General features: G+C 38.9%; 84 protein-coding genes. 49 read left to right on the top strand and 35 right to left on the bottom strand.

What is annotated here, in order from left to right:
* Positions 1–524 precede the first annotated feature (524 nt).
* The 3 genes from MWU78_RS17800 to MWU78_RS17790 form a co-directional block, all read right to left on the bottom strand.
* A complete protein-coding gene (locus tag MWU78_RS17800) occupies positions 525–2,078 on the bottom strand; it encodes an aldehyde dehydrogenase family protein (protein ID WP_247000239.1) in 1,554 nt (517 codons plus the stop codon).
* A gap of 174 nt (positions 2,079–2,252) precedes the next feature.
* Positions 2,253–2,798: a 3-hydroxyanthranilate 3,4-dioxygenase gene (locus MWU78_RS17795; protein ID WP_247000236.1), complete on the bottom strand. Its 546-nt coding sequence runs from the start codon at positions 2,796–2,798 to the stop codon at positions 2,253–2,255.
* A gap of 128 nt (positions 2,799–2,926) precedes the next feature.
* Positions 2,927–3,403, bottom strand: a complete 477-nt coding sequence (locus MWU78_RS17790) for a CAP domain-containing protein (protein ID WP_247000235.1) — start codon at positions 3,401–3,403, stop codon at positions 2,927–2,929.
* Between the two features lie 346 nt (positions 3,404–3,749).
* Here MWU78_RS17790 and MWU78_RS17785 point away from each other — a divergent pair, with 346 nt between their 5' ends.
* Positions 3,750–9,260: an MG2 domain-containing protein gene (locus MWU78_RS17785; RefSeq protein ID WP_247000233.1), complete on the top strand. Its 5,511-nt coding sequence runs from the start codon at positions 3,750–3,752 to the stop codon at positions 9,258–9,260.
* A gap of 82 nt (positions 9,261–9,342) precedes the next feature.
* Positions 9,343–9,873: a DUF5004 domain-containing protein gene (locus MWU78_RS17780; RefSeq protein ID WP_247000231.1), complete on the top strand. Its 531-nt coding sequence runs from the start codon at positions 9,343–9,345 to the stop codon at positions 9,871–9,873.
* Positions 9,874–9,944: 71 nt separating this feature from the next.
* On the opposite strand, the gene MWU78_RS17775 is transcribed toward MWU78_RS17780, so the two are convergent.
* Positions 9,945–10,493 (bottom strand): CvpA family protein, encoded by a 549-nt coding sequence (locus MWU78_RS17775; RefSeq protein WP_247000229.1) that lies wholly within the window; start codon positions 10,491–10,493, stop codon positions 9,945–9,947.
* A 108-nt stretch (positions 10,494–10,601) separates the two neighbouring features.
* On the opposite strand from MWU78_RS17775, the gene MWU78_RS17770 reads away from it, so the two are divergent.
* The 3 genes from MWU78_RS17770 to MWU78_RS17760 all read left to right on the top strand — a co-directional run bounded on the left by MWU78_RS17770 (position 10,602) and on the right by MWU78_RS17760 (position 15,408).
* The gene (locus MWU78_RS17770) at positions 10,602–10,958 is read left to right on the top strand and encodes a hypothetical protein (protein ID WP_247000227.1); all 357 of its coding nucleotides are present in this window, start codon (positions 10,602–10,604) and stop codon (positions 10,956–10,958) included.
* 294 nt (positions 10,959–11,252) lie between these two features.
* On the top strand, positions 11,253–13,643 hold the full coding sequence (gene pbpC, locus MWU78_RS17765) for a penicillin-binding protein 1C (RefSeq protein ID WP_247000225.1): 2,391 nt from the start codon (positions 11,253–11,255) through the stop codon (positions 13,641–13,643).
* A gap of 97 nt (positions 13,644–13,740) precedes the next feature.
* Positions 13,741–15,408, top strand: a complete 1,668-nt coding sequence (locus MWU78_RS17760; RefSeq protein WP_247000223.1) for a glycerol-3-phosphate dehydrogenase/oxidase — start codon at positions 13,741–13,743, stop codon at positions 15,406–15,408.
* Positions 15,409–15,459: 51 nt separating this feature from the next.
* On the opposite strand, the gene MWU78_RS17755 is transcribed toward MWU78_RS17760, so the two are convergent.
* Positions 15,460–16,461, bottom strand: a complete 1,002-nt coding sequence (locus tag MWU78_RS17755) for an NAD(P)H-dependent glycerol-3-phosphate dehydrogenase (protein ID WP_247000221.1) — start codon at positions 16,459–16,461, stop codon at positions 15,460–15,462.
* Between the two features lie 466 nt (positions 16,462–16,927).
* Here MWU78_RS17755 and MWU78_RS17750 point away from each other — a divergent pair, with 466 nt between their 5' ends.
* From MWU78_RS17750 to MWU78_RS17740, 3 genes are all read left to right on the top strand, one after another.
* On the top strand, positions 16,928–17,854 hold the full coding sequence (locus MWU78_RS17750; protein WP_247000219.1) for a nicotinic acid mononucleotide adenyltransferase: 927 nt from the start codon (positions 16,928–16,930) through the stop codon (positions 17,852–17,854).
* A 223-nt stretch (positions 17,855–18,077) separates the two neighbouring features.
* The gene (locus tag MWU78_RS17745) at positions 18,078–19,049 is read left to right on the top strand and encodes a phytanoyl-CoA dioxygenase family protein (RefSeq protein WP_247000217.1); all 972 of its coding nucleotides are present in this window, start codon (positions 18,078–18,080) and stop codon (positions 19,047–19,049) included.
* Between the two features lie 82 nt (positions 19,050–19,131).
* Positions 19,132–20,667 (top strand): SulP family inorganic anion transporter, encoded by a 1,536-nt coding sequence (locus MWU78_RS17740; RefSeq protein ID WP_247000214.1) that lies wholly within the window; start codon positions 19,132–19,134, stop codon positions 20,665–20,667.
* Between the two features lie 377 nt (positions 20,668–21,044).
* Here the strand turns inward: MWU78_RS17740 and MWU78_RS17735 are convergent, their stop codons facing one another.
* Both MWU78_RS17735 and MWU78_RS17730 read right to left on the bottom strand, forming a co-directional pair.
* Positions 21,045–21,524, bottom strand: coding sequence for a cytochrome c (locus tag MWU78_RS17735; protein ID WP_247000212.1), 480 nt, complete (start codon positions 21,522–21,524; stop codon positions 21,045–21,047).
* A 45-nt stretch (positions 21,525–21,569) separates the two neighbouring features.
* The gene (locus tag MWU78_RS17730) at positions 21,570–22,529 is read right to left on the bottom strand and encodes an alpha/beta fold hydrolase (protein ID WP_247000210.1); all 960 of its coding nucleotides are present in this window, start codon (positions 22,527–22,529) and stop codon (positions 21,570–21,572) included.
* A 270-nt stretch (positions 22,530–22,799) separates the two neighbouring features.
* On the opposite strand from MWU78_RS17730, the gene MWU78_RS17725 reads away from it, so the two are divergent.
* The 3 genes from MWU78_RS17725 to MWU78_RS17715 all read left to right on the top strand — a co-directional run bounded on the left by MWU78_RS17725 (position 22,800) and on the right by MWU78_RS17715 (position 26,990).
* Entirely contained in the window at positions 22,800–24,182 is a 1,383-nt protein-coding gene (locus MWU78_RS17725) for a DUF1080 domain-containing protein (RefSeq protein ID WP_247000208.1), read from the top strand.
* 27 nt (positions 24,183–24,209) lie between these two features.
* A complete protein-coding gene (locus MWU78_RS17720; RefSeq protein ID WP_247000207.1) occupies positions 24,210–25,568 on the top strand; it encodes a Gfo/Idh/MocA family oxidoreductase in 1,359 nt (452 codons plus the stop codon).
* 372 nt (positions 25,569–25,940) lie between these two features.
* Complete coding sequence (locus tag MWU78_RS17715; protein WP_247000205.1) at positions 25,941–26,990, top strand: LacI family DNA-binding transcriptional regulator; 1,050 nt, start codon at positions 25,941–25,943, stop codon at positions 26,988–26,990.
* A gap of 114 nt (positions 26,991–27,104) precedes the next feature.
* Here the strand turns inward: MWU78_RS17715 and MWU78_RS17710 are convergent, their stop codons facing one another.
* From MWU78_RS17710 to MWU78_RS17700, 3 genes are all read right to left on the bottom strand, one after another.
* On the bottom strand, positions 27,105–28,763 hold the full coding sequence (locus tag MWU78_RS17710) for a RagB/SusD family nutrient uptake outer membrane protein (RefSeq protein ID WP_247000203.1): 1,659 nt from the start codon (positions 28,761–28,763) through the stop codon (positions 27,105–27,107).
* Between the two features lie 49 nt (positions 28,764–28,812).
* Positions 28,813–31,896, bottom strand: coding sequence for a TonB-dependent receptor (locus tag MWU78_RS17705; protein WP_247000201.1), 3,084 nt, complete (start codon positions 31,894–31,896; stop codon positions 28,813–28,815).
* A gap of 449 nt (positions 31,897–32,345) precedes the next feature.
* Positions 32,346–33,320, bottom strand: a complete 975-nt coding sequence (locus MWU78_RS17700) for a nitronate monooxygenase (RefSeq protein WP_247000199.1) — start codon at positions 33,318–33,320, stop codon at positions 32,346–32,348.
* 139 nt (positions 33,321–33,459) lie between these two features.
* Here MWU78_RS17700 and MWU78_RS17695 point away from each other — a divergent pair, with 139 nt between their 5' ends.
* Entirely contained in the window at positions 33,460–33,936 is a 477-nt protein-coding gene (locus tag MWU78_RS17695) for an acyl-CoA thioesterase (RefSeq protein ID WP_247000197.1), read from the top strand.
* Here MWU78_RS17695 and MWU78_RS17690 read toward each other — a convergent pair.
* Together MWU78_RS17690 and MWU78_RS17685 are read right to left on the bottom strand one after the other, a co-directional pair.
* Positions 33,920–34,813: a DMT family transporter gene (locus MWU78_RS17690; protein ID WP_247000195.1), complete on the bottom strand. Its 894-nt coding sequence runs from the start codon at positions 34,811–34,813 to the stop codon at positions 33,920–33,922. The genes MWU78_RS17695 and MWU78_RS17690 overlap by 17 nt on opposite strands.
* Positions 34,810–35,163, bottom strand: a complete 354-nt coding sequence (locus tag MWU78_RS17685; protein ID WP_247000193.1) for an ArsC/Spx/MgsR family protein — start codon at positions 35,161–35,163, stop codon at positions 34,810–34,812. The genes MWU78_RS17690 and MWU78_RS17685 overlap by 4 nt, the downstream gene beginning before the upstream one ends.
* Before the next feature lie 114 nt (positions 35,164–35,277).
* Here MWU78_RS17685 and MWU78_RS17680 point away from each other — a divergent pair, with 114 nt between their 5' ends.
* Positions 35,278–35,742, top strand: a complete 465-nt coding sequence (locus tag MWU78_RS17680; RefSeq protein WP_247000190.1) for a DinB family protein — start codon at positions 35,278–35,280, stop codon at positions 35,740–35,742.
* A 3-nt stretch (positions 35,743–35,745) separates the two neighbouring features.
* On the opposite strand, the gene MWU78_RS17675 is transcribed toward MWU78_RS17680, so the two are convergent.
* Entirely contained in the window at positions 35,746–36,489 is a 744-nt protein-coding gene (locus MWU78_RS17675) for a DUF3298 and DUF4163 domain-containing protein (protein ID WP_247000189.1), read from the bottom strand.
* An 88-nt stretch (positions 36,490–36,577) separates the two neighbouring features.
* Between MWU78_RS17675 and MWU78_RS17670 the strand changes: the two genes are divergently transcribed.
* The 4 genes from MWU78_RS17670 to MWU78_RS17655 all read left to right on the top strand — a co-directional run bounded on the left by MWU78_RS17670 (position 36,578) and on the right by MWU78_RS17655 (position 42,448).
* Positions 36,578–37,732 carry a cystathionine gamma-synthase gene (locus MWU78_RS17670; protein ID WP_247000187.1) on the top strand — a complete coding sequence of 385 codons (1,155 nt, stop codon included), beginning with the start codon at positions 36,578–36,580 and terminating at the stop codon, positions 37,730–37,732.
* A 105-nt stretch (positions 37,733–37,837) separates the two neighbouring features.
* Positions 37,838–39,181 (top strand): NADP-specific glutamate dehydrogenase, encoded by a 1,344-nt coding sequence (gene gdhA / locus MWU78_RS17665; protein WP_247000184.1) that lies wholly within the window; start codon positions 37,838–37,840, stop codon positions 39,179–39,181.
* Positions 39,182–39,318: 137 nt separating this feature from the next.
* Positions 39,319–40,038 (top strand): DNA repair protein RecO, encoded by a 720-nt coding sequence (gene recO / locus MWU78_RS17660; RefSeq protein ID WP_247000182.1) that lies wholly within the window; start codon positions 39,319–39,321, stop codon positions 40,036–40,038.
* Between the two features lies 1 nt (position 40,039).
* Positions 40,040–42,448: a TonB-dependent receptor gene (locus tag MWU78_RS17655; RefSeq protein WP_247000180.1), complete on the top strand. Its 2,409-nt coding sequence runs from the start codon at positions 40,040–40,042 to the stop codon at positions 42,446–42,448.
* Between the two features lie 56 nt (positions 42,449–42,504).
* Here the strand turns inward: MWU78_RS17655 and MWU78_RS17650 are convergent, their stop codons facing one another.
* Positions 42,505–42,858: a hypothetical protein gene (locus tag MWU78_RS17650; RefSeq protein ID WP_247000178.1), complete on the bottom strand. Its 354-nt coding sequence runs from the start codon at positions 42,856–42,858 to the stop codon at positions 42,505–42,507.
* Positions 42,859–43,085: 227 nt separating this feature from the next.
* Here MWU78_RS17650 and MWU78_RS17645 point away from each other — a divergent pair, with 227 nt between their 5' ends.
* The 5 genes from MWU78_RS17645 to MWU78_RS17625 all read left to right on the top strand — a co-directional run bounded on the left by MWU78_RS17645 (position 43,086) and on the right by MWU78_RS17625 (position 49,289).
* Positions 43,086–44,033, top strand: a complete 948-nt coding sequence (locus tag MWU78_RS17645; protein ID WP_247000176.1) for a DUF4382 domain-containing protein — start codon at positions 43,086–43,088, stop codon at positions 44,031–44,033.
* Between the two features lie 126 nt (positions 44,034–44,159).
* Positions 44,160–47,561, top strand: a complete 3,402-nt coding sequence (gene ileS, locus MWU78_RS17640) for an isoleucine--tRNA ligase (RefSeq protein WP_247000174.1) — start codon at positions 44,160–44,162, stop codon at positions 47,559–47,561.
* A 4-nt stretch (positions 47,562–47,565) separates the two neighbouring features.
* Positions 47,566–47,949 (top strand): TraR/DksA C4-type zinc finger protein, encoded by a 384-nt coding sequence (locus MWU78_RS17635; protein ID WP_247000172.1) that lies wholly within the window; start codon positions 47,566–47,568, stop codon positions 47,947–47,949.
* 34 nt (positions 47,950–47,983) lie between these two features.
* Positions 47,984–48,604 carry a hypothetical protein gene (locus MWU78_RS17630; RefSeq protein WP_247000170.1) on the top strand — a complete coding sequence of 207 codons (621 nt, stop codon included), beginning with the start codon at positions 47,984–47,986 and terminating at the stop codon, positions 48,602–48,604.
* A gap of 34 nt (positions 48,605–48,638) precedes the next feature.
* Complete coding sequence (locus MWU78_RS17625) at positions 48,639–49,289, top strand: lipoprotein signal peptidase (protein ID WP_247000168.1); 651 nt, start codon at positions 48,639–48,641, stop codon at positions 49,287–49,289.
* Here the strand turns inward: MWU78_RS17625 and MWU78_RS17620 are convergent.
* Positions 49,261–49,821 carry a 5-formyltetrahydrofolate cyclo-ligase gene (locus tag MWU78_RS17620; protein WP_247000165.1) on the bottom strand — a complete coding sequence of 187 codons (561 nt, stop codon included), beginning with the start codon at positions 49,819–49,821 and terminating at the stop codon, positions 49,261–49,263. The two genes, MWU78_RS17625 and MWU78_RS17620, sit on opposite strands and share 29 nt — an antisense overlap.
* A gap of 578 nt (positions 49,822–50,399) precedes the next feature.
* Between MWU78_RS17620 and uvrC the strand changes: the two genes are divergently transcribed.
* From uvrC to MWU78_RS17570, 10 genes are all read left to right on the top strand, one after another.
* Positions 50,400–52,187: an excinuclease ABC subunit UvrC gene (uvrC, locus tag MWU78_RS17615; protein WP_247000163.1), complete on the top strand. Its 1,788-nt coding sequence runs from the start codon at positions 50,400–50,402 to the stop codon at positions 52,185–52,187.
* Between the two features lie 17 nt (positions 52,188–52,204).
* Entirely contained in the window at positions 52,205–54,472 is a 2,268-nt protein-coding gene (locus MWU78_RS17610; protein ID WP_247000162.1) for a patatin-like phospholipase family protein, read from the top strand.
* A gap of 265 nt (positions 54,473–54,737) precedes the next feature.
* Positions 54,738–55,880, top strand: coding sequence for a 4-hydroxyphenylpyruvate dioxygenase (gene hppD / locus MWU78_RS17605; protein ID WP_247000160.1), 1,143 nt, complete (start codon positions 54,738–54,740; stop codon positions 55,878–55,880).
* A 426-nt stretch (positions 55,881–56,306) separates the two neighbouring features.
* Positions 56,307–57,134, top strand: a complete 828-nt coding sequence (locus tag MWU78_RS17600; RefSeq protein WP_247000158.1) for a DUF3108 domain-containing protein — start codon at positions 56,307–56,309, stop codon at positions 57,132–57,134.
* Position 57,135: 1 nt separating this feature from the next.
* On the top strand, positions 57,136–58,095 hold the full coding sequence (locus MWU78_RS17595) for a tryptophan 2,3-dioxygenase family protein (protein ID WP_247000156.1): 960 nt from the start codon (positions 57,136–57,138) through the stop codon (positions 58,093–58,095).
* A 7-nt stretch (positions 58,096–58,102) separates the two neighbouring features.
* Positions 58,103–59,368, top strand: coding sequence for a peptidoglycan DD-metalloendopeptidase family protein (locus MWU78_RS17590; RefSeq protein WP_247000154.1), 1,266 nt, complete (start codon positions 58,103–58,105; stop codon positions 59,366–59,368).
* A gap of 4 nt (positions 59,369–59,372) precedes the next feature.
* On the top strand, positions 59,373–61,010 hold the full coding sequence (gene pgi, locus MWU78_RS17585; RefSeq protein WP_247000153.1) for a glucose-6-phosphate isomerase: 1,638 nt from the start codon (positions 59,373–59,375) through the stop codon (positions 61,008–61,010).
* A gap of 172 nt (positions 61,011–61,182) precedes the next feature.
* Complete coding sequence (locus tag MWU78_RS17580) at positions 61,183–63,753, top strand: TonB-dependent receptor (protein ID WP_247000151.1); 2,571 nt, start codon at positions 61,183–61,185, stop codon at positions 63,751–63,753.
* Between the two features lie 91 nt (positions 63,754–63,844).
* The gene (locus MWU78_RS17575) at positions 63,845–64,303 is read left to right on the top strand and encodes a hypothetical protein (RefSeq protein ID WP_247000149.1); all 459 of its coding nucleotides are present in this window, start codon (positions 63,845–63,847) and stop codon (positions 64,301–64,303) included.
* 103 nt (positions 64,304–64,406) lie between these two features.
* Entirely contained in the window at positions 64,407–65,000 is a 594-nt protein-coding gene (locus tag MWU78_RS17570) for a DUF1080 domain-containing protein (protein WP_247000147.1), read from the top strand.
* Between the two features lies 1 nt (position 65,001).
* On the opposite strand, the gene MWU78_RS17565 is transcribed toward MWU78_RS17570, so the two are convergent.
* Positions 65,002–66,048 (bottom strand): endonuclease/exonuclease/phosphatase family protein, encoded by a 1,047-nt coding sequence (locus tag MWU78_RS17565; RefSeq protein ID WP_247000145.1) that lies wholly within the window; start codon positions 66,046–66,048, stop codon positions 65,002–65,004.
* 122 nt (positions 66,049–66,170) lie between these two features.
* On the opposite strand from MWU78_RS17565, the gene MWU78_RS17560 reads away from it, so the two are divergent.
* Positions 66,171–68,912 carry a TonB-dependent receptor gene (locus tag MWU78_RS17560; RefSeq protein ID WP_247000144.1) on the top strand — a complete coding sequence of 914 codons (2,742 nt, stop codon included), beginning with the start codon at positions 66,171–66,173 and terminating at the stop codon, positions 68,910–68,912.
* A gap of 97 nt (positions 68,913–69,009) precedes the next feature.
* Complete coding sequence (locus MWU78_RS17555) at positions 69,010–70,380, top strand: DUF5689 domain-containing protein (protein WP_247000142.1); 1,371 nt, start codon at positions 69,010–69,012, stop codon at positions 70,378–70,380.
* A gap of 2 nt (positions 70,381–70,382) precedes the next feature.
* Here the strand turns inward: MWU78_RS17555 and MWU78_RS17550 are convergent, their stop codons facing one another.
* Together MWU78_RS17550 and MWU78_RS17545 are read right to left on the bottom strand one after the other, a co-directional pair.
* Positions 70,383–70,790 carry a response regulator gene (locus MWU78_RS17550; protein ID WP_247000138.1) on the bottom strand — a complete coding sequence of 136 codons (408 nt, stop codon included), beginning with the start codon at positions 70,788–70,790 and terminating at the stop codon, positions 70,383–70,385.
* A 32-nt stretch (positions 70,791–70,822) separates the two neighbouring features.
* Positions 70,823–73,018, bottom strand: coding sequence for a PAS domain-containing sensor histidine kinase (locus tag MWU78_RS17545; RefSeq protein ID WP_247000136.1), 2,196 nt, complete (start codon positions 73,016–73,018; stop codon positions 70,823–70,825).
* 574 nt (positions 73,019–73,592) lie between these two features.
* Between MWU78_RS17545 and MWU78_RS17540 the strand changes: the two genes are divergently transcribed.
* Together MWU78_RS17540 and MWU78_RS17535 are read left to right on the top strand one after the other, a co-directional pair.
* On the top strand, positions 73,593–74,063 hold the full coding sequence (locus tag MWU78_RS17540; RefSeq protein WP_247000126.1) for an ankyrin repeat domain-containing protein: 471 nt from the start codon (positions 73,593–73,595) through the stop codon (positions 74,061–74,063).
* A gap of 114 nt (positions 74,064–74,177) precedes the next feature.
* Entirely contained in the window at positions 74,178–74,954 is a 777-nt protein-coding gene (locus MWU78_RS17535; RefSeq protein ID WP_247000253.1) for an amidohydrolase, read from the top strand.
* Here the strand turns inward: MWU78_RS17535 and MWU78_RS17530 are convergent.
* Positions 74,938–76,575 carry an Ig-like domain-containing protein gene (locus MWU78_RS17530; protein WP_348647103.1) on the bottom strand — a complete coding sequence of 546 codons (1,638 nt, stop codon included), beginning with the start codon at positions 76,573–76,575 and terminating at the stop codon, positions 74,938–74,940. The two genes, MWU78_RS17535 and MWU78_RS17530, sit on opposite strands and share 17 nt — an antisense overlap.
* A gap of 29 nt (positions 76,576–76,604) precedes the next feature.
* Positions 76,605–77,258, bottom strand: coding sequence for a ComF family protein (locus MWU78_RS17525; protein WP_247000124.1), 654 nt, complete (start codon positions 77,256–77,258; stop codon positions 76,605–76,607).
* Between the two features lie 91 nt (positions 77,259–77,349).
* Here MWU78_RS17525 and MWU78_RS17520 point away from each other — a divergent pair, with 91 nt between their 5' ends.
* Both MWU78_RS17520 and MWU78_RS17515 read left to right on the top strand, forming a co-directional pair.
* Entirely contained in the window at positions 77,350–78,246 is an 897-nt protein-coding gene (locus MWU78_RS17520; protein ID WP_247000122.1) for a hypothetical protein, read from the top strand.
* Between the two features lie 37 nt (positions 78,247–78,283).
* Complete coding sequence (locus MWU78_RS17515; RefSeq protein WP_247000121.1) at positions 78,284–79,828, top strand: glycine--tRNA ligase; 1,545 nt, start codon at positions 78,284–78,286, stop codon at positions 79,826–79,828.
* A gap of 81 nt (positions 79,829–79,909) precedes the next feature.
* Here the strand turns inward: MWU78_RS17515 and MWU78_RS17510 are convergent, their stop codons facing one another.
* Entirely contained in the window at positions 79,910–81,991 is a 2,082-nt protein-coding gene (locus MWU78_RS17510; RefSeq protein WP_247000114.1) for a TonB-dependent receptor, read from the bottom strand.
* 259 nt (positions 81,992–82,250) lie between these two features.
* Here MWU78_RS17510 and MWU78_RS17505 point away from each other — a divergent pair, with 259 nt between their 5' ends.
* Entirely contained in the window at positions 82,251–83,012 is a 762-nt protein-coding gene (locus MWU78_RS17505; RefSeq protein ID WP_247000112.1) for an exodeoxyribonuclease III, read from the top strand.
* A gap of 52 nt (positions 83,013–83,064) precedes the next feature.
* Positions 83,065–84,105 carry an NADP(H)-dependent aldo-keto reductase gene (locus MWU78_RS17500; RefSeq protein WP_247000110.1) on the top strand — a complete coding sequence of 347 codons (1,041 nt, stop codon included), beginning with the start codon at positions 83,065–83,067 and terminating at the stop codon, positions 84,103–84,105.
* A gap of 129 nt (positions 84,106–84,234) precedes the next feature.
* On the opposite strand, the gene radA is transcribed toward MWU78_RS17500, so the two are convergent.
* From radA to panC, 5 genes are all read right to left on the bottom strand, one after another.
* Positions 84,235–85,596, bottom strand: coding sequence for a DNA repair protein RadA (gene radA / locus MWU78_RS17495; RefSeq protein WP_247000108.1), 1,362 nt, complete (start codon positions 85,594–85,596; stop codon positions 84,235–84,237).
* A 200-nt stretch (positions 85,597–85,796) separates the two neighbouring features.
* Positions 85,797–86,939 (bottom strand): alpha/beta hydrolase-fold protein, encoded by a 1,143-nt coding sequence (locus MWU78_RS17490; RefSeq protein WP_247000106.1) that lies wholly within the window; start codon positions 86,937–86,939, stop codon positions 85,797–85,799.
* A gap of 25 nt (positions 86,940–86,964) precedes the next feature.
* The gene (locus tag MWU78_RS17485; protein WP_247000105.1) at positions 86,965–87,930 is read right to left on the bottom strand and encodes a lysylphosphatidylglycerol synthase transmembrane domain-containing protein; all 966 of its coding nucleotides are present in this window, start codon (positions 87,928–87,930) and stop codon (positions 86,965–86,967) included.
* Positions 87,931–87,932: 2 nt separating this feature from the next.
* A complete protein-coding gene (gene panD / locus MWU78_RS17480; protein WP_093977447.1) occupies positions 87,933–88,283 on the bottom strand; it encodes an aspartate 1-decarboxylase in 351 nt (116 codons plus the stop codon).
* Between the two features lie 75 nt (positions 88,284–88,358).
* A complete protein-coding gene (gene panC, locus MWU78_RS17475; RefSeq protein WP_247000104.1) occupies positions 88,359–89,201 on the bottom strand; it encodes a pantoate--beta-alanine ligase in 843 nt (280 codons plus the stop codon).
* 103 nt (positions 89,202–89,304) lie between these two features.
* Between panC and MWU78_RS17470 the strand changes: the two genes are divergently transcribed.
* The 8 genes from MWU78_RS17470 (at position 89,305) to MWU78_RS17435 (ending at position 101,127) form a co-directional block, all read left to right on the top strand.
* On the top strand, positions 89,305–90,114 hold the full coding sequence (locus MWU78_RS17470) for a glycogen/starch synthase (RefSeq protein WP_247000103.1): 810 nt from the start codon (positions 89,305–89,307) through the stop codon (positions 90,112–90,114).
* A gap of 5 nt (positions 90,115–90,119) precedes the next feature.
* Positions 90,120–91,958, top strand: coding sequence for a DUF4270 domain-containing protein (locus MWU78_RS17465; RefSeq protein ID WP_247000102.1), 1,839 nt, complete (start codon positions 90,120–90,122; stop codon positions 91,956–91,958).
* Between the two features lie 129 nt (positions 91,959–92,087).
* On the top strand, positions 92,088–93,935 hold the full coding sequence (gene glmS, locus MWU78_RS17460; protein WP_247000101.1) for a glutamine--fructose-6-phosphate transaminase (isomerizing): 1,848 nt from the start codon (positions 92,088–92,090) through the stop codon (positions 93,933–93,935).
* Between the two features lie 249 nt (positions 93,936–94,184).
* Positions 94,185–96,944, top strand: coding sequence for a TonB-dependent receptor (locus MWU78_RS17455; protein WP_247000100.1), 2,760 nt, complete (start codon positions 94,185–94,187; stop codon positions 96,942–96,944).
* A gap of 24 nt (positions 96,945–96,968) precedes the next feature.
* Positions 96,969–98,696 (top strand): G-D-S-L family lipolytic protein, encoded by a 1,728-nt coding sequence (locus tag MWU78_RS17450; protein WP_247000099.1) that lies wholly within the window; start codon positions 96,969–96,971, stop codon positions 98,694–98,696.
* Positions 98,697–99,036: 340 nt separating this feature from the next.
* Positions 99,037–100,545 carry a F0F1 ATP synthase subunit beta gene (atpD, locus tag MWU78_RS17445; protein ID WP_247000098.1) on the top strand — a complete coding sequence of 503 codons (1,509 nt, stop codon included), beginning with the start codon at positions 99,037–99,039 and terminating at the stop codon, positions 100,543–100,545.
* Between the two features lie 71 nt (positions 100,546–100,616).
* Positions 100,617–100,895, top strand: coding sequence for a F0F1 ATP synthase subunit epsilon (locus MWU78_RS17440; protein WP_247000096.1), 279 nt, complete (start codon positions 100,617–100,619; stop codon positions 100,893–100,895).
* A 46-nt stretch (positions 100,896–100,941) separates the two neighbouring features.
* Positions 100,942–101,127, top strand: coding sequence for a hypothetical protein (locus tag MWU78_RS17435; RefSeq protein ID WP_247000094.1), 186 nt, complete (start codon positions 100,942–100,944; stop codon positions 101,125–101,127).
* 163 nt (positions 101,128–101,290) lie between these two features.
* On the opposite strand, the gene MWU78_RS17430 is transcribed toward MWU78_RS17435, so the two are convergent.
* From MWU78_RS17430 to MWU78_RS17400, 7 genes are all read right to left on the bottom strand, one after another.
* Positions 101,291–102,301: an amidohydrolase family protein gene (locus MWU78_RS17430; RefSeq protein WP_247000092.1), complete on the bottom strand. Its 1,011-nt coding sequence runs from the start codon at positions 102,299–102,301 to the stop codon at positions 101,291–101,293.
* Positions 102,302–102,444: 143 nt separating this feature from the next.
* Positions 102,445–103,551, bottom strand: a complete 1,107-nt coding sequence (locus MWU78_RS17425; protein ID WP_247000090.1) for a Gfo/Idh/MocA family oxidoreductase — start codon at positions 103,549–103,551, stop codon at positions 102,445–102,447.
* An 81-nt stretch (positions 103,552–103,632) separates the two neighbouring features.
* Positions 103,633–103,929, bottom strand: coding sequence for a putative quinol monooxygenase (locus tag MWU78_RS17420; RefSeq protein ID WP_247000088.1), 297 nt, complete (start codon positions 103,927–103,929; stop codon positions 103,633–103,635).
* A 158-nt stretch (positions 103,930–104,087) separates the two neighbouring features.
* A complete protein-coding gene (locus MWU78_RS17415; RefSeq protein ID WP_247000086.1) occupies positions 104,088–105,536 on the bottom strand; it encodes a sulfatase in 1,449 nt (482 codons plus the stop codon).
* Positions 105,537–105,679: 143 nt separating this feature from the next.
* A complete protein-coding gene (locus MWU78_RS17410) occupies positions 105,680–106,804 on the bottom strand; it encodes a serine hydrolase domain-containing protein (RefSeq protein ID WP_247000084.1) in 1,125 nt (374 codons plus the stop codon).
* A 53-nt stretch (positions 106,805–106,857) separates the two neighbouring features.
* Positions 106,858–107,361, bottom strand: coding sequence for a hypothetical protein (locus MWU78_RS17405; RefSeq protein WP_247000082.1), 504 nt, complete (start codon positions 107,359–107,361; stop codon positions 106,858–106,860).
* Between the two features lie 85 nt (positions 107,362–107,446).
* Positions 107,447–107,818, bottom strand: coding sequence for a VOC family protein (locus MWU78_RS17400; RefSeq protein ID WP_247000080.1), 372 nt, complete (start codon positions 107,816–107,818; stop codon positions 107,447–107,449).
* Positions 107,819–108,219: 401 nt separating this feature from the next.
* Here MWU78_RS17400 and MWU78_RS17395 point away from each other — a divergent pair, with 401 nt between their 5' ends.
* The gene (locus tag MWU78_RS17395; RefSeq protein WP_247000078.1) at positions 108,220–110,124 is read left to right on the top strand and encodes an AraC family transcriptional regulator; all 1,905 of its coding nucleotides are present in this window, start codon (positions 108,220–108,222) and stop codon (positions 110,122–110,124) included.
* Positions 110,125–110,410: 286 nt separating this feature from the next.
* On the opposite strand, the gene MWU78_RS17390 is transcribed toward MWU78_RS17395, so the two are convergent.
* Both MWU78_RS17390 and MWU78_RS17385 read right to left on the bottom strand, forming a co-directional pair.
* Positions 110,411–111,952, bottom strand: coding sequence for a RagB/SusD family nutrient uptake outer membrane protein (locus tag MWU78_RS17390; RefSeq protein WP_247000076.1), 1,542 nt, complete (start codon positions 111,950–111,952; stop codon positions 110,411–110,413).
* A 25-nt stretch (positions 111,953–111,977) separates the two neighbouring features.
* Positions 111,978–115,124: a TonB-dependent receptor gene (locus MWU78_RS17385; RefSeq protein WP_247000074.1), complete on the bottom strand. Its 3,147-nt coding sequence runs from the start codon at positions 115,122–115,124 to the stop codon at positions 111,978–111,980.
* Between the last annotated feature and the right edge of the window lie 219 nt (positions 115,125–115,343).

The raw sequence follows: 115,343 nt of genomic DNA, 5'->3' as shown, positions 1-115,343 counted from the left end.
GCATTTCCCCTTTGTTTAACTTTTTTAAAAGATCTATAGGTTTATTTGGAGGAGGGTATTTTCGTAAATCTTTTTTTCTACCCATAAATTAAGAGTTTTGGGGGTGTAATTTTACCCAATAATTTATGCAATTCCTTGAAAACTTACCAATTATACAAATTTTAGTACCATCTATATAGTTTTACTTTTATACGTGATATGGAATGTAGACTTTAGCGGAAATATTATAATTACAAAGACCTTATTTCTCCCGACTAAGTTCCGGCATTGAAATAGGTCTTTACCACAATAATTATTTGAGTTAGTTTGGTTAAACCCGCAGCTATTTCTAATGGACCTATTCGGGGGGAGGGGAAATTTTCAAGTGGCTACGGGTTTATAATGTCCTAAACGTTCAAATTGAAATTACTTGTCCTGGAGCACTTCAAAACAAATCTTCAGGATAATATTGGTTGGTTAGTTTAAAACCCGCTATGTACTGGTTTATCTCCAGTACATAGCGGGTTTTTCATTTGCCTTTGCTTCTAAAGGTCAAACTTTATACCTTGGGCCAAAGGCAATTCGGTAGTGTAATTGATGGTGTTGGTCTGTCTTCTCATATAGATTTTCCAGGCATCCGAGCCGGATTCACGTCCTCCACCAGTTTCTTTTTCTCCGCCAAAAGCTCCTCCTATTTCAGCACCGGAAGTTCCGATGTTAACATTGGCTATGCCACAATCACTACCTTGGGTGGATAAAAAATACTCTGCCTCCCTTAGGTTATTGGTCATAATTGCAGAAGATAGGCCTTGAACTACTCCATTTTGAATGGCGATGGCATTTTCTACATCTCCGGAATATTTTAGAAGATATAAGACGGGGGCGAAAGTTTCGTGTTGTACAATTCCATAATTATTGTTGGCTTCAGCAATGGCTGGTTTTACATAACAGCCACTTTCATATCCTGGCCCTTGCAGCACACCTCCTTCAACAATAAGCATACCTCCTTCTTCCACAACTTTATGAAGCGCTTGCTGGTACATCTTTACGGCATCCGTATCGATCAACGGGCCCACATGGTTATTTTGGTCTAGTGGATTTCCTGTGCGCAATTGCTTATAAGCGGTAACCAGGGCGTCTTTTACCTTGTTGTAAATGGATTCGTGGATAATTAATCTACGCGTTGAGGTACAGCGTTGCCCTGCGGTACCTACCGCCCCAAAAACAGCTCCGATAACGGTCATTTTAATATCCGCGTCCGGGGTTACTATAATTGCGTTGTTGCCTCCAAGCTCCAAAAGTGATTTTCCTAATCGTGCGGCCACTGCCTGAGCTACAATTTTTCCCATGCGTATAGAGCCCGTTGCAGATACCAATGGAACTCTTTTGTCATGGGTCATGAATTCGCCTACCCTATAGTCACCATTAATCAAACAGGAAATGCCTTCCGGAAGATTATTTTCCTTGAAAACCGCAGCAGCGATATTTTGACAAGCTACTCCGCATAGCGGTGTTTTTTCACTGGGCTTCCAAACACAGACATCTCCGGAAATCCATGCCAGTGCAGTGTTCCATGCCCATACGGCAACCGGGAAATTAAAAGCTGAAATTATACCTACAACTCCTAGAGGATGATATTGTTCGTACATTCTATGACCCGGCCTTTCTGAGTGCATGGTAAGACCGTGCAATTGCCTGGACAGGCCTACGGCAAAATCACAGATATCTATCATTTCCTGAACTTCTCCTAAACCTTCTTGGTAAGATTTCCCCATTTCATAGGAAACCAACTTTCCCAAGGGTTCCTTCAGTTCACGTAGTTTATCTCCAAACTGGCGGACTATTTCCCCCCTTAGAGGCGCTGGTTTCGTTCTCCATGTTTTAAATGCGCTGGTAGCGGCATCCATTACTTTTTCATAATCCGCCTTGGAGGTTGTCCTTACTTTGCCAATTAAAGCTCCATCTACAGGAGAATAGGATGCTAATTCATCTCCAGAAGAAAAATTATGGGAACCGGTTGATGTTCCGTTATTTAAGGCTTTTATACCTAATTTTTCCAAGGCTTCTTGGATTTCAAAATCCCGTGCAATGTTTGACATTTATAACTTTTTTATCGATTATTGTTATATTTTTTCAAATTTACAAATAATTGTGTTGACTGGGGTGCTATGGAGCACAAATGTTGTTCAAAAAGTATTTAATGTTTTTGTGGTTCTAAATGGTTTTGAACTTAGTTTTAAAACTTAAGGGGAATTACCAAGTTAGTAAGGCAGCTATTTGTCTTCCTTTGCAATAAACCTTTCGTCAACCGGCATTTTTGTACCACAATTATTACAGGTACGCAGGTCCTCGGAAGCGTAGAATGTCTTAAAGTGACCCAAAAAGTCTTTTTCAATATCATTTAATGTGAAGTAAACCTCATGCAGTTTGTTGTTGCAGTTATCACAAAACCACAGCAAGCCATCTTTCGCATCCATATCGGCCCTTTTACGTTCAATGACCAGGCCTATGGAACCTTCGTGCCTAACTGGGGAATGAGGTATTCTGTCCGGATGTAGGTACATATCCCCAGGACCCAATTGCATGGTCTTTTTTTGACCGTTTTCTTGAATATGTACCTCAATATTTCCTTCCAATTGATAAAAAAGCTCTTCTGTTTCGTTGTAATGATAGTCTTTTCGGGCATTGGGGCCGGCAACAACCATTACAATATAGTCTCCTGATTCCGTATAGAGGTTTTTATTTCCCACCGGAGGTTTTAAAGTTGCTCTATTTTCAGAAATCCATTTATTTAGATTGAAAGGTTGTTTTATGGACATAGCGCTATCTTATTAAAATTAGATTTATAAAGCCCTGTTTATTTTTGAAAGGGCATAACATTGCGCTATCGCAAATTATCACAAGGATTAATATCAAAAATAAGAAAAGTAAACTGCTTTAAGGAAGACTATCGGTAGAAGAGTTGGGTAAAATATAGTTTACCATCGGAGTTTCTCTTAACACTAACCGCTGTGTGGGTGAATTCTCCTTCCATAGTTTTTCTATGATCGGAACTGGCCAGCCATTTTTGAAAAGCTTCGACGGCTGAAACATAGTCTTTCGCCACATTTTCTGAAACAAAAGAGGCATTTACGGCTTGGGAGATATCCGAGGCCCGTGCGCTAAAATTATCATGATTAATAGAGCCTTTGGCTATCATATAGTCCGTATGCTTATTAGCATATTCATGGGCTATAGCGCTATAATCCAAATCTTCATATCCCAGGGAAACACGATGATCGTTGACTATACCAAGTAATTCCTGCTCTACTTCGACCGCGTTTTCTGCTTCGGTACTATTTGCCGACTCTATAGGCTCTGTACTACAAGAGACTACTACAAATGCGAACAATAGCATTATAAAATAATGCAATTTCATTTTCATACAATGTTCTATTTGTAAGTAGGAAGAAAAGGAAGAATGGGGAATTCTTGTATTCTCGTAATTGGCTTCTCGTGACCAACGTTGTAATATTAAAAAAAAATATTGAGTGGAGAGTCTAATTAATTAATTTATTCGACGAAATACATAACAAATTAAAATCTTGTAGTACAAGGATTACTTACTGTAGACAATTATCGATGTGTTTCAAAAAAAAGTTAGCCGTATTGGCGAATTTATCTGCAATTAAAAGGAGGAATTTAATTGTCTTTTGACAAGCTTAATTTGTTTAACAGTATATCTCAAAAGGAAAACCTTCTATCTTTACGGTACTAAATTGGTTCCTTTTATGAAATTAATTGTCCGTACGCTATTATTTCTTTTCATCCTAGGTTGTAACCCTAATAAGGACACTGGGAAAACTCCAATAGATAACATAAATCTTTATCAAGATTACATAACAGAAGTATCCCATGGAATTATTTCTGTAAAAGCAGATGTTCGGGTGGTATTGAATCGGCCTATTGATTCATGGGAAAGTGGAAAGGAACTAAGTAGCCATTTGTTACAGGTAATTCCCAGGTTAAAAGGTAAGGTAGTTGCTTTGGACAGTAGAACTATTGCTTTTATACCTGAATCGGGTTTCCAACAAAACAGCACCTACGGGTTTACTTTGGATTTGGGGGCTATTGCAAACGACGTCCCCAAGGATTTGCGCCATTTCAATTTCCAAGTAAAAACATTGAAACAACAGTTTAATGTATATACACAGGCGATACAGTCCTACTCCAAAGATTACCAATATATAGAGGGGCAATTAAAAAGTTCCGATCAATTAAGTTTAAAAAATGCCAAACAGTTGCTGGAGGTAAAACAAAAGGGGAAAAGTGTTTCCGTAAAATTCGATTCATCCACAGCTGAAGGTACCCAATTTCATTTTAAAATTGATAGTATTCAACGATTTACGGAGGATACGGATTTGGAGGTTGTTTGGGATGGTAAGGTTTTGAATATTGATAGTTCAGGAAAGAATTCAATAAAGATCCCGGGGAAGAGCAATTTTAGTATACTGGAAGTGAACGTGGAAACCGGGGAAAATCAAATAATAAACATAAATTTTTCAGATCCCCTAAAAAAAGGACAGAACTTTAAGGGTCTGGTGGTACTTGAAGGAGATAACAACCCTAAATTCAATGTTGTTGGAAATACCTTAAAAGTTTATCCTTCCAAGGAGGTGACCGGTACAGTTCAGCTCGAGGTTTTTGATGGTATAGAAAGCATTGATGGCTACAAATTAAGAACAAAGCTTGTAGAGAGGGTAGCCTTCGAACAAATAAAACCAGATGTCCGACTATTATCCAACGGTACAATTTTACCATCCTCCAATAACCTAAAAATTAATTTTGAATCGGTAAATCTGAAGTCGGTCAACGTAACCGTTCTTAAAATATATGAAAGTAATGTTTTGCAGTTTTTACAAGGAAATAATCTTGACGGGAACTATAACTTAAAAACAATAGCTAGGCCCATTGCCACAAAGAAATTGGACTTGGAAAGCAATCTTAGTGGTAATAGTGGAAAATGGTCGGCTCATGCCCTGGATTTAAAATCGCTCATTACTCCTGAATTAGGAGCCATGTACAGGGTAGAATTTAGCTTTAAACCATCGTATAGCTTGTTTAGATGTGAAGACACCAATTTTGAACAGGAAACAACATCGGACGAAGATTTTGATCAAGAAACAGAAAACAGCTCATGGGACGGAGTGGAATCCTATTACGAAGATTACTATTTTAACTATGACTGGAACCAACGTGATAATCCCTGCCATACTACCTATTATTATGATAAAACAGTAGGGGCCAATGTTTTGGCTTCGGACTTGGGAGTAACCATAAAACAAGGGGTTAACAAAAGCTATTTTGTAGCGGTCAATGATATAGTAAGTACCGATCCCATAGCGGGAGCCAAGGTAATTTTCTACAATTACCAGCAACAGCCTATCGGGCAGGTAATAACGGAGGTGGATGGCACCTCTATCTTTGACTCGGATAATTTGGCATACTTTGCCGTAGCCGAGAGCAATGGTCAAAAAACCTACGTTAAACTAAATGACGGCAATGCCTTGTCCGTAAGTAAGTTTAACGTTGACGGTGTTGCCCTGCAAAAGGGAATCAAAGGTTTTATTTTCGGTGAAAGAGGAGTGTGGCGTCCCGGGGATAAGCTTTTTGTTTCTTTTCTATTGAACGATAACGCCAATAAACTTCCCGCAGGGCATCCAGTAAAGTTGGAATTGATAGATCCCTATAACAAGGTGGTGCATCGCGAAGTAAAGAACAATTCTCTAGACAATTTTTACAATTTTGTTTTAAGGACCGATGAAAATGCGCCTACCGGGAATTGGCTGGCCAAAATTTCAGTAGGCGGGGCAACCTTTACCAAAACCGTTAAAATTGAAACGATTAAACCTAATCGACTAAAGATTAAAACAGAGTTTGAAGATGAGGTGCTATCCGGGAGTAAGCCTATCAAAGGTTCGCTGCAGGTAGCTTGGCTCCACGGAGCGCCAGCAAAAAACTTAAAAGCGGATATTACGGCGAAGTTTAATGTACAGACAACAACCTTTAAAAATTTTCCGGGGTATGTCTTTGATGACCCCACCAGAACCTTTGCCACCGAAGATCAGGTGGTTTTCAATAGTACTATAAATGCCGAAGGTAAGGCGTCCTTTTCACTTAGTCCACAAATAAACAGTCAGGCTCCAGGAATGCTTAGAGCGGCATTTATGACCAAGGTGTATGAAAATGGAGGTGATTTCAGTACAGATGTCTTCACAAAACAATTTTCGCCATTCAATACTTATGTGGGCCTAAATGTGCCCAAAGGCGACAAGTTAAGGGGTATGTTGCTTACAGATCAACCACATAAATTTGAAGTTGTAACAGTGGATGAAATGGGCTTTGCCAAAGCGGCCAATAATCTAAAGGTTACTATTTATAAGGTAAACTGGAGATGGTGGTGGGAGACTTCTGCGGACAATTTATCCAATTTTAGCAGCAGTGAGTATCAGGAAAAGGTATTGGAGCAAAATATTAGCACAAATACAAGTGGTAAGGCATCATTTAATTTTGAACTAAAATATCCTGACTGGGGCCGATATTTGGTTAGGGTAGATGATCCTATGGGCGGACATGCAACTGGTAAAACAATTTATGTGGATTGGCCGGGATGGGCAGGGAAATCAATGAAAAATGACCCTTCTGCCGCTACAATGTTAATGTTCTCCACGGACAAGGAGGTTTATAAGGTTGGAGAAACGGCCACCGTTACCTTTCCAAGTTCCCAAGGAGGTAGGGCGTTGGTCACCATTGAAAATGGCAGTGAGGTACTCCATTCACTATGGGTGGAATCGGAAAAAGGGGAAACCAAATTTGAAATACCCATAACCGAATTGTATACCCCAAATGTTTATATAAATATTAGTTTGTTGCAGCCTCATGCCTCAACTTTAAACGATTCCCCTATTCGTATGTACGGGGTGGTTCCCATATCGGTGGAAGATCCTTCGACCAAATTACAGCCAGAAATTTCCATGCCGGATGTTATAAGGCCTGAAGAAAACATAACAGTCAAGGTAAATGAGAAACAAGGTAGGGCCATGACCTATAGTATTGCCATAGTGGATGAAGGATTACTAGATCTAACTCGCTTTAAAACTCCTAATCCCTGGGATGCTTTTTATGCACGTGAGGCTTTGGGGGTAAAGAGTTGGGATGTCTACGATGACGTAATAGGAGCCTATGGCGGAAGAATAAATCAGGTCTTCTCTATAGGTGGGGACGGGGAATTGGCCGGAGCCAAAAATAAAAAGGCAAATCGTTTTGAACCTATGGTGGTTTATCTAGGACCATTTACCCTAAAAGAAGGGGAAACAAAATCACATAAAATAGACATACCCAAATATATTGGATCTGTACGCACTATGGTCATAGCAGGAAATTCTGGAAAAGCTGCTTACGGTGTCGCAGAAAGAACAACGCCTGTGCGCAAACCACTGATGGTATTGGCGTCCTTGCCAAGGAAAATTACTCCAGGGGAGACCGTAACTTTGCCCGTTACTGTGTTTGCCATGGAAAACAAGGTAAAAGAAGTGACTTTGAAAATTAAACAAGACCCCTCTTTTAGCATAGAAGGCAATGCTATACAAAACGTTTTCTTTTCCCAACCAGATGAAAAAATGGCTTATTTTCAATTGAAGGTGGCCGACTATAACGGTGTTGGTAAGGTAGTAGTTGAAGCTTCGGGGAATGGTGAAAAAGCCTCTTTTGAAATACCTATAGATGTGGTAAACCCCAATCCTTTAACCACAGTGACAGAGGATGTTGTTTTGGAGGCCAATACTAACAGGACCCTAGATCTTAATACTTTTGGCATTCCGGGCAGTAACCGGGCAGAGGTTGAATTATCTACCCTTCCACCGATGAATTTTAATGGAAGGATGCAATATTTGGTCCAATATCCGCATGGATGTTTGGAGCAGACCACTTCCAGTGCCTTTCCTCAATTATTTATGCCAGATATCTTTGATATTAATTCATCAAAGAAAAAAGAGATTCAGCAAAACGTGGAAAGTGCCATAAAAAGAATTGGCAGTTATCAAATGCCAAGTGGAGGTTTTTCCTATTGGCCAGGACAAAATTATGCAGATGATTGGAGTTCGTCCTATGTAGGTCACTTTTTATTGGAAGCTGAGAAAAAGGGATACGTTCTGCCCTTGGGGTTTAAGTCTACCTGGATAAATTATCAGCAAAATATAGCACGGCAATGGCGGGCAGGGTCTTCCATATCCGGTTTGGCTCAGGCATATCGTTTATATACCCTAGCCCTTTCCGGAAATGCAGATATTGCTTCAATGAATAGACTAAGGGAAACTCCAAATTTGTCCAATGAGGGAAAATTCCGCTTGGCGGCAACTTATGCACTTGTTGGTCAAGAGAGTGTTGCCCAACAGATCATTAGGTCCTCAGATATTGATTTTGTGGCCAATAAAAATGATTATTATACCTATGGGTCTCCTGAACGGAACAGGGCCATGGCTTTGGAAACTTATGTGCTTTTAAAGGATAAGGTGAAAGCTCAGGAAATGGCCAGGACCTTGGCGCAGCGTTTAAGTAATGATCAATGGATGAGTACCCAGAGTACTTCTTATTGTCTTTTGGCTCTGGCAAAATTTGCCGATATGATTGGAGGTAAGGGGATTAAGGCCAGTATAACGGTAAATGGAGGGCATAGTGATATAGATACACAAAAAACTTTGGCCAATATGGGATTGGGAATAATTACGGGGACCAATTCCATCAGTATAAAAAATACTGGAACCAATTTGTTATACGTGAGCATCAATAATAGTGGTATACTACCTGTAGGTGAGGAGAAGGAGATGCAACGAAATCTAACTGCCAATGTGGTCTTCAAAGGACGGAATGGCACTATATTGAATCCTGCCTCCATAATGCAGGGTACGGATTTTGTTGCTGAGGTATCACTAACAAATACCAAGGCCGAAATGATCAAAAATGTGGCATTGTCCGAGATATTCCCCAGTGGCTGGGAAATAGTAAATACACGCTTTACAGATTTTGGGGATTTTGCCGAAAATGAGGTGACCTATACGGATTTGCGGGATGATAGGGCGAATTTTTATTTTGATATGAAAAAGAACGAAACAAAAATATTTAGGGTATTGCTGAATGCATCCTATTTGGGCAGATATTATTTACCAGGGATTCAGGCTGAAGCCATGTACAACAATGATTACGCCGTACGCACTAAGGGCCAATGGGTAGAGGTTGTACAGTAGTTGTGTTCATGGGCGCTAAAAATAAATATCCATTCTGCGCAACCATTTTATCTTTTCTGCATTCTTATAAAAAAAAGAAAAGATGAAAAAAGGATTTTATTTTATGCTCATTGGAACCATTGCATTGAGTGCTTTATTTGTGGGTTGTAGTACGGATAATTCAATTGAATGTCCTGCCGATTTTGAGGGAGCACTCACAGAGGAAGAAAACAGCTTAATAGGAACTTGGCAGCTAACCGCAATACTTGCGGACAAAGAAGTGGATATAACCCAAGATGACGAAGAAAACCCAAAAAAGGATATTTTTGTTCAATATTCTGCCTGCGAAAAGGATTCCGACTATACCTTCGGACCAGGTCGGGCCTATGAATTTTCACAAGGTGAAAATGCAACCAGTTGCATTAATAAGGTTAAAATTGGAGGGACATGGAAGCTTTTCAGTGGTACACTGGGTTTAATTGGCAATTGTTCAGCCCAGAATTTGAACATTGTTTTCAATACAGATAAATCGGCTTTTTCCGTTACTTCCAATTATAATATTACAGATGTAAAAGGACTAACCATACAAACGGATGTCACATTCACCTATACCAAAGTGGGGGCAACCCAATAATTGGCTTTAAGGTTGAGAACTATAACATCCTATGTTCACCACATTTTTTTTGGTATCATAGGATGTTATATTTATCCGCCAACCTTAATATAGGTGTTTTGTTCATTGTTCTTGGGGGGTTCTACTTCCAATGCTTTGTTTTCCTTAAGTACCTTGCTAAAAACAAAGGCCCCTATTTCCTTTACAGGGCTATAAAGTTTGGACTCGTCAATGGATTCTTGCTTAACAAACCCCAATTGGTTATTGGTCCTGTCGAAAAATATCAATAAGGCACCCAGAATGACCGCTACTTTGAGAGCACCGAATATTCCTCCCGCTATTTTGTTTAGTAGTCCCAGCATGGCAAAATCAGCAATCTTAGTCAATAATTTCCCTGCCATATTTACTACCAGAACAATAATAATAAAGGTGATCAGAAACGAAGCAGTATTCATATATCGTTCGTTCCACTCCATATTTTCGGAAAGATATTCCCCTACAATATAGGAAAAGTGAATGGCGCCATATAAACCGGCCACAAGGGCCACTAGTGATGCCAACTCAACAAATAGACCATTTCTAATGCCTTTGTATAGACCGTAAAGTAGTAATAGTCCTAAAATAATATCCAATACACCCATTCTTAAAAGTCTTTTGACAAATATAAAACTTTGATTTGTACCTTTGGATAATTCTACACAGCTTGGATAACTTAGTCCAACATTAGAACTAAATTGGAACAAATTACTATGTCGAGAGATACACAATTAAAGGATAGATGGGAGATTTTGGTTAAGAAACTATCGGCGCAATTTGCAGATAGCGATCCCATGGAGTTGGATGCAATTATATATTTGGTGGGTGTTCAGGAATTGGGTCAGATTCATAAAACCTATAAGAAAGATGAAAAATTAAATCTAATGCATATTGCTATATGTAGGTTGTTGGAACCCTATGGGTATTATGAGTTCGATTTTTTTGATGAAGAAGGCTGGCCGCATTATACCATTAAGGAAGAATTGCCCCCATTAAAGGCAGGTGAACAATCCGTATTAATGAAAGAAGCCTTGGTAAGTTACTTTTTGGAAAAGGATTACATTTCATAAATATGGTACTTTAAAAAGCCTATTATGCCGCAATTTATAGTTCTACCAACATAGAAGGTGATAACAGGTATGATTAAATTCCCGATCAATGGAGTAAAAGGCTAAATGGCAGCCGGTGTTTCTAGGCTTTAAATGTGCCAGAGTGCAACTAGGGACCAGTGTAAGTTTTTTGGATAAATTGGGCTTTATTCCACAGATTGGAAAAGACAAGCGGATCATTTCTTCGTCCAAAAAAAAGAATAAAAGAGCGGTACAAATGGTATAAAGTCCGCATTTGTTTGGTAGAAAGAAAATATGAATTTGGGAACGGATAGGAATCCAGTTAAAGGAGCAACAACTTTTATAAAGTTGGAGGGGCTAATAAGAAAGCATCCCAAAAAGTTACTGATTCTTGTAATATTGTTGGTTACCTATTATTTCTGTTTGCCCAAACAACTATTCAACACCCCACATGCCACAGTTGTAGAGAGTAGATCTGGGAAGCTTTTGGGCGCACTTATTGCCGAGGATGGGCAATGGAGGTTTCCTGTTGTGGATAGCGTACCCCACAAATTTGAGACTTGTATTCTAAATTTTGAGGATGCCCATTTTTATCTTCATCCTGGTTTTAATCCTGTTTCCATAAGTAAGGCGTTTATAGCAAATATTCTTGCAGGGAAAACGGTTAGAGGCGGGAGTACGCTTACCCAACAAGTAATACGATTGTCCCGTAAGCACAAACAACGGTCTTATTGGGAAAAAGTCAAGGAATTGGTCTTGGCCACTAGACTGGAATTTCGTTATTCCAAAAAAGACATTTTAAAACTATATGCCAGTCATGCTCCTTTTGGTGGAAATGTGGTAGGACTGGAGGTGGCGGCTTGGCGTTATTTTGGTATGCAGCCGAGTCAGTTATCCTGGGCGGAAGCTGCTACTTTGGCGGTATTGCCCAATGCTCCAAGTTTGATTTATCCGGGAAAAAATCAAGTCAAATTACGAAATAAAAGAAATAGACTACTTCAAAAATTATTGGAAAACCATCAAATAGATAGCACCACCTACCAATTGTCGCTACTTGAGGAATTGCCTAAGAAGCCATTTCCATTACCCGATATAGCTCCTCATTTAGTACAGTATTTGGCAAAAAAAGGCAAGGGGAAAAGAATTTTGACCCATTTGGATGAAAAGCTACAGCTCAATATCAACGCCATAATTAATAGGCATTATAATACCTTGAAACAGAATCAGGTTTATAATGCAGCCGTTCTTGTAATGGACGTAAAATCGCGGAAAGTACTTTCCTATGTTGGAAACACACCAACTGATAAGGACCATGAAAAGGACGTAGATATGGTTCAGGCCAACCGCAGTACAGGGAGTGTTTTAAAGCCTTTATTGTACACCGCCATGATGGATGCGGGAGAATTGTTGCCCAATATGCTGGTAGCGGATGTTCCTACTCAAATAGCGGGTTATACCCCTGAGAATTTCAACGAGAGTTATAGTGGCGCCATAGAGGCAGATAAGGCATTGGCAAAGTCGCTCAATATTCCGGCAGTGCGTTTGTTGCAATCTTATGGTCTGGAAAAATTTAGGGATCAATTAGATCTATTCAACTTAAGGGGGCTTGACAGGTCTGCGGATCATTACGGACTTACATTAATACTTGGAGGGGCCGAAACCAATCTATGGGATTTATGTAAGACATATGCCTCCTTGGCATCAACAGTAAATCATTTTAATGAAACCTCCAGTGAGTATTTTGCTATGGAATTTTCCGAACCTATTATAACAGTGGATTCTGTGGTGGATTTTGGTAGTAAATCCACCGTGAAAACAATTTTTGATGCGGCAAGTATCTTCCTGACCCTGGAGGCCATGAAAAAAGTTAACCGACCTGAGGGAAGCGAATCTTGGGAGTTTTTTGATTCCTCCAAACAGATAGCATGGAAGACGGGCACCAGTTTTGGAAACAAGGATGCCTGGGCTATTGGAGTCACCCAAGACCATGTGGTAGGGGTATGGACTGGCAATGCGGACGGGGAAGGAAGACCAAACGTCACAGGACTCACTACCGCAGCCCCAATTTTATTCGATGTTTTTGATGTATTGCCCCGATCTTCCTGGTTTCAAAAACCTGAGGATGAGTTTATAGATATCAAAGTATGTTCGGAAAGCGGTTATTTGGCTACCCAAATATGCCCTGTTACTGTGGTTTCTATCCCAAACAAACAAAATTATGTAAAGGCCTGTACTTATCATCAATTGGTACATTTAAATCCACAAAAACAGTTCAGGGTTAATTCGTCCTGTGCCAATTTGTCCGAAACACTGAGCGAGTCCTGGTTTATTCTACCTCCATTAATGGAATTCTACTATAAAAAGGGTCATCCAACCTATAAATCCCCGCCAGCCTTTTTAGATAATTGTGAGGAAACCAACACGGAGGTTATGGAATTTATTTATCCAAGGAACGGAAGTAGAATAACGCTGCCCAAAAATTTTGAAGGGAAAAAGAACGAATTAATAGTGAAGTTGGCCCATTCAAAACCGGAAACTCCGGTTTTTTGGTATCTGGATGAAAAATTTATAGGGGAAACCATAAACTTTCATGAAAAAGGATTGATACCCGAACCAGGAAATCACAGGATTACTGTGGTAGATGCCTTGGGCAATGAAGTTGTTGTAACGATAACGTTGGAGTAATAATTGTCCTTTGATTTCGGACTATAATCAGTTACCTTTAAGGACATTGGTTGAAGTAAGACAAATTCACCAAATAACAAACTGATACCGCATTAAGATGACAAAAAACATTCGATTTTCTAATTTGGACAGAAAAAAAACCGTTGCCAAACTAACGGAAGAGGTATTTGATTTAGTTGTAATCGGCGGTGGAATTACGGGTGGTGGGATTGCCTTGGATGCTGCATCAAGAGGTTTTAAGGTGGCCTTGGTTGAAAAAAATGATTTTGCATCAGGAACCAGTAGCAAGTCAACAAAATTAATACACGGAGGCTTGCGATACCTTAAACAATTTGATTTCTGGTTGGTTAAGGAAGTTGGGTCTGAAAGGGCTATTGTACATAAACTGGCTCCGCATCTGGTGTTGCCAGAGAAAATGTTGTTGCCATTGATAGAAAATGGGTCTTATGGCAAATGGCTTACCTCCATTGGTCTAAAGGTATATGATATTTTGGCTCAGGTGACAGGTGATGACAAACGTAAAATGTTGGAGAAAAAAGAAGCCTTGAAATTGGAGCCTTTGTTGCCTAAAAAGATATTGAAAGGAGCGGGTTATTATGCGGAATACAGGACAGATGATGCCCGACTTACCATGGAGACCATTAAGACGAGTTTGCACCACGGTGCCATGGCTCTAAACTATGCCGAGGTAAAGGATTTTATTTATGAGGAGGGTATAGTTGCAGGAGTTAAGGTGAAAGATACCGTAATGGATACCGAATTTTCAATAAAGTCGAAATATGTAATTAGTGCCGCCGGACCATGGGTGGATGACCTTAGGGGAATTAATAATTCTAAAAAGGGAAAGCGCCTGCATCTTACCAAAGGGGTGCATTTGGTTTTTCCATATGAAAAATTGCCCATTAAGCAGTCTGTGTATTTTGATATTCCCGATGGACGAATGATGTTTGCGATTCCAAGGGGCAAGATTACTTATATAGGAACTACGGACACAAATTTCAACGAGAATAAGGACGAGGTAAAAACAAATGTGGCAGATGCCATTTATTTAATTTCTGCCGTGAATAATATGTTTCCGAAGATTAATTTGGAAATGGAAGATATCATATCTTCATGGGCAGGATTACGCCCGCTAATACATGAAGAAGGTAAATCCGCCTCTGAATTATCACGAAAGGATGAGATTTTTACTTCAGATTCTGGGCTTATCAGTATTGCTGGGGGCAAGCTTACGGGTTACCGTAAAATGGCGGAGAGAGTGGTGAACAGGGTCGGAAAAAAATTGGAGGAAGAGTATGGGGTTGTAGTAAAACCTTCAGATACCGAGCATATTCCGTTATGTGGCAATGAATTTAAAAAGTATAAATACGTTAAGAAATATATTGCCGAAATACATGAAAGATTAACCCCTGAGGGATTTTCACAATATGACGCTTGGTATTTGGTGACCAATTATGGGAAACAAACCGAAACTATATTGCAGCACTATGCCAAACAAAAAGATGATAATCATGAGTTGGGCATGGCCAAAGCTGAATTAAAGTTTGGCATTGAAAATGAAATGGTGCAAACTCCTATGGATTTCTTTATACGAAGGACAGGGCGGTTATACTTTGATATTGAAAGTATTAGAAAATTGATGGAACCCATATTGGCCGAATTCAAAATCATTTTTAAACTGGATGATGAGGTAATAGACTCTTATAGGACAACTTTGGAGGAAGCATTGGAGGAACACTCCAATTTTTCACTGGACAGAATTTAGGGAGTGCCAATACAGGAATATTTCCTAGCCTATAGAAGTAACATTTAAATATTAATCCAGCTTTTCCGTCAGTTCCTTAAATACTTTTTTTGGACTTTTATTTTCATAAAGGACCTCGTAAACAGCATTTAATATAGGAGTTTTCGATTTTTTCTTGTGTTTTGAAACTATTAGGTGTGCACTTTTGGTAGCATAATATCCTTCGGCCACCATTTTCATTTCCATCATAGCACTTTTTACGGTGTAGCCTTTGCCAATCATATTACCGAACATACGGTTACGGCTAAAAACGGAGTAGCCCGTTACCAAAAGATCTCCTAGATAGGCCGAGTCGTTTATGTTGCGCTTCATTTTATGCACCCGTTTTATAAATCGTTTCATTTCCCGTATGGAGTTACTCATAAGTACACTTTGGAAATTATCGCCATAACCCAATCCGTGAGCGATACCGGCAGCAATGGCATAAATATTCTTAAGCATAGCCGCATATTCAGTTCCTATAATATCGTCGGATATTTTAGTTTTTATGTAGTCACTGCTCAAGTGTTTGGCAACCAATTTGGCTTTTTCGGTATCTGCGCAGGCTATGGTTAAATAGGACAAACGCTCTAAAGCTACCTCTTCGGCATGGCAAGGGCCTGTAATAACCCCAATGTTTTCGAAAGGAATATTATAATTGACATGAAAATGTTCTCCAACAATTAAGCTGGATTCCGGCACAATACCTTTAATGGCCGAAAAAATAATTTTGTCCTTAATGTCAACCGTAAGTTGCTTCAATTCGTTTTCCAAAAAAGCAGAAGGAATGGCAAATATAAGTACATCGGCATCGGCAACAGCCTCGTTAATATTGTCCGTAAGGTTTAGTTGCTCCGTATGAAACTCTACCGAACTTAGGTAATTGGGATTATGTCTTTGTGTTCTAATGTGTTCAATGGCATCCGTATTTCGCATATACCAATTTACTACATCGGCATTTTCAGTCAACATCTTTACAATGGCAGTTGCCCAGCTACCCCCGCCCAACATTGCAAATTTCATATTGTTTTTCATCTATTTAGAATTTTATATCAACCTGAAAATGAACTTAATAAAAACTTTTTGCATACATCAACCACTGCGCTATCGCATAAAAAATTCACTCATTTTGGTTAGTAAGCAAAAAATTAATTTTGAATATGCTCATTTCATTCTTTAAATTTTTTTCTTCTCTACCTATAGCCCATTTATTTAGGCTTCGGATAATTAAAAAAGTATCAATGGCCTATAAATTAACCAGTGCCAATTTGGAAGTGCGCATTGTTTATTGAAATCCATGGCAATGTAGGACTGTTTTTTGGAGATTCAAAACAAGAATCCAATACCCTAGGTAATATGTTTTAAACCATATTCAGCATGTAGATTTTTGACTCCAAGAGTATAGTTTTATTTAAGAAATGCAATGTGCTGATAATCAATATATAATATTGTTGGCATAAAGATTGATTTTAATGGAAATTGTAACATCAATCTTTAAAATATGAGAACCGTAAAGTTATTGCTCACAACCTTTATGCTTGGTATTCTAACAAACAGTTGTTATACCGAAGTTATTATCGAGGATGAATATATAGAGGATCCTATTGTAAATATTAATGGGGTATTGCAATCCTATGATCTTTGGTATATAGATATTAATGAGACCACGGGCAATGGGGAAGTTCCTTTTTTACAGCGTGCGTTTACCATCTCTTTTACTGGTAAAACTATCTATGCCAATAACAATTTAGTGGGAATTGGCAAAACAGGGAATGGATTTGGAATGCAGGTTGGCCATTTCAATACAGTCAACGAAAGTTTGCAAATAAACCATGATGTTGATGGTTATTGGAATTTGGAAGTATTTGTAGTTGATAATAATACTATTGAATTATATGATGCCAATAGCCGAACATCTTATTTTTTGGAGGGTTACCAAAGGAATAACTTTGATTACGACATGATATTTTATGACAATTTACAATACTTGCTTCAAGAATATGATGTCTGGGAAAAGATAGCTACGAGTGAAGAGGGAGCATTAAATGATTTTGATTCGGAAAATTATCTACAGTTCTATAATGACGGAAACAAATCTATCTTCAATTCCTCCGTAGACCCCAGCGGGATGCATTTCAACGACATTTTGTGGGATTATCGAGGTGAGTATTCCTTATTTGATGTTTATAACGATGAAACGCTCAAAACTTTAACACTGGATTATGAATTCATGGGCAATGATTACTTTGAATTGTACGTTATTAATGATAGTACAATAGAGCTCTATCATTCCTCTAGTGGAACGGTTTATAAGTTTAGAGGAAAGGGATTTATTACTTATTTGAAATCTGGGAAATCCCAAGTGGATAAGAAAAGGACGAAAACCGAGTTGGGGACCATGAAAGTGGCCAGAAAAAGAAAAATATAATTATTGCCGTAAGGTTTTACGGTACCGATATAAAGAAGTTTTTGGTTGGTTATTTAGTTAAAGACCGCCTTGGAGTAATTACCTAGGGCGGTTTTTTATTTGCCATAATTCTACAGCATTGGGCAAGAGTGTTCGTCCAACATTTGGTGGTCCATCAAAAGTCATATTTTCAATTAAATTGCTTAAATTATGGTATTGTTCGTGACGATAAAAAATCAAGGAGATGCGGTCCAAGTATACCAAGGCAAACAACAAGAACCCACATGCGGAGATTCCGGGGAATCCTTCCACTTCTACTACCAGTAAAATTATTTTGAACGACCGAAGTAATGGAAAACCTTTACGGATCCTGAGCGAGGAGGATTGGAAATTTTGGTTGCACAATGGGTATATTGTTATCAAAAATGCTATCACAAAGGACCAAGCAAAAGAAACCGCGGAATTTATATGGGAATTTGAAGAGAAAGACCCTAAGAATCCCAACAGTTGGTATACGCCTCCGAGGGCAGAAATGCAAATGAAGGAATTAACGGGTACGGGAATGGTTGAGGTGTACAATCATCAGAATCTATGGAACAATAGGCAACAAGAAAAAATTTACGATGCTTTTGTGGATATTTGGGGTACGGAAAAACTTTGGGTAACTATCGATAGGGCTAATCTAAACTTTCCAATTCGGCCAGGATTTGAGCAAAAAGGGTTTATACATTGGGACTACGACCCAGAAACCAGTCCTCAGAATGTACAGGGAGTATTAGCTCTCGCGGACCAGACCGATGAAAATATGGGGGGCTTTCAATGTATCCCCTGGTTATACCGGAATTATGATTCTTGGAAACTTGACCATCCGAAGGATAGGGACCGTTTTAAGCCAGATGTCAGCGACCTGCAGGATAGGATCGTAAAGGTGAAGATGGAGGCGGGCGATCTTTTAATTTTTAATAGCTTGCAACCCCACGGCATAAGGCCCAATAATTCAAAAGACAAGGTCCGTATTGCCCAATATATCTCTATGATGCCGGCTGAAGAGGACAATGTGTCCCTAAGAACCTGGCGCATCAATTCTTGGAAAAATAGATTGGCACCAGAAGGGTATGCTTTTCCCGGTGACCCAAGAAATTGGGAACAGACCAAATATAAAACGGCCGAATTAAGTGATTTGGGCAAGAAATTATTAGGTCTTCATTCTTGGTAATTTGTTGTAAATCTCACATTTAGGCGTATCGTGGCCTTTAAAACAAGAAAATCCACTACTTTTGCGCCCTTAAAACAAAGACGTGAAGAAGTATTTAAATCTATTCGATTTTAAACAAAAAGTAAATTATAAGAATGAAGTTTTAGCTGGGCTCACGGTAGCTATGACGATGATACCAGAGTCTCTCTCATTTGCCATTTTAGCAGGATTATCTCCTTTAACGGGACTTTATGCCGCATTCTTAATGGGTATTGTTACAGCTATTTTTGGAGGAAGACCAGGGATGGTATCAGGCGGGGCAGGTGCTACAGTAGTTGTTTTAATCGCGTTGGCTTCTTCTCATGGCGTAGAATATCTTTTTGCGGCAGTCGCCTTAGCCGGAGTTTTGCAATTATTAGTTGGTTTATTCAAGTTAGGGAAGTTTGTTCGTTTAATTCCGCAACCTGTGATGTTTGGATTCTTAAATGGACTTGCGGTTATTATTTTTATGGCACAGGTGGCTCAATTTAAAACATCGGAAAACGGCATAGATAATTGGATGGAAGGTTCGGCTTTATACATAATGGCAGGCTTGACCCTCTTAACCATTGCAATTGTAGCTTTATTACCGAAAATCACTAAGGCAGTTCCACCTTCCTTGGTGGCCATATTGATTGTATTTGGTGTTGTTTTTTTCTTTGACATAGACACCAAAAAAGTATTGGATATTGCTTCTGTAAGTGGCTCCTTTCCTTCATTCCATATCCCTGAAATTCCTTTTAATATGGAGACCTTAATATTAATTTTTCCATACGCACTGGTCATGGCTGGTGTTGGGCTTATTGAGTCTCTTTTAACACTTAATATGGTAGACGAAATTACCGGTACTAGAGGACAATCAAATAGAGAAGCTGCCGCACAAGGGATAGCCAATATTACCAATGGATTCTTTGGTGGTATGGGAGGATGTGCTATGGTAGCCCAAACTTTGGTAAATGTTGGATCTGGAGCAAGAGCACGACTTTCCGCTATTATAGGTGCAATGACAATTTTACTGATTATTTTAGTAGGTGGACCTGTAATTGAACAAATTCCGATGGCTGCTTTGGTGGGAGTGATGATGGTTGTTGCCATAGGTACGTTTGAGTGGATTAGCTTTAAGGTAATCAATAAGATGCCTAAACACGACATTTTTGTTTTGATATTGGTTGCAGTGGTAACTGTTGTGTTACACAATCTAGCTTTAGCTGTTTTGATTGGCGTGATTATTTCTTCTTTGGTATTCGCCTGGGAAAGCGCTAAACGTATTAGGGCAAGAAAACATATAGACGAAAATGGGGTAAAACATTATGAAATATACGGCCCACTTTTCTTTGGTTCCACCGCTACATTTCTCGAAAAATTTGATGTAACCAACGACCCGGATGAAGTTGTAATAGATTTCAAGGAGAGCAAGGTGGTAGATATGTCCGCCATAGATGCGCTGAATAAAATCACTGCTCGATATCACAAAGAGGGTAAAAAATTACACCTGAGATATTTGAGCCCCGACTGCCTAAAGCTACTTACAAATGCTGAAAGTGTTATTGAGGTAAATATTATAGAAGACCCAACTTATAGGGTCATGCTAAATAAATAACGATTACCGTAATTGCAAAAAATTTGTAAAGTTACTCAGTAGCTGCTACTATATATAACTTTTGTCAGACTGAGCCCGCCCTAAATGGAATTTTTTGGAAGCAAAATTCTTATTCCATTAACCACTTTGATTAAAGGACGATATATTGTCGCTTTTTGTCAACTGTCGTTTTTACTGGGAATTTTGATTTACAAATGGACGCCAAGAAGTAGCTGTATATTTAAATGTTTTAAAGGATTTTGGCTATAGGCTTGTTGTAGATAAGGTGTGACTTATCCAAAATCTATTCGTTGATCGGAAATAATACAAAAATAGAAAAGCGTTTGTATCAACCCTAAGGTTGCTGCAAACGCTTTTTTGTATTTGGTAATGGTATACTATAAAGTTCTTAAATACTCGGCTACCGCACGGGCATCATCTTCAGAAAGATTCTGATTTAGCATTACCGCATTGTTATACTCTTTTAACAAGGCTTTTGCTATAGGGTCTTCCTTAAGCATTCCATCGGGATTCAATATCATATTCATTACCCACTCTGGGCTTCTTCTCTCAAAAACACCTTTTAGAGCCGGGCCAATTAAACGCTGCTCCGCCATATGGCATGCCACACAGATGGTACTAAATGTTTTTTGTCCTTTTGCAGCCAATTCAGTATCTATGGCATCTGCAAATTTCACGGACTTAATGGGGCCAACACCTTTATTATTCATGTCTACGGGTACTCCCTCATTTACGGGCTCCGCTTTAACTTCCTTTTTGGTACGGTTCATTTCAAAACCTTCCTTCTTTTCTTCTTTTTTTTCGCCACAGCTAACAATCATAGCAACTAAGGCCAAAGGGATAAATAATTTTCTCATCGTTTTTTTAAATTATTGCACTAAGATAACAAATAGATTATTTTATTAAAGTTCTTCGATGAATTTTAATGCTCTTTTTTCGGTATAAGTGATATTCCTTTGGTCATAAAACCCTACATGCCCACCGTACAATGGCTGTTCAAATTGTACAGATTTATTTTGCTCAGCTTCCTTGGAAGGGTAACATTGTTCACCTAAAAAGGAATCATTTTTGGCGTTGATAATTAGAGTAGGGGTCTTTATGGCATGGATATATTGAAGCGAGCTCGACTTTTGGTAATAATCAATAGCATTTTTAAACCCATGTGCCCTGCTGGTATATAGGTCATCAAAATCCTTTAAGGTGTTTATTTTCCCAATATCCGCATTGCTTAACATCTTTGGGAACAGTAATTGTTTTGCCCTCAGTTTTGTGATAAGACGCTTTTTAAACCGTTGTGCATACATTATGTTTTTTGGTTTTAAAAGTTCTATCAAGGAACTATGTAAATTAACAGGCGCAGAGACTGCGATCGCCCCTTTTATCTCTTTGGGAAGCGATCTGCCTTCACCCAAGTACTTTAAGGTCATATTGCCACCCAAGCTAAATCCCTTTATATAAATGCGGGAATATTTATTTAGATTTAGAATATGGTTTATTACCGCTTCCAAATCTTCCGTTGCCCCGGAATGATAGGATCGGAAAAGTCGATTGGTTTCACCACTGCATCCTCTATAGTTAACAGCGCAGGCATCAATACCGTTAGCATTTAACTGCTTGGCGCTGCCGGTAATATAAGGGCGTTGAGCATTGCCTTCCAAACCGTGTAAAAGTATGACCACTTCAGAAGATGGTGTGTCCGTGTAGCTCCAATCCAAGTCCATAAAATCCCCGTCGGCAAGCTCTATCCTTTCCCGCTCTTGGGTAAGGCCAACTACCTTGCGTATCATTCCTGAATAAATAGTGGAGAAATGGCCACTTTTAAATAGGAAAGGTGGGTTGTAATGGGAGCGAATTATAGGCATTGTGATTGTTCTATAAATGAATTGTTTATTTATTAAAAGGGAACTACAATGTAAAGTAATCCGCCAAGTTTTAAAAATGATAATGGTTGGTCTTTATACAGAAGGTATTATGTAGTGCTAAATTATAGAATTTGTCATTAATTATTATTAAATTCTATTCAATTCATGATTAATGTAAGTAATTTATACGAATTAGTCAATTTATCAGTTGGAGTTTCAGCATATTTTCATACTTTCGTTAACGTTAACGAAAATTAATTATCTAAAATTATGGCTAATAGAAAATCAACCAACCTGTGCTTGGTATTACTACTTCATTTTACATTCTTCTTTACCTCCGCCCAGGATGGTTGGGAAACGTTATTCAATGGAAAGGATTTTTCCAATTTTGAACAATTGAACGGGAATGCAAAATATAAGATTGAAAAAGGGGAAATGATCGGTACTTCCAGATTGAATACCCCCAATAGTTTTATGGCCACAAAAAAGGCTTATGGCGATTTTATTTTGGAGTTTGATGTATTTGTAGAGAATGGACTTAATTCCGGAGTACAATTTAGAAGCTTGAGCCTTCCTGAGTACATGGACGGAAGGGTGCATGGATACCAGTGTGAAATTGAAACCAGTGATAGGAAATGGGCTGGTGGGGTCTATGATGAAGCCAGAAGAGGTTGGCTTTATCCGCTTTCCAGAAACATCAAAGGGCAAAATGCTTTTAAGCCTGGCGAATGGAACCATTACAGAATAGAGGCTATTGGGCAAAATATTCGGACTTGGATCAATGGAATCCAATGCGCCAACTTGGTGGATGATGTTACGGCAAAAGGATTTATTGCCTTTCAGGTACATTCCATCCATGACGAAAGTTTGGAAGGGAAAATAGTAAAATGGAAGAATATTAGAATCAAAACCACAGATTTGGAAAAGGAGCGTAAGCAGGTGGCTGTATATGCCCCTGAAATAAGCTATTTGCAAAATCAGCTTACCTCTGATGAAGTTAGAAAAGGCTGGCGATTATTATGGGACGGCAAAACATCGGAAGGATGGCGAGGTGCCAAACTGAATGCGTTTCCAGAGAAAGGATGGAATATGGAAGACGGCACACTAAGTGTTCTGTCATCTGATGGAGCCGAATCAAGGAATGGTGGGGACATTGTAACTACATCGGCTTTTAGCAATTTTGAGTTAAGTATTGATTTTAAGTTGACCAAAGGGGCAAATAGTGGCATTAAATATTTTGTTGATCCAGGTCTTAATATGGGCGAAGGTTCTGCCATAGGTCTGGAGTTTCAGGTGTTGGATGACAAGGAACATCCGGATGCAAAAATGGGGAAAAATGGCAATAGGACCGTTGGGTCTTTATACGATCTTATTCGGGCGGAGAACTTTGAAAATTCCAGGGGCAAGAACTTTAATGGTGTGGATAAGTGGAACAATGCCCGCATTGTTGTAAAAAATGGTCATGTGGAGCATTGGCTAAATAATGTAAAGGTTGTTGAATATGATAGGTTTAGCCAGGCTTTTAAAGCATTGGTGGAAAAAAGTAAGTACGAGAAATGGGAAAATTTTGGCACAATTCCGGCCGGTAGAATTCTATTGCAAGATCATGGTGACCATGTTTCCTTTAGAAGTATAAAAGTAAGGGAGTTTTAAATTAGGTTTAATTTTAAAATATAGATCATGAGTGAAGGACGTAGAAATTTTATAAAGAAAACGGCATTGGCCACTGGGGGAATAGCCTTGGGGGTTAATTCCATGAGTGCCAAAAGCTATAGTAAGATTATTGGTGCCAACGATCGGGTAAGGGTAGGAATTGCAGGGTTTTCCAACAGGGCCAAAGGTGCCTTGATACCAGCTTTTATGGGCCATCATAAAAAACAGAACTTTGAAATTGTGGGGGTTTCGGATATTTGGAACCGTAGAAGGGACGAAGGAGCCGCTTATCTTAAGGAGAAAACAGGGGATAAAGTTAGGGTTTGGAGAAACCATGATGAAATGTATGACGAGAATAAAATAGATGCCGTTATAATTTCCACCCCAGATTTTCAACATGCCCTGCATACAGTTCAAGCGGCCAATGCCAAAAAGGATATCTATGTGGAAAAACCGTTTGCTGAAACCATGGATGATGCAAGGGTAGGTAAAAAGGCGGTTCAGGACTCGGGAATCGTTTTTCAAATCGGCTCCCAAAGGCGTAGTGGAAAGAATTACCACGCGGCCAACGATTATATTAAATCGGGCAAATTTGGTGATATAGTAATGGTTGAAATGAGTTGGAACGTAAACCAACCCGATAGATGGCGTTTGCCTCAATTGACCAGTGAAATTAAGGAGTCGGATACCGATTGGAAACGTTATTTAATGAACAGGCCTTATGAAGCCTGGGATCCAAGAAAGTATTTGGAATATAGGTTATTTTGGCCTTTTTCCTCTGGAATTCCAGGACAATGGATGTCCCATCAGATTGATACGGTACACTGGTTTACAGGCTTGAACCATCCAAGAAGTGTTGCCGCCAATGGTGGAATTTATCTTTGGAAAGATGGAAGAAAAAATTACGATACCATGACAGCAGTATTTGATTACGGCCCATTGGATGATATGTCGAAAGGTTTCCAAGTGGTATATTCCTCTAGGTTTACCAATTCCGCCGGAGGTACAAAGGAAATTTATTATTCCAATGGAGGAGAATTAAACCTGGATACCAATAAGGTTAGTCCCAATGGTGGGTTGAATGCTTCCCATGCTAATAAAATGGGTATGGAGGCGAATCTTTTGCCGGAATTTGATTTGTCAGAAAGTGCAACACAGGTGGTTACCTCTGCCGATACTGGTGCTGATAATATGACTTCTTTGCATATGTTAAATTGGATGGAATGTGTAAGGAGTAGAAAGGAAACTAACGGACCAATTGATGCGGCCTATAATCATTCTATTGCCAATATTATGACCACGGCAGCCCTTAGGACAGGATTGAAATCCACTTTTGATGATAAGGCTCAAGATGTTTTGGCTGGAGACAAAGTGTTCAAGTATTGATAACAAGATTTATAGTGGTTTAAAAAATTATATATGGGCTTTTGTGATTATTGTTTTGTGGTTTTCATGCAAAGGTAAAATCAAAAAGGCCCATAATATGAAGACATCTTTTAAGTTGGACCAGGTCACCTCATAAACTGATGACGAAGGGAGAAGTCAAGTGGTTTTGGTTGTTAGGGATTTGTGTGCCAGTCAAATATACCATGGTGTAAAACCCAAACCGTTATTCTTCCTATAGTTGGACACATTCAAGGGTGAAAATGAAAATACATTTTTGGAACATACCTTTGGGTAGGTATTGGTTGGAAACAAATCGTAATTTTGCCGTTGTTTTTTTACCCTTATATAATTAATCTTAGATCTCCGCTGTATATGGACAACCTTATTGGAATAAAGCAAATTGCCAAGTTGGCCAATGTTTCCATTGGAACCGTAGACAGGGTGTTGCATAATAGGGATGGGGTTTCCGATATAACACGTCAAAAGATTAAGGCTATAATAAAGGAAACCGGATATAAAAAGAATACGGTTGCGAGCCGGCTTAATTTAGCCGGACGTAAGAAATTAAAGATTGCCGTACTTATACCTGAGGTTTCCAGCAATTGGAGTTATTGGGATCTTCCCAAAAGGGGTATAGACAAGGCTGTGGAAGAATTGAGTGAAATGGGTATTTTAGTTTCCTATTACTACTTTACGGATCCCTTTTCCTTTATAAAAATGGGCGATGCCATTTTGAACAAAAAATATGACGCTGTGGTTACCGTGCCATTTTTTATGGTGGAAAGCAATAATCTATTGAGTAAGGCCAAAGGCGATAATATTCCCATAGTTTTTTTGGACACTGAGGTCAAGTTGGACTATCCATCCTTTTTTATCCGCCAGGACTCACATATTGCTGGCAAAGTCGCCGGCAGGCTCTTGCATGGCCTTGTTGGTAACGACGGACTTTATTTTGTAGTCAATATAGTTACCGAAAGGGGTTTGCACGCCAATAATCAACAAAGGGAAAACGGTTTCAGGGAATTTTTTAGAACAAATTTTAAGGATAGTAAAATCTCCATTATGACCATTAACCATCCTGTAGATAGACCTTTTGAAATCAATGCCGAAATTGAAAGTTGGTTTAAGGATGAAAGGCCAAAGGGCATTTTTGTCACAAATGCGAGGTCTTACCTAATACCTGATATTCTCAAGGCGCACAGTGTTTCCAATGTATCAGTCGTTGGTTTCGATTTACATGAAGATAACATTAAGTGTCTAAGGAACAAGGAAATTGATTTTTTGATAAATCAAAAGCCAGAGTTCCAAGGCTATACAGCTATTAAGGGGATGTTCAAATTTCTTACGGAACAGGATCCCTCCGATTTAAATATGGATGTTCCTGTAGAAATCATTGTGCAGGAAAATTGCACTTCCTTTTAAACTTCAATCGAAGGAATCAACATCTATTTTTTTATTTTCAACACCTCTATACATAAAAAGGCCTCCATTTAAATGGAGGCCTTAAAATAACTAATATTAAACAACTATTTCAGATTATTGTGGATATCCCGGATTTTGTGGATAACCTCCCAAGGTCCTGTCTATTTGGTCCTGAGGTATGGGTCTTATTGAATGATATTCCTGAATATTCGGAGCGGCTTGTGGATTGTGCAATGTAGTTCTTTCAACCAATTTTCCAGTCCTGGCCAAATCCCACCAACGGTGTCCTTCCCCAGCCAATTCACGTGCCCTTTCGTCCAAGATAAAATCTAGATCAACATCGGCACCCGTAATTTGCATGGCTGTTTCCATTCCTGGTACAGCAGCCCTTACCCTTACCATATTAACATCATCTGCGGCTCCACCTGGATCGCTCTGCTTTAATCTTGCTTCAGCACGTATCAAATAGGCATCGGCCAAACGCATGAGAACAAAATCGCGCTGTCCTGGTGTGTGTTGCCGATCTGGCCGTGTGGGGTCTATCCATTTGTTTAAGGAAGGGAACAGCCTTTCTGTATATTCGTCATTGGTAATTGTCATATATGGTTTGGTGTCTTGTAAGGACTGTGGCCAATCAATATCTTTTCCAGGTCCAGGAATATATACTGCAGTATCACCGATTGAAAGTGCGGCCCTTGCAGGTTCGCTTCCACTGGCTTGCGTAGCCGGCTCATCCTTATTGGCGAACCAAACATGCTTAAAGGAAGCATCGTATCTAATGTCTTGGTTGCGGTCCCATAGCCCCAACATAAAGTCGGTAGGTCGATGTCTTTTCCAAGGCCTTCCGTTTTCTACATCTCTGGTCAAGCCCCGAAGAACATCATACTCCATTAAGAAATACAAGTGTCCGCGGTGTCCGAAATCGTCGGTACCGTCGTCAACTTGGGCCTTAGAATTTGTAATGTTCCAAACAATTTCACTGTTTTCCTGATTGTTTATGTCCCATAGGTCGGCATAATTATCCAAAAGGGAAAAACCGTAGTTGGTTATTACACTGGTCATCAAAGTTTCTGCCCTAGAAGCATCTGTACTCTCTGCCCATGCGGTATAACTTCTTGTTAAGAGCGCTTTTGCCAACAAAAATTCGGCTGCGGCTTTTGTGGCCCTACCGTAAGGAGATTGTGTAGGAGGTAAGTTGGCTATGGCAAATTCAAGATCTGGCACGATCGCCTGGCTATAGATTTCTGACCTAGCGGTCTTATTGGCCTCTATCTCTATGCCCACCGTCTCCTCTAGGCTTAAATGGACATCGCCGTAGGTATTTGTTAAGTCAAAATAGTAGAGTGCCCTTAGAAACCTCACTTCGGCCAAGCGAATATTTTTAATGGTCTCGTCCATTTCCAAACCTTCAGAGCGACCTATAACGGCATTTGCCTGGTTGATACCTTTGTACCAGTCCCTCCAAGCATCCCTTACATAACTTTCGGCACTGTTAAGCCCTACGTCATAGGTATTAAAAACCTTATGGCCTCCATCGGAACCATTTGTCCAGATATCAGAGCCCATAGTAGTCATTGCAAATCCACGCTCTTGCCCATAAAAGGGTTTTAATAGGGAATAGGTGGCATTGACGGCATCACCAAAACCTTTCTCGGTAGTGTAATATGAAGCTGATGAAACATCGGTCACCAACTCTTCTTCTAAGAATTTATCACATGAGGTTATACTAACCATCATTGATAAAGCCAAGATTTTATATGTTATTCCTTTCATAATATTTTGTTTAGACATTTAATAATATATCTATTTAAGATTTTTGGCTTTAAAAAGTTACGTTCAATCCTAGAGAAATCATTTTGTTACTAGGGACGGTACTGGATGATAGACCTCCATCTTCCTGGTCGGTTTCAGAGGTTTCGGGATCAAATGTATCATAGTCCGTTATGGCAAAAAGGTTCTGCCCGGCCACATACAACCTTATGTTGGACATTTTTAGCTTTTCTGTTATGGATTTGGGGAAATTGTAGCCCAAGGTTACATTACGCAGTTTTATATAACTCCCATCAAAATAAGATAAAGTAGAGGCGTTTCTCGGACTTTCCTGATTTTCATTTGGCCTGGGATTGGCATTGGTAGGATTGTCTATAGTCCAATAGTCCACATCTAAATTGTTATAGCGTCCAAACAAGGAGTTATTGCTATCATGGAATCTGGACCGTATCATTTGCCCTTGTCTAAAATAGAAGAAGAAGCTAAAATCCAATCCCTTGTAGGAGAAATTGTTGGTAATACCTCCATAAAAATCGGGTACATCAGACCCCAAAATTACTCGGTCATCCGGAGATATGATTCCGTTACCATCTTGATCTCCCAATTTAATTTCGCCTGGCACCTTGCCTTCTGCGGTATTGGCTAGAGCCTCTTCGGATGTCTGGTAAATTCCAACTTTTTCATAATCATAGAATACGTTGATCGGAGATCCAATGAACCATTGATTTCCAACATCGTCAATAGAATTGCCATTTTCATCTTTTAAGGCCAATTCCGTAATTTCCTCTTTTAGACCTGCAATGTTGAACCCTATGTCCCAATTAAGTCCTTCCGGATTGGTAAGGATATCAGCATTTATATTAAATTCCAAACCAGAAGAAGCAGTTGCTCCAATATTCTGCAAGATGCTTTCATATCCAGAGGTATATGGTAAACTTCTATTTAACAAAATATCGGTGGTTTTAGTGCTGAACCAATCCAGTGCACCACTTATTCTGCCATTTAAGAAACCATAATCGACACCCACATTAAAGGTTTTGGATACTTCCCATCCCAAATCGGAATTGGGAATTTCATTAAGGCCAAATCCAAGAGCGGTAGTTTCCCCATAGGCATAGGCAGTACCTTCAAGCCTACCTGCTGTCTGATAAGGGTCTACAGAAGTATTGCCCACTTCCCCATAGGAAGCCCGTAGCTTTAATTCCGATAGTGTATTGGAATCACTCAAAAAGTCTTCCTGGGATAATCTCCAGCCCGCTGAAAACCCGGGAAAGTAGTTCCATTTATTACTATCAGCAAGTCTTGAGGAGCCATCCGCCCTTAAGGAACCTTGAAAGAGGTATTTGCCATCTATATCATAATTTACCCTTCCCATAAAGGAAGATAGTGTCCATTCCACCAATCCCGAAGTGATATCTCCTTTTACCGAAGCCGACCCCATATTGTAAAATTGTTGTGATTCATAAGGGATGTTTGCTACGGCGGTATAGCTATTTTCCTGTCGTGATTTTTGGATACTCTGCAATAAGGTAACTTTCAGATTTTGGTTATCAGTTATGGATTTGTTGAAAGTTATCAAGTTTTCGAGTGTATACCCAAAGTTGTCATTGTGCTCAATTGAAGCATCTCCGGGCCCACCGCGGTTATCATTTGTTAAACTTCCTCTAAATTGTCCCCGTCTTCGGTATCGTATATCGGGACCGAAAGTAGTGGTCCATTTTAATTCTGGACTGATATTTATATCCAAATAAACCGGAGCAAATATTCGTGTAGTCTTGCGCTCGTCAATGTAGGCACCGTCAACAAGTTCGTTCAGTGGATTGGTTCTAATACCATCATTGGTGGGCAAGAAAAGTAATTCTCCGGCGTCATCATAGGGGATACCTAATGGATTAATGGCCAGTGCTTCTCCCATGGTTGCCGAGGAACCCCAGTTCTGGATGGAGTTCGAAATGGAAAATGAGATACCCACTTTAAAAATATCATTTATCCGGTGATCAAGATTTATTCTTCCTGTAAAACGTTCAAAATCCATATTGCTAATTATACCTTGCTCATTGAAATAGCCTAAGGAAGCATTAAAGGTTGTGTTCTCAGATCCACCGCTAACTCCTAGTTGGTGATTGGTCTGCCACCCATCGTTCAACACTAGGTCCAACCAATCTGTGGATCTACCTTCTTCAATGGATTTAAGTTCAACAGGGTCTAGGAAAACAGCCGTATCATCCGGAATGGTTCCATTCCAGGAAGATCTTCTGGATTCCCTTTTTAAATCTGCAAATTCCGATCCATTCATCATGTCTACCAATCTGGTAGCCGAGGTGGTTCCAATATGGCTGCTATAGGTAACCTTTGTTTTTCCTACCCTTCCACGCTTTGTAGAAATTAGGATTACCCCGTTGGCACCTCGTGATCCATAAATTGCCGTTGCCGCGGCATCTTTTAAAATTTGCATGGATTCAATATCTTGGGGATTGATATCTGCCACAGATTCGGTTCCACTTATTTGAGGAATACCATCTATAACGTAAAGAGGATCATTGGAAGCCCCAATGGATCTTCGTCCCCGTATTCTGACCGTAGAATTTTCTCCTGGTCTTCCACCATCGGCTTGAATATCTACTCCGGCCACCTGTCCTTTAATAGCGTCGATACTACTGGAAGTTGCTATTTTTTCAATGGCACTAGCATTCACGGAAGAAATTGCCGCGGTTACTTCACCTTTTTTTTGTGTTCCATAACCGGTTATTATTACCTCGTCCAAGGCTTGGGAATCTTCTTCCATGACTACATTCATGTTGGCACTGGATACGGTCATTCTTTTGGTGCTCATACCAATATAGGAGAATTCCAATATCTTGCCGCTTTCAACGGCGATGGTAAAATTACCGTCAAAATCGGTAACGGTTCCCTTAATGGTGCCTACAACTACTACGCTCACCCCGGGCAATGGCATGTTGTTCATGTCCGTCACCGTACCGGTAACTTCCTGTTGAACTGATGTTGGGGGGCCATTAAGTGCCAGTACTGGACTGAAGGCTGTGAATAGGGACAAAAAGAAAATCTGAACAAAGATTTTCTTCCAAACAGGAACACCCTGTTGTAAATGAATTGCTTCATTAATCTGTTTTTTCATAATTTGAGTTTTGATGAGTTAGTTAAATATTTAACGTTAATTGTTGATCGTTAACGTTAACGAATATAGTATATATATTTTTCGAATATAGGGTTTTTTATAAAAATTTTACGTTAAAAAGCATCAATACTTAATAAACACCCCGTATTATTATCGAATTAATATTTTTTAACATAAATTAACTTAATGTTTTGTGTGTGGGTAAGAGGACCGTTTTTTTATGAAACCCACCGTGTTTATTGGATTTTTGCAGGAAATTGTGAATTGGTAAACGGCTAGTTTTAAGAAAAGATCATTTTGCCAATTGGTAGACCTGAAAAGTTTTATTCCAAATCCAAATTGAGCCAAAAAAAAGGAAACGTAATAGACGGATTAGCTGATTTAGGAATATATATTGGAGATGTGTTCTTAAATTAAAGACAGATCGTTATTAGAAATAGGTATTGGATTTACTTGGGATAAATTTCCAGGATTTTAACCTGATCTTCAATGGCGGATTTAAATTCTGACTTGAGGTTTGTTACCAACTCTGATACGGATTCAACGTTATCTATGGTTGTGACTCCATGACCAGCGGACCAAATTGTTTTCCAAGCCTTGGCTTCCGTGTTCAACTCCTTCCCAAAATCTATCTTCCTGTCTTTTTTTAAATCTTCTTCCGTAATTCCTGCCGCCTTTAAACTATCGCCCAAAAAGTTGGCGTGTACTCCAGATATTGCAGCGGTATAGACCACATCGCTTGCTCCGGAGTCGATAATCATTTTACGATATTCCTCTGATGCCTGACTTTCTTTGGTATTTATGAAACGAGTTCCCATATAGGCCAAATCGGCACCCATTTGCAATGCTGAGGCTATATCCCTCCCAGTGCTGATACAACCGGAAAGCAAGATGGTTTTGTTGTAGAATTTTTTTACCTCGGCAATTAAGGACATGGGGTTTATAGTGCCAGCGTGTCCTCCAGCCCCGGCAGCAACGAGAATTAACCCGTCCACTCCGGCTTCGGCGGCTTTTTCCGCATGTCTTTTTTTAATGATATCATGAAAGACAAGGCCACCGTAACTATGGATGGCATTCACCACCTTGGCCACAGCGCCCAAGGATGTAATAATTAAAGGTACTTTATGTTTTATACAAACTTTCAAATCGGCTTCCAATCGTGGATTGGTTGGGTGAACTATGAGGTTTACGCCGAAAGGTGCTGCCTTTTTTCCAGTTTCTTCCTCATATCTCTTCAATTCGGTTTTAATCTCGACCAGCCATCCCTCAAAACCTTCCGTAGTACGTTGATTTAGAGCAGGAAAAGTGCCAACTATTCCGTTCTTGCAGCATTCAATGACCAACTGCGGGCCAGATATTAGAAACATGGGTGCTGCTACTGCAGGGAGTGAAAGGTCTTTTATAAAGGCTGCTTTGTTGCTCATTTCGGTAAAGGATTTAAAGAATTAAGAATAATCGGATACGCCAAAAATGGAAACAAAAATATCTATTGTTTGCAAAAAATAGTACTTTTGAAATTATTATGCATGCATAATAATTTCAAAAGTACACAAAAATAAAAGAATGTATATAAAAGAATTTGAAATACGCTGGAGCGACGTGGATGCGAATCGCCATATGGCCAATTCGGCTTATTTAAATTTCATGAGCCATACAAGGATGTCCTTCTTGTTGGAAATGGGATTTAACCAAAAGACAATGTCACAGAACAATATTGGGCCAGTGGTATTCCATGAGCATGTTTATTATTTTAAGGAAGCATTTTTAGGGAAGCCTGTAAGGGTTTCCTTGGAGCTGGTGGGTTTGAGTGCAGATGGAATGTTCTTTGAATTCCATCATAATTTTTACGACGGAAATGGGAATAATTTTGCCCACTGTCAGATTATGGGAGCATGGATAGATCTAAAGACAAGAAGTTTAACCGGTTTGGGTGCGGAGTTCTTAGCGGCTTTTAATAAGGTTCCGAGGGGAGACGGATTCAAAGTGCTTGCCAAAGAGGATACCCGTAAGTTTTCGGTGCGACCTAAGGACTTGGTCTAACTTGTTTACTCACCAGGTATACCCCGATTAATACTAGAACTATTGCAAGTAATTTAATTAGAGTAAGGTGATCTTTTCCAGTAACTATTGCAAAGATGATTCCTATCAATGGTTGTAAGTACATAAAAACACCTACGGTAGAAGCCTTTAGTTGGGTCAGGGCAAAAACATTGAACAAATAGGTTAAAAAGGTTGTACCAATGATTACAAAAGCGATGGCTCCAATAGCTTCCACCGGAAGCTGGCCCCATTGTATCTCTGAAAATTCAGAATATGTTATTGGAAGGGTTAATATGAGCCCTATTCCGAACATCCATTTCATGAGGGTAAGGGGATGATATTTTTCCAGTAATTTCTTTACTAGAATAAGGTACAGCCCGTAGGAAGTGGCATTAACAATAAAAAGCATGTTGCCCAAAGGTATATTGGTGGCATCCTGTCTAATTTCAGCCCCGAATAAAATCAAGGCCAATGCCCCTATGAGACCCAAGAAAACACCAATGCCCCTCTGAACGGTAATTTTTTCCTTGATAAACAGGGCGGATAATATTACAACAAGAATGGGAGTAATGGTGATGAGTACTGCGCTATTGATCGGGGTGGAAAGATCCAAGCCTTTAAAGAACGATAACATATTGATGCCCATACCGAAGAAGGCACACACAAACAATCTGCCCCAATCCCGTCTTTCCAAATTTTCCTTCGGGCCAAAAAAGGAAATTCCCCAAAACAGCAAGGTTGCCCCAAAAAGCCTAAGGAAAATAAATCCAAAAGGTTTAACATAGGTAGGCATTACACCTTTGGCTATGGTGTGGTTAATGCCATAGATGGTGGTAGCCCCCAAAGCGGCCAAGATAGCAAGGGTACGTCTACTCACGAATTTATTTTTGCTTTGGCTTCAGCGACAACAGCTTTGCTGTTCCCAACAAAAATAAGGTCGTCAATGAGTATGACAGGTCGTTTCAAAAAGGTATAGTGTTCTAGAATTAGGGCTTTGAAGTCCTCTTCGGTTAGATTCTGTTCTTTCAGGTTTCGCTCCTTATAGAGCCGTGCACGCTTACTAAACAAACTTTCATAGTTCCCGGACAAATTCGCCATATTTTCCAGTTGTTCTGGGGTAATGGTTTCGGTTTTTATGTCCTGAAGTATAAAATCGCTGGGTGGATCCAGTTCTTTCAATATCCTCTGGCAGGTATCACAAGTGCTCAGGTAAAATATCTTTTTCATTTTTGTAAATCTGTTCCTCTGTATATTATTTAGTCTGCAAAGAAACCCAATTACATTGAATTGTACTATTTTTAGCGGCAATTGTAAAAAATAATAACAGAAAACCTTTAAGCTTTGGAAAACGCATTCAACATTACGCTACAGAATAGAAAAAGACTACACAAATTTTTGAAGGAGACACCAATTGAGCTTCTTTTGCAAATACCTGATGGATACCGAAACAACATATGGTGGAATATTGCACATGTTGTTGTTACCCAACAGCTTTTGGTCTATAAATTCAGCGGACAACCTATGCGCATAGACGATGCCCTAGTAGAGAAATTTAAAAAAGGTACTGTTCCAACCGGTATGGCAACGGATAAAGAATTGCAACTAGTGGAGGACTTATTAATGCCTACTGTAACATGGATGCAGGAAGATTATGGAAAAGGAATATTTAAAGGATACAACGAATACACTACCAGTGCCAATGTTACCTTATGTAATGTAGAAGATGCCATTATGTTCAATGTGTATCATGAAGGACTGCATCTTGGAGCAATATTGTCCTTGCTAAAAGTTGTATCCAAGGAGTAGTTTTTAAGACGCCATCTTCAGTTTTAAATAAGGCTTTATTTCCTTGTAGGACAGCGTTAATATTATTGGGCCGTCTGCATAGGAGGCCACCTCATACTGCTCATAGAATAGCTGTAAGCCTTCCTGGGTAAAGCCAATATTCTGGGGAAGGTAAAATTCGTCGTTCTCAAACATAAAGCCAGTGGCATTGACCGATCCTGTGGCCGGAATCTTTTCCTGCGCCCTAAATTTGCCCTCAACAAAATTTTGAAATTCCAAGGAATCCTTAAACAGTTCCATATTTTCCAGTTCCAAGCCCTTGGCCTTATCAAAATTTAAAAATCGAGTTGAGGAAAAACCATGGGCCCCACCCGTAAAGGAGTAAGAATTGACTTGAATCGTCAATATATTTTTATCCTCATAGGTCACTTTTCCCTCGATATCAGCTTCCCATCCCACCGGTTCGTCGGGATAGATTTTTTTTAACTCCAAATATCCGTTCTTAAAAGATAGAATTGCCTCTTCAATATTGGTAGCCTCAATTTCATCATCATAAATAAGCATGGAAATCACCTCTTCTTGTAGCGAGTTGTTTATGGTAGCGCTAATGGGACTTTCATCTAGTGCTTTAGGAATTTGGATAGTTACTTTTGGACAATTGCTGCAATTTTCTGAAGTGAATACAATGGGTTCAAAAGTAATACGTTCGTCATTTTTACAATTCCATAAAAACAAAACGATAAAAATAAAGGCAAATTTAATCTTCATAAAAGCATTGTGTTAGAAAGGTGTAAAGCTACAAGATCATTGTAATCTCAGAAAGATAAAGGTACATTTGTATATAGATATTTTGATCATGGGTAAAAAAGAATTAAAGTTCAATAGTAAAACTATTCATGGGGGGCAGTTTCCAGACAAGGCATATGGAGCTGTAATGCCCCCCATCTATCAAACTTCAACTTACGCACAGAGCACACCGGGAGGCCATAAGGGATACGAGTATTCCAGAAGTGCCAATCCAACGAGGTCCGCATTGGAGAATTCCTTGGCCAGTATTGAAAATGGGAAATACGGTTTGGCTTTTGGCAGTGGATTGGCGGCCATTGATGCTGTAATTAAATTGTTGAATCCAGGGGACGAGGTTATTTCCACTAGTGACCTTTATGGGGGCAGTTATCGTATTTTTAAAAGGATATTTGAAAAATACGGTATCGTTTTCCATTTTGTAGGAATGCAGAATACCGATGAAATAGGCAAATACATTACTCCAAAGACCAAACTAATTTGGGTAGAGACACCTACTAACCCAATGATGAATATTATTGATATTAAAAGTGTTTCCCAACTGGCAAAAAAGCATAAAATACTGCTTGCGGTAGATAATACCTTTGCAACGCCATATTTACAGCTTCCCTTGGATTTGGGAGCCGACATTGTAATGCATTCCGCCACAAAATACCTAGGGGGGCATAGCGATGTAGTCGTAGGGGCCTTGGTGGTAAAAGATAAGGACCTTGCGGACGAATTGTATTTTATACAAAATGCAAGTGGTGCCATTTGTGGGCCAATGGATAGTTTTTTGGTATTGAGAGGAATAAAAACCTTGCACATTAGGATGCAGCGTCACTGTGAAAATGGTAAAGCAGTGGCAGAATTCTTGGCAAATCACCCAAAAATTGAAAAAGTGTATTGGCCGGGATTCCCGAGTCACCCAAACCATGACGTGGCAAAAATGCAAATGAAAGATTTTGGGGGAATGATATCTTTTGTCCCAAAGGGCGGCAATTACGATAATGCCATAAAAATTGTTGAAAAACTACAAATTTTTACTCTTGCCGAATCCTTGGGTGGCGTAGAGAGTTTGGCAGGCCATCCGGCCAGTATGACCCATGCAAGTATTCCTAAGAAAGAACGGGAAAAAAGTGGTGTAGTAGATGCACTGATTCGACTTAGTGTAGGTATTGAGGATAAGGATGATTTAATTGATGACTTGAGGCGGGCTATTGAATAAGTAATTTTATCAAATTTTGAAAAAAATAGGGTTTAAATTATATAAATACTATAATTTTGCCTTCAAACTCAATATTTATCAACAATTATCAGTAACTCAGATTTTATGGAAGACAAAATAAATGCCTTTATGGAGGAGGTAAAAGGTCGTAATAGCCACGAGCCTGAATTCATACAAGCAGTACAAGAAGTAGCAGAAACAGTTTTACCCTACATTAGTAATAATGAGATTTACAATGGAAAGAATATTCTATTGAGGATGGTGGAGCCGGAAAGATTAATATCCTTCAGGGTTTCCTGGGTAGATGATGACGGGGAAATACATGTGAATAGAGGATATAGAATTCAAATGAATTCGGCTATCGGTCCTTATAAGGGTGGACTTAGGTTTCATCCTACCGTAAACGCAAGTGTTTTAAAATTCCTGGCCTTTGAACAGGTTTTTAAGAACAGCTTAACCACTCTGCCGATGGGCGGTGGAAAAGGAGGGTCCGACTTTGATCCGAAAGGAAAATCAAATGATGAGGTAATGCGTTTTTGCCATGCCTTTATGACGGAACTATGTAGGCACATTGGACCCAACACGGACGTTCCCGCTGGGGATATAGGCGTTGGCGCCAGGGAAATAGGTTTTCTGTTCGGGATGTATAAAAAGATCAGAAATGAGTTTACCGGGGTTTTAACCGGTAAAGGTCTTTCTTGGGGAGGGTCTAGAATACGCCCTGAAGCTACAGGTTACGGCACCGTATATTTTGCCCAAAGCATGTTGCAGTCCAAAAAGGACGATGTTAAGGGTAAAACCGTTGTAATTTCAGGTTCTGGTAACGTAGCACAATATGCAGCCGAAAAAGTAATCCACTTAGGTGGAAAAGTAGTTACGCTTTCCGATTCCAGTGGCTATATTTTCGATAAGGAAGGTATTGATACGGAAAAACTGGCCCTCGTAATGGATATTAAAAATAATAAACGCGGAAGAATATCCGATTATATTAAAAAGTATAAATCGGCAGAATTCCATGAAGGAAAAACACCATGGAGTGTTCCATGTGAAATTGCCCTGCCATGTGCAACCCAAAATGAGTTGGACGGCGAAGATGCCAAGTTGTTGTTAAAAAATGGATGTATCTGTGTTGCCGAAGGAGCCAATATGCCTTCTACCCCTGAAGCAATACATGCTTTTCACAAGGCAAAAATACTATTTGCTCCGGGAAAGGCGTCGAATGCCGGCGGAGTGGCCACTTCTGGTTTGGAAATGTCCCAGAATTCACTGCGCATTAGTTGGACCAGGGAAGAGGTAGATGAGCGTTTGCAAAAAATCATGAAGGACATTCATGATTCTTGTATAGAATATGGAATGGAAGAAGATGGATATTGTAACTATGTGAAAGGAGCAAATATTGCCGGTTTCGTAAAAGTTGCGGACGCAATGTTGGCACAGGGAGTAATATAGCGTTTTACAAATTGGTATTAGGTCCCGGTATCTTATTGGGAGTAAAGAATACTTTTATAAGCAAATCCGGACCCGTAAGGTTTTATATGACCTTACGGGTCTCTTTGTACTATCTTTGTTGCAAGATTTAGATCATAATGCAGGTTAACACGAAAGCCATTGTTTTAACGTCTATTAAATATGGGGATACCAGTTTAATAGTTAAAATGTTTACCTTATCGGATGGAATAAAATCCTATCTGTTGAAGGGTATTCTTACCTCAAAAAAGGGGAAGTTAAAAACGGCCTATTTTCAGCCTTTGCTGCAATTGGATTTGGTTGCTTCCCATAAGAACAAGGGAACCCTGGAAAGGATTATTGAAGCTAGGGTAAGTTATCACTACCAGACGCTCCACACCGATATTGCCAAAAATGCCATTACGTTTTTTTTGGCAGAAATGCTGGGTAATAGTATACATGAGGAGGAGCGCAATGAAGGGCTGTTTAACTTTATTGAAGCTTCTCTGCAGTGGTTGGATTCCCACGACGAATATGCTAATTTTCATCTTTACTTTTTATTGTCCTTGACCAAATATCTTGGTTTTTATCCAGACACCAATAATACGGATTTTTTATACTTTGACCTTTTGGAGGGGGAGTTTATAAAGTCACCATCCTTAAATCCAATCCTTGGCGGGGAGAATTTAATATACTTTAAGGACTTGTTGGGCATAAATTTTGATGCAATACATACTATTAAACTTAATAAAAGGAACCGTCAGGAACTCTTAAAAACCCTTGTCCTATATTTTGAATTACATTTGCAGGGATTTAGAAAACCGAAGTCATTGGCCGTTTTAAATGAAGTTTTTAGCTAATATGCAAAAGATTGTTTTCATAATTGTCCTCTTTTTATTTCAGGGGGTAACGGGACAGGAAATTATTATTTTGGACGAGGAGGACCATCAACCGATTCCCAATGTAATTGTTCATAATTGGGATAAATCCAGAACAACCCTTTCCGACTTTGATGGTAAGTGTGACCTGTCCAAATTTGATCAGGGCGAACGCATTACTTTTTCGCACATTGGTTACCAAAAATTTAGAAGTACAAAGGCCCATATGCTAAGAAAAGGAAAGCTCTATTTGGCACTGAATGCCGAGCAATTGGATGAGGTGGTGATGTCTATCTCAAAATGGGAACAACAGAAAAAGGATATTCCCCAGAAAATAGCCTTAATTAATGCCAAAACAATTGATTTTACAGCCCCCCAAACATCGGCTGATCTCCTTCAAAATAGTGGTAAAGTATTTGTACAGAAAAGTCAACTTGGAGGAGGAAGCCCAATGATTAGGGGTTTTGCAACAAATAGATTATTGCTTTCCGTAGATGGCGTACGCATGAACAACGCTATATTTAGGGGAGGTAACATACAAAATGTAATTTCCATTGACCCCTTTTCAATTAAAAGTACAGAAGTAATATTTGGACCTGGATCTGTAATCTATGGTTCTGATGCCATTGGTGGAGTTATGAATTTTTATACCAATAATCCACAATTTTCCAAGACGGATAGCATAAATTTTTCTGGGAAAGGAAATTATAGGTATTCCTCAGCAAATAACGAGAATACCTTTCATATGGATTTCAATTTGGGGAAAAAGGAATGGGCATTTTTGAGCAGTGTAACATATAACGAATTTGGCGATTTAAAGATGGGGTCCTATGGTCCAAAATCCTATTTAAGGAATAGTTATGTGGTAACAGAAAACGGTCAGGATGAGCTTCGGGAAAATCAAAATTCCCAAAAACAGTTGCCCTCAGGTTATGATCAAATTAATTTAATGCAAAAAGTGGTCTTTAAACCCAATAATAATTGGAACGTCAATTTAAGTGCGTATTATTCCGAAACCTCGGATTACTCCAGATATGACAGACTTATTAGACCCTCCAAGGACGGGCTTGGCCTACTTTCTGCGGAGTGGTTTTACGGCCCTCAGAAATGGTTCATGGGGAACCTTCAATTTTATAAAAATGGTAAAGGAAAGTTTTATGATGGACTAAAAATATCTACCGCCTATCAAAAGTTTGAGGAAAGTAGGAACGATAGGGGATTTCAAGACCCCATAAGGTATATGACCAAGGAGAATGTTGATGCTATTTCAGCAAACATAGATTTTGAAAACAAACGGATAGGAAATCTAAGGCTTTACTATGGAGGTGAGTACGTATTTAATAAAATTGGCTCCATTGGAAATGAGTATAATTTAGAGACCCTTGCTTTGTCACCTTCAGCATCAAGGTATCCTGATAATTCAACTTGGCAAACCCTTGCCGGCTATATTAGTGGTGAGTTAAGTGCCAAGCCAAACTTTACTTTCTTATCGGGACTGCGCTATAGTCATGTTTGGATTGATGCTGTTTTTGACCGGACTTTTTATTCCTTCCCTTTTAATGATGCCGATCTTAGCACGGGCGCCTTAACCGGCAGTATTGGCTTTAGTTGGTTTCCGAAAGCGGATTTACAGTTAACTTTCAACGGGTCTACGGGATTTAGGGCCCCAAATATAGATGATGTGGGTAAAATATTTGATTCCGAGCCGGGGTCAGTGGTGGTTCCAAATCCGGAATTGGAACCCGAATATGCCTATAATTTGGAGGTAGGTATCCAGAAAAATTTCAATGATAAATTAGTGCTAAAGGGAGCCACTTTTTATACTTATTTGGTAGATGCCTTGGTTCGAAGGGATTTTCAATTTAACGGGAGCAATGAAATAGATTATAATGGGGAGTTAAGTAATGTCCAGGCCATACAGAACGCGGCTAAAGCATATGTCTATGGTTTCGAGTTTGGAATGGATGCCTTTTTAACGGAAAGTCTGTCCGTAAATTCCAATCTTACCCTTACCAAAGGTATAGAAGAGGAACAGGATGGTACGGATACTCCGGGCAGACATGTGGCACCCACCTTTGGGGATTTTCATTTAATATGGAAGAAGCAAAATTTGAAAACCGATTTTTTTGTCAACTTTAATGGGGAAATTAGCTATGACGATATGGCAATGTCCGAAAAAACCAAAGAATATATATATGCAGTAGATGCGGATGGCAATCCCTACTCGCCATCTTGGTATACTTTGAACCTACGCTCACAATATCAGTTTTCGCAAGCATTAAAAGTTACGGTAAATTTGGAGAATATTACTGATCAAAGGTATCGTTCCTATTCCTCGGGAATAGTTGCCCCTGGAATCAATTTAATATTGGGGGTGGGATATACCTTCTAAAAAGTAAAACCCGGTATTCAAGTACCGGGCTTAAGTTTTAATGCAAAATGAGAAATCTATTCCTCGATTTCCTCTTCTACCTCCTTGACGGCGGCCTTAGTTTTATCAGCTGCCTTGTTGGCGGCATCTTTTACGTCTTCACCAACTTTCTTGGCGGCGTCACCGGCCTTATCCAAGGCTTCCGAACCGGCATCCTTCATATCGTCTCCCATTTCTTTGGCGGCATCCATGGCTTTGTTTGCAGCTCCTTTGGCATCTTCGCCAACTTTTTTCATATCCTCACCAACATCTTTTAAGGCTTCATTTGTTTCTTCAATAGCATCTTTGGCTTTGTCCTTGGTCTCTCTACACGATACAAATGAAATGCTGAGGGCTATCATCAAAATTGAACTTAAAATTGCTTTTTTCATGTTGTTAGTTTTAGAATTTAATTTGAATCTGATACCGATATATACGTAAAAATTGGAGATTTAGACCATATTTATTGTCCGAAGATTAAAAAAATTGTAAGAAAATTAATCGTTTAGGTTTCTGTGAATCAGGGCTCTACGTAAAAATCGATTTTTAAGGTCATTTTTCGGGTAGGGTAAGAATAGCCTTGATTGTTATATAGGCAAATGTTTAAAACTAAATTATTATGAAGAATTATTTAAAGATTTCAGGATTAGCTTTTATAGCGTTAGTTGGGATGATGTCATGTAATAAAGATGATGATTCCGCCATGGAGGGGGAATCGTATAATACATCATTTGAAGTTACGGATGCACCAATAGATAACGCCGATGTAGAGGCAGTTTTTGTTACAATTACCAATGTTTCCGTAGACGGAACGTCTTTGGAAGGTTTTAGCGCAACAACTATAAACCTAGCTGCTTTGGTCAATGGTAAAACAGAGGCTTTGGGCAACTTGGATCTGCAGGCTAAATCGTATTCAAGTATTGTTTTTGAATTGGATTTTGATAAGGATGTGAATGGTGATGCTCCTGGTTGTTACGTTGAAAAGGCCAACGGCGAAAAAGATGCTTTGGTTGCCTCGTCCAACAAAATTACCATAAATGATAAGTTCGAGGTTCTTGCAAATGCCACCAATGTAATTGTAGTGGACTTCGACCTTAGAAAAACTATAAAGGAAGAGAAGGACGGATTATCCAGCGACTTTAATTTTGTGACCATGAGCGAGCTTTCAGCAGGGATTAGAACTGTAAATGCAGAATTGACAGGGAAAATTTCAGGAAGTGCGAACGACGCTAACAACACATCAGACAAGATTATCGTTTACGCCTATGAAAAAGGTACTTTCGATGCCGATGTTGAAACCAAGGGAAAAGGGGACAGTGGAGTAACCTTTGCCAATGCGGTAACCAGTGCGGAAGTAAAAGGCCTAAACGGTTCCTATAGTCTGGATTTCTTGGAAGAAGGGGAGTACGAATTAATTTTTGCATCTTATAATGAGGATGAAGGTAGTGGGTTCTCTTTCAACGCTTTGTTGAATGTGGAGTCGACCACAGGGATTAATTTGGGTGCTATCACGGTAAGCTCGGCTATCCAAATAAGTGCAAATGTTACCGTAACCGGGACAAAATAATTTGAACTACTTAAATAAATTATAAAAAGCTCCTTTTCGAAGGGGCTTTTTGCTTGTTACAGATTCATTATACGCTAAAAATCATTAGTTTTGCAAACTTAAAATGAAGCATTAGAAGCTGTTATTATGAAGTTTGCAGAATACAAGGGTTTAGATTTACCGAAAGTTGCGGAGGAGGTATTACACTATTGGAAAGAGAACAATGTTTTTGAGAAAAGTGTAAGCAGTAGGGAAGGCAAAGATAGTTTTGTTTTCTACGAAGGACCACCTTCTGCAAATGGATTACCTGGTATTCACCATGTGATGGCCCGGACCATAAAGGATATTTTTCCGCGCTATAAGACCATGAAAGGTTTTCAAGTGAAGCGTAAGGCCGGATGGGATACCCATGGACTTCCAATAGAGTTGGGAGTTGAAAAGGAATTGGGTATCACTAAGGAAGACATTGGCACCAAAATATCCGTTGAAGAATACAACGCGGCCTGTAAGAAGGCGGTAATGCGGTATACCGATGTTTGGAACGCCATGACCGAAAGAGTTGGATATTGGGTAGATATGGAAGACCCCTATATTACCTACAAATCCAAGTATATGGAATCTGTTTGGTGGTTACTTAAACAGATATATGAAAAGGGGCTAATTTATAAGGGGTATACCATCCAACCCTATTCCCCAAAAGCAGGTACTGGATTAAGTTCTCACGAGCTAAATCAGCCGGGCACCTATCAAGATGTTACGGATACTACTGCAGTGGCCCAGTTTAAGACCCATAAAGAAACACTGCCCCAGAATTTTAAAGACGTCAAGGGTGATGTTTTCTTTTTGGCATGGACAACAACTCCATGGACATTGCCGTCGAATACAGCACTTACTGTGGGTTCCAAGATAGAATATGTTCTTGTGAGAACCTTCAACCAATATACTTTTGAACCTATGCACGTTGTTCTGGCCAAATCCTTGGTGGGAAAACAATTTAGCGGGAAGTTTTTTGTGGTGGAAAGTGATGCGGATTTTGAAAATTATACCTCTGCGGACAAGAAAATACCTTATCAAATTATTACCAGCGTAAAAGGACAGGACCTGGTTGGGGTTACATATGAACAACTACTGGATTATGTACAGCCTTATAAAAATCCAGAAAATGCCTTTAGGGTAATATCAGGTGATTTTGTTACCACGGAAGATGGTACTGGTATTGTGCACACGGCACCAACTTTTGGGGCAGATGATGCCTTGGTAGCAAAACTGGCCGAACCGGAGATACCTCCTATGTTGGTTTTGGATGAAAATAACAATCCAGTTCCCTTGGTGGATCTTCAGGGAAGATTTAGACCTGAAATGGGAGAGTTTGCCGGTAAATATGTAAAGAACGAGTATTACGAAGATGGTGAGGCGCCTGAGCGGTCGGTAGATGTAGAGATCGCCATCAAGTTAAAAGAAGAAAATAGGGCCTTCAAGGTGGAAAAATACGTTCACAGTTATCCCAACTGCTGGCGTACAGATAAGCCTATCCTATATTATCCCTTGGATTCATGGTTTATAAAGGTCACTGATGTAAAGGATAGGATGTTCCAATTAAATCAATCCATCAATTGGAAACCAAAAGCTACAGGGGAAGGAAGATTTGGCAATTGGTTGGCAAATGCCAATGATTGGAATCTCTCCCGCTCACGTTATTGGGGAATTCCGTTGCCAATATGGAGAACGGAAGATGGTAAGGAAGAACTGATGATAGGTTCTGTTGCCGAGCTTAAGGAGGAAATGAAAAAGGCTGTAGCTGCAGGAGTATTGGGGGAAGATATCTTTGCTGAATTTGTTGTTGGCGATATGACCGAGGCCAATTACGACAAAATAGACCTGCACAAGAATATTGTAGATCAAATAATCTTGGTGTCTGCCTCCGGAAAACCGATGAGGCGGGAAAGTGACTTGATAGATGTTTGGTTCGATAGTGGTTCTATGCCCTACGCGCAATGGCACTACCCTTTTGAGAATAAGAATTTAATAGATGAAGGAAAGACTTTCCCTGCCGATTTTATAGCGGAAGGGGTAGATCAAACCCGTGGTTGGTTTTATACACTACACGCCATAGCCACTATGGTATTCGATTCTGTGGCCTACAAAAATGTTGTTTCCAATGGTCTGGTGTTGGATAAGGAAGGTAAGAAAATGTCCAAACGACTTGGCAATGCGGTGGATCCTTTTGAAACAATGGATGAATTTGGGGCCGATGCCACTCGATGGTATATGATATCCAACGCAAATCCATGGGACAACCTCAAATTTGATGTGGAGGGCATTGCTGAAGTAAAACGTAAGTTTTTTGGAACTTTGTACAATACCTACTCATTTTTTGCACTGTATACCAACATAGATGGATTTAATTATAGCGAAGAGGAAATACCACTAAACGAAAGACCGGAAATAGATCAATGGATCTTATCCGAACTTCATTCATTGATCAAAGTTGTGGATGAAGCATATGGGGATTACGAACCTACCAGGGCTACCAGGGCCATATCGGATTATGTGCAGGAACACCTTAGTAATTGGTATGTGCGCCTGAGCAGAAGACGCTTTTGGAAGGGTGATTATCAAAAAGATAAAATATCGGCTTACCAAACACTCTATACCTGTTTATCCACTGTGGCAAAACTTTCCGCTCCGGTTGCTCCATTTTATATGGATAGACTATACAAAGATTTAACGATTACGACACAGAAAGAGCCTTTTGAAAGTGTACATTTGGCCGATTTCCCTAATTATGATTCCTCGTTGGTAAATAAGGAACTGGAAAGTAAAATGGCTAAGGCTCAGACTATATCATCCTTGGTTCTGTCCATTCGTCAGAAAGAGAAGATCAAAGTACGCCAACCATTGCAAAAGATTATGATTCCGGTATTGGACAATAAACAAAGGTTGGAAATTGAAGCTGTTGCCGATTTAATAAAGTCCGAGGTGAACGTGAAAGAGATAGAATTGTTGGATGACGCTTCTGGAATCTTGGTAAAACAAATTAAACCCAATTTTAAAACCTTGGGGCCAAAGTTTGGGAAGGATATGAAGTTGATTGCCAGTGCAGTAGCGCAGTTGGATCAGGATGATATCCAAAAAATTGAACAGGAAGGCGAAATTTTACTGCATATTGATAATAAAAGTATTACTTTACAGTTACAGGATGTAGAAGTTTCCTCCCAAGATATAGAAGGTTGGTTGGTGGCAAGTTCAGGACATCTTACAGTGGCCTTGGATATTTCCATCAATGAGGACCTGAGAAAGGAAGGTATTGCTAGGGAACTAGTCAATAGAATTCAAAACCTAAGAAAGGAATCTGGTTTTGAAGTGACAGATAAAATAGATATTAAATTATTGAAAAATGGATTTGTCCAGGACGCGGTAGAAAGTAATATTGCATATATTAAGACCGAGACCTTGGCAGCAGAACTTAACTTTGAAGAGAGCATGGACATGGGAATAGAAATAGCTTTCGATGAAGTTAATACCAGATTGTTTATAGTAAAACATTAAGATTATGGCCGAAGAATTAAAAGTAAGATATGCGGATAAGGATTTAAACGAGTTTAAAATCCTGATCGAGGAGAAAATTGTAAAAGCAAAAAGTCACTTGGAACTTTTAAAGAGTTCTTATATGAATGATGGTAACAACGGTACAGATGATACCTCACCAACGTTCAAGGCATTTGAGGAAGGCTCGGAAACAATGAGCAAAGAAGCTAATACCCAATTGGCAATTCGACAAGAGAAGTTTATTAGAGATCTAAAAAACGCTTTGTTACGAATAGAAAACAAAACCTATGGTATTTGCCGTGTTACTGGAAAGTTGATCAGTAAAGAACGACTAAAGCTAGTGCCTCACGCTACGCTTAGTATAGAAGCAAAAAATATGCAATCCTAAAATTTAAAAACGCCTGAAAAGGCGTTTTTTTATTATGAGACTAGTTGTAGTTCTTCTCTTCCTAATGGGTACTTGTATTTTAGCAGCCCAAAAGATGGTCGTTAAAACCATGGAAGATTCCAATATTTCGTTTATTCAGATCAATGCCAAGAATTGTTATTCCGTTGCCTTGGAAACTGTGGATATACCCAATATAACCGTGGTGGGGACTATTGATGGTGAGTATCTGCAAAATTTATTGGTAAATGTAAAACAAGAGGGAACTTCACTTTTGGTCGATACCGGATTTCAACCCAATTTTATTCCTCCGAACGACAAATTAAGTACACACAAGGTGGTTTCCATCTCATTAAAAATATCCATACCAAAATCCCTCAATGTCCTGTTGTACGGTACCAGTAGCAATGTTAAAGTAACCGGGGAATATTCAGGACTAAAAATCAGCTTGTCCGATGGCGCATGCGCCTTTAAGGGAGAAGGAGAAAATGTTTCTGTGAGCACCCAAAGTGGAAATATAGATCTAATTACAAAAAATGCCGATATTATTGCAATTACCAAATATGGCCAAATTAATCGGGACGCTATTTCTTCTGGAGATAATCATTTTAGGCTTAATTCTGTAAGCGGAAATATCAACATAAGGAAAACCGAATAATATGTTTATTTTTGCCGAACCTATTTTTTAAATAATGAGTTTAAAGAAATCCCTGATTATCATAATCATAATACTGGCTATCGACCAGATAAGTAAAGTTTATATTAAAACACACTTTGTTTTAGGCGAATCGGTAGATGTATTTAGTTGGTTCAAGATTTTGTTTATTGAAAATGAAGGTGCTGCCTGGGGAACTAAATTAAGCGATTTGCTGCCCATATCGGATGTGGTAGGAAAGTTGATACTGACCATATTTCGGTTATTCGCTATTGTTGGAATTGGGTACTGGTTGTATGATACCATTAAAAAGAATTCTTCAAAAACCCTAATACTGGCTGTATCGCTCATATTCGCAGGTGCATTGGGAAATATTTTGGATTCTGTATTTTACGGTTTGATCTTTAACGATAGCTATTCACAAGTAGCAACGGCCTTTTCTTCGGAGCCATATGGTAGTATATTTCATGGAAAGGTGGTAGATATGCTTTACTTTCCTATGATAGACGCAGTATGGCCGGAGTGGGTGCCCATGGTGGGTGGAAATAATTTTCGTTTTTTCGAACCTGTTTTCAATATTGCGGATACGGCTATTAGCACAGGCGTGGGCATCTTAATTGTTTTCAATAAAAAAGCTTTTGCGGAAAGTTCGGAAGAAGTTAAAACGAATGTATCCGATCAGGGGTAACACAATAGTTTAAAGGTATATCCTGCGGATTTATGTCCATTATTTTTTCCTCTGCCTCAAAAAGGGAAAGTCCCACCTTAATAACATCGGGTTTGCACTTTTGTAGTAGCACATCATAAAAACCCTTCCCATAACCAACTCTGTGGCCCTCTAGGTCAAATGCCATTAACGGAAGAAATACGACGTCTATTTTCTCCGGAGGCACTTCAATTCCGTCTACCGGTTCAGGGATGTTCCAGTGATTTTTTTTTATTATGGTATTATCGGTAAGTAAAAAGTTGATCAGATTTTGGTCGTCCAACATTTTAGGAAGTAGAATATTTTTGTCCTTGCCTTGTAAAATGGACATTATAAAGCTGGTGTCAACTTCTTTTTTTTCGGTAATTGAAAGGAATAAATGATAGTAGGAATAATTCCAAATGGGTAATTTAAGCAGCAGGTTGGCTAGTGATAAACTTAAATCTGATATTTTTTGTGGAGTAAGATTTTTACGGCGTTCGGAGTAGATTAAACGCAAATCCTTTTTCAACATATTAGTTGGTTATAATCGGAGCTTTCGTGGGAAGGGATAAATCAGAAAAACTATTCCTTGGAAGCCACAGCATAATAAATTTTGAAAAAAAGCATAAGAATTAAATACGTTCCCAAAGTTATTATATAGTTGTCCATGCGTTAAATAATTTTAATTTTTCTAAATATAGGTAAAATATTAATTAATCATCCACCAAGGGTATCATTTTATCGATGAAATACACGGTTTTTAACAATTATTTTGGATTTTGGACTATTTGTCACGTAAAACTTTTAAATGAATTGCTTTAAAATGCTGTTTTACAATTAGTTATAAAATAGTGTACGATAACGGAAATTTGGACTCAAAATGCATTTAATCGATAATTTTTTTTGGCTTAACGAATTTTATTGGATTACAGATGGAAAATGAGGATTGCTAATTTTCAAATTAAGTATGCAGGTGTTAACTAAAGGGTTACCTAATTTATCTTTTACAAATTTGAAGAAGGGAGTTAAAAAGGTATAAATTTTGTGTCCTTTGGGAAAAAGACAGTAATTTTCCTAAGTCAAGTAAATTAGAAAATCTCCTTAATATAAATGTCCCATATACCTATAGAAGTTCAATTGAGTTCTCTTCCTGCCAATCCAGGGGTATATCAATTTTATGATGTTGAAGATAGGATTCTATATGTAGGTAAGGCCAAGAACCTAAAAAAAAGGGTCAGTTCATATTTTAATAAGCAACATGAGATAGGAAAGACCCGTGTTCTTGTTAAGAAAATAAGATCTATTAGACATATTGTGGTGCCTACCGAGTCCGATGCCCTTTTATTGGAAAATAATCTAATTAAGAAATACCGCCCTAGGTACAATGTATTGCTCAAGGACGATAAAACGTTTCCATGGATTTGTATCAAAAAGGAAAAGTTTCCCAGGATCTTTCCTACCAGGAAATTTATAAAGGATGGGTCGGAATATTTTGGGCCGTACACAAGTATGAAAACCGTTCATACCTTATTGGACCTAATAAAAAGTGTATATCCGTTGCGCACATGTAATTATGATCTTTCTTCAGAGAAAGTAGCGGCAGGTAAATATAAGGTTTGTTTGGAGTATCATTTGGGAAATTGTAAGGGACCCTGTGAAGGTTACCAGTTGGAGGAAGACTACAATAGGCAGATACAGGAGATACGGGAAATTATTAAAGGTAATTTCAAATCATCCCTTCACTATTTCAAAACGCAGATGATTTCCTTGGCACAGGATATGAAGTTTGAGGAAGCACAACTAATAAAGGATAAGATAGATGTTTTGGAAAATTATCAGGTAAAGACCACCATTGTAAACCCAAAGATCAATAATGTGGATGTGTTTACCATAATTTCCGATGAGGTTTTTGCATACGTTAATTTTCTGCAACTTTCCCATGGCTCCATAATACGTTCCCATACCATGGAAATAAAAAAGAAATTGGATGAAACGGATAGTGATTTGCTACAATTGGCGATAGTTGAAATAAGACAAAGATTCAATTCGCATTCAACCGAGATATATGTCCCTTTTGCGGTTACCTTGGAAGCGCACCTAAAAGTGGTCGTGCCCAAGTTGGGAGATAAAAAAAAGATACTGGATCTTTCAGAGCGAAATGCCAAATTTTTTAGGCAGGACCGGTTTAAACAAATAATGATTATTGATCCTGACAGACATACAAATAGAATAATGGGGCAAATGAAAAAGGATTTGCGACTTTCAACGGAACCAAGACATATTGAGTGTTTTGATAACTCCAACATCCAGGGAAGCAATCCTGTAGCGGCCTGTGTTGTTTTTAGGGATGGTAAGCCTTCCAAAAAGGAGTATAGGCATTATAATATCAAAACTGTTGAAGGCCCTGATGACTTTGCTTCTATGGAGGAGGTTGTTTATAGGCGTTATAAGCGTCTTTTGGAGGAGCAACAGCCTTTGCCTCAACTTATTGTTATAGATGGGGGTAAGGGGCAGCTGTCATCCGCCTTAAAAAGTTTGGATATGCTGGGCTTAAGAGGAAAAATTGCCATTATAGGTATTGCTAAAAGATTGGAGGAAATTTACTTCCCAGAAGATCCTATTCCTTTATATTTGGATAAAAAGTCCGAATCGTTGAAGATAATTCAACAACTGCGAAATGAAGCCCACAGATTTGGGATTACATTTCACAGAAATAAACGAAGCAAGGCTGCTATTAACTCCGAATTGGAAAGTATAGAGGGAATAGGGGAAAAAACCGTTGAGGAATTGCTGAAAAATTATAAATCGGTTAAAAGGATAAAGGAAGCCAGTTTGGAGAATTTGGCTAAAACCATTGGAATGTCAAAAGCCAAGAAAATTTACGAAAACTTTCATTAAAGAGTTACCTTAACTACATGCTAAAGTCACTATACATATTATGTTTACTAATTTTTCCACAACTGTTCCTTGCACAGGAAAAGACGGAAAATAAGGATGCGAAGGATGTAAAAGTGGGGCTTGTATTGAGCGGTGGTGGCGCAAAGGGATTGGCCCATATAGGAGCCTTAAAGGTTATTGAAGAGGCTGGGGTTAAAATCGACTATATAACTGGAACCAGTATGGGGGCAATTGTTGGGGCCCTCTACGCTTCGGGTTATTCTGCAAAAGAATTGGATTCCATATTTAAAAATACCGATTTCGAGTCATTGATTCAGGACAATGTACCTAGAAGCGCCAAAACATTTTATGAGAAGGAAGATTCGGAAAGATATGCCCTGACGCTTCCGTTCAACAAGTTTAAAATTTCCATTCCCCAGGCCATTTCTGGAGGACAAAGTATATATAACGAGTTCGTTAGGTTGTTGTTCCATGTTAAGGATATTGAGGATTTCAGTAAACTTCCAATCCCTTTTTTATGTGTCGCCACAGATGTAGAAACTGGAGATCAGGTATTGTTGGATAAAGGCTATTTGCCCGAGGCAATTCTAGCTAGTGGAACGTTTCCCTCACTTTTTAGACCCGTAGAGATCAACGGAAGGGTTTTGATTGACGGAGGTGTGGTAAATAATTATCCTATCGGGGAATTAAAGAAGATGGGTGCCGATGTGGTAATAGGTGTGGATGTACAGCATGGGCTGTCCGATAGGGAATCCTTATTGAGTGCAACGGAAATACTGCTACAGATCAATAATTACAGAACGGTAAGGGATATGGAAAAAAAGTCGGCCCAAACCGACGTATATATCACCCCGGATATTAAGGATTACTCGGTGATAGATTTTGACATGGGAAAAGTAATCATAGATAGGGGCGTGGAAGCGGCTAGATTGCATTTGTCGGAATTGTATAAAATTGCGGATGACCACAATATTCAGAGGCAAAAGATTATAGCTGCCGGGATAAATGATACGCTTTTGGTCAATGAATTAACAATCCAAGGGAATTATAATTATTCCAGGGCCTATATAAAAGGTAAATTAAGATTCAATGTAGACGATAAAATAACCTTTAAAAAATTGCAGCAGGGAATCAACAATTTGTCCGCCACAGGAAACTTTAGGGCCATTAAATACGAACTGCTTAATAATGGGGAAGGGGTGGAGCTGTTGTTGGACGTTAAGGAAAACCCTGATAAGATGTTCATTCGCCTTGGAGTTCATTTTGATGATCTTTACAAAAGTGCGGGAATTGTAAACCTTACGAGGAAGAACGTTTTAATGGACGACGATGTGGCCTCTATCGATTTGATAATAGGTGACAATCTTAGGTATAACTTGGAATATTATGTGGATAAAGGCTTTTATTGGAGTTTTGGTATAAATTCCAGATTCGATGATTTTAATAAGGAAATTGATTTTGATTTGATAAAATCCAATTTTGATGTAGACAATAATTCCAATATTAGAAAAATAAACTTAAGCGCTACGGATTTAACGAATCAAGTTTATGTGCAAACCGTAATAGAGGAAGAATTTTCTTTTATTCTTGGATTGGAACATAAATTATTGAAATATAGCACCAAAACCTTAGGACAATTGGATACCATTGCCAATCCTTCCGGCACCGGAAATAAGAGGACCTATTTTGAAAAAAGCAGCTATTACAGTACATATGGGCAGCTTACCTTTGATTCTTATGATGATATTTATTTCCCTACCAAAGGTTTGTTTTTTGATGGGGACTTTCATTTTTATGTATTATCGACCGACTTCAACGATAATTTCAAGGAATTCTCCATCGGTAAGGCGAGAATGGGAGGGGCATTTTCCTTGGCAAGAAATCTTTACTTAAATCTGGAAACGGAAGGAGGATTTAAATGGGGGATATCTCCTGTTACCTCCCTCGATTTTGTGTTAGGCGGTTATGGGAACCATTTAATAAACAATTTTACACCGTTTTACGGATATGATTTTCTAAGTTTGGTAGGGAATAGCTATGTTAAGGCGTACGCCAGAATGGATTTTGAGTTTGTTTCCAAGAACCATATGTTGTTTGCTGCAAATTTTGCCAATGTGGGTGATGATCTGTTTAGAACGGCAGATTGGTTTAAAGCTCCAGAGTATTCCGGCTATGCACTGGGTTATGGACTTGAATCTTTTATTGGCCCTATTCAGGTGTTCTATTCCTATTCCCCCGAAATTAAGGAGAACCACTTCTTTTTTAGTATAGGTTATTGGTTTTAGGCGTGGCTTAGGCAGGGGTTCTGACATATTAAAAAGGACTGGCCTTAACAGTTATTACCAAGATTTATTACGATATTTGTTAAATAGGTTTTTGGTCATGCTACAATTTAGAATTGATATTACTGCCCATCTTAGGGCAATGTGGTAATTTACCGCAACATATTGGTTATCTGAGCTCTGGCTTATTCGATAACAGCAATTTTCATTTTTTTTAGCTAAGGATTTGGCTATTAATGTTACAATTCAATTCAAAAGTCTTTTAACTATGGCAACAACAGATAAATCATCTTTAAAATTAACTAAAGAGAATTTGGAAGCTGAGGATTTTCTTCCGCTTTTGGGTACCGATTTTGTAGAACTATATGTGGGAAATGCCAAGCAGGCAGCTTACTATTATATGGCGGCATGGGGTTTTCAGCCCTTGGCTTATGCCGGATTGGAAACAGGGATTAAAGATCGGGTCTCCTATGTATTACAACAGGATAAAATTAGATTGGTATTAACTTCTCCCCTAAAATCCGGAGGGGATATCAATAGACATATTGACGCGCATGGCGATGGGGTAAAGGTAATAGCATTATGGGTAGATGATGCTAGGGAGAGTTATGTGGAAACGATGAAACGTGGGGCGGAAAGTTATTTTGAGCCTAGAGCGAAAAGAGATGCTGATGGAGAGGTGGTTCTATCCGGTATCCATACCTATGGGGAAACGGTACATGTCTTTGTGGAACGCAAGAACTATAAGGGGGCTTTCATGCCCGGATATCGGCCTTGGAAACCTTTTTATAAACCTGCGGATGTGGGGCTAAAGTATATAGACCATATTGTGGGCAATGTGGGCTGGAACGAAATGAACAAATGGTGCCAGTTCTATGCAAAGGTAATGGGGTTTGCCCAGTTGGTCTCTTTTGACGACAAGGATATATCAACAGAGTATACTGCTTTAATGAGCAAGGTAATGAGTAATGGGAACGGCAGAATCAAATTTCCAATAAATGAACCCGCAGACGGAAGAAAAAAATCACAAATAGAAGAGTATATAGAATTTTATAATGGTGCAGGGGTACAGCATATGGCATTGGCCACCGACAATATTATTGAAACGGTGACCTCGCTAAAGAATAGAGGGGTCGAGTTCCTTACCATACCTTCCAGTTATTATGAAGATGTGCTGGATAGAGTGGGTAAAATAGATGAGGATTTGGCACCCTTGAGTGAGCTTGGGATACTTATAGATAGGGATGATGAGGGATATTTGCTGCAGATCTTTACCAAGCCTATTTTGGATCGGCCTACCATGTTTATTGAAGTTATTCAGAGGAAGGGTGCAAAATCTTTTGGAAAGGGAAATTTTAAGGCATTGTTTGAAGCAATAGAGCGCGAACAAGAGTCGCGAGGAACGTTATAGAAAGGGCTTTTTCTTAACTTTTTGCCAATTTTGAGCATCTATTTATTAAATAGTGTTAATAGAATCGTTAAAGTAAGTTAAATCTTATTTTTAAATGAAATCTTGTATTAAATTTGTACTCGTAAGGGGTGGTTCCCTTACAACTTTAAGTATTGGTTTTTCATAATTTAAAGTTTGGTTGGTTATTTAGGAAAAGCCCAGTTTTGCGACTGGGCTTTTTTTGTGGGCTTTTTTTTGGAACAAATTTTGTTTAAGTAATATCAAATAAAAGAATAGTAAAATCGTTTTTATTAATTTTACAACACTAAAGAGGTGTTATTTAGACTTTTGCAAAATATCAACCTAGCCAATTGCGTTTAATATATCCTCTTATGTTGACGGACGGGAAGTATTTCTGGCCTTAAGCAATAGATCAAATTTAAACAGATGAAGAAGATTTGCATTATACTGGTTTTAATTTTGGGATTTTCTATCAATTCCCAAGTTAAGCATTTGGAAAATGATGGGGGAGTTCATATGCCTGAAGATTCGGAAAATACATCAGCTTTTAAAATAGGGGAATGGTTAAAATTCAGAATACATTATGGATTCCTGAATGCCAGTTACGCTACACTGCAGGTAAAATCCCATAATTTGGACGGGGTTCCAGTCTATCATGTGGTAGGGAATGGTAAAACAACTGGTTTTGCCAGTATATTTTTTAAGGTAGACGACACCTATGAAAGTTATTTTGATAAAAAGGATGGACGGCCTTATAAGTTTATTAGAAAAATTGATGAAGGAGGATATACGAAGGATATTGAAGTGAATTTTGACCACAACAAGGATATTGCGGTACTAAACGATAAAAAAAAGGATAAAAAGTTTAATTTTACCATTCAAGAGGGTATTCAGGATTTAGTTTCGGCTTTTTATTTTCTCCGCAATAACTATAAAGTTGAAGAATTGGTAGAAGGGGAGTCTATTGAGTTAAACCTGCTTTATGACGATGATGGAGTATTTAAGTTTAAACTTAAATACCTGGGGATGGAGGTTTTAAGAACTAAATATGGTAAGGTTGAATGTTTAAGGTTTAGGCCTTATGTGCAATCTGGTAGAGTATTTAAGGAGCAGGAAAGTTTGTCACTTTGGGTATCCAATGACGGCAATAGAATACCCATTAGAATTCAGGCCGATTTGAGTGTTGGGTCTATAAAGGCGGATTTGGATGGCTACAACGGACTGAAGCATCAATTTAAAATAATAATGGATTAAAATGAATAAAGAGCATATTGATTCCCAGATTTCCAAACTAGAAGAAAAATACAAGGATTCTGGGCAAGACCTAAGCTCTTATTTGGATGGTCTTCTTTATCAGCGCTATCTAACCTATTGGGATTACATTCATTTGGATACCTTACTAAGTATCCAAGTGCCCAGGACACATTTCCCGGACGAGGAGATATTTATAATGTACCACCAGATTACCGAATTATATTTTAAACTTATCCTCCACGAACAAAAGCAAATTGTGGATGATAAGACACAGGATGTGGATTTTTTTATTGAAAAAGCCAACCGCATCAACAGTTACTACCAAGTTTTGATCTCTTCTTTCAGTGTTATGATCAAGGGAATGCAGCGCGAGCAGTTTATGCAGTACAGGATGGCATTGCTCCCTGCAAGTGGCTTTCAGTCCGCCCAATATAGGATGATAGAGCTTTATGCGACACCATTGGAGAACTTGGTGCATTTCTCCGAAAGGCATAATTTCTCTTCAGCAAATAGCATTGAGGATTTATATGAGCACATATATTGGAAAAAAGGAGCTACCGATGTTGTCACCGGAGAGAAAACCCTTACGCTTAAGCAATTCGAATACCGTTATACGCCAAGATTGATACGAATAGCCAACCAGGTGAAGAACAGTACTATATATCACAAATACCAACAATTACCACAGAACAGCAAGGATAATAAAACCTTGGTTGAAGCGTTAAAAGCTTTGGATATCAATGCCAACGTAAATTGGCCCTTGATGCACATGGGATCTGCATACCGTTACCTGACCAAGGACAATGCACAGATCGATGCCACTGGGGGAACAAATTGGAAGGAATATTTGCCTCCAAATTTCCAGAAAGTTGTATTTTTTCCGGAACTGTATACAAAACAAGAGTTAAATAATTGGGGAAAACAGTGGGTAGACCATATCTTTAACCCAGAAAAAGTATAAGATAACAATGCAAAAATATTGGGGCCTAGTTTTAAGTTTAGCTTTTATAATTTCCTGTAAGGAAGATAAACCTGCAACTCAGGAATTAGCAGAGGTGGTAACTATAGAGAAACCTGTAGTTGTTAAGGAGTTTGGGTTTAATATGGACGATTTTGAGGTCCTGCGCGATACCGTAAAAAATGGGGATAGCTTTGGGGAGTTAATGTTAAAGAATAGGGTAGATTATCCTAAAATTGCTAGAGTTTCGGAACACTTCAGGGATACTTTCGATGTGCGAAAAATAGTTGTGGGGAAACCTTATCTAATTTTAAAATCGAAGGATACTATTAATAATGCCCAGGTTTTTATTTATCAGAACGATCCCATTAACTATACTGTGGTCGATTTTAGAGACAGTGTTTCAGCCTATAGGAATAAACAAAAGGTTAAATATGTGCAGCGCGAAGCTTCCGGAATTATAGAATCGTCTTTGTCCGAAGCGATTTTGCAACAGGGCATAGATTACAACGTTACCAATAATTTATCTGAAATTTACGCATGGACCATCGATTTCTTCAGACTTCAGAAGGGTGATAGGTTCAAGGTAATCTACAAGGAAAAGTATATAAATGATACCATTTATGCTGGTGCTACGGGAATTGAAGCTGCTTATTTCGAACACAATGGGGAACCTTTTTACGCCTTCAACTTTGTGTCGGATTCTACCAAAAACATCAATGATTATTATGACGATCAAGCCAAAAATCTAAGACGTACTTTTTTACAGTCTCCAGTTCAATTCAGTAGAATATCCTCTAGGTATAATTTGAATAGAAGAATTGCCTATTATGGTTACAAGGTGAGGCCACATAAGGGAACAGATTATGCAGCTCCAATTGGGACGCCTATCTTGGCTACCGCCAACGGTACGGTAACAGAATCTACTAGAAGAGGTGGCAACGGTAAATATGTCAAGATTCAACACAATGGGACGTATAGCACACAATATCTTCATATGAAGAACCAGAAGGTTAGGAAAGGTGATTTTGTGAAACAGGGCGATGTTATAGGTTGGATAGGAATGACCGGCAATACAGGGGGTCCCCATGTATGTTATAGATTTTGGAAAAACGGGCAACAAGTAGATCCATTAAGGGAAAAATTACCTGCCGCAGAGCCTATAGCAGATAGCTTAAAAACAGATTACTTGGATTTTGTAGGGCCTAAGAAAAGTCAATTGGATTGTATTGAATATATAGAATTACCTGAAGAAGATTTGCTAACACTCAATTAATAAAATGGCCTTACAGAACACCGACCCGACCAAAACAGAAGCCTGGAAAAAACTTGCAGAACACTTTAAAGAAAATAAAAATAAAACCTTAAAGGAGTTATTTGCCCTAGATTCCGGTCGGGCAAAAAAACACAGTATTCGTTGGAACGACTTTTTGGTCGACTTTTCAAAGAATAGGATTACCCAAGAAACTTTAGATCTTCTTTTGCAGTTGGCCAATGAGGTTGGGTTAAAAGACGCAATTCAAAAGCAATTTCAAGGAGAAATAATAAATAATACAGAGGGTAGGGAAGTTCTTCACACGGCCCTAAGAGCAAAGAAATCGGATGTAATCAAAGTTGACGGGGTTAATATTGTTCCGGAGATTTATGAGGTAAAACAAAAATTAAAGTCATTCACGGATTCAATTATTTCTGGATCAAAAAAGGGGTATACCGGAAAGACTTTCACCGATGTGGTGAATATTGGTATTGGGGGTTCAGATCTTGGACCTGCCATGGTGGTCGAAGCCTTGAAATTTTATGGGAACCATTTAAAAATGCATTTTGTCAGCAATGTGGATGGGGATCATGTGTACGAAACCCTTAAAGAGTTGGATCCCGAAACTACATTGTTCGTAGTAGTATCCAAGACCTTTACAACACAGGAGACTTTGAGCAATGCTACCACCATAAAGAAGTGGTTTTTAAAGCACGCTACCCAAAAGGATGTGGCCAAGCATTTCGCTGCCGTATCTACCAATACAGAGAAAATATCGGAATTTGGAATAGTGCCGGAGAATGTGTTCCCCATGTGGGACTGGGTCGGCGGTAGGTTTTCATTGTGGAGCGCTGTTGGACTTTCTATTGCATTGGCAGTAGGTTATAAGAATTTTGATAATATGTTGGTTGGGGCCAATGAGATGGATGACCATTTTAAGACCGCCAATTTTTCGGAAAATATTCCTGTAACTTTAGCACTTATTAGTGTTTGGTACAATAATTTTTACGGTGCAGAGACCGAGGCTATTATTCCTTATACCCAGTATTTAAGTAGGTTTTCCGCCTATTTACAACAGGGTATCATGGAAAGCAATGGAAAAAGCGTGGATAGGAACGGAAATAAGGTAACCTATGAAACAGGTACCATAATCTGGGGTGAGCCAGGAACAAATTCACAGCATGCCTTTTTTCAATTGATACATCAAGGCACCAAATTGATCCCTACCGATTTTATTGGTTTTAAGGAATCTTTGCACGGAGATAAAGACCACCACAATAAATTAATGGCCAACTTTTTTGCTCAAACGGAGGCGCTTATGAATGGTAAGACTTCTGAAGAGGTCAGGAAGGAGTTGGAGGACAAAAAGGTAGCGGAAAAAGAAATTGCGGAAATATTGCCTTTCAAGGTCTTTGAGGGGAACAAACCTACCAATACCCTTTTTATTGATAAACTTACGCCCAAGAGCCTGGGGTCGCTTATAGCTATGTATGAACATAAAATTTACGTACAAGGAATTGTATGGAATATTTATAGTTATGATCAATGGGGTGTGGAATTGGGCAAACAATTGGCTACCGCTATCTTAAACGACATTGAGGGTTCGGAAATTGCGAATCATGATGCTTCTACGTTAAATCTTTTAGATTTATTTAAGAAATAAAAGACAATTTTGCCAATACTTGACAAATGGCAATAACGTCCTGTTTTTCAGAGTTTTTTTAGGTTTTTAATGTTAAATTCGCGCCGACTAATTTAACATTATGGTAATATATTGTTGTAAAAATTAACACACTTTTGCAGCGATTATTTAAAACTAATTAACTCTAAGAAAAATGAAAAAAAAGTACTTTGTTATTGCCGCATTTTTATTAACTGCAGTTGGGTTTGCCCAAGGAACTATTACCGGTTCGGTAGTGGATGGTGATTTTGGAGATCCCCTGCCTGGAGCTAATATTTTGGTTCAAGGGACCACAAATGGGGTTGCCGCAGACTTTGATGGTAACTTTACAATAGACGTAGTCCAAGGTTCGGGAACTTTGGTAATTTCCTATATTGGATTTATTAGTAAGAAAGTAAATTTCACCTCAATAGGCAATATTGGGACCATATCATTAAATCCTGACGCTCAGGAATTGGAAGGAGTGGTAATAGTTGGTTCAGGTATTATAGATTTGGCTGAGGATAGACAAACACCAATTGCTGTATCTACCATCAAGGCTAATGAAATAAGGGAAAAAACAGGAAATTGGGACCTTCCTGAGGTTTTAAAGTCGACCCCCTCAGTGCAAAATGTAAAAGGTGGTGGATTTGGAGATGGCCAAATGTTCTTAAGAGGATTTGATCAGACCAATACGGCTTTCTTGTTAAACGGGCAGCCCATTAATGGAATGGAAGATGGTAAAATGTACTGGTCCAACTGGTCGGGTGTTTTGGATATCGCCAATGCAATTCAGGTACAAAGGGGATTGGGGTCTTCCAAATTGGCCATTTCTTCTGTTGGAGGTACGGTGAACATAGTTACAAAAACATTGGATAAGCGTGAAGGCGGTTTTTTCCAAACTATGATCGGTAATGATAATTATATAAAGACCACTGGATATTATTCAACTGGTTTAATGGAAAATGGCTTGTCCGTTGCTGCAATGTTGGGGCACTGGCAAGGTGATGGTTATGTGGATAATACAGGAGGTCAAGGGCAAACCTACTTCCTTTCCTTTGGATATGTACCCAACGAGAATAATGTTTTCAACTTTATTTTAACGGGAGCCCCACAATGGCATGCTGCTGCCGGTTCAGATGACTTAAGGACTTTCCTGGATAATGGGAGAAAATATAATTCCTGGAATACAGACAACGTAAATAGCCCTAACACCTTAAATGGTGGAGCTTACCCTGGGGGTAGAAATATCTACCACAAGCCAGTGGCCAATTTAAGCTGGGATTTGACTTTTAATGATACGTCCTCTTTATCTACCGTTTTGTACGGGTCTATCGGTAGGGGTAGTTTTGCACAATTAATTACAGATAGAAATTCTGGAGATGCCCTTTACGCGAGAGGTTCAAATAACAATCATAACTGGTCAGGTCTAGTTTCTAACTTCAACAAAAAAATTAACGAAAATCTGGATTTTAATGTTGGTGCCGATGTACGTCTATACAAAGGAATACACTTTAGGGATGTAAGGGAGTTTATTGGGGTAAATTCCGTATCTGCTTCCAGTGTTTACAACGGAGGTGCCTATGAACTGACCAATGCCTATGGGGGTATCAATCCTTGGAATATAACTTTTAATCCAAATGATGATCATTCACAAAGATTTGGTTATGACTATGAGGAAGTAATTAACTATGCAGGTGTATTTGGCCAGCTGGAATATTCCAAAGATGCTTTTTCCGCTTTCTTTCAAGGATCGGCTTCCACTCAAAGCCATGTTAGAACGGAATTTTTAAATGCAGTCAACGAAGGACGGGCAGACGAATCTGAAAAAGTCAACAACCCAGGCTTTAACGTTAAGGCCGGTGTGGCCTATAACCTATCCGATCAACATGCAATTTTTGCCAATGCAGGTTACTACTCACGGCAGCCTTATCACAGTGATTTGTATATTGATGATAGAAATTCAAATGAATTGAATCCTTTGGCGACCGAAAATCAAAAAATTACTGGTTTGGAAGGTGGATATAAGTTTATGGGCGATATTTTATCTGCCAACTTGAACGTGTACTACACTATTTGGGACAATAGGATACAATATAGCTCCGATGACACCAATAATGATAATATAGTGGACGAGTTTACCCAAACCAGTCCATTAAAACAGGTACATTCCGGTGTGGAATTGGAAGTGTTTGCACGCCCTGCGGACGGATTGAATTTTCAGGGATTTGTATCTATTGGTAATTGGGAATATGATGGTAATGTTACTACTACCACCTCTGATGAAAATGGAAATATAATTTCTACAGGAGACCCGAGTTATATAGATGGTGTGAAAATTGGTCAGGCTGCGCAGTTTACTGCAGGTATTAGCGGGGATTATGAAATATTGCCCAGGTTTAAATTGGATGCCAACTGGAATCTATATGATAATTTATATGGTTCCACCCTTTTCGGGGATTCCGAATTTTCAACTGCCGATAATAGGGGGGCTATTAAATTACCTTCTTATGACACCATGGATGCCGGGCTTTCTTACCGTATGTTGGTTGGAAAGGAGAGCAATAAATCCATTCAGTTCCGTTTAAACATTAATAATGTCTTTGATGAGGTATATTTGGAAAGCTCTAGCGATAACACACATGTTGAGCCTGGAGATGACGTTTGGAACGGTGTAAATACAGATAACCGAGTTAGGTTTGGTTATGGTAGGACCTGGAACTTTAGTTTGCGTTATAACTTCTAAGTACCAATAGCAGTAAAAAATTATGACCCCGCTAAATAGCGGGGTTTTTTTATTCCCAAAAATCCTTACATTTATAAATTAAAACAAAATTATGGAAGATTACGGACTAGCACATCAATGGATACTCTCTTTACACTCTTTATTTGCCTATGTGGTATTGGCTGTATTATTTTTAGCGGTGGCCAACGGCATTTTGGGTTGGACGGGGAAAAAGGATTTCACCTTGAAGAAGGATTTTAGGATTAGCCTGTTTGCGCTCATTTTATCACACTTACAGCTCTTGGTGGGACTAGTACTATACTTTGTGTCTTCCAATGGGTTAAATGCCATTAAAACATTGGGAATGGGCGGGTTAAACTCTGCGTCCCGATTATTGGCCGTAGAGCATCCTTTTATCAATATTATTGCGCTTGTGTTCATTACCGTTGGTTGGTCCAAACACAAAAAAGTAATGGAAGGTAAGAGAAAGTTTAAGACCATTACCATTTTTTATGGTTTGGGATTAATTCTTATCCTAAGTAGAATTCCTTGGGGTCAATGGCTCAATTAAAAATGTTGCAAGTACTCTTTGCAGCACTCTAAACTGTATTAAGTGATGCCAGGAATGACCAGTGAAATTCAATTTTCCAGTATAAATCTTATCAAATTTAAAAATGAAAAATCTATTAGTTGTTATTTTGGCTTTTATGGCCTTACCTGTAGTGTCTCAGGAATTATCACTATTTAATGGAAAGGATCTTTCAGGATGGACGATCTATGGAACCGAAAAATGGTATGTGGAAGATGGACTACTAATATCTGAAAGTGGCCCGGACAAACAATACGGATATTTGGCCACGGATAAATATTATGATGATTTTGAACTAACCTTGGAGTTTAAACAGGAAGCCAATGGTAACAGTGGGGTATTTGTCAGGTCAACTATCGATGGCACCAAGGTTAGTGGTTGGCAGGTAGAAGTTGCGCCACCAGGGCACGATACAGGAGGGGTTTACGAGTCTTATGGTAGGGGTTGGCTAATAAAACCAGACCCTAAAAAAGATAAGATACTTAAGGAAGGTGAATGGAATACCATGAAAATAAAGCTTTCTGGAAGTAAATTAACTTCATGGCTCAATGGTACGGAAATGGTGAGCATTACCGATGATAAAATTGGTGAAGGTAAAGGGTCTATTGCACTACAAATCCATGATGGTGGAGGTATAAAGGTGAAATGGAGAAATATCAAAATCGCTTTACCGCAATAATTTACTGTTCAACTTCCTTAATTAGGTGGATGTAAACCGGAAAATGGTCGCTATATCCACCAATATAGTTCCCTCCGGCATACGTCCGTAAGGGATAACCTTTATATTGGCCTTTGTTATCAATGAGGTAGGCTGGTTTAAAGACTCCGGCCTTCCAGAAGTAGTACTGCTTCGGGACTTTTTCAACTATATTGGCTGTGAAATAGATTTGATCAAAAAGATTCCACCGATCTCTATAGGCCAATGATCCCACACCTTTTTTATAGAGCATTTCCATGGGGTTGAAAAGGTCGTTAGGTTCCAACCCAGCTACCTTTCCTTTGGTTTTTAATATATTCTTAAAACTATCGTTTATTGGGTCATCATTAAAATCACCCATACTGATAATTTTGGCTTCTGGATTCAATCTAGAAATGGAATCTATTATCTTCCTGTTTAATCTGGCTGCTGATATTCTATTGGGTTTACTTCGGGCTTCACCTCCGCTTCTGGAAGGCCAATGGTTAACAATTAAGTGTATTTCCTCCCCATCCATGAGTCCGCCAACGACCAATTGATCCCTAGTGTAATCGCGGAAATCTTCCTCCTTGGTGAGCATTAATCGTAGACTGCTAAATGACGATGGAATAAAGACAGCCTTTTTATATAACAGGGCAACATCAATTCCCCGCTCATCTGGGGACTCAAAATGTATTATTCCGTAGTCTTTTTCCCGTAAATTGGGATGATTGATGAGGTCCATTATTACCTCCCTATTTTCAATTTCACATAGGCCAATAATATCCGGTGAGGTTTGGGTAACAGGACTGCCTATTTCCGAAAGTACCTTGGACATATTGTCTATTTTTTGATGATAACGTTCCACGGTCCAATTGTCCTTTCCCGTTGGGGTACGATCGTCATCAAAAGTCAGGGAGTCGTTGACCGTATCAAATAAGTTCTCTAAATTGTAAAAAGCCACAGTCCTTATTTTATAGGTCTTACTTTGCTGTGCTATGGTACCGCTAATTACAAATAGTGACACAAATAATGTGAAGAGAATGCCCATAGTCTACATATTTGATTAGAATATTTAAAGAATAAATATTTATTTTCTGGAATAAATTAAGCATAAACTGTTAATTATTAATATATTAATGGTCATTTTGTTAAAATATTTCATCATTATCAATGAAAAGTGGTTTAGCAATATCTTTTTTTATACTAAATGGCATCTGGGGGTATGCACAGGAACACTACCGTGTTATGGGCATCGTAAAAGACATGGTATCCCAGGAAAATATTGTGTACTCTGAAATCGAAATTTTTGGATTTAGGCCTGTAAAACCAAATCCCATCGATGGAAAATTCAACCTTTCACCAATACCATCTGGAGATTATATATTAACTATCAATGCTCAAGATTATTTAAGTAAAAGAATGCCTATTTCCATAGGGAATCAAGATTTGGATATAGGAATTATTTATTTGGAACGGGATATCGCCCAAGAGAAAACCGATAACCTAATAACATTGACGGATTCCGATTTGTTGGAGGATGAAAGTATTTCAATGACATCGGGGATGTTACAGGCTACCAAAGATATTTTCCTCAATAGGGCAGCCTTCGATTTTGGGCAGGCATTTTTTCGTGTTCGTGGATATGGGTCGGAAAATGGCAGAATCCTTCTAAACGGTACACCAATGAACAAATTGGTGGATGGACGACCACAATGGAACAACTGGGGTGGTCTTAATGATGTAACGCGCAATCAGGTATTTACCCATGGATTACAGGCATCGGACTTTTCCTTTGGAGGTATTTTGGGGACAACCAATATTAGTACCAGGCCATCCGCTTTTAGGAAAGGTATGCGGTTATCCACTTCGGCTTCCAATAGAACATATGCCGGGCGACTTATGGCTACATATACTTCAGTAGTTCCACTAAAAGGAATTCATTATAGTGTTTCGGCCTCCAGAAGATGGGCAAAGGAAGGTTATATTGATGGAACTTTATACGACGCGTATTCCTTCTTTGGTGCTTTGGAATATCAATTAAACGATAAACACAGTATTGGTTTAACAAGTATTTTGGCTTCCAACCGCCGGGGAAGGTCTTCTGCCGTTACGGAGGAAGTTTTTCAGTTGGCCGGAAAACGGTATAATCCCTATTGGGGAAATCAAAATGGTAAAATTAGGAACTCCAGGGAAAGAAAAATTGTAGAGCCTATTTTCATGTTGAATCACTATTACAATTCTAAAAGTTTTAATCTAAATACTGGAATATCTTATCAGCTTGGATCTAACTCCAAAAGCAGATTGGGATATTACAACGCCCCTAACCCAGACCCAACCTATTACAGATATTTACCAAGTTTTTATATCAATAGTCCTATTGGCGCCAATTTTATAGGAGCCAATACGGCGAAGGAAGGATTTTTGGAGAATCCGCAGTTAAATTGGAACAACCTTTATAAGGCAAACACCAGTTTGTCTACCCAGGGTAAAGCGGTCTATATTGCTTATGAAGATACTTCAGAGGACCAACAGTTTAATGTTGCCACCATTGGGAATTACACCATTAATAATCATTTAAAATTGGATTTTGGAGGGTATTATACCAATTTGGATTCGGATAGTTATGCGGAAATAAACGATTTGTTAGGCGCGGATTACCATGTGGATATTGACCCTTTCTCCAATACAAAAAACGATTTGGACGGAAACTTAAATAAAACAGCTGGTAACCGATTCAACTATTTATATAATATTAAGGCCAGGGTATTTGATGTTTTTTCCCAATGGAGCGTAACATATCCTAGATGGGGCGGATTCTTAAGCGTAAATTATACCACTACCGATTACCGAAGGGATGGTAAATTTAAAAACGAACGCTTTTTGAATTCCTCTTTTGGAAAGGGTGAAAAGGTAGATTTCTCAAATTTTGGCACCAAAGGTGGGGTTACCTATAAATTTAACGGACGGCATTGGGTGGTTTTAAATGGGGCATATTTAAGGAAACCGCCAGTTTATCAGAATGTTTTTATAAACCCAAGAGAAAATAACCAATTGGTAAATAATATTCAAAGCGAAAAAATTACGACCACGGATTTTAACTATTTTCTAAGACTGCCTAATTTAACGGGACGGGTAACCGGCTATTATACGCGATTTCAGAATACCACTGATATTAATTTTTTCTTTGTGGATGCAGGGGTGGGCAGCGATTTTGTCCAAGAGGTTCTTACAGATTTGGACAAACTTCATCTAGGTACCGAATTGGGTTTGGAGTATCAACTGTCGTCCGCCGTTAAATTATCCATAGTGGCTGCGGTAGGGAAGTTTCTATATGCCAGCGATCCTTTGGTGTCCATAAATTTTGATACTGCAGGAGCAGAGGAGGATATACTTAACCCTTTAGGCAATATAGATTTGGGCATAGCCAAAATTAAGGACTACAAATTGGCACAGGGTCCACAGAAGGCATTTGCATTTGGCATGGAATATAGAGATCCCAAATATTGGTGGGTGAGCACTACTGCCAATTTCTTGGGGAACAATTACGCGGGTATTTCTACTATTACGAGGACACAAAGCTTTTATCTAGATCCTGAAACCGGCGTCCCATTTCCCAATGCTACCGATGAAAATGTAAAAAAACTGTTGTCCCAGAATAAATTGGACGATTTTTATTTATTGAATTTGGTAGGGGGTAAATCTTGGCTAAAAGGTGGTAGGTACATTAGTGTTTTTGCCAGCGTTAATAATGTTTTTGATGCTGTTTTTAGAACTGGGGGCTATGAACAAAGCAGGAATGGCAATTTTGGACAGTTGGAACAGGATAATTTAAGTGGCAACCCATCATTTGCGCCCAAATATTGGTACGGCTATGGACGTACCTATTTTATAAATTTTGCAATTAGTTTTTGATTTTTTCCTTTTAAATGGTTGAATAACAACAAATTGGTTGTATGGTAAGGTTAATTAATTTGTTCCCCGCATACGAAAAAGTTTAAATAATATAACAATGAACTTTAGGGTCAACAATATCATATGCATTGCTGCTATGCTGGCTTTATATCTCGCAATGGCCTGTGTTAAGGATAAGGATTTCGAGCCCCCCAAAGCCAATTGCCCATCGGATCTCACGGCCAATATTACTATGGCAGAGCTAAAAGCGTTTTATGTTGATGAGTTGATACAGATTCAGGAAGATTGGATTATTGAGGGTTATGTGGTATCGTCCGATCTAGCGGGCAATTTTTTTGGGACCCTTCACATACAGGACAGTCCAACGAACCCCACTCAAGGCTTGCAATTGGAAATTGACCTTAGGGATTCGCACTTATTTTATGAAGTTGGGTCAAAAATCCTATTAAAAACCAAGGGACTTTATTTGGGCATGAGTAGGGGGGCAATTAAATTGGGAGGTGTTTTTAGCGCTTTTGGAAACCCCTCTGTGGGGCGTTTGCCAGCCGCCATAGTAGGGAAGCATTTAATTGATTCATGTGATCCAACGCTTCCGCTGGAACCTACCAGCACATCTATAAGTGAGCTAAACGATTCAATGATCAGCACTTTGGTTCAGCTTAACAATATGGAAATTAAATTGGATGAAGTAGGGCAAACATTTGCTATAAAAGAGGAAGAAACCATACGAACATTAATCAATTGTGATGATTTGGAGCTTGAACTACTCAATAGTGGGTATTCAAGTTTTCAGGCCAATCCGTTGCCCGAAGGTAATGGTACCATAACTGGGATCTTAATAAAGGATAATAAGGATTATCAATTGGTAATTAGGGATGTTTCGGATATGGACTTTACCTCCATGCGTTGTAAGGATTTGGTTGATGAATTTACTTCAACTAAAATTTTTATTTCCGAATTGGCCGATCCTGATAACAACGCTGGAGCAAGGTTTGTGGAGCTTTATAACTCAGATTCTGAATTACTGGATTTAAAGGGCTGGACAATTAAGAGATACACCAACGCCAATACTGAGGCAAGTTCTACCATTAATTTGTCTGGCTTTGTGGTTGAGGGGAATAGTACCTTTGTTGTTTCGCCCAATGCTTTGGAATTCGAGTTGGTTTATGGCTTCCCGCCAGATCATAGTGTTTCAACAAATAGTCCGGCAGATTCCAATGGGGATGATAATTTGCAATTGATGGACCCTTTTGGGAACGTAATAGACAGTTTTGGTGTTGTGGGCGAAGATGGTTCAGGTACGAACCACGAATTTGAGGATGGCAGAGCCGTAAGGAATGAAAATGTCACTGCGGCCAACCCAATATTTTCATTTGGTGAATGGACATTATTTAACGACACCGGTGAGGCGGGGACCATTAATCGGCCACAAATTGCTCCGGAAGATTTTAATCCGGGAATCCGTTGATCTTATTGCATCCCAATATCCGATAATAATTTAACCAGATCTTTTTTGAAAATGGGCTTAACAATGTAGTTATTGACCATGCTAAAGCTTTTGGCCTTTAGGAAATCACGGGGATCTATGGAGGAACTAATTATAAAAATGGTTACTTCATCCGAGTTGGAATTGGGAATCTTAACAAAATCTTCCAAAAATTCCCAGCCATCCATTATGGGCATATTTATGTCCAATAAAATAATGGAAGGTAGTTTTTTTCCTTCTTCGGTCATTTCTGTTAAACCATCCAAAGCTTCCTGTCCATTGGTATAAACCACAACATGGTCACAAAAGTCGATATCCTTCATGGACTTTTTTATCCCGAAAACAGAAATAGGATCATCATCTATAATACAACCTTTCTTGAACCTTCCCATCTTGTTATAGTTTTACATTTCTATTCATTTTTTTATTCCGAAACTAGGGTAACCCTGAATATGGTACCTTGGTCCACCGCACTTTCCACTTCAATTTTTCCGTCCATAGCTTCAATTTGGTTTTTAGTAATGAACAATCCTATGCCCTTCGCTTCTTCGTGTTCATGAAAGGTTTTGTACATCCCAAAAAGTTTTTCCCCATGCCTTTCAAGATTTATTCCCAATCCATTATCCTTAAAATCCAAGATTACGGTCTTTCCTTTTTTCTTTGATGAAATTGTAATTTTTGGTTGCCTTTCAGGGCTGCTGTATTTTATACTATTCGTGAAAAGGTTTAAGAATATACTGTCTAGATAGGCTGGTACGGCCTTTACGTTGTAGGTTGGGTCGATCTTAATGTCACATTCAACATTTTTTTCACTTAGTAGAGCAGTGATATTTTTTTCTACATTTTTAATGGTACTGCTTAAGTTTACCTCCTTCAATTGATCTTTTGCCCCGGTATTTATTTGAACAACATCATTTAAATGGGCAACTGTCTCACTCAGGCTTTCTGAAGCATCTTTTATCATTTTTTCAATGACTTTTCTTTCATTTTCCTCTTCCTCATGAATAAGATAATTGGACAACATAGCTAGATTGGAAGAATGGGAACGCAGGTTATGGGAAACTATATGGGCAAAATTAAGTAAGCTGTTATTTTGATTTTTGGTTATTCCCAACAATTCCTCGGATTTCTTCTTGGATTCAATTTTACTGGAAATATCCATAACCTGTGAAATAAAATGCGAAAGATTTCCTTCTATATCCTTTACCGCTGTAACCGTTAATACGACATATACAATATGTCCTTCTTTGTGAATATACCGTTTCTCAATTTGGTAGCTATCGCCCTTGCCATCCAATAGTGGCTGTAAATGGTTTAAGTCATTGTCTATATCGTGTGGATGGGTAATATCCTGAAAAGTAAGTTTCAATAGTTCTTTTCGGGTGTATCCTAAACTAATACACAGACTGTCATTTACATCGATCCAAGAACCATCCTTGGCAACCAGGGCCATTCCCACGGCCGAAGATTCAAAAGATCCCTTGAAGGATTCCTTGCTTTTGTCCAATTTCAATTGCGTGTTTATCTGGTCTGTAATATCCCAGTTGGTCCCGATCATTTTTACTATTTTTCCAACTTCATTTTTGAATACCCCTGCATTGGCCCTTATATGTTTAATAGTACCATTGGGTTGAATTATTTTAAATTCCGTTTTAAAATCCATTATCCCTGCTAGTGCCATTTCCACTTCTTGCTGGCATCTCACCTTATCATCAGGATGCACGAAGGCTTTCCAAGTATCGTAAGCTCCAACGAAATCTTCACGTTTTACACCATATAGTTCGTACATCTCATTGTTCCATTCCAGAGTATCTGTAATAAAATCCATTTCCCAAATACCGATATTGGCAATTTCCGTGGCCATATCCAGTCTTTCCTTAATTTGGGCATTTTTTATTTCGGCATTCTTTTTCTTATCTATGTCCTGAAAAAGTCCATAGAGCCGGACACATTTGCCATTAACAAATTCTGGCATTCCTTTGGCCCTAATCCACAGTTCCCTGCCTTTTGCAGTTACAATCTGCAATTCAGTATCCCAAGCTTCTCCGTAATCTATGGCTTTTTGGATTAATCTGGTTATATTTTCCCTATGTTCCCCTTCCTTATAAAAATTTATTCCTGTTTCCAGAGAGGGGATATAGTCCATGGGAACTTCATGTATTTCTTTGGTAATATGTGACCAATGAATGGTATTGGTAATCATATCCAAATCCCAACCTCCCATTTTTGCCACGTTTTCGGCTGCAATCAAGAGCTCTTTAGTACGTTTAGCCTTGGTAATATTGTTGCTGGTAATTATTAATCCACCAATATTTCCGTCCTGCTGTTTCCATGGTTTAATATGCCATTTGTACCATTTGGTACTTCCATTACTTAGTATATGCCTATGTTCCTCTATTAATTTTTTGGTAATGTTACAACCATTTTCAAGGACTTGTCTTAATTCGGTAGGGGCATTGGGAACAATGTCGAAAAAAGACTTCCCCACTATATTTTCACGGGAAATTCCGAATTCCTGGGACCAATAGTGAGAGCAACTAATAAAACGCAGTTCGCAGTCCAAGACCGAAAGTGAAATTGGCGCTTCTTCAATAGATATTACAGGTGTTAGTGTTTCCAAGTGCTATACTTTTATCATTTTCATCATCATTAAAAAATAGGATTAACCTACAGGGTGTAAAGCAACAAATTACGGATGTAAAAAGCTAAAAATATAGTAAACAATAATTTTAATCTATAGTTTTGTTAATACTGAATCCATTGGACTATTATTGAATTCAACTTCACCATATATCCATAGCCAAAACCTCAACATTAATCTTGCATGCAGCATGTCCCGAGCTTCTAAAAATAGCAAAAAAGATTAACAATCTTCATAGCTGTACCCTCTTCAAACGATAAATAGTTCAAAAATACTGTTAAAGTGTTACAGTGATAAAGGAGGATAACAATTTGTTCCAAAATTGGCACGGTAAAACAGGAATTGTATTCTACCCCTGACTAGGAAAGGGGCAATTTATCCGTTGTCAATAATATTGATAATTCATGGCCTTATCACGCAATGCAGGGATAAATGTCATAGTCAGCCACTATCTGGCAAATCTTCCGTAAAAAGTAATTTTATATTCGAAACAGCGATTTCGATTGGTTGGGATGGCTGATTTTTTTATACATTTAACTAATGGAAATTAACTATGAACGAATTCTTCTTTAACGAAATTAGAAATGGGAACTTTGATGAGGTGAGTGCCATGTTGAAGAAGAATCCCATTCTGCTGGACAGCAAGGATCAAAGGGGGTCTACGCCACTAATTTTATCTACCTATTACGACCAGGAGGAAATTACCGATCTTCTATTGGATAGTGGGGCCAAAATTAATGCTAAAGATGCCACTGGCAATACGGCTTTGATGGGCGTTTGTTTTAAGGGTTATACGGATGTGGCCAAAAAATTAATAGATAGGGGGGCCAATGTAAATGAACGCAATACTATGGGAGCTACCTGTCTTATCTATGCCGCAACATTTAATAGGGAAGAAATTGCAAAAATGCTTTTAGACAAAGGTGCAGATGCCACCATGAAAGATGTACGTGGTCTTACAGCGTTGGATCATGCAAAAGAACAAGGGGCGCCATCATTAATTGCTTTGTTGGAAAAGGCCTAAAATGGATTCATGGATGTACGGGAGCAGTGCGCGCTTGTTAAATGAATTAAAGAATTGGTCCAAAATGTCAACTTAGAATAATCCGTAAGCATATTTTGATTAGGGCAATAGGAAATTCAAATGGAACTGAAAGTAGCAATTATTCAATCTTCCCTGGTTTGGGAAAACCCAGAAAGGAACAGGGAAATCTTTTCGAATAAATTAGATTCTATTACCTCTGATGTCGATTTGATCGTCCTCCCGGAAATGTTCACCACAGCCTTTACAATGGACCCTCAAAATATAGCAAAGGAAGAAGGGGATAAAACGGTTAAGTGGATGCAAAAGGAAGCAGAGAAAAAAAATGTTGCCTTAACCGGCAGCATAGTCTTTTTTGCTGATGGTCATTATTATAACAGACTTTGGTTTGTGGAGCCCAATGGAAAATTGAGTCATTATGACAAGAGACATACCTTTACGCTCGCTGGTGAGGATAAAATTTATAATAGAGGGGAAGAAAGGATTATAATTGACTATAAAGGATTTAGGATCTGTCCCCTTATTTGTTACGATCTCCGCTTTCCTGTATGGGCTAGGAATACAGAGAATTACGATGTTCTGATTTATGTGGCCAATTGGCCAACACCAAGAATAAATGCTTGGGACGCGCTTTTAAAGGCTAGGGCAATTGAAAATATGGCTTACGTAATCGGTGTAAATAGGACGGGGGTTGATAATACCGGACATAATTATCCTGGCCATTCCACTGTAATTGATGTTTTGGGCGACCTGGTCGTTTTTTCGGAGGAGGAAACGGTACTTTATGCCACAATAAATAAAAAACATATTTCCGAAGCCAGGGAAAAATTAAAGTTTTTGGAGGATCGCGACCATTTTAGTTTGAGAGGGTAAAGGTTTGTTCCAATTCCCAGTTGGCCCTTACCTCCAAGATATTAGGGTAGTAGATCACTCTTTCTGGCTGTAGTTGTTGAAGATAGTTTCCTGTGTCCCATTTTTGGTTGCCATTGCTGTCGAATATTACTCGAATCAGATACTTTGCTGGGTCAATATTGCTGAATTCGAAGGTTTGGGGCTCGGTAGCGAACATTTCTTTTTTTGTTTTCCCTTTCTCATCCGTTAATTGAACTATTAAAGGATAAGTAACTGTGCCATCCAAAGTAAGTCTCAAATTTCCGAAATCTGCATAGCTTTTGGTGGAGAGTTTGTAGGATAGGGTATCGTTTTCGGTGCCAAAAAAATCCATTATCGCCCCTGGGAGAAGTTCCAGAGCGTAATTTTCATTGGGCTCGACTTCAAAATCAAAATCAATTTTGTTACCTAAGGAATCCAGTTTCAAAGCAAATTCCACTTGGGAAGAATCTTTTCGAAACATGCTTATTTTTGAACTGTCCAGACTTGAGATAGGAGTATTGGCGCCAATATAAAAAGGTCTTCCAAATTCTAGGGATCCTCTTTGGTTGGCTTGTAATATTAGGGTGTCCATGGATACCTTTTTTGTTTTTACGGTAAAGGTATCTATAAGCTTTTCCTTATCATTGGCCACTGTAAAAACTAGTGAATCCACATTAAAGGGAGTAAACCAATAGTTAAGTGTGTCTTTGTCCCGCTCCTTGGTGATTTTGGTTTTAACCGTATCCGGTATTACACTTAAAGGGGAGATTAAGATTTCCTTGGCATTGCCCTGATATCCAAAAATAATTTTGTTTTTAGCGGCAAAATTCGGGACAGAAATACTGTAATCCGGCATTTCCTTGAACATTGTAAGTAGATAAATAGAATCGGTAGGTAGATTAATAGTGTCTTTTAAGAAGGCAATTTTATCGACCTTTTGATTAAAGATGTTGTTTTTGGCCTCATCCTTGACCCCGAAAATCGCATATTTTCCTTCCTTAAGATTTTTTAGGTGAAAAATAGGAGTACTGTCCAAGGTATTGGTAATGTAATTAGGCGGTTGCCTATAGATAGTGGAGTCGGTATAAGTGCTATCTAATTCGTAGAGCATAATACTTATAAAAGTATCGGCATCCTTGTTAAAGGCATCCTTTACTACCCCAGAGACGGTAAGGGAATCTATATAATCCCCCGTAGAAAAAACATAAGTCAAATTTCGATTGGGGTTGCCTTCATTATTGTCAATTATACTTTGGCCAAAATTGAAAGTGTAGGTTGTATTTTCTTTTAGGGTATCCTTAAGGGTGATCTCCACATATTTATTGGCCGATCCCTGGGGAGTGATCACGGGGGTGTATTTCAAAGGCGGAGAAACTATGAGCTGCTTTTCAATATCCTTAAGTTTAACATACTCGTCAAAATATAATCGAATTTTATTGGCCTTAAAGTTTATGGACATATTCTTTGGCTCTGCCCTTATTAACTTGGGCGGGGTAACATCCTTATCGCCTCCTGTGGGCGTACCTCTACGCGCACATTGGACGAGGGCCGAGACCGTTAATAGCAAAAATAAAAACCCTAAAATGCGTTGAATCATAGCAGTCATGAAAATGTTCAACAAAGTAACAACTAATTTGTAGAATTGTAAAATTAAGGAACCACGGCCATGGAGGCAATATAAATATTTATTCCCTTCGTTTTGGATAATGCAGTGGCACAGGCTTCCATGGTTGCCCCTGTGGTAATAACATCGTCTATTAATAGAATATTCTTATTGCTGAATATTTCTTGATCGCTTAGAACGTACAGTGCTTGTTTGTTTTGCCACCTCAGTATTCTGGACTTTTTGGTCTGCGTCCTGGTATTGGCAGTTTTAATTAGTACGTGGTCTATGTATTGGGCATCAATATGCGCTGCGATCTGTTTGGCAAATAGTGCTACTTGGTTGTAGCCTCTTTTTCTTAATTTTTTTCGATGTAGGGGAACGGGGACTACGAAATCAATTTGGTTCAGGAAATTGTTTTCCTTCAAAATATGGCCATACCAATCCCCTAAAAAAGACCCTATTTGTTCTTGATTTTTGTATTTTAAATAGTGGATAATACTCTTTACGATTCCTTTTTCGGTAAAAAACAGGAAAGCACTGGCCTTGATTATGTTAATTCTTCCGTAAAAAATACGGTCAACAGGGTTTTCTGCGTTAAATGTATATTCGGTGAGTGGTAATTGATTCCGACAAACGGTACAAACATGTTCTTCTCCTCTATATAATGGGGCATTACATCCAAAACATAGCCTTGGCACGAGGATCGTGTTGATATCGTTTAGTATATTTGAAATCTTGGAATACACAAATCTTGATTACTATTAACCTACTTAATACGCATGCTTTTAGATGGATACTGAAGATAACAAATTTAATTATAAGATAATACTTGCCGCTTTGGCAGCTATTATATTAGGTATTCTCATTGCCTTCTATTATAGTTATGCCCAATCCAAAAGTCGTATTAGTTTTTTGGAGCAGGAGAAAGAATTGTTGGTTAAGGACCTTACCTTGATGAAATCTGATGTGGATCGACTTTCAGCCCTTAATGAGGTCAATGAAATTGAATTGCAAGATTCCAAATATAGGGTGCAACAATTGTTGGATTCTGTTGGCCGTTTGAATTTCACGGTTGAAAAATTGAAGGAATATAAAACCGAACTTAGAAAACTTGAGGCCAAAAATGATAGCCTTAAGCTCAAGAACAATTTCCTAAAATATAACAACATGCTCCTTGGCAACAAATATGAGGAAACCAGGAAGATGATCGAAGACCTTAGGGGAAAGAGCAGTTCATTGGCAGAAGCCGAGGCTTTGCTAAGAAGGAAGAACAGGGAACTTAGTCAAGAACTTAAGACCAAAAGCTATCTTAAATTGGAAAATTCCGAAGGTAGTGGATTTCGATTTCGATCAGGAAAACATATTAAGACTAATAAGGCCAATATCATATCCAAACTAAGAGGTTGTGTTACCATTATGGGGAATCCCAATTCCAAAAATGAAGAACGGGTAATTTACTTTCAGTTCTTGGGACCTAATATGGGGGTGATCGAGGATAACGCCAATACTATTTCCGTAAATGGCAATGTTTATAGCAAACGTGTAGAACTAGTTTTTATGGGTCAGGAATTTAGTGTTTGCGATGCCATTTCAGTACCTGAGGGATCTTTGGGTGAAGGAACTTACACCCTTAATGTTTTCGAGAATGAAAAATTATTGGCGACTTCGGAATTTCAATTAAAATAAATCTCCACCTTTTCTACTATTATTATATTTTTGCCAAATGGTGAAACAAGAAGACGATTTTAAAAAAGTAATCTCGCATGCAAAGGAGTATGGATACGTTTTCCAATCCAGCGAAATTTACGACGGACTTAGTGCCGTATACGATTATGCCCAAAACGGTGCTGAGTTAAAAAAGAACATCCGTGAATATTGGTGGAAAGCCATGGTTCAGATGAACGATAATATTGTAGGGCTGGATTCGGCAATACTTATGCACCCTACCGTATGGAAGGCCTCGGGACACGTAGATGCTTTTAATGATCCATTGATCGATAATAAAGATTCCAAAAAAAGATATCGTGCAGATGTTTTGGTGGAGGACTATACTGCTAAAATTGAAGCTAAAATAGACAAGGAAGTTGCCAAGGCCCATAAGCGATTTGGTGATTCTTTCGATAAAAAGCAATTTTTGGAAACCAATCCAAGGGTGGTAGGTTACCAAGAACAGATAACGACCATTTTAAAGCGATTGGGAAAATCCTTGGAGAAAGAGGATTTGGTAGATGTGAAAAACTTGATAGAGGAATTGGAAATAGCCTGTCCTGTATCCGGATCAAGAAATTGGACCGATGTCAAGCAATTTAATTTAATGTTCGGCACCAAATTGGGTGCCTCTGCCGATAGCGCAATGAATCTATATCTTAGGCCCGAAACTGCCCAGGGTATTTTTGTTAATTTCCTGAATGTCCAAAAGACCGGAAGAATGAAAATTCCATTTGGTATAGCACAGGTTGGTAAGGCTTTCAGGAACGAGATTGTTGCAAGGCAGTTTATATTTCGTCAAAGGGAGTTTGAACAAATGGAAATGCAATTTTTTATTCGTCCTGGCTCGCAAAAGGAATGGTATGAAACCTGGAAGGAAAAAAGGATGGCCTGGCATTTGTCTTTAGGGTTAGGTGCGGAAAACTACAGATTCCACGACCATGAGAAATTGGCACATTACGCCGATGCCGCCGCCGATATAGAATTTAAATTCCCTTTTGGATTTAAGGAGTTGGAAGGGATACATTCTAGAACTGATTTTGACCTTGGTAGCCACGAAAAGTTCTCTGGTAAAAAATTACAATATTTTGATCCTGAACTTAATGAAAGCTATGTGCCCTATGTGGTTGAAACTTCTATAGGTTTGGATCGTATGTTCTTGGCTGTATTTTCAAACTCTTTGGTAGAAGAGGAATTGGAAAATAATACCACTAGAACAGTTCTTAAATTGCCTGCGGTTCTAGCTCCTAATAAGGCAGCAGTTTTTCCATTGGTGAAGAAGGACGGTTTACCGGAATTGGCCCAAGAAATTATAGATGATCTTAAGTGGGATTTTAATGTTGTATATGATGAAAAGGATGCTGTAGGACGACGTTACAGAAGGCAAGATGCCAATGGCACCCCGTTTTGCATTACCGTGGACCACCAATCCCTAGAGGATAATACGGTTACCATACGTCATAGGGATACAATGGAACAACAACGTGTTGCAATCGCCGATGTAAAGTCAATTATCCATAAGGAAGTGGACATGAAAACTTGGCTACAGCGAATGCTCTAATTTTGAAATTAAAGAAAATATTAAAGGTCCAAAAAGTGGCTTTACTTACTAAAGTAAAGCCACTTTTTGGACCTTAATTATTTACAATGAATACCCTAGCCTCAAGCTTCCATAGAAATTCCTGCCGTTTCCAGGATAGTAGTACCTAGGCTCGGCGCCTCCAAATCCTGTTGCGTTTATCAGTACGGACTGGGCATAATTGACATCAATGATATTGTTTATACCAACAGCTACATCCAAAGACAGCCTTTTGCCCAATTTATTTTTGTACCCTAGCTTACTGTTCAAAACATTATACGCATCACTATATAGGCTATTGTCATCCCTTAGAGGAATTTCCCCCACATATTGATGGGTGGCATTCCAATAAAATTGGTTGTTCAACTGCGCCTGGAAACCAGAATTTAATCTGTGTTCGGGTACTCCGGTCAGAGGGTTTCCTGAATAGTCCTTGTCCTCGTCTACGAAGGTTACAAAACTATGATCGTTATAGGTATAGCTGATAAAAGGCGCTATTTTGAAATTTGGGGCTATATCCCAACGGTATTCCGCCTCCAATTCCACCCCTTGGTGTTTGGTCTTTCCTGCGTTTTTACCAACATATTGGTTTTCCCCTATTCGTTCGGCAACCAATAAATTTTTGATATCCATTCTATACAGGGCGAAGATGAGGTTTAATTTGTTGTCTAGAAAGAATAATTTAGAGCCAATTTCATAGTTAATCCCGGTTTCCTGGGCAATATCCGGGTTTATAACCCCGTCGGGGGTTAAGGTTTCCTCTAGGGTAGGATTGGAAAACCCACGGCTAATATTGGCATAAAGAGTATTTCCCTTTGGAAAGCTGTAGTTAAGGTTAAGGCTTGGCAAAAGGATGGGGTCAAAATCCCTTTCGGCACTTTTATTGTCATCTACAGTATTAAATTGATCTCTAAAATCATAATATGTTTTGTTGAGATTAAGTCCCAATTGGGCAGAAAAGGCATCGCTCATCGGGATTAGAACACTGCCAAAGGCGTTGAATTGCCGTCTATACTCTTTGTTTTTGGCAAATTGATCCCCTTGTAGGCTCCCTTCACCATTGTTTTCCTGATATAAATTCTCAAACTTGTCCCAATTGTATTCGTCCTTGTACATTTCTGCCCCAAAATTGTAATCCAAGGCCGAATCGTTTAGAGAGAATTGGCCCATAAATTTGGTTCTAAATCCAAAGCCGTGGGTATACTCGTCCAAAATTTCAAAGGGAGCAGGCTCGTAATGATCTAAATAAGTGTAGAATATACTGCTCGAATTTTTAAATCGATCACTAAAGGAATGCTTTATTGAAAGACCCGTAAGGGTATAGTTGTTGTCCTCATAGCCTTTTGCTGATTTCCATGTATAAGCGGCCTGTTTGGGGTCTTCCTTAAAATCGGTTTCGCTTATAGAGCTTGCTATCTGTGCAATATAATCCACATGGTTGATGAGCAGGCCAATATTGGTCTTTGGGGTAAGCTGGTAATCCATATCCAATAAAATCCCATCCCGTTTAAACCGACTGTTTTCCCTGTATCCGTCTACCTCTAAATACCCATGCTGAAAATTTACGGATAGTTTGTCCTTACTATGGCTAAAAACAAAATTGTTTTTTAATAGCCCGTAGGAGCCAAAAGTAAAATTATTTCTAAAATAAGTGGATTCTTCCATGGGTTGTTTGGAGCTCAGTAAAATTGCCCCACCTAAATTAGTGCCATTGCTAGTGGCTTTTGGGCCTTTTATTACCTCCACAGAGCTAAGGTTTTCCAAATCGTACGCTTCAATTGTAGAAAATCCGGAACCATTGGTAATCGGAATGTCATTGTAGTAGAGGCGTATTTTGTCCGTTCCATAAAGTGTTCTGGCTCCGACCCCTCTAATGGTGATTCTGTTGGTATTTAGTGCTCCGGACAGGATATATACCCCTGAGATTTGATTAATAGCCGAAACCATGTCAACGGGACTATAGTTTTGAAATGCTTTGGTGCCAATAATATTGGTAGCTATAATGCCATTGTCCGTAGCGGATTGAAGGGAATCCAAAAGGATTACTTCGTCCAGTTCCGTGATGCTATCCTTTTGGACGGGCTCTTGGGCATGGGATATGAATAGAAAATTTAATAAAAATAGAAGATGTAAGGAGGATTTCATTTAAAAAAAGATAAGCTTCAAAACTAAGGATTATTATCTAAAAGTTAAGGATTATCGTCTAATTTTCTTCTCGTGAAATGAAATGGGCCCATAGTTCGGACACTTAAAAAAAAATATAAATATCAACTATATCGTTCCGCCTTTTTGGTTACAAAAAACAATTCCTATTTTTAGCCTGATTTTAACAAAGATTTGGTTGAATAAAACACTAGATACTCCCTATTATTGGCAAAATTGGATGAGTATAAAATATATTTAAATGAAAATTGTTTCTTATAATGTAAATGGAATTAGAGCTGCGGTGAGCAAAGGGTTTTTGGATTGGTTGAAAAGTGTAGATCCGGATGTGGTCTGTTTGCAGGAGATCAAGGCGAATCAAGATCAATTGGATCTCCAAGGTTTTGAGGCTTTGGGTTACCACTATCACTACTGGTATAGTGCGCAAAAGAAAGGCTATAGTGGTGTGGCGATACTTGCCAAAACCGAACCCGATCATGTGGAATTTGGTACTGGAATAGAATATATGGATTTTGAGGGTCGAAATATTAGGGCAGATTTTAATGGGGTCTCAGTTATGAGCCTTTACCTGCCTTCGGGTACCAATATTGCCCGCTTGGATCATAAATTACAGTATATGGCGGATTTTCAGGATTATGTTGATATGTTGAAAAAGGAGAAGCCGAACCTTGTAATTTGTGGGGATTACAATATATGTCATGAAGCAATAGACATTCACGACCCGGTTAGAAACAAAAATGTTTCCGGGTTTTTACCTGTGGAAAGGGAGTGGATCGGTGATTTTTTGGATAGTGGATTTATTGATAGTTTCAGGCATTTTAACAAGGAACCGGACAATTACACCTGGTGGAGTTATAGGGCAAACTCCCGCGCCAATAATAAGGGATGGCGACTGGATTATGGACTAGTTAGTAGTCCATTATTGAGTAGGTTGAAGCGTTCCATAATTTTATCCAAGGCAGTTCACAGCGATCATTGTCCCATTCTTGTAGAGTTGGATTAGATCTACATCGCATTTATAAAATTAAATTGAAAATATTAAGTTATTGTACGAAATGAAATATACCAATCTCCCCCACACCGATATTGAAGTTAGTAAAATATGCCTTGGCACCATGACCTGGGGTCGGCAAAATTTAGAAGAGGAAGGTCACCAGCAAATGGATTATGCCCTTGAACAGGGGATTAATTTTTTTGACACAGCGGAATTGTATCCCATTCCTGCCACAAAGGAACGTTATGCGGACACCGAAAGAATTATTGGCAATTGGTTTAAAAAGAAAAGAAACCGCGATAAGGTAATTTTGGCTTCAAAAATCGCTGGAAAGGCGGAAATGACCAAATTTATTAGGACTACGGGGATAAATCGCGAATCTATAAAATCGGCCGTTGAAGGAAGCCTCAACCGCTTGCAGACAGATTACTTAGATCTGTATCAGTTGCACTGGCCTGACCGTACAACCAATTATTTTGGAAAAAGGGGGTACAAGCATAGTATTAGTGATCATTGGGAGGACAATATCCATCAGATTTTGGAAACATTAAGAGACCTTGTCCGAGAGGGGAAAATTAGACATGTGGGCATATCCAATGAAACTCCTTGGGGAGCCATGAGGTATTTGGAGGAAAGCAAGGTGCATGCCAGTTTGCCAAGAATGATTACCATACAGAATCCTTATAGCCTTTTAAACCGTCTTTTTGAAGTTGGTTTGGCCGAAATTTGTCATAGAGAAAATTTAGGCTTATTGGCTTATTCGCCTTTGGGCTTTGGTACGTTGAGCGGCAAGTATTTGGGAGATAGGAAACCTGAGAATTCCAGGATTGCCCTTTTTCCAAATTATAATAGGTACAGTAGTGATACCGCCGTTAAGGCAACCCAAAAATATTTTGAATTGGCACAGGCAAACGATTTGTCGTTGGCGCAAATGGCACTTGCCTTTGTGAATTCAAGACCATTTCTAACGTCTAATATAATTGGCGCCACCACTATGGATCAGTTAAAGGAAAATATTGGGAGTATAGATGTGGAACTGAGCGAGGAGGTACTAAAGGGTATTGAGGCGATACATAATGAAATTCCTAATCCAGCTCCTTGAGGATATGATAGCGATGAATTTTTTAAAAGTAGGTTTTTGGCAACTCGGCTTAATTGTAGTGGTTGTGGTACTGATGATGGTTCTGGCAAGGATGTTTAATTCAAAAAAATAGCGAACAAATAATAAGGGTTAAGAGAACAGGCTATTGGCAACATCCTCGATCCTTGCCGCCAATTGAATTCGGATTTGGGTGTTTTTTAATGTTATCTTGTTGTTTTTGGAAACATAGATAGTGCTGAAACCCAACTTTTGAGCTTCCAAGATGCGCTGATCTATTCTTTGTACAGGCCTTATTTCACCTGCCAGGCCTACTTCGGCCGCAAAACACACCCCTTTTTCTATGGGAATGTCCTCGTTGCTAGAGAGTATCGCCGCAATTACTGCCAGATCAATAGCCGGGTCATCCACCGATATACCACCGGTGATATTGAGAAATACATCCTTTGCTGCCAATTTAAATCCGGCTCTTTTTTCCAGGACCGCAAGAAGCATATTTAATCGCTTTGCATTATAACCCGTTGAGGAGCGTTGTGGTGTGCCATATACTGCTGTGCTTACCAAGGCCTGAATTTCAATCATTAGTGGACGCATGCCCTCCACAGTGGAGGCGATGGACGTACCGCTTAATCCTTCGTCGTTCTTGGAAATCAAAATTTCGGACGGATTGTTTACTTCTCGCAAACCACTGCCCTGCATTTCGTATATACCCAATTCTGAAGTAGATCCAAATCTGTTTTTAAGGGACCTGAGGATACGGTATACATAATTTCTATCGCCTTCAAATTGCAATACGGTATCTACCATATGCTCCAATATTTTTGGTCCGGCAATGGTGCCATCCTTTGTAATGTGCCCAATTAGGATAACCGGAGTGTTGGTTTCCTTGGCAAATTTTATGAGTTCTGCGGTGCATTCCTTAATTTGGGAAATACTGCCTGCTGTAGATTCAATATAATCGGTATGAAGGGTCTGTATAGAATCTATGACTACTATGTCGGGTTCCGTGGCCTCGATTTGACGAAAAATATTTTGTGTTTTGGTCTCGGTAAGGATAAAACAAGTTTCACTATTGGGATGGATGCGATCCGCCCGCATTTTAATTTGTTTTTGACTCTCCTCCCCTGATACGTATAAGGTCTTATACGGAAGTTTAAGCGCTATTTGTAACATTAAGGTACTTTTTCCCACTCCCGGCTCCCCTCCCAAAAGGGTTAGAGATCCAGGGACCAACCCACCGCCAAGAACTCTATTGAATTCCAGATCAAAGGTATTGAGCCTAATTTCTTTGTCGGTACTTATTTCGTTGACCCTTAATGGCTTTGCAACTTTTGTTGAGGGTTGGGAAGAGCTTTTCCATGATACTTTTTCCTCTTTCTGAATAACTTCTTCCACTATGGTATTCCATTCCTTGCAGGAACCACATTGTCCTACCCACTTGGCATATTGGGTTCCGCAGTTCTGACAAAAAAATGCCGTTTTCGTTTTGGCCATTATCTACTTTAAGCTTTGTGCTAAGGTAGTAAGAAGTTTGAAAAATAATGTGGGATTTATAGTCTTAGATAAAAATGATACGAACAGCAGTTTGCAATATTCGATGGGGATGGTAATTATTTGCTCTCCGATGATTTTTAAACTTATTATGGCTCAGAAAAATCATGTTTAGACTTTCCTTTTAATGCAGTTGCGCTTCCTTAGTATCCAAAATCGGCCTTAAGTGCATCAATTTTTTCCAAAGCCATCTCTTTGGTGAGGAAATCTATTTCTTCCATACCAAAAGCTTTTTCAAATGTCCTGAGCGCTTTTTTGGGTTCACCCAATTGTTCGTAATATTCGCCTTCAAAATAAAAACCCAACATGGTATTGGGATACTCTTTTTTACAAAGGTCCGATAAGGGCTTCAGGGATTCAAAATCTTCCTTTTTTCTAGAGGCTGCATAAATGGCCATAATATCGTTGAGACTTGTTGTTTTTTTAAAGCCAAATAGTTTTTCAATGGAGGTTTGTTTGTCCTCTAAATATGTAAATACAGGTCCAACTTGGGTTAAGATCTTTTCTCTGTACTCTTTTGGGCTTATAGGTTTGAACATACCAAAGATATTATCAAAGGCTTTCCCTATTCCGTATGTAGCTACTGAAATATGGTCCGCATTCTCGTATTTATCAAAGAAATAGTGCAAATTATCACTGTCCATCCCTTTTAGATTTTGATCCAGTGTCAATACTCTATTACTATTTTCACTTCTTTCGCCTTCCAAAATCAATTGATAGAATATTTTCTTATTCATGACCGATAGTCTTGAAGGTATCCTTGTTTCCATTTCAGGCGCCAATAAGGGTGAAATGCTTATATAGGCATTGAAGAGGGATTCGTCCTTAAATAGATAAAAATTTCCAAAATTAGCGGTAATATCATACCCCACGAACATTTTAAAAGGAGCTGTGCTGAATTTGGTTTCCAAATAAGGGATGAGTTCCATTCCCAAAAATTCGAAAAATAATTTTCCCTTTTCTGTGGGGAGACCACTATCTGGCTCAAAGCCACAATCTTCATTCCTTAAATTATTTTTGGATTGTTCCACGCCAACAATAATTGCTTCCGGCATGCCGTGAAAATTACTGTAAAATTTAGCGTTGGCAACCACTTGTTCAAATAGGTATTCTCCATCCAATACAAGGATTACCGGATATTTTTTATCTGGAGTATAGCTTTCAGGGAAGTAGTATTGCACATCCCGGCGCTCTTGTAATTTAAAGGATTCGAATATTTCTTTTTTTACCTGTGCTGTGCTGCCAAGGCAAATGAACAATGCCAATAAAGTAATAAAACGTTGCATAGAATGGTATTTGGGTAATAGAAGACTATTTGTTTCTGTTCCATAACGGTAAAATCAGAAAAGATATTGCGCCAAATACCACTACCATTAAAGTTTGTGAAATCCACATAATCCAACCAAAAGCATCACCTGACACTTTACTGATGCCAAAAATTGCCAATGCACTGCTCACGGCAATGGGATAAATGCCTATTCCCCCATTGGTGGCGGACATGGCAAAGGCTCCGGCAACAAAGGCGACCAATAATTGGCTCACACTAAGGTCCATGGTTTCCGAAACCGTATATTTTATTACCCAGAACATTGCAATATAGGCTAGCCATATAAAGAGGGTATGAAAAACAAAACTCCATTTATTCTTCATTTTAAAGATACTTAGGATGCCATCCAAAAGACCTTTTAGAAATGTTTTTAGTTTTGTGGCCAATTTCGATTTCGATTTTTTCACCACATACATCATTAAGGCAATGCCTAAGATTGCTGAACCCAGAAGTACGGATAGCAACACGAGATTAAACCCTTTTTGCTCCAGGAAACCCCAAATAATTTCAGTTTGTAAAAACAGGGCTATGCCAACAATGAGGAATAGCATAACCAGGTCTATGACCCTCTCCGTAACTATGGTTCCAAACCCTTTTTCGAAAGGTACATGCTCGTAAGTGGCCAAGGCCGTGGCTCTTAGTATTTCGCCGGACCTTGGTATGCCCAAGTTTGTAAAATAGGCCGTTAATATGATCAATATATTGTTGAACAATTTTGGTTTGTAGCCCAGAGGTTCCAATAAATAGTTCCATCTTATAGCCCGGGAAAGGTGGGTAAGGATACCTAAAAAAACGGATATGCCGACCCAAAATAGATCGGCATTTTTTATGTAATGTATTATTTCCAATCTATCCTCTTCGGAGGTAATGTAATAGGAATACCAAACTAAAAAAATACCCAGTAAAATAGGGAGAAATGTCTTTAAGGAATTCTTTATGGTAGACTTCAAAACTAGGTTAAAAGATTGGTTTCCTCATTGGGGAAAACCAAGGAAGGGTTGAATTTCTTGGCCAATTCAATATCCATTGTGGCATATGTAATTAAAATCAGAACATCGCCAACGGCTACTTTTCTTGCGGCGGCACCATTCAGGGTTACCTCACCACTACCTCTGGTTCCCGGAATTGCATAGGTTTCCAGTCTTTCGCCATTGTCATTATTTACAATTTGCACCTTTTCACCTCTAATAATATTGGCCGCATCCATCAAATCTTCATCGATGGTAATACTGCCTATGTAGTTGAGGTCAGCACCCGTCACTTTTACGCGGTGTATTTTAGATTTTACAACTTCTATTTGCATGGGACAAAGTTAATCATTTATGCCAATTGGATTTCCAATTTTATTTTGGCGATATTATGGTATAAGATTTAATAATTAAAGGGCAATGTTATCTATAAGCCTCACATCTCCGGCATAAACGGCGATAAAGGCCCTATATTTTAAATTTCTATTTTTTCTTATTACAGGCTTCAATTGATTTATGTCTGCAATTTTCACATATTCCAGTTTTAAGTTCGGATGGGTCTCAAATTGCTTTTTAACCCATTCCACTACAAAATTAGCACTTTTCGTGCCAAATTTTTGTTTGGCAGCTTGGAGCGTCTCGTAGATATAAGCGGCCTCTTTTCTTAGTTCTTTGGATAATCGTTCGTTTCTGGAACTCATGGCGAGACCGTTGGCTTCACGGACTATGGGGCAACCTATTATTTCTATAGGTAAATCAGTAATTTTTACGAGTTTTCTGATAATCTGGAGTTGTTGAAAATCCTTTTCCCCAAAGTACGCCCTGGTAGGTGTTATCAAGCTCAGTAATTTTTCAACAATGGTACCTACACCATCAAAATGTCCCTCTCTGAATTCACCTTCCATAACATTATCCAGTCCTCCAAAATCGTATGTTTTGGAGGTAATCCCTCCAGAATACATTTCCGAGGCAGAGGGAGCAAAGACGACGATTTTATCAGAAGCGGTTTTTAAAAGGGAAATATCTGCATCCAAAGTGCTAGGGTACTTCTCTAGATCTTCCTTATTATTAAATTGGGTGGGGTTTACAAAAATGCTTACCAGGGTGATGTCATTTTCCCCAATCGATCTTTTAACCAAGGACATATGTCCCAAATGCAAAGCCCCCATGGTTGGGATCAAACCTATAGTTTTGGTTTTCGCCTGGGATAATAGATAGGATTTAATCTCCTTTTTCGTGTTAATCAACTGCATGCGTTTTACTTAAAAGAGAGCAAACTTACTATAATTACTGCTAATCTGTATAATTTTTGTAATTTTGCACTTTCTCTTACACTATAAATAAAATATTGCTTTTATGAATGGCAAAAAGATATTGTTTGTATCTTCAGAATTAGTACCCTATCTACCAGAGAACGAAGTTTCCTTAATGTCTTACGAAACCCCAAGAATGGTCAACAGCAATGGCGGCCAGATTAGGATTTTTATGCCAAGGTTTGGGAATATTAATGAACGTAGACATCAATTGCACGAGGTAATTAGATTGTCTGGGATGAATTTGGTAATCAACGATATGGATATGCCGTTGATAATAAAAGTGGCCTCCATTCCCAGAGAACGTATTCAGGTATATTTCATTGATAATGATGAATATTTTAAAAGAAAGGCGACCTTTACCGATGAGGATGGAAATGCTTTTCCAGACAATGACGAAAGGGCTATTTTCTTTGCCAAGGGCGTGGTAGAGACTGTAAAGAAATTAAATTGGTCCCCAGATATTATCCATGTGCATGGCTGGATGGCATCATTGCTGCCCCTTTACCTTAAAAAATTATACGCCGATGAGCCTTTGTTTGCCGACAGCCAGATTGTTATGTCCGTTTATGGACAAGGTTTTGATGGTACATTGGACAAAGACCTAATCAAAAAGATTGCTTTCGACGGGGTGCCTGAAGAAAGTATAGAAGCGCTTTCCGAGCCCAATTATAATAATTTGTTAAAAGTTGCTGTGGATTATGCCGATGCTGTTATTTTAGCAGCCGAAGATATTCCAGCTGATTTGGAAGACTACATATCCAAGCTCGATAAACCTGTTCTGCCATTTGTTCCTTTACAGGAGTTCGAGGAGGCTTACATGAATTTTTATAACACCAAAGTATTAAAATAATCTAAATGAACTTACTGAACAGATTAAAATTACCTGCTATAGCAGGTATATTTCTTGTTGTAGTTTTAGGGTCCTGTGAGGAGGATTTGACGACTATAGGCAGTGGTGTAGTTGGTGGCGAACCTTTTACTGCCAGTAAGGCAGTGTATGATGTTTTTGCCTACAACAAGAAAATAGAGGCCGTTAGGACCAATAAGATGCCAGTTTATCAGATAGGTAATTATAATGATCCAGTATATGGGAAAACGGAAGCTAGTATAACCACTCAGGTTCAATTGTCATCTGGGAATCCGGTTTTTGGGAATTATTCTGCCTTGGTAGAAGAAACGGCGGAAACAGATACCAGTACCTTGACCATAAAAGAGAACGAAACGGTAAATGATGTTTTCCTGTTTATTCCATTTTTAACTAATCCTAAGGGTGACCGCGATCTTGATGGTGTTGCGGATGAGTTTGATGCTGATCCCGAGGATGCCAACAGTGATAGTGACGGTGATACGTTGACCGATATTCAGGAAAAATCCCTGGGAACCGACCCTCTAAATATGGATACGGACGGAGATGGTACCAATGATAACTTGGACGAGGATACCGCGGTAAATAGATTTCCTATAAAATATGACCTGGATAGTATTTATGATGCCAATGGAAATATTCCGGAATCTTTTAATTTTAAAGTAGAACGATCCACTTATTTTTTAAGGGATTTAGATCCCAGTACAAATTTTCAGGAGGCACAGCAGTATTATTCGTCCCAACAATTCTCTCCAGGCTATGTTTCGGACGTTTTGTTTGAAGGACCTGTTGAAATAAGCAATGTGGAAGAATTGATTTTTAAGGAAGATGATGCGGCTACTGAAGATGTGGACGAATCGGAGGAAGCTCCTACCCGTATTGCCCCGGGAATAAGGGTTCAATTAAATTCGGAATTTTTTCAGCAGAACATTCTAAATAAGGAGGGTTCTTCCGAGTTATTAAGTCAGGCTAACTTTGCTGATTTTTTTAGAGGTGTTCATTTATCGGTTCCTGACGATGTTTTGGTATTATTGGATCTAACACGAGGATATATTACCATCAATTATACCTTTGATGCTGTAACAAGTTCAACGGATGCAACTGTTGTTAAAACAGAAAGGGAATTTGTGCTAAATTTTATTAGGAGAGATAGTAGTACTGGTGCAACAATTGGCAATGCGGTAAATACTTTTATCAATGAGGACTATCCCGCTGAAATAACAAATGGGTTGGACAATGGTGAAAATGCCTCAAAAATTTACTTAAAAGGTGGGGCAGGGAGTTTTGCCCAGATAAAACTTTTTGACGATGTCAACGGCTATGAAATTATTAACCAGATCAAAAACCAGAATTGGATAATAAATGAAGCCAATTTGGTGTTTTATGTCGATAGAAATACTTTGGATGCCGCGGGAACTGTTATTGAACCGTCAAAATTGTATCTAAATAAGGATAATACAGGTGGACCTGTTTATAATCAATTTCTAGAATCTGAAGAGGATTTTAATGCCGGTAACATTACCAACTATGATGGAAGCCTGAGTAGGTCGAACAACAAAGGGCAGAGTTATAAAATTAAGATTACCAATTATATCAATGATTTGATTGTAAGGGATTCTACCAATGCTACCCTAAACTTGTCATTGACCTCGGATATAAGGATTACCGCTACTGGAAAAGCTATGCTGGCCAATGGTAATGAGGGCGAAATACCGGTAATGTCTACTGTGAATCCATTTGGGACCGTACTATATGGCAGTAATAATGTGCCAAGTGAGCAGTCTGGTAAAAAATTAAAATTGGAAATTTTCTACACGAAGGCCAATTAAGGGCAAAAAAATACCATTTACGGGATTTTTACGTTTATCAACTAAAAGATTAAGGGTTTTATATAATCAGGTTTTAAATTTGTTATATAAAGCCTTTTTTTTTATTTGCTAATCATTAAACTTTAAGTTATGTGTGGAATTGTTGGATATATTGGGCATAGAGATGCTTACCCCATTATTATAAAAGGACTTCAGCGTTTAGAGTACAGAGGTTACGACAGTGCAGGTATAGCATTATACGATGGCAAAGACATAAATTTGTCAAAGACCAAGGGGAAAGTAGAGGATTTAAAAAATAAGTCCCAAAGTACAATTTCTCTGGACGGTAAACTGGGAATAGGACATACCAGATGGGCTACCCATGGTGTGCCCAATGACGTTAATTCGCATCCCCATTATTCCAATTCAGGGGATTTGGTAATTATCCACAATGGAATTATTGAAAATTATGATTCCATAAGAAAGGAATTAACCAAAAGGGGCTATACTTTTTCATCGGAAACCGATACTGAGGTATTGGTAAATCTTATTGAGGAAGTAAAGCGTAAGGAAGGAGTTAAGCTTGGTAAGGCAGTGCAAATTGCTTTGAACCAAGTAGTAGGAGCGTATGCCATTGCAGTTTTCGACAGGCAAAAACCAGATGAAATTGTGGTTGCCAAATTAGGTAGTCCGTTGGCTATTGGAGTTGGGGAGAACGAATTTTTTATAGCTTCGGATGCATCACCTTTTATAGAATACACCAACAATGCCATTTATTTGGAGGATGAGGAAATGGCAGTCATTAGGCTGGGCAAGGAAATTAAATTGAGAAAAATAAAGGACGATGCCATTGCCTACCCATCCATTAAGGAATTAAAACTGAATCTTGAGGAGATTGAGAAAGGTGGTTTCGATCACTTTATGCTTAAGGAGATCTACGAACAGCCAAGAGCTATATTGGATACTTATCGGGGAAGGCTAAGGGCTAAGGAAGGGATTATTAAAATGGCGGGCGTAGATGATAACTTAGAAAAGTTTTTGAATGCCAATCGGATAATAATTGTGGCTTGTGGTACTTCCTGGCACGCTGGACTGGTTGCCGAGTATATTTTTGAAGATTTGGCCAGGATACCGGTTGAAGTGGAATACGCTTCCGAATTTAGATATAGGAACCCGGTTATAACGGATAAGGATGTGCTTATTGCTATTTCACAGTCCGGAGAAACAGCAGATACCCTGGCGGCCATTAAATTGGCCAAAGAAAAGGGAGCATTTGTATTTGGGGTTTGTAATGTGGTGGGTTCATCCATAGCCAGGGAAACGGATGCAGGGGCATATACCCATGCGGGTCCTGAAATTGGAGTGGCATCAACCAAGGCGTTTACAACCCAAATAACCGTGTTGACGCTATTGGCATTAAAATTGGCCAAGGAAAAAGGAGTTTTCAATACTACTCGATTCCATGAGCATTTGTCGGAATTGGAGAATATTCCCGCAAAGGTGGAAAAGGCACTGCTTTCAAATCCACTGGTGGAAATAATAGCTGATGTTTATAAAGATTCTACCAACTGCTTGTATTTGGGAAGAGGCTATAACTTTCCGGTAGCTTTGGAAGGTGCTTTGAAATTAAAGGAAATAAGTTACATACATGCCGAGGGTTATCCAGCAGCAGAAATGAAACATGGCCCAATTGCCCTTATAGATGAACATATGCCTGTTGTGGTCATAGCTACCAATAAAGGTCATTATGAAAAAGTAGTGAGCAATATACAGGAAATTAAATCCCGAAAAGGCAAAATAATAGCGGTGGTTACGGAAGGGGATGAGCAGGTTAGGGATTTGGCTGACCATGTCATTGAAATTCCAGAAACTTTGGAGAGTTTAACACCATTATTAACTACTATTCCTTTACAGTTACTATCGTATCATATTGCGGTAATGAGAGGTTGTAATGTAGATCAGCCCCGTAATTTGGCAAAATCGGTTACAGTGGAGTAGGGTTTCTTACCATTAAAAAGCATTAACGGCATTCATAAATGATGGTCCTAAAGGGGCGTTATTTATGAATGCCGTTTTTTTTCGACCTATTTTTTGTCAAATTTATATTAAAATATGTTAAATTTTGAACAAAAAATACTATGCATGCATAATTTATTTGATTTTCGTACTGTTAATTTGAAAATTGATGTATATTGGCTATTAGATGATATCTTACCATTAACTAATACTAATTTAACTCAAAACTATATGAGATCAATTCTTCTATTATTCTTTTTCATGTTTGGGATGTTGGCGTATTCACAAACGATTATTAAAGGGAATGTGGTGGACCAAAACAACGATCCCGTACCAGGTGCCAACATTGTAATTATGGGCAAAGCCATTGGAACGGTAACCGATTTTGACGGGAATTTTATATTGAACACTTCAGAGAATCCCCCATTTACGTTGAATATCACCAGTATTGGATTTGTTGCTTCCGCGGTAAATATCACTCAAAATAATCAAACTATTTCCGTTACTCTAAACGAGGAACAGACAAGTTTGGACGAGGTGGTAATTTCTGCTTCAAGGACTCCGGAGCGTGTTTTTGAATCCCCGGTTACTGTGGAACGTTTTGGATTGGAAGATATTAAAAACACTACAGCTGCAGATTTTTACGGTGGATTGGAAAATTTAAAAGGTGTAGATGTAAATACGAACAGTTTAACTTTTAAATCTGTTAACACTAGGGGTTTTGCGTCTTTTGCCAATACTCGATTTATGCAATTGGTTGATGGTATGGATAATTCTACTCCGGCTTTAAACTTTCCTATTGGAAACTTAGTGGGGATGATAGAGACAGATGTTCTAAGTGTTGAATTACTTCCAGGGGCATCCTCCGCACTATATGGTGCCAATGCCTTTAACGGAATACTTTTTATGCGCAGTAAAAGCCCTTTTGACCATGAAGGAATTAGTGTTTCTATTAAAAGAGGTATCACCTCTCAAAAGTCGGCAGGTGATAATGCCTATACCGACTTCGGTATCAGGGCAGCGCACAAGTTCAGTGATAAATTTGCTGGAAAAGTGAACTTCGGATATTTAAAAGGGACAGATTGGGCAGCCACTAGTGAGGTAGATAAATTTGATCCATCTAGGACAAGGGCCAATTATAACTATGATGGAATTAATGTTTACGGAGATGAAGTTTCCACGAACATTAGATCTGCCTCTGGCTTGGGAATTATTCCAGATGTAGAGGTAAGTAGAACAGGTTACAACGAGGGTGACTTAACCAACTATAACGCAGAAAGTATTAAAGCAGATTGGGGATTATACTATCGTCCAATTGAAGACAACAGCCTCGAGTTTTCTTACGTGGGTAAAGTGGGTACTGGTACTACTATTTATCAAGGAACAAACCGTTATAATATCAATGGTTTTTTTCAAGAACAACATAAATTGGAAATTAAAAATGACAATTTCTTTTTACGGGGGTATGTAGTAGGAGATAAAGCAGGAGACTCTTATGATATGGTGTTTACAGGGATTAACATTAACAGATCTTGGAAATCCGATGAAGACTGGTTTGGAGATTATATAGCAACTTATGCAGGAATAGAATTGTCTGGAAATCCTTCTGGGTTAACAGATGATCAAAAACATGCACAGGCGAGAGCCGTTGCGGATACGGGTCGTTACCTACCAGGAACACCGGAATTTGAAGCTGCATTTAATAAAAGTATAAATGATCCTGATTTATCAACAGGTTCTAAATTTCAAGATGCCTCTAAATATTACCATGCTGATGGTAATTATAATTTTAGCCATTTGATTGATATTGCTGAAATTCAAATTGGTGGATCTTATAGAAAATACAGTCTAAATTCTGGTGGTACCATATACACTGATACGGATGGTCCAATAGACTATTCGGAGTATGGTATTTATACCCAAATTCAAAAAAAGATTGAACTTTCTGATGTGAAAAGCATAAAATTCACAGGATCGGCACGTTATGATAAATCAGAATTTTTTGATGGCTTCATATCGCCACGTATTTCTGCTGGTTTCACACTTAATAGAGATCACAACATTAGAGCCTCCGTGCAAACAGGATTTAGAAACCCGACCACACAAGATTTATTTATTGGATTAGATGCAGGAAGAGCAATTTTAGTTGGTTCCGCACCTGAAAACTTGAACCGTTATTCTGATACCTATGATGTAAGTTCAACCGGTCAAATGTCAGGCCAGCCTGCATCAGTAGTACAAACAGGAAGAGCGGCATATGAAAATGCCTATTCAGCGCAGTCAGTGGAGACCTTTAAGATTACGGATAACGTGGCTGATTTAAAGGTTTCAAATCCGGATTTGGTAAAACCCGAACAGGTTACGTCTGTTGAGGTTGGATATAGAGGAAAGATAGATAAACTTGTAGTTGATTTTAGTGCCTATTACAATAGTTATAAAGACTTCATTTCGCAAGAAGTTGTTGATGCACCTTATTATGGTATTGCAGGTGATGGCAATCTCTCTATAGATGCTATAAGGAACGATGATATACAGCGCTATAGTGCCTACACCAATACGGATGCCGATGTTAACTCTTACGGAGCTTCTATTGGTTTGGACATGAAAGTACTTGGTAATTTTGATTTAGGAGGTAGTTATACTTTTACAAAGTTGGATTTTGATAGAGATGCAAATCCAGATGTTATGTTGAATTTTAATACCCCGGAACATAAGTTTAAAGCCTCTTTTGGGAATGAAGAATTATTCAAAAACTTTGGCTTTAATCTAGCGTACAGATTTAGTGATGATTATTTTTGGGAAGCCACTTTTGGCGAAGGTGTTGTACCGGAATTCCATACACTTGATGCTCAAATTAGCTACACTGTTCCAAGCATCAAATCTTCCTTTAAGTTAGGTGGAACCAACATTACCGGCAAGGAGTATTTTACTGCCTTCGGAACAGGTTTTATTGGGTCTATGTACTACCTATCTTGGACAATTAATAACTAAACAAAAATCAAATCATAATTTGACATGAAAAATTTAAAATATATATTCTTAGCTTCTTCATTGTTTTTGTTTACAAATTGTAACGATCCTGAAGATGTAGATTTGAACGCTGTTGCGGAGGAGGAGGCAAAACCCGCATTGACTGCTGGTTCTGCTGATTTTTCCACATATGTAGCTATAGGAAATTCATTTACTGCTGGTTTCACTGATAATGCTTTGTTTATGGCTTCACAGCAAAATTCTTTTCCTAATCTATTGTCACAAAAATTTTCATTGGTTGGTGGCGGTAATTTTTCCCAACCATTAATGAATGATAATTTTGGAGGGCTTTTATTAGGAGGAAATCCTGTTTTAGATCCGCAATCGGGAAAAAATATATTCGCTCCAAGGCTCTATTTTTATTCTGATTCCAATTCTGCATGCCCTGATAATACTGGCCCAGTTGTCCTTGGAATTGACCCTAACGACCCCAGTACACAAGCAACAAGTTCTACAACAGATTTTTTATTAAATAATCCAACCGGCCCATTTAATAATATGGGTGTTCCTGGCGCAAAAAGTTTCCATTTATTAGCTCCAGGTTATGGAGCCTTGGCCAACCTTTCCTTAGGCCTAGCAAATCCTTATTTTATAAGAATGGCTTCAGAACCCAATGCTAGCGTTTTAGACGATGTTGTTGCACAATCACCAACCTTTTTTACACTTTGGGTTGGGGTTAATGATGTTTTAGGATATGCCCTTTCTGGCGGAGACGGATCTAGTGCCATCACGCCATTAGATGGTGCACCTGGAGTTGGTTTCAACCAAACTTATGCAACCTTGGTCGGAGCAGTAACGGCAGGTGGTGCAAAAGGTGTTGTGGCAAATATTCCAGATGTTACAAGGATTCCACATTTTACAACGGTACCTTATAATCCCTTAGACCCTAATGATGAATGTTTACAAGCTTATTCTGATCAAATACCTACTTTAAATGGCGTATTTGGTCAGTTGAATCAGGTGTTTGCTTTTTTAGAGAGTCAAGGAGTTCCAAACGCAACAGAACGCCAAATTGTTTTTTCAACAACTGAGACAAGTGCAGTTGTGGTTAACGATGAATCTTTAATTGATTTATCGGCTCAAATTGCAGTAGTATTGAAACAAAGTCCTGCGTTTCCAGCGTTTGTGCAATCATTTGGTTTGCCAGTTGAAGCTGCGCCAACGGTAGCCGATCTTTTTGGTTCAGCTTACGGACAGGCAAGGCAGGCTACGGCAGACGATTTGTTTGTATTGCCTAGTTCTTCTATTATTGGTACGGTAAATACTAGTTCAGTAGCATTTTTAATGTCCCTAGGACTATCCCAAGCATTGGCTGGGCAATTTTCGGTAGAAGGGGTGTCTTTACCATTAGCCGATAAATGGGTTTTATTACCAAGTGAACAAACAGAGATAGCAGCAGCAACGACTGCATTTAATGCAACCATCGCTGCAAGTGCTTCTCAAGCAGGTTTGGGTTTGGTTGACGCCAATGGTTTAATGAACAAATTAGCGGATAGAGGGGTTACCAGTGGTAATTTTATCTTAACTGCTGCATTGGTTACGGGTGGTGCATTTTCTTTAGATGGTGTACATCCAACGGCAAGAGGTTATTCTTTGATAGCCAATGAATTTATGAAAGCGATAGATGTTACTTATGGTTCAAATTTTGAAGCATCAGGTTCTTTATTGGATATAGGCGCCTATCCAACAAATTATTCTAGAACGCTTCAATAAAATGAAGTTAACTTAATTAAATAGATATATAGCACCTTTTTTTAAGGTGCTTTTTTATTGGACTGATTTTAATTTTTTGTTATTAAGTGAAAATCAGCAATTATTTGAAAACTTTTTCATTTTGAATAGCATATGCTGAGAAAGGAGAAAAAGGCCATGAAGGGCAGGAAAAGGAAGATTTTTCAGTAAAAGCAAAAAGTATACATCAGTTCTTCTATAAAAATTAAAAAAAACAATTTCTTTTTAAAATGGAAAACATATCTTTGCAGCCTTAAAAACAAAGCGGCAATAGCATTGTTTTTATTTTAAACTATAACAGTAAAACGTAAATACTCAAGTAATGTCTAAAGTTACAGGTAAAGTTTCCCAAATCATCGGCCCGGTAGTTGATGTTGAATTTCAGTCCGGAGCGGACCTACCCAGAATTTATGATTCTTTGGAAATCATTAATAAGGATGGTTCCAAGTTGATTTTGGAAGTACAGTCGCACGTAGGTGAAAATACGGTAAGGACTATTTCTATGGATTCAACGGATGGATTAAGTAGGGGAGCTGGCGTAGAAGCAACAGGAAGCGCAATCCAGATGCCCATAGGTGATGCTGTTTACGGTCGTCTATTTAATGTGATTGGAGATGCTATTGATGGTCTTGGAGATTTGCCAAAAGCAGGTAAAGACGGACTTCCTATTCACAGGGATGCACCTAAATTTGAGGATTTATCCACTTCTACGGAAGTTTTGTTCACTGGTATTAAAGTAATCGATTTGATCGAGCCTTATGCAAAGGGTGGTAAGATTGGTTTATTTGGAGGAGCTGGTGTTGGTAAAACAGTACTTATTCAGGAATTGATCAACAACATCGCAAAAGGACATGGTGGACTTTCAGTATTTGCCGGAGTAGGAGAGCGTACTCGTGAGGGTAACGATTTACTTCGTGAGATGTTGGAGTCAGGTATTATAAAATACGGAGATGATTTCTTGCACTCTATGGAAGAAGGCGGATGGGATCTATCCAAAGTTGATAAAAAAGTAATGAAGGATTCCAAAGCGACATTCGTTTTTGGACAAATGAACGAACCTCCCGGAGCCCGTGCACGTGTAGCCTTATCAGGTTTGACTATTGCAGAATATTTCCGTGATGGTGCAGGTGAAGGTCAAGGAAAAGACGTTCTTTTCTTCGTAGATAACATTTTCCGTTTTACTCAGGCTGGTTCTGAGGTATCGGCCCTATTGGGACGTATGCCATCAGCGGTAGGTTACCAACCAACTTTGGCAACAGAGATGGGTGCCATGCAAGAGCGTATTACATCAACCAAAAGAGGTTCCATTACCTCGGTACAGGCGGTTTACGTACCTGCGGATGATTTAACGGATCCAGCACCGGCAACAACGTTTGCCCACTTGGATGCTACTACCGTACTGTCTCGTAAGATTGCCGAATTGGGTATTTATCCTGCGGTAGATCCTTTGGATTCAACTTCAAGGATTTTGACTGCCGAGATATTAGGAAAAGATCATTATGCATGTGCTCAAAATGTAAAAGAGTTATTGCAACGTTATAAAGAACTTCAAGATATTATTGCCATCTTAGGTATGGAGGAATTATCTGAAGAGGATAAATTGGCCGTAGGTAGGGCTAGACGTGTACAACGTTTCCTTTCCCAGCCGTTTCACGTAGCAGAGCAATTTACCGGTATCCCAGGAGTTTTGGTAGATATTAAGGAAACTATTAAAGGATTTAATATGATTATGGATGGGGAGTTAGATCATCTTCCAGAATCTGCCTTTAACCTTAAAGGTACCATTGAAGAAGCTATAGAAGCTGGAGAGAAAATGCTTGCTGAAGCGTAAATGAGTAGTCGGTAAACAGTTGGCAATTTACAAGATGCCACGGAATGCCGAATACTGAATACTGAAAAAATATGTATCTAGAAATTGTATCACCAGAGGCTACTTTATTTGCCGGCGAGGTTACTGCGGTAACCGTACCTGGAATTGATGGTGAATTTCAAATGTTGGACAATCACGCCCCTATCGTTTCCCTATTACAGGAAGGAAAGGTAAGGTTTAAGGGAAATGTTGTTTTGGATGAAGCTTACGGAAACAAATTTTCCAAAGCTCCCAATGGCGATACTATTCTTGAAATTGGCAGTGGTACCGTTGAAATGAAGAACAATAAAGTAATTGTATTGGCAGATTAATAAAGTTTAAAGCCATTAACAAATAAGCAAAAGCCATACGTAAAGTATGGCTTTTGTTGTTTTAAGGGAGATGGATAAGCATAAAATTATCGCCTCGGAAGGTGTTAGATCCATGTGGCAAACTTTATTGGCTGCTGCCTTCTATACTTTGGCCTTTATATTACTGGCCATATTCTTTTTTGATTATGCTTTTTACATATCGTCTCAAATAAACATACCACTTCCCAAGTGATGCTGTTGAGACTTTTGAAATGCGTTAGGGACCGCGGCGGCATCCCCGCAGCAACGCAAGGGATATAGCCAAGGGCCCGACCGACGAAGGAGGGAACGCCCATAAAGAGGAAAACATTTTGTAGGATACTGTTGTTCGAATTATAGCGGCAATATCCCTTCGGCTAATTTGTTTTTTTTCCGTGGTGCATGGCAATTTCCGCATCACTAAGGCGTAGAAACCTTGCCGCATTGTTATATAGGATGTCCCTTTTTTGTTCCGTATCCAGAAAATCGGCGGTGTTGACAGCCTCTATTCCAACTTCAATAGTTTCTGGCCAGTTCATTTGGTCGGAGCCGAACATAACACGTTTTCCAAATCCTGCCTCGAATATGCGCCTTAGGTATTCGTGAAATGCTTTTCTGGGTATGGCGAAACAAATTGCACCAATATCAACATATGCCTGTGGATGCGTCCAAAGAACGGCTAGGAGATCGTCAATCATGGGATATCCTGCATGCATTAAATATATCCTCAGTTTTGGATGTCGCATTAGTAGTTCTTCCACTACCATGGCGCTATGAAGCCTAGCCCTGTAATTCCCAACACCAGGCAGATAGGCGGCACCTGGAGGTCCGGTACCCACATGGATTCCTATGGGAATGTCCAATTCTTCGGCAATTTGGGCATAAGGATCAAATTTTGGATCACTGGGAGAAACGCCATTGTATTGGATGGCCACTTCCCCAAATACCTTGTATTTTCCAGACGATAGAAGTTCACGTACTTTTTCGGGAGTCTTATCGGCCATAAAAAAATTGAAATGTAATGCTGGTATTATACGATCTCCACCAACGGCCATATAATCATCTATCAAGGACCCGCTGGTTATTCCATAGATATTATGCTTATTTAGAATCTCCAGGGTTTTGTCCATAAGTTCTTTGTCTGAAGTAGCCCCCCAAACGGCATTTTTGCAGTCGGGATTTTTTAGATAATCATTAAAGCCCTCTGCCCAAGATTTTGCAGGATCATGCATAGGCATTTCCTCTGGAGGAGCACAAATGGCGGTGGGCGGTGGCCCGTTTTGAGAAGCAGGGAGGGCATGTAAATGCATATCCAATATTGGGAGTTTCTCCTGGCAAAAACCTGTAATGGCTAAAAGTACCATAGGCAAAAGAATCGTAATCCTCATTTCTATGCGCTTTAGAATTTAACAAAACAATGGGTGCATAAGGGTAATTTATGCTGGCTGGGAAGAGAGTGTAGTGTATACGGACCTAATATACAGTAAGATACAAAATATAATATTATTCCGACATCCTTTTTAAAGGACCACTAGTTTTTTAGCTGTATGGTACGTTGCGATTTTGAACTTTGAACGGCAGCCTCCAGGATTTCCATGGTGATCATATTGTTTTCCAAGGAATAGGGATCGTAAGAGCCAAGGGTAGTTTCCCCTCTTATAACGGATGCAAACAAGGCAAAGGGCTCATCATAGGGAGCATCCCTTTCCCCTAGTTTAAAAGCTTCCTCTTTAAAGCCACTATAGCCTTCAGAAATTCTAACCCTTAGGTCATGTTTATTTTCGGCATAAATAGCACCTTTTACGCCATAGATTTCCATATCCTTGCGGCCTATGGGCCAGTTCCATGAGGGTTCCAATATGGCCATGGCATTGTCATAAGTAAGTATTATGGTAGCATCATCGTCAACCTTGGGGTTGTTTTCTGGCTGTAACTGTTGGGTCACTGCGGTAACGGAATTAGGTCTTTTGCCTTGTTGCAACCAGGTCATGAGGTTGGCCCCGTAGCACCCAAAGTCCATGATGGCCCCACCGCCATTAAGTAGTGGATCGGTTAAGAATTCCAGAAATTCTGCACTTACCCCAATTTTTTTAGGCCCTTTATGTCCATCGCGGACAATAACCTTTCTAAGATCGCCAATAGTGCCTTCATGTAGCAGTTCATAGGCCTTTAGATTGGTAGGATACCAAGAGGTTTCATAATTGGTGAGCAAATGTATTTGGTGTTTTTTGGCCAATACCTCCATTTTTTTGGCATGTTCCAAGCTTACGGCCAAGGGTTTTTCTACCATAACGTGGATACCTTTTGGTGCGCAGGTTTCAACAATGGCCAAATGATCGTATATATTTCCAAAGCCTGCCACTGCATCGGGTTTTACGGCGGCAATCATTTCCTCCATGGAATTGAACACCATTTCCATAGGAAATCCGTGCTTGTTGGATAGGCGCTGTGCCAGATCACGATTGGTTTCCACAATACCTACCATGACCACATCTTCCTTTGCCTCCCTACTTAAAATCCAACCAACATGTCCGTGGGTGAGGCCTACGACTCCCAATTTTATTGGTTTTTTCTGTGCGAAAGTGCTCGTAAACGTCAACAAAATAACACAAAGGGATAGTGTAAAGGTGTTTTTCATGGTTATATAGTTACTAAGAGACTACAGTAAATAAACTTACCGTGGTCTTTGAAAGATACTACATTTTTAAATATAAAATGTTTAACTAACCGGAGTTAATTGTCCTATAACTACCTCTACTACGGCACCTTCGGTAGCCTTTTTGTGGGCCGCTATATGTGCACTATTGTTATGTTTTTGCCAATTATCGTAACTCGTCCAATTTTCATAGAAGAAAAAACGGTCTGGGTTTTCATTGTCCTGGTGCAGATCGTAGTTTAGGCAGCCATCCTCCTTTAGGGTAGGTGGTATTAGTTTTAACAGGGCTTGTTTTACAAATTCCCTTTTATCCGGTTTGGCCAAAATACTGGCGGTGATGGTCAATTGCTTGTTGCTCATTTTTAAATTGAATTTTATTTTTTAAATATATGGAACTTCTGGGGCATGGGGAAAGCTATTATATATTCTTTGTCACTTATTGGTGGAATCATCATTAGGACATTTAAGCATTTACTTCCCATATTTTTGGGGAGTAACACACTGCTAAGGAATCTAGTCTAAAATACACCTTTTGCGTTATTTTTTGTGGCGTTTAAACTTTCACCTGGCATTTCTCCCCTTATATTGTGAAACTCGGTCTTAATTAATCCAGCTTCCTTAAGATACCAATCTTTAGTAAGGTTTTCCGGGATATTGTCTCCTGTCTCGATCATCCATTCCTTTAATACTTTTCTCAAATCTTTGAGCGGTTCCCCATATTCTGGTACTGATGCCACATTAAGCAATTGAAGGGGGTCCCTTTTATAATCATAAAGCTCTTCATGTGGCCTGGGTGTCATAAACACATCGGCTTGTATTGCCGAAAGTTCTCCTTTGTCCTTTAATGTTTCCAATTCCTTAAAGGAAGGACTTCCAACCGCATCAGCAGGGCCGTTTTGTTGCTGAGTGGTTCTTGAATTTAAAATGTACATATAATCTTTATTCCTGACCATGCGTTCATGTGCTTCATAGTCGTGCCAATTGTGTTCGGCAAAGATATAGTTGCGAAATGTTTGCTCGGGATTTGTTAGGAGTGGATGGAAGCTATATCCCTGAAATTGATCTGGATAATTTATGCCGGCAAGGGACAATAGCGTTGGCGCAATATCCACAGCACTTACCAGACTATTACTACTAAGACCCTTATTTTTTATTCCTTTCGGCCAGTGCATGACAAATGGAGTTTTCATGCCACGGTCGTTAACCCTAGTTTTACTGTGGGGGAAGGGTCGTCCATTATCCGACATAATAATTATTAGGGTATTGTCCAGCTCTTTTTGCGCTTTCAATTCCTTGACAACCTCACCAATATAAAAGTCGAATCTTTTAATTTCGTCATAGTATTTCGCTAAATCGGATTTGGTGGCAGTTCCATTGGACAAATAAAAAGGAGGCTCTATTTCATCTGGCTGGTGTGTGCCTGAAAATTTATTGGGACCCCATTCCCTGTGGGCATCATAAGAGGCATACCACATAAAGAAAGGTTTATTTTTTGGCCTTTCCTTTAGGGAGGCTACCCAGCTTTCTTCACCCCCATCACCATTGTTTTTGTGTCCCTCGTACATCCTATCAAATCCGCGTTTTGCAAAAGGACCCATATGGAATTTGCCCGCTAAAACGGAATAGTAGTTATTGTTCGATAATAATTCAGGAAAGGACATCATGTCCAAGGGGGGTGTGGTATGTAATTCGGCGGCTCCGGTATTATGTGGGTATCTACCCGTTATTATGGAATTTCTGCTGGGGCTACATGAGCTTGCCGTTAAATAGAAATTATCAAATTTTAATCCGTCCTTCGCAAGTTGGTCAATGTTCGGAGTTTTAACCTGAGTATTCCCGTAGCATCCTAAATCGTCCCAGCTAACATCATCGGCTATAAAAACAATGATATTCAATTTCTTATTTTGGGCATGGACGGTACTGTAGATGGACAGAATAAAAGTTACTAGGATAAATAATTGTTTCATATTTTGATGTTTGACTTAAACTCGGCCTAAAAGAATGGATTCAATAGGTCTGTTTATGTGCAAAGGGTTTCTAAAAATATATAAAAACTATTACATGGGATAATAGTAACAATATCTTGGGGTTAAGGTATGACCATTGTGCACTACTGTTGGGCAATGGATTCCACTTTCTTAAGTGTTCCCATTAAGCGTTCGCCAAGGTTATCTATATTCATATTTTTTTTGTGAAAGGCCGATAGATTGGAGAGAATAATCACCCCATTTTTGTTCGCAATATCAAGTACTATATGGGATCTATAGCCCCCAGTTCCACCGCTATGCGTAAACCATTCCTCCCCCGTGTTTTTTATTATTGCCCACCCCAATCCCATGTCGGCTTTATTGGCCTGCAGGTTAAAGGTAGGTTTTCTGGTCAATGCCAATACTTGGTTGGAATCATTGAATTGTGCTAGGGCAAATTTTGACAGGTCGGCAACAGAGGACAAAATACCACCGGCCCCCTCCAAGACATTCAAATCCCAGTTGGGAGTTTCCTTACCGGAAACATCCAGCCCCATTACCAGCTTGTTTGAAATAAGGGTTCGGTTAGTAGTGGAATTTGTCATTAGATACTTTGTAAAAATTTTGGTTTGGAGTAGGTTTTCATAAGAAGTGCTATCCATTTTACTCAGAACAAAACCCAGCAACCCAACCCCTAGGTTTGAATATTCCGATTTCTCCCCTGGATTTTGGTTCAGTTGTAGAACTTGGGTCAAATATTGTTTCAATTTTTGTTCATCATAATCCTTATAAGGGTTCTGAAGGTCGATGGAATCTAGAATCAGGTTGGAGGGCAGCCTTGGAAGCCCCGAGGTATGATTGGACAACTGTTTAAAGGTGATTTTTACACCATCTTTTAAAGGCCATTCCAAATAGTGGTTAATATTGTCATCCAGGCCAAGTTTATTGTTCACTACCATATCCGCCAATATGGTAGCAGTAAATACTTTGGAGATAGAACCAATTTCAAAAACACCATCATGATTGTCAATAGTGAAAATGGTATCGTTCTCACGTTTAATTCCATAAAATTTAGTAATCCCGTCCTTTATGATGGCAAAGGACAGCTGTGTATTGTTTGGGAAGTCTTTGGACTCGGCATAAATATTTTTGGATTGAATGTCCGTAATACTTTGGTTGAAGTCTTTTTGACCATTAAAAGCGACTTTTTCGTGGCCACATCCATATGTTAAAATACATAGTAAAATGAGGGTAAGATACTTTTTCATTATTATCATTTATATGGATTAAAATAATGGGCAATGAAATGAATGCTCTGGGTCTATAATTTTTGGTTTTTATTGTTGAGGGTATTTCGGTTTGCAGTTATTTTACTTGTCCTTATAGCCGTATAATAGATCCAGACCATAAAGAATATTTGAAGTGGAATACGGAACCACAGATAGTTGGGGCCATTGCCGTTAAGTTCGCCGGTCTGGTAGTTGATGTTTTCCATGGCTGCCTTAATATTGGCTGGCAGGATGAGGATAAAAAATATGAGGAGCAACCATGCCGTTCGGACTTTTAGCTTTGGAATAAGTAAGCCGATCGCAAATAGTATTTCCAAGACTCCGCTGGCATATACCATTTCTTTTTTTATGGGAATAAATTCTGGCATCATGGCTGTCATGCCATCGGTAAACATAAAATGTCCCAAGGAAGTAAACAATAACATTACGGCCATGGCAATTCGTCCGGCCAATGGCCATTGTATTTTTTTCGACCTCAGATAAAGAATGAGCAAGGCTATAAAAAATGAAACAAGAAGTACGATCAGAGGTTTCATTTTTTAGGATAATGTTAGTGTTAGGTTTGAATCTAAAAATGGCAGTTCAAAATGCGGAACATATTCAAATCGCCCAATTTTCAAATTAGACATGTTGGTCTATTAAGATTTGGTTGCCATCGGGGTCGGTCAGCATAATACTTGCAGGTCCGGTTGTTTTTACGTCCGCCTCTTGCTCCAACTTTAGGTTCTTGCTTTTCAAATGCGTTTGAATTTTTCTAACATCGTCAAAGGAGCTCAGCGCAGTGGCATTCTCGTCCCAACCTGGATTAAATGTAAGTATGTTCTTAGGGAACATACCTTGGAACAAACCAACGAGTGCGTTGCCATTTTTCATGATCAGATAATTCATTTTTAGGTCACCCGCAAACACTGTAAATCCCAGTTTTTCGTAAAATTCTTTGGATACGTTTAGATCCTTGACGGCTAGACTAATTGAAAAAGCTCCTAGTTTCATAATTGTTTTTTTAGATGTTGATGTACTACAATTCTCTTAAAATGTGTCCGGGGGAATGTGGCATGAAATTACCGACTATACTAAGATAGTTATTTTTAGGCATTGGAAGTAAATGGAAGGGTTGCATAGACAATCAGCAGACTTTCCAGCATCAAGAATTCGTGATTACTATAAATTGGACACTGGGTTTTTATGCAAACCTTTGCATAATTAATACAAACCTATCTTTATATTTACCTTATCTTTAAAAATCAATATTTATATTTATCAATATTTTATTGCTCTTTTGATTAAGGACCTAATTCAATTTTAGCTTATTTATAGCTTAAAGAAAAAATTGTCAATTTGGATTTCTTTAATACAAAAAACCCCCAAACGCAAAAAGTATTAAAAAATAAACCATGAATAACTTAACCAAAACCACGTTTCTACTGGCCTCATTTCTGTTGTTTAATCATTTAAACGCAAATGAAACGCAAAAGGATTCTGTGAACTCTTATTTAAATGATGTGCGCAGTCTAATCAGAAATAAGGACAGTTTTAAAGAAGAATTTTTGGACATCGAATTTTTACTTGCCAAAGTAGGGCATACGCAGGGTAAAGAAAAGGTACGTACCTTATTAAAACTTTGCACTGCATACATATACAAATCGGATGAGTCGGCAAACACCTATAATGACCAGGCTTTAAAATTATCACGGAATATTGCATTTCAGGAAGGTAACCTCAAAGCAAAATACAACAGGGCCTATCTCCAATTCGTAAAAGGCAATTTTGAGAGTTCCATGAGCTTATTAGGGGAGTTGCAGCCCATAGTGGGGCCCAAGACCTATCCTGAAGTCTACGCTGATATAACTACCTTAAAATCAGATATTTACACTGAAAGAGGGGAATATGACAAAGCCCTTGAAACAGGTTTAAAATTACTGGACAAAGGCGAAAAGACTGAAAGTGATTACATTCTTATGAAGGCTAATTCCGCTTTATCACACTATTATCTTAGAATAGAGAATTATTCCAAATCATTAAGCTATTGTCTAAAAGGGCTGCATTACATCCTTAAGCTTAAGAAAACGGAATACATCTATCCGAAAATAGATGAAATTGCCAGAATGACGGCCAAATTGAACGACCCCAAAGGAGCCTTAAAAGTATATGCGTTTTTCCTGGAGATTGAAAAAAAGCTCCCTCCTGCCGGTAGTTATATCTCGGCCTCTGTACACAGCAATATGGCAAATATTTATATGTCTATTGGAGAGCATGAAAAGGCTTTGACCCATATCTCTAGGGCATTGGAAATAAATTATGACAATAATTATCGTTTCAGAATCCCAAGAGCTCTAACGGTACAAGCTGAATTGTATCTTCAGACCAAGGATACTACAGAGGCAATTGTAAATTATGAAAAGAGTATTGAAACTGCTGAAAATATAGATGCTTTTGATGTCATAAAGCGTAACAGCCTAGTTTTAAGTGAGATATATGCAAAAACAGAGCAGTTTTCTAAGTCCAACGATTATAAAATCCTATACCAGGCCATAAGCGACTCCCTCTTTACCAATGAAAAGGAGCAAAAAATTGTTATCCTGGAGACCAAAAGAAAAATAAAGGAGGTTTTACAAAAGAAAAAAATTCTGGAATTGGAAAATATAGCCCAGAGAGCTCAATTTAAAGGGATAATCATTTTTCTTATTTTACTTCTGATCATAAGCAGTATCTCCATTTTTTCCTACCTCAAGGTAAAAAAGAAAAATAAATTACTTCTTCAAAGAACTATCGATCTTGCGGAAATTCAGCTTCGAATGAGCGAGAGGCTCAGCGGAATCCAACACATGGAGACCCAATGGTCCATTGAAAGAAAAACTGCGGATATACCTAAGACACAGCCCAGAATTGACAAGGACATTAAGAATATTATTATGGCGAAACTGGAGAAACTGGAAAAGGAAAACTTTTACCTGGATCCACAATGTAATTTGCATCAGCTTTCAGAGCAATTGAAAACCAATCCCAAATACCTTTCCCAAGTTATAAATCAGGAGAAAAAATCTAATTTCAACAATTATATCAACGAATTAAGAATAAACTATCTGTTGCCCAAATTGCTCAAGGACATGGAATTTAGGAACAGCAAATTAAGTTATATAGCTTTTTCACTGGGATATAATAATTTAAATACATTTAACGCTGCTTTTAAAAAGAGATTGGGTATTCTTCCTTCCAACTTTATAAACGAGCTTAACAACTCCTTTGAAATTAAGAACAAATCCAAGGCGACTGCATATGCCTTAAAAAAGATAGGCTAGGAATTCATATTTAAGAATTCGAATGGCATAAGCCTTGCTTATTTTTTAATATGCACACACCATGGCGGTTGGGCCAAACCATATTTTTTTTGACTGCGTAGCACCCCGATTATTACCTAGATACAAAATGCACCTAGGGGTTTTAACTTCTTTCATCATAGGTATATAATAACAAAAGGCAGTACCCCGAACTGGATACTGCCTTTTCAAATTACTAAAAACCAATTAACTCAAACTGAACTCAAAATCTTAAAAATCATCTGATTTTAATTTTAAAGGTCTTTTATTAATTATACCCCGGGTTTTGGGGTGTTAAATTTGGATTGTTGATGATTTCTTGTTCTGGAAGTGGAAATAATAAATGTTTCTCCTGAAGCGCTTGATCAGAGCTTAGGTTTACATGCCCAACAAAATTATCAAAGGTACCGGTTACACTATTCAGTACTCTTCTAAGGCGTACCATGTCGAACCAAGTTATTTGTTCGTAACTAAGCTCATGCCATCTCTCTTTCCAAACAGCCTCTCTTAATGATGCCTGGGTAAATGCTCCAAGCGCAGGAGTTGTCAACTGTGCCCGATCTCTTATCCTTGTTAGGGCATCAACTGCCGCTTGGTTGGGGCCTGTTGCCTCATTGGATGCCTCGGCGTATATTAACAATACTTCGGCAAAACGTATTATGGGCATATTAAGGTTGTCCTTAGCCGTTCCGGGAACACCAAGGGTACCATTGGCCGTAACATTAAAATGCTTAAAGATATAAGGTGCACCCAAATCGAAAAGATCTCCACTACCATTGAGGTAGTAACTACTATAAAACCAACCCTCACGATCTACCGCTCTTAGGTCTCCAGCCTCATAGGAGTCATAAAACTTAATTTCAGGTACAGTACTTCCTGTTCCGGATGGTCCGCGATAGGTTACCGGTTGGAAGTTTGGAAACATGTTGCCCATAGGGTTTCCAGCTACTTCATCATTATATTGTAGACTAAAGATATGTTCTACCATATTGCCAAGATTTTCATCATGAATCTCGCCATAGGTATCAAAAAGATCTATTGGTCCAGCATTGTCTATAACTTCCTTGGCCTTACTGGCGGCATCGGCATAGCGTGCGGTTTCATTAAGTGGATTTCCGGCCATGGTAAGATATACCTTTGCCAATAAGGATTTAACGGCAGCTTGGGATACCCTACCACTCTCATCTGTCCATGTTAATCCTGTACCTTCAGCCTCCACCAAATCCGCAACAATTTGATCGTAAACTGCCTTTTGTGGGCTACGGATGGGATTAAAATCCTCCGAAGTAGCACTCTGAGGCAGAGTAATCAAGGGAATATCTCCCCAAAGCCTAACGGCGTAAAAATAAGCCCAAGCCCTAAAAAATCGAGCTTCACCAAGTACTTTGTTCTTTTGTGCAGCATCCATTTCTATATTAGGCACGTTTTCAAGCACCAGGTTAGCGTTGGCTATTACCTTGTAAATTCCTCGCCACCAATTGCGAATATGCAGTGTATTGGCGTCATAAGATAGGGAATACAAGTTGTTTAAATCCGAATTCTGTGCCGTCTGGGTTGTGGACGTTCCAGTAACCGCCTCCAATAATTGCCAGTTGGATGAGAAGATACCCGCGCCGTCTCCCACGAACCTAGCATCCGCATAAACGGCTGCTATAGCCGATTCGGCATGTTTGGCAGTGGTGTAAAAACTGTCCGGTGTTAGATTTGATGGATCGGACTCATCCAAAAAATCGGAACAACCAACTGTTGTAAGCAACATTAGCGAACAGAGGTAGAACTTTCCAATGTGTTTTGTTATATCAAATTTCATAATATCTTATTTTAAATTTTATTAATTACAGACCGACTTGTAGACCAATTACAAATGTTGTCGATTTTGGATATTCATGCCATTTCATTCCTTGTGAGAAGACATTGTTACCCTCACCACCACGAATAGGAGTTACCTCGGGATCACCAAGAAGTTCATCATCCACCAACAAAAAGAAATTTTGTGCAGAAGCGTATAATCTCAATTTATTCAAATGCATGCTTTCAACCAAGTTTTGATCAAAAGTATATCCTAGCATAATATTCCTACCACGTACAAAGGAACCATCCTTTACCCAATGTGAATCCACGTTGGTTACATAACCAGCACGTGTATCCCTAACCTGGGCAATCATGGTATCCTGATTATCAGGAGTCCAAGCATTCAACACTGTAGTATAACTATTGGCAAGGGCTTGTCTGTCCTCGCTTGAGTGTAGGTTCATATCCATTACGTCATTACCCCAAGAATATTGAAGTTCCAAGGTAAAATCAATATTTTTATAGGAAACGTAATTCGTCAACGTACCCCAAGCAGTTGGGTAGCCGTTTCCAATAATAGACCTATCCTCATCATTAATTATATAATCGCCATTGAAATCCTTATACTTGATATCTCCTGGCAAAATGGTAAGTCCATTTCTATAACTTACAAATTTTGCGGCTTCAGCAGCCTCATCTGTATTCCAAGTTCCCAAACGGGTAAGGCCCCAGAAAGCACCTACGGGTTCACCTACCCTAATAATACTGGTTTCGTTTGTTATTCCAGGTCCACCAACTCCAAAGATATCGGAAGGTGTGGCCAAGGAAAGTACTTTGTTCCTGTTCATTGAGATATTGAATGAGGTATTCCAGGTTAGATCGGCTGTAGCTATATTCTTGGTAGATAATCCAAGTTCAAGACCCTTGTTTTCCATGGAACCAACATTTCTTCTTATGGTAGCATATCCACTTGATTGTGGCACAGGTGCATCCAAGAGCATATCGGTAGTTTTTCTGTAGTAATAATCAGCTTCCAAGCTAATTCTATTATCAAATAGGCCTAATTCCAAACCAACATCGTACTGTGCGGTCTTTTCCCATTTCAAATTCGGATTTGCCAAACGATTCAACCCAGTTCCACCAACACGGCTATCGCCCCAAATGGTAGCGTAATTGGAACTTAATAGGGATAATGAAGAGTAAGGTGGAATTTCGGAGTTACCTGTAACCCCATAACTTGTTCTAAGTTTTAGGTTGGAAATTAGGGCATTATCTACAAGAAAATCTTCGTCCGAAATCCTCCAGGCAACCGCTGCTGAGGGGAAAAAGGAAAACTTATTGTTGTCACCAAATTTAGACGAACCATCCGCTCTACCTGTAACTGTAAATAAGTACTTGCCATAGAGGTTATAATTCAATCTTCCAAAATAGGAGTTCAGAGCTTCCCTGTCTGCAAAAGATTGTACCGCAATATTATCAGATCCGGCTCCTAGGTTGTTAAATTTAAAATAATCAGTAGGAAAGTTTCTGGAATCTGCGTTGACAAAGAATTGATTGGACTGCTGCCAAGATAAACCCAATAAGGCGGTCAATGAATTGTTTTCGTTAATTTCCTTATTAAAGGTCAGGTAGTTTTCAATGGACCAAAATGTCTGCTTTTCGTTGCTTGATTGTGCCCTGGCTACCGCATTATTATCCAGAACACTATTTCGGAATTCATTGTTTTCCTGGGTCAGTACATTTGTCCCAATAACCGTTCTCATTTCCAATTCCTTGGTAAAGTTAAGGTTGGTATAAAAGCTTCCTGCCGTCGTTTGGGTATTTAAGATATACTCATTATTATCAAGCCAGTTCACCGAATTCCGGGTACCTTCAGCAAAGGGATAATCCCTGTTATTGGCATATAGACCTTCCAATGGACCTCCAGTATGGAAAGGAGCGGGGTAAAAAGGATAATCTTCAACCATTCTACGCGGCACTTGGTCATTGGTATCGGCCAAATTCTCAGTTTGGTTATTATAACTCAAAGAGCCACCAATCTTTAACCATGTTTTAATTTGATCATCAATTGAGAACCTTCCTGAATAACGTTTGAGGTAAGTATTTTTAAAAAGACCTTGATCATCCCTAATTCCTAGTGAGATGGCATATGTTGTTCTTTCATTACCTCCAGAGAAACCCAACTGATGGTTTTGTGATAATTTATGTTGTACCACCTCTTTGGACCAATCCGTATCATATATTGCATTACCATCACTATCGAACAGATAAGCAACGTTGGGATTGGCTCTTTTAAGCCTAGGCTCGTACTGGGCATATTTCCCAGCGGCCCAACCGTCCGGGTCAAATTTTTGCGTGTTTTCCCAAGAAAGTTGCTCTATCATAGCATACTGTTCGGAATTTAAAGCCTTGGCCCTATTAGGACCGTATTGGTTTACGCTATAATCAACATCGTAGGTAACCCTACCTTGTCCAGCGCGACCTCTTTTCGTAGTTACCAGAATAACCCCGTTAGCTCCACGAGCACCATAAATTGCCGTTGAGGAAGCATCTTTCAATACTTCTATGGACACTACATCATTAGGGTTTAAGTAATCTATGGCTGAACTAAAGTTAGCTTGATTACCTTGTGGTAACTGCACCCCATCTATTACATATAGCGGGTTGTTGGAAGAGTTTATTGAACTAAAACCCCTTACCCTGATATTGGACTTACCACCTGGGCGACCCGAGTTGGTGTTTACCTGTACACCGGCAATCTTACCGGACAAAGCCTGGTTAAGGGATGTAGCAGGGCGTTCTTGCAGCTGATCGGCATCAACTTGCCCAACCGAACCTGTAAGATCCGATTTCCTCTGACTACCGTACCCAATCAATACTACCTCTTCCAATTCGCTGGCATCCTCTTCCAAAACAGCATTAATTGTGGTTTTTCCGCCTACAGGTATTTCCAAAGTTTTGAAACCTATATAACTGAAAACTAAAGTGGCATTACTATTTACATTTTCCAATGTATAATTACCGTCAAAATCTGTTTGCGTTCCGTTGGTTGTACCTTTAACCAATACGTTCGCCCCGGGCAAGGGTCCGGATTGATCCGAAACACTTCCCGTCACCGTTTGTGCTCCTGCCAGCCCGAAACATAAAAATGTTCCCACAAGCAATAAGCATTTGCATAGTGTAATCTTCATAAATAAATGATTTTTAGTTAGTTAATTGTTTTTTTAATTGCATGCCATGCCGAGTTAGAAGCTAAGGCATTCAATTGTTAAATGTATCTTAAGAAAAATGGAAAGTTGCGGATTAAGGAAAAAAGAACTCTAAAATTCATGAATTTTAGAGTTCTTTCGTACAATTTTTCAGGTATTCCTAATGGCGACCGTTATTTACAGGGTAGGTTGTATAAATAA

The sequence above is a fragment of the Arenibacter sp. F26102 genome (assembly GCF_023015865.1).
Lineage (GTDB): Bacteria > Bacteroidota > Bacteroidia > Flavobacteriales > Flavobacteriaceae > Arenibacter.
The sequence above is the reverse complement of the archived record's forward strand: the minus strand, read 5'-3'. Positions and strand labels throughout refer to the sequence as shown.

Coding starts and splice junctions, on each gene's coding strand:
- radA (WP_247000108.1), bottom strand. CDS start 85,596: ATGGCCAAAACGAAAACGGCATTTTTTTGTCAGAACTGCGGAACCCAA.
- MWU78_RS17510 (WP_247000114.1), bottom strand. CDS start 81,991: ATGAAATCCTCCTTACATCTTCTATTTTTATTAAATTTTCTATTCATA.
- MWU78_RS17550 (WP_247000138.1), bottom strand. CDS start 70,790: ATGGGAAGGTTCAAGAAAGGTTGTATTATAGATGATGATCCTATTTCT.
- MWU78_RS17785 (WP_247000233.1), top strand. CDS start 3,750: ATGAAATTAATTGTCCGTACGCTATTATTTCTTTTCATCCTAGGTTGT.
- MWU78_RS17730 (WP_247000210.1), bottom strand. CDS start 22,529: ATGCCTATAATTCGCTCCCATTACAACCCACCTTTCCTATTTAAAAGT.
- MWU78_RS17705 (WP_247000201.1), bottom strand. CDS start 31,896: ATGAAAAAACAGATTAATGAAGCAATTCATTTACAACAGGGTGTTCCT.
- MWU78_RS17390 (WP_247000076.1), bottom strand. CDS start 111,952: ATGAAATTTGATATAACAAAACACATTGGAAAGTTCTACCTCTGTTCG.
- MWU78_RS17385 (WP_247000074.1), bottom strand. CDS start 115,124: ATGAAGATTACACTATGCAAATGCTTATTGCTTGTGGGAACATTTTTA.
- MWU78_RS17555 (WP_247000142.1), top strand. CDS start 69,010: ATGAACTTTAGGGTCAACAATATCATATGCATTGCTGCTATGCTGGCT.
- MWU78_RS17750 (WP_247000219.1), top strand. CDS start 16,928: ATGAGAACCGTAAAGTTATTGCTCACAACCTTTATGCTTGGTATTCTA.
- MWU78_RS17420 (WP_247000088.1), bottom strand. CDS start 103,929: ATGAGCAACAAGCAATTGACCATCACCGCCAGTATTTTGGCCAAACCG.
- recO (WP_247000182.1), top strand. CDS start 39,319: ATGCAGGTTAACACGAAAGCCATTGTTTTAACGTCTATTAAATATGGG.
- MWU78_RS17645 (WP_247000176.1), top strand. CDS start 43,086: ATGAAGAATTATTTAAAGATTTCAGGATTAGCTTTTATAGCGTTAGTT.
- atpD (WP_247000098.1), top strand. CDS start 99,037: ATGTCTAAAGTTACAGGTAAAGTTTCCCAAATCATCGGCCCGGTAGTT.
- MWU78_RS17600 (WP_247000158.1), top strand. CDS start 56,307: ATGAAGAAGATTTGCATTATACTGGTTTTAATTTTGGGATTTTCTATC.
- MWU78_RS17560 (WP_247000144.1), top strand. CDS start 66,171: ATGAAAAGTGGTTTAGCAATATCTTTTTTTATACTAAATGGCATCTGG.
- MWU78_RS17470 (WP_247000103.1), top strand. CDS start 89,305: ATGAATGGCAAAAAGATATTGTTTGTATCTTCAGAATTAGTACCCTAT.
- ileS (WP_247000174.1), top strand. CDS start 44,160: ATGAAGTTTGCAGAATACAAGGGTTTAGATTTACCGAAAGTTGCGGAG.
- MWU78_RS17570 (WP_247000147.1), top strand. CDS start 64,407: ATGAAAAATCTATTAGTTGTTATTTTGGCTTTTATGGCCTTACCTGTA.
- uvrC (WP_247000163.1), top strand. CDS start 50,400: ATGTCCCATATACCTATAGAAGTTCAATTGAGTTCTCTTCCTGCCAAT.
- MWU78_RS17395 (WP_247000078.1), top strand. CDS start 108,220: ATGAATAACTTAACCAAAACCACGTTTCTACTGGCCTCATTTCTGTTG.
- MWU78_RS17425 (WP_247000090.1), bottom strand. CDS start 103,551: ATGAAAAACACCTTTACACTATCCCTTTGTGTTATTTTGTTGACGTTT.
- hppD (WP_247000160.1), top strand. CDS start 54,738: ATGGCAACAACAGATAAATCATCTTTAAAATTAACTAAAGAGAATTTG.
- MWU78_RS17455 (WP_247000100.1), top strand. CDS start 94,185: ATGAGATCAATTCTTCTATTATTCTTTTTCATGTTTGGGATGTTGGCG.
- MWU78_RS17490 (WP_247000106.1), bottom strand. CDS start 86,939: ATGCAACGTTTTATTACTTTATTGGCATTGTTCATTTGCCTTGGCAGC.
- MWU78_RS17695 (WP_247000197.1), top strand. CDS start 33,460: ATGTATATAAAAGAATTTGAAATACGCTGGAGCGACGTGGATGCGAAT.
- MWU78_RS17770 (WP_247000227.1), top strand. CDS start 10,602: ATGTCGAGAGATACACAATTAAAGGATAGATGGGAGATTTTGGTTAAG.
- MWU78_RS17540 (WP_247000126.1), top strand. CDS start 73,593: ATGAACGAATTCTTCTTTAACGAAATTAGAAATGGGAACTTTGATGAG.
- MWU78_RS17790 (WP_247000235.1), bottom strand. CDS start 3,403: ATGAAAATGAAATTGCATTATTTTATAATGCTATTGTTCGCATTTGTA.
- MWU78_RS17620 (WP_247000165.1), bottom strand. CDS start 49,821: ATGTTGAAAAAGGATTTGCGTTTAATCTACTCCGAACGCCGTAAAAAT.
- MWU78_RS17410 (WP_247000084.1), bottom strand. CDS start 106,804: ATGAAAAAGTATCTTACCCTCATTTTACTATGTATTTTAACATATGGA.
- MWU78_RS17590 (WP_247000154.1), top strand. CDS start 58,103: ATGCAAAAATATTGGGGCCTAGTTTTAAGTTTAGCTTTTATAATTTCC.
- MWU78_RS17650 (WP_247000178.1), bottom strand. CDS start 42,858: ATGAAAAAAGCAATTTTAAGTTCAATTTTGATGATAGCCCTCAGCATT.
- MWU78_RS17700 (WP_247000199.1), bottom strand. CDS start 33,320: ATGAGCAACAAAGCAGCCTTTATAAAAGACCTTTCACTCCCTGCAGTA.
- pgi (WP_247000153.1), top strand. CDS start 59,373: ATGGCCTTACAGAACACCGACCCGACCAAAACAGAAGCCTGGAAAAAA.
- glmS (WP_247000101.1), top strand. CDS start 92,088: ATGTGTGGAATTGTTGGATATATTGGGCATAGAGATGCTTACCCCATT.
- MWU78_RS17715 (WP_247000205.1), top strand. CDS start 25,941: ATGGACAACCTTATTGGAATAAAGCAAATTGCCAAGTTGGCCAATGTT.
- MWU78_RS17505 (WP_247000112.1), top strand. CDS start 82,251: ATGAAAATTGTTTCTTATAATGTAAATGGAATTAGAGCTGCGGTGAGC.
- MWU78_RS17435 (WP_247000094.1), top strand. CDS start 100,942: ATGGCTTTTGTTGTTTTAAGGGAGATGGATAAGCATAAAATTATCGCC.
- MWU78_RS17405 (WP_247000082.1), bottom strand. CDS start 107,361: ATGAAACCTCTGATCGTACTTCTTGTTTCATTTTTTATAGCCTTGCTC.
- MWU78_RS17710 (WP_247000203.1), bottom strand. CDS start 28,763: ATGAAAGGAATAACATATAAAATCTTGGCTTTATCAATGATGGTTAGT.
- MWU78_RS17575 (WP_247000149.1), top strand. CDS start 63,845: ATGGAAGATTACGGACTAGCACATCAATGGATACTCTCTTTACACTCT.
- MWU78_RS17565 (WP_247000145.1), bottom strand. CDS start 66,048: ATGGGCATTCTCTTCACATTATTTGTGTCACTATTTGTAATTAGCGGT.
- gdhA (WP_247000184.1), top strand. CDS start 37,838: ATGGAAGACAAAATAAATGCCTTTATGGAGGAGGTAAAAGGTCGTAAT.
- MWU78_RS17760 (WP_247000223.1), top strand. CDS start 13,741: ATGACAAAAAACATTCGATTTTCTAATTTGGACAGAAAAAAAACCGTT.
- MWU78_RS17725 (WP_247000208.1), top strand. CDS start 22,800: ATGGCTAATAGAAAATCAACCAACCTGTGCTTGGTATTACTACTTCAT.
- panC (WP_247000104.1), bottom strand. CDS start 89,201: ATGCAGTTGATTAACACGAAAAAGGAGATTAAATCCTATCTATTATCC.
- MWU78_RS17500 (WP_247000110.1), top strand. CDS start 83,065: ATGAAATATACCAATCTCCCCCACACCGATATTGAAGTTAGTAAAATA.
- MWU78_RS17415 (WP_247000086.1), bottom strand. CDS start 105,536: ATGAAACAATTATTTATCCTAGTAACTTTTATTCTGTCCATCTACAGT.
- MWU78_RS17780 (WP_247000231.1), top strand. CDS start 9,343: ATGAAAAAAGGATTTTATTTTATGCTCATTGGAACCATTGCATTGAGT.
- MWU78_RS17675 (WP_247000189.1), bottom strand. CDS start 36,489: ATGAAGATTAAATTTGCCTTTATTTTTATCGTTTTGTTTTTATGGAAT.
- MWU78_RS17735 (WP_247000212.1), bottom strand. CDS start 21,524: ATGAGAAAATTATTTATCCCTTTGGCCTTAGTTGCTATGATTGTTAGC.
- MWU78_RS17450 (WP_247000099.1), top strand. CDS start 96,969: ATGAAAAATTTAAAATATATATTCTTAGCTTCTTCATTGTTTTTGTTT.
- MWU78_RS17720 (WP_247000207.1), top strand. CDS start 24,210: ATGAGTGAAGGACGTAGAAATTTTATAAAGAAAACGGCATTGGCCACT.
- MWU78_RS17595 (WP_247000156.1), top strand. CDS start 57,136: ATGAATAAAGAGCATATTGATTCCCAGATTTCCAAACTAGAAGAAAAA.
- MWU78_RS17775 (WP_247000229.1), bottom strand. CDS start 10,493: ATGGGTGTATTGGATATTATTTTAGGACTATTACTACTTTACGGTCTA.
- panD (WP_093977447.1), bottom strand. CDS start 88,283: ATGCAAATAGAAGTTGTAAAATCTAAAATACACCGCGTAAAAGTGACG.
- pbpC (WP_247000225.1), top strand. CDS start 11,253: ATGAATTTGGGAACGGATAGGAATCCAGTTAAAGGAGCAACAACTTTT.
- MWU78_RS17755 (WP_247000221.1), bottom strand. CDS start 16,461: ATGAAAAACAATATGAAATTTGCAATGTTGGGCGGGGGTAGCTGGGCA.
- MWU78_RS17400 (WP_247000080.1), bottom strand. CDS start 107,818: ATGAAACTAGGAGCTTTTTCAATTAGTCTAGCCGTCAAGGATCTAAAC.
- MWU78_RS17635 (WP_247000172.1), top strand. CDS start 47,566: ATGGCCGAAGAATTAAAAGTAAGATATGCGGATAAGGATTTAAACGAG.
- MWU78_RS17430 (WP_247000092.1), bottom strand. CDS start 102,301: ATGAGGATTACGATTCTTTTGCCTATGGTACTTTTAGCCATTACAGGT.
- MWU78_RS17610 (WP_247000162.1), top strand. CDS start 52,205: ATGCTAAAGTCACTATACATATTATGTTTACTAATTTTTCCACAACTG.
- MWU78_RS17630 (WP_247000170.1), top strand. CDS start 47,984: ATGAGACTAGTTGTAGTTCTTCTCTTCCTAATGGGTACTTGTATTTTA.
- MWU78_RS17800 (WP_247000239.1), bottom strand. CDS start 2,078: ATGTCAAACATTGCACGGGATTTTGAAATCCAAGAAGCCTTGGAAAAA.
- MWU78_RS17465 (WP_247000102.1), top strand. CDS start 90,120: ATGAACTTACTGAACAGATTAAAATTACCTGCTATAGCAGGTATATTT.
- MWU78_RS17670 (WP_247000187.1), top strand. CDS start 36,578: ATGGGTAAAAAAGAATTAAAGTTCAATAGTAAAACTATTCATGGGGGG.
- MWU78_RS17795 (WP_247000236.1), bottom strand. CDS start 2,798: ATGTCCATAAAACAACCTTTCAATCTAAATAAATGGATTTCTGAAAAT.
- MWU78_RS17440 (WP_247000096.1), top strand. CDS start 100,617: ATGTATCTAGAAATTGTATCACCAGAGGCTACTTTATTTGCCGGCGAG.
- MWU78_RS17625 (WP_247000168.1), top strand. CDS start 48,639: ATGAGTTTAAAGAAATCCCTGATTATCATAATCATAATACTGGCTATC.
- MWU78_RS17745 (WP_247000217.1), top strand. CDS start 18,078: ATGCGGTCCAAGTATACCAAGGCAAACAACAAGAACCCACATGCGGAG.
- MWU78_RS17515 (WP_247000121.1), top strand. CDS start 78,284: ATGGTGAAACAAGAAGACGATTTTAAAAAAGTAATCTCGCATGCAAAG.
- MWU78_RS17685 (WP_247000193.1), bottom strand. CDS start 35,163: ATGAAAAAGATATTTTACCTGAGCACTTGTGATACCTGCCAGAGGATA.
- MWU78_RS17580 (WP_247000151.1), top strand. CDS start 61,183: ATGAAAAAAAAGTACTTTGTTATTGCCGCATTTTTATTAACTGCAGTT.
- MWU78_RS17655 (WP_247000180.1), top strand. CDS start 40,040: ATGCAAAAGATTGTTTTCATAATTGTCCTCTTTTTATTTCAGGGGGTA.
- MWU78_RS17520 (WP_247000122.1), top strand. CDS start 77,350: ATGGATACTGAAGATAACAAATTTAATTATAAGATAATACTTGCCGCT.